Source organism: Streptomyces atratus (assembly GCF_900119365.1).
Lineage (GTDB): Bacteria > Actinomycetota > Actinomycetes > Streptomycetales > Streptomycetaceae > Streptomyces > Streptomyces atratus_B.
The window spans coordinates 115,343-202,131 of sequence record NZ_FPJO01000013.1 but is presented as its reverse complement, the minus strand read 5'-3'; the positions used below and the strand labels follow the sequence as shown (position 1 = coordinate 202,131).

At 71.1% G+C, this 86,789-nt stretch carries 60 protein-coding genes, 6 pseudogenes and 1 riboswitch (1 of these 67 cut by a window edge); of the genes and pseudogenes, 45 read left to right on the top strand and 21 right to left on the bottom strand.

What is annotated here, in order from left to right:
* Positions 1-91 precede the first annotated feature (91 nt).
* A pseudogene (locus BT364_RS22460) lies at positions 92-415 on the bottom strand (flavodoxin family protein); the annotation flags it as partial.
* Positions 416-603: 188 nt separating this feature from the next.
* Here BT364_RS22460 and BT364_RS22455 point away from each other — a divergent pair.
* The 3 genes from BT364_RS22455 to BT364_RS22445 are packed head-to-tail and all read left to right on the top strand — an operon-like array spanning position 604 to position 2,902.
* The gene (locus BT364_RS22455) at positions 604-1,281 is read left to right on the top strand and encodes an ABC transporter permease (RefSeq protein ID WP_072487018.1); all 678 of its coding nucleotides are present in this window, start codon (positions 604-606) and stop codon (positions 1,279-1,281) included.
* Positions 1,278-1,955 carry an ABC transporter permease gene (locus BT364_RS22450; RefSeq protein WP_072487017.1) on the top strand — a complete coding sequence of 226 codons (678 nt, stop codon included), beginning with the start codon at positions 1,278-1,280 and terminating at the stop codon, positions 1,953-1,955. The genes BT364_RS22455 and BT364_RS22450 overlap by 4 nt, the downstream gene beginning before the upstream one ends.
* Positions 1,952-2,902 (top strand): ABC transporter substrate-binding protein, encoded by a 951-nt coding sequence (locus tag BT364_RS22445; protein WP_072487016.1) that lies wholly within the window; start codon positions 1,952-1,954, stop codon positions 2,900-2,902. Before BT364_RS22450 ends, BT364_RS22445 begins: the two co-directional genes overlap by 4 nt.
* Positions 2,903-2,918: 16 nt before the next feature.
* Here BT364_RS22445 and BT364_RS22440 read toward each other — a convergent pair whose 3' ends face one another.
* Positions 2,919-3,893 (bottom strand): acetylxylan esterase, encoded by a 975-nt coding sequence (locus BT364_RS22440; protein ID WP_072487015.1) that lies wholly within the window; start codon positions 3,891-3,893, stop codon positions 2,919-2,921.
* 152 nt (positions 3,894-4,045) lie between these two features.
* Here BT364_RS22440 and BT364_RS22435 point away from each other — a divergent pair, with 152 nt between their 5' ends.
* The 5 genes from BT364_RS22435 to BT364_RS22415 all read left to right on the top strand — a co-directional run bounded on the left by BT364_RS22435 (position 4,046) and on the right by BT364_RS22415 (position 10,907).
* A complete protein-coding gene (locus BT364_RS22435; RefSeq protein ID WP_079179586.1) occupies positions 4,046-5,158 on the top strand; it encodes a LacI family DNA-binding transcriptional regulator in 1,113 nt (370 codons plus the stop codon).
* A gap of 38 nt (positions 5,159-5,196) precedes the next feature.
* Complete coding sequence (locus BT364_RS22430) at positions 5,197-6,807, top strand: FAD-dependent oxidoreductase (RefSeq protein WP_072487014.1); 1,611 nt, start codon at positions 5,197-5,199, stop codon at positions 6,805-6,807.
* Between the two features lie 98 nt (positions 6,808-6,905).
* Positions 6,906-9,035, top strand: a complete 2,130-nt coding sequence (locus tag BT364_RS22425; RefSeq protein WP_072487013.1) for a hydantoinase/oxoprolinase family protein — start codon at positions 6,906-6,908, stop codon at positions 9,033-9,035.
* A complete protein-coding gene (locus tag BT364_RS22420; protein WP_072487012.1) occupies positions 9,032-9,619 on the top strand; it encodes a hypothetical protein in 588 nt (195 codons plus the stop codon). Before BT364_RS22425 ends, BT364_RS22420 begins: the two co-directional genes overlap by 4 nt.
* Positions 9,620-9,623: 4 nt before the next feature.
* Positions 9,624-10,907 (top strand): TRAP transporter large permease, encoded by a 1,284-nt coding sequence (locus BT364_RS22415; protein ID WP_072487011.1) that lies wholly within the window; start codon positions 9,624-9,626, stop codon positions 10,905-10,907.
* Positions 10,908-10,980: 73 nt separating this feature from the next.
* On the opposite strand, the gene BT364_RS22410 is transcribed toward BT364_RS22415, so the two are convergent.
* Positions 10,981-12,144, bottom strand: a complete 1,164-nt coding sequence (locus BT364_RS22410) for an ABC transporter ATP-binding protein (protein WP_072487010.1) — start codon at positions 12,142-12,144, stop codon at positions 10,981-10,983.
* Between the two features lie 106 nt (positions 12,145-12,250).
* On the opposite strand from BT364_RS22410, the gene BT364_RS22405 reads away from it, so the two are divergent.
* On the top strand, positions 12,251-13,546 hold the full coding sequence (locus BT364_RS22405) for an alpha/beta fold hydrolase (protein ID WP_072487009.1): 1,296 nt from the start codon (positions 12,251-12,253) through the stop codon (positions 13,544-13,546).
* A gap of 61 nt (positions 13,547-13,607) precedes the next feature.
* Here BT364_RS22405 and BT364_RS22400 read toward each other — a convergent pair whose 3' ends face one another.
* Positions 13,608-14,180, bottom strand: a complete 573-nt coding sequence (locus BT364_RS22400; protein ID WP_072487008.1) for a rhodanese-like domain-containing protein — start codon at positions 14,178-14,180, stop codon at positions 13,608-13,610.
* A 100-nt stretch (positions 14,181-14,280) separates the two neighbouring features.
* Between BT364_RS22400 and BT364_RS22395 the strand changes: the two genes are divergently transcribed.
* On the top strand, positions 14,281-14,559 hold the full coding sequence (locus BT364_RS22395; protein WP_072487007.1) for a metal-sensitive transcriptional regulator: 279 nt from the start codon (positions 14,281-14,283) through the stop codon (positions 14,557-14,559).
* 58 nt (positions 14,560-14,617) lie between these two features.
* On the opposite strand, the gene BT364_RS22390 is transcribed toward BT364_RS22395, so the two are convergent.
* On the bottom strand, positions 14,618-15,379 hold the full coding sequence (locus BT364_RS22390; RefSeq protein WP_072487006.1) for a sulfite exporter TauE/SafE family protein: 762 nt from the start codon (positions 15,377-15,379) through the stop codon (positions 14,618-14,620).
* A 148-nt stretch (positions 15,380-15,527) separates the two neighbouring features.
* A pseudogene (locus tag BT364_RS22385) lies at positions 15,528-16,095 on the bottom strand (MBL fold metallo-hydrolase); the annotation flags it as partial.
* 163 nt (positions 16,096-16,258) lie between these two features.
* Here BT364_RS22385 and BT364_RS22380 point away from each other — a divergent pair.
* From BT364_RS22380 to BT364_RS22330, 11 genes and pseudogenes are all read left to right on the top strand, one after another.
* Positions 16,259-16,989 (top strand): annotated as a pseudogene (locus tag BT364_RS22380) (PIG-L deacetylase family protein).
* Between the two features lie 225 nt (positions 16,990-17,214).
* Positions 17,215-19,899: a glycoside hydrolase family 84 protein gene (locus tag BT364_RS22375; protein WP_072487005.1), complete on the top strand. Its 2,685-nt coding sequence runs from the start codon at positions 17,215-17,217 to the stop codon at positions 19,897-19,899.
* Positions 19,900-20,080: 181 nt separating this feature from the next.
* Positions 20,081-21,049, top strand: coding sequence for an NADPH:quinone oxidoreductase family protein (locus BT364_RS22370; protein ID WP_072487004.1), 969 nt, complete (start codon positions 20,081-20,083; stop codon positions 21,047-21,049).
* Complete coding sequence (locus tag BT364_RS22365) at positions 21,046-22,233, top strand: acyl-CoA dehydrogenase family protein (protein ID WP_072487003.1); 1,188 nt, start codon at positions 21,046-21,048, stop codon at positions 22,231-22,233. Before BT364_RS22370 ends, BT364_RS22365 begins: the two co-directional genes overlap by 4 nt.
* Entirely contained in the window at positions 22,230-23,360 is a 1,131-nt protein-coding gene (locus tag BT364_RS22360) for an acyl-CoA dehydrogenase family protein (RefSeq protein ID WP_072487002.1), read from the top strand. Before BT364_RS22365 ends, BT364_RS22360 begins: the two co-directional genes overlap by 4 nt.
* 174 nt (positions 23,361-23,534) lie before the next feature.
* A complete protein-coding gene (locus tag BT364_RS22355; protein WP_072487001.1) occupies positions 23,535-25,139 on the top strand; it encodes an ABC transporter substrate-binding protein in 1,605 nt (534 codons plus the stop codon).
* On the top strand, positions 25,136-26,128 hold the full coding sequence (locus BT364_RS22350; RefSeq protein ID WP_072487000.1) for an ABC transporter permease: 993 nt from the start codon (positions 25,136-25,138) through the stop codon (positions 26,126-26,128). The genes BT364_RS22355 and BT364_RS22350 overlap by 4 nt, the downstream gene beginning before the upstream one ends.
* Positions 26,121-26,978, top strand: coding sequence for an ABC transporter permease (locus tag BT364_RS22345; RefSeq protein ID WP_072486999.1), 858 nt, complete (start codon positions 26,121-26,123; stop codon positions 26,976-26,978). Before BT364_RS22350 ends, BT364_RS22345 begins: the two co-directional genes overlap by 8 nt.
* A 62-nt stretch (positions 26,979-27,040) precedes the next feature.
* The gene (locus BT364_RS22340) at positions 27,041-27,958 is read left to right on the top strand and encodes an ABC transporter ATP-binding protein (RefSeq protein WP_079179589.1); all 918 of its coding nucleotides are present in this window, start codon (positions 27,041-27,043) and stop codon (positions 27,956-27,958) included.
* Positions 27,951-28,643, top strand: coding sequence for an ABC transporter ATP-binding protein (locus BT364_RS22335; protein ID WP_072486997.1), 693 nt, complete (start codon positions 27,951-27,953; stop codon positions 28,641-28,643). The genes BT364_RS22340 and BT364_RS22335 overlap by 8 nt, the downstream gene beginning before the upstream one ends.
* 92 nt (positions 28,644-28,735) lie before the next feature.
* Positions 28,736-29,068: a hypothetical protein gene (locus BT364_RS22330; protein ID WP_072486996.1), complete on the top strand. Its 333-nt coding sequence runs from the start codon at positions 28,736-28,738 to the stop codon at positions 29,066-29,068.
* A gap of 71 nt (positions 29,069-29,139) precedes the next feature.
* Here BT364_RS22330 and BT364_RS22325 read toward each other — a convergent pair whose 3' ends face one another.
* Entirely contained in the window at positions 29,140-29,424 is a 285-nt protein-coding gene (locus BT364_RS22325; protein ID WP_072486995.1) for a hypothetical protein, read from the bottom strand.
* 224 nt (positions 29,425-29,648) lie between these two features.
* Here BT364_RS22325 and BT364_RS22320 point away from each other — a divergent pair, with 224 nt between their 5' ends.
* Positions 29,649-30,566, top strand: coding sequence for a phosphatidylinositol-specific phospholipase C/glycerophosphodiester phosphodiesterase family protein (locus BT364_RS22320; RefSeq protein WP_072486994.1), 918 nt, complete (start codon positions 29,649-29,651; stop codon positions 30,564-30,566).
* A 133-nt stretch (positions 30,567-30,699) separates the two neighbouring features.
* Positions 30,700-30,894: a hypothetical protein gene (locus tag BT364_RS22315; RefSeq protein WP_072486993.1), complete on the top strand. Its 195-nt coding sequence runs from the start codon at positions 30,700-30,702 to the stop codon at positions 30,892-30,894.
* Between the two features lie 35 nt (positions 30,895-30,929).
* On the opposite strand, the gene BT364_RS22310 is transcribed toward BT364_RS22315, so the two are convergent.
* Genes BT364_RS22310 through BT364_RS22290 form a run of 5 tightly spaced genes read right to left on the bottom strand, consistent with a single transcriptional unit; the run spans position 30,930 to position 35,699 of the window.
* A complete protein-coding gene (locus tag BT364_RS22310; protein WP_072486992.1) occupies positions 30,930-31,301 on the bottom strand; it encodes a DUF779 domain-containing protein in 372 nt (123 codons plus the stop codon).
* A complete protein-coding gene (locus tag BT364_RS22305; RefSeq protein ID WP_072486991.1) occupies positions 31,298-32,011 on the bottom strand; it encodes a response regulator in 714 nt (237 codons plus the stop codon). The genes BT364_RS22310 and BT364_RS22305 overlap by 4 nt, the downstream gene beginning before the upstream one ends.
* Positions 32,008-32,310 (bottom strand): hypothetical protein, encoded by a 303-nt coding sequence (locus BT364_RS44605; RefSeq protein WP_442759024.1) that lies wholly within the window; start codon positions 32,308-32,310, stop codon positions 32,008-32,010. Before BT364_RS44605 ends, BT364_RS22305 begins: the two co-directional genes overlap by 4 nt.
* A gap of 57 nt (positions 32,311-32,367) precedes the next feature.
* Positions 32,368-33,669, bottom strand: coding sequence for a polysaccharide deacetylase family protein (locus BT364_RS22295; RefSeq protein WP_072486989.1), 1,302 nt, complete (start codon positions 33,667-33,669; stop codon positions 32,368-32,370).
* Positions 33,666-35,699 (bottom strand): transglycosylase domain-containing protein, encoded by a 2,034-nt coding sequence (locus BT364_RS22290; RefSeq protein ID WP_079179588.1) that lies wholly within the window; start codon positions 35,697-35,699, stop codon positions 33,666-33,668. The genes BT364_RS22295 and BT364_RS22290 overlap by 4 nt, the downstream gene beginning before the upstream one ends.
* Positions 35,700-36,203: 504 nt before the next feature.
* Between BT364_RS22290 and BT364_RS22285 the strand changes: the two genes are divergently transcribed.
* The 7 genes from BT364_RS22285 to BT364_RS22255 all read left to right on the top strand — a co-directional run bounded on the left by BT364_RS22285 (position 36,204) and on the right by BT364_RS22255 (position 47,785).
* Complete coding sequence (locus BT364_RS22285; protein ID WP_177328193.1) at positions 36,204-37,238, top strand: pyridoxal-phosphate dependent enzyme; 1,035 nt, start codon at positions 36,204-36,206, stop codon at positions 37,236-37,238.
* Between the two features lie 2 nt (positions 37,239-37,240).
* Positions 37,241-38,470, top strand: coding sequence for an MFS transporter (locus tag BT364_RS22280; RefSeq protein ID WP_072486987.1), 1,230 nt, complete (start codon positions 37,241-37,243; stop codon positions 38,468-38,470).
* 61 nt (positions 38,471-38,531) lie between these two features.
* On the top strand, positions 38,532-39,605 hold the full coding sequence (locus BT364_RS22275) for an ornithine cyclodeaminase family protein (protein WP_072486986.1): 1,074 nt from the start codon (positions 38,532-38,534) through the stop codon (positions 39,603-39,605).
* A gap of 11 nt (positions 39,606-39,616) precedes the next feature.
* Positions 39,617-40,432, top strand: coding sequence for a class I SAM-dependent methyltransferase (locus tag BT364_RS22270; protein ID WP_072486985.1), 816 nt, complete (start codon positions 39,617-39,619; stop codon positions 40,430-40,432).
* Positions 40,429-43,770: a non-ribosomal peptide synthetase gene (locus BT364_RS22265; protein ID WP_072486984.1), complete on the top strand. Its 3,342-nt coding sequence runs from the start codon at positions 40,429-40,431 to the stop codon at positions 43,768-43,770. Before BT364_RS22270 ends, BT364_RS22265 begins: the two co-directional genes overlap by 4 nt.
* On the top strand, positions 43,767-45,521 hold the full coding sequence (locus tag BT364_RS22260; RefSeq protein WP_072486983.1) for a non-ribosomal peptide synthetase: 1,755 nt from the start codon (positions 43,767-43,769) through the stop codon (positions 45,519-45,521). Before BT364_RS22265 ends, BT364_RS22260 begins: the two co-directional genes overlap by 4 nt.
* Positions 45,518-47,785 (top strand): M20/M25/M40 family metallo-hydrolase, encoded by a 2,268-nt coding sequence (locus BT364_RS22255; protein ID WP_072486982.1) that lies wholly within the window; start codon positions 45,518-45,520, stop codon positions 47,783-47,785. Before BT364_RS22260 ends, BT364_RS22255 begins: the two co-directional genes overlap by 4 nt.
* Positions 47,786-47,831: 46 nt before the next feature.
* Here the strand turns inward: BT364_RS22255 and glpK are convergent, their stop codons facing one another.
* From glpK to BT364_RS22240, 3 genes are all read right to left on the bottom strand, one after another.
* A complete protein-coding gene (glpK, locus tag BT364_RS22250) occupies positions 47,832-49,349 on the bottom strand; it encodes a glycerol kinase GlpK (RefSeq protein ID WP_072486981.1) in 1,518 nt (505 codons plus the stop codon).
* 46 nt (positions 49,350-49,395) lie between these two features.
* The gene (locus BT364_RS22245; protein WP_072486980.1) at positions 49,396-50,241 is read right to left on the bottom strand and encodes an MIP/aquaporin family protein; all 846 of its coding nucleotides are present in this window, start codon (positions 50,239-50,241) and stop codon (positions 49,396-49,398) included.
* A 136-nt stretch (positions 50,242-50,377) separates the two neighbouring features.
* Entirely contained in the window at positions 50,378-50,851 is a 474-nt protein-coding gene (locus tag BT364_RS22240) for a MarR family winged helix-turn-helix transcriptional regulator (RefSeq protein ID WP_072486979.1), read from the bottom strand.
* Between the two features lie 57 nt (positions 50,852-50,908).
* Here BT364_RS22240 and BT364_RS22235 point away from each other — a divergent pair, with 57 nt between their 5' ends.
* The 3 genes from BT364_RS22235 (at position 50,909) to BT364_RS22225 (ending at position 53,231) form a co-directional block, all read left to right on the top strand.
* Positions 50,909-51,748 carry an alpha/beta fold hydrolase gene (locus tag BT364_RS22235; protein ID WP_072486978.1) on the top strand — a complete coding sequence of 280 codons (840 nt, stop codon included), beginning with the start codon at positions 50,909-50,911 and terminating at the stop codon, positions 51,746-51,748.
* Between the two features lie 363 nt (positions 51,749-52,111).
* On the top strand, positions 52,112-52,453 hold the full coding sequence (locus BT364_RS22230; RefSeq protein WP_143166529.1) for a hypothetical protein: 342 nt from the start codon (positions 52,112-52,114) through the stop codon (positions 52,451-52,453).
* 103 nt (positions 52,454-52,556) lie between these two features.
* Positions 52,557-53,231, top strand: a complete 675-nt coding sequence (locus BT364_RS22225; protein WP_072486976.1) for a DUF305 domain-containing protein — start codon at positions 52,557-52,559, stop codon at positions 53,229-53,231.
* A gap of 80 nt (positions 53,232-53,311) precedes the next feature.
* On the opposite strand, the gene BT364_RS22220 is transcribed toward BT364_RS22225, so the two are convergent.
* Positions 53,312-54,982 (bottom strand): ABC-F family ATP-binding cassette domain-containing protein, encoded by a 1,671-nt coding sequence (locus tag BT364_RS22220; RefSeq protein WP_072486975.1) that lies wholly within the window; start codon positions 54,980-54,982, stop codon positions 53,312-53,314.
* Positions 54,983-55,588: 606 nt separating this feature from the next.
* A riboswitch (cyclic di-AMP (ydaO/yuaA leader) is annotated at positions 55,589-55,776 on the top strand.
* A 2-nt stretch (positions 55,777-55,778) separates the two neighbouring features.
* On the opposite strand from BT364_RS22220, the gene BT364_RS22215 reads away from it, so the two are divergent.
* On the top strand, positions 55,779-56,276 hold the full coding sequence (locus tag BT364_RS22215) for a transglycosylase SLT domain-containing protein (RefSeq protein ID WP_072486974.1): 498 nt from the start codon (positions 55,779-55,781) through the stop codon (positions 56,274-56,276).
* On the opposite strand, the gene BT364_RS22210 is transcribed toward BT364_RS22215, so the two are convergent.
* Positions 56,270-57,439 (bottom strand): FAD-dependent monooxygenase, encoded by a 1,170-nt coding sequence (locus BT364_RS22210; protein ID WP_072486973.1) that lies wholly within the window; start codon positions 57,437-57,439, stop codon positions 56,270-56,272. The genes BT364_RS22215 and BT364_RS22210 overlap by 7 nt on opposite strands.
* A 105-nt stretch (positions 57,440-57,544) precedes the next feature.
* Here BT364_RS22210 and BT364_RS22205 point away from each other — a divergent pair, with 105 nt between their 5' ends.
* The gene (locus tag BT364_RS22205) at positions 57,545-58,108 is read left to right on the top strand and encodes a TetR/AcrR family transcriptional regulator (RefSeq protein ID WP_072486972.1); all 564 of its coding nucleotides are present in this window, start codon (positions 57,545-57,547) and stop codon (positions 58,106-58,108) included.
* 49 nt (positions 58,109-58,157) lie between these two features.
* Here the strand turns inward: BT364_RS22205 and BT364_RS22200 are convergent, their stop codons facing one another.
* On the bottom strand, positions 58,158-58,475 hold the full coding sequence (locus tag BT364_RS22200; RefSeq protein ID WP_072486971.1) for a hypothetical protein: 318 nt from the start codon (positions 58,473-58,475) through the stop codon (positions 58,158-58,160).
* Positions 58,476-58,846: 371 nt separating this feature from the next.
* Here BT364_RS22200 and BT364_RS22195 point away from each other — a divergent pair, with 371 nt between their 5' ends.
* From BT364_RS22195 to BT364_RS22185, 3 genes and pseudogenes are all read left to right on the top strand, one after another.
* On the top strand, positions 58,847-60,244 hold the full coding sequence (locus tag BT364_RS22195; protein WP_072486970.1) for an APC family permease: 1,398 nt from the start codon (positions 58,847-58,849) through the stop codon (positions 60,242-60,244).
* A gap of 129 nt (positions 60,245-60,373) precedes the next feature.
* A complete protein-coding gene (locus BT364_RS22190) occupies positions 60,374-61,438 on the top strand; it encodes an NAD(+)/NADH kinase (protein WP_072486969.1) in 1,065 nt (354 codons plus the stop codon).
* Positions 61,439-61,554: 116 nt separating this feature from the next.
* Positions 61,555-61,870: pseudogene (locus tag BT364_RS22185) on the top strand (hypothetical protein); the annotation flags it as partial.
* Here the strand turns inward: BT364_RS22185 and BT364_RS43165 are convergent.
* A complete protein-coding gene (locus tag BT364_RS43165; protein WP_256260153.1) occupies positions 61,840-62,250 on the bottom strand; it encodes a DUF6233 domain-containing protein in 411 nt (136 codons plus the stop codon). The pseudogene BT364_RS22185 and the gene BT364_RS43165 sit on opposite strands and share 31 nt — an antisense overlap.
* A 69-nt stretch (positions 62,251-62,319) precedes the next feature.
* Between BT364_RS43165 and BT364_RS22175 the strand changes: the two are divergent.
* Positions 62,320-66,093, top strand: a pseudogene (locus tag BT364_RS22175) (RHS repeat-associated core domain-containing protein); the annotation flags it as partial.
* 914 nt (positions 66,094-67,007) lie between these two features.
* Here the strand turns inward: BT364_RS22175 and BT364_RS22170 are convergent.
* Positions 67,008-67,565: a hypothetical protein gene (locus BT364_RS22170; protein ID WP_256260150.1), complete on the bottom strand. Its 558-nt coding sequence runs from the start codon at positions 67,563-67,565 to the stop codon at positions 67,008-67,010.
* A 1,084-nt stretch (positions 67,566-68,649) separates the two neighbouring features.
* Entirely contained in the window at positions 68,650-69,285 is a 636-nt protein-coding gene (locus BT364_RS22155) for a hypothetical protein (protein WP_256260149.1), read from the bottom strand.
* A gap of 29 nt (positions 69,286-69,314) precedes the next feature.
* Between BT364_RS22155 and BT364_RS22150 the strand changes: the two genes are divergently transcribed.
* From BT364_RS22150 to BT364_RS22125, 6 genes and pseudogenes are all read left to right on the top strand, one after another.
* Complete coding sequence (locus BT364_RS22150) at positions 69,315-72,176, top strand: glycosyl hydrolase (protein WP_107408283.1); 2,862 nt, start codon at positions 69,315-69,317, stop codon at positions 72,174-72,176.
* Between the two features lie 102 nt (positions 72,177-72,278).
* A complete protein-coding gene (locus BT364_RS22145) occupies positions 72,279-73,964 on the top strand; it encodes a glycoside hydrolase 5 family protein (RefSeq protein ID WP_072486964.1) in 1,686 nt (561 codons plus the stop codon).
* A gap of 97 nt (positions 73,965-74,061) precedes the next feature.
* Positions 74,062-74,442, top strand: a pseudogene (locus tag BT364_RS22140) (phosphotransferase); the annotation flags it as partial.
* A gap of 124 nt (positions 74,443-74,566) precedes the next feature.
* A complete protein-coding gene (locus tag BT364_RS22135; protein WP_072486963.1) occupies positions 74,567-76,075 on the top strand; it encodes a glutamate synthase subunit beta in 1,509 nt (502 codons plus the stop codon).
* Between the two features lie 501 nt (positions 76,076-76,576).
* Positions 76,577-77,443 carry a sterol desaturase family protein gene (locus BT364_RS22130; RefSeq protein ID WP_072486962.1) on the top strand — a complete coding sequence of 289 codons (867 nt, stop codon included), beginning with the start codon at positions 76,577-76,579 and terminating at the stop codon, positions 77,441-77,443.
* A gap of 51 nt (positions 77,444-77,494) precedes the next feature.
* Positions 77,495-86,789, top strand: partial view of a non-ribosomal peptide synthetase/type I polyketide synthase gene (locus BT364_RS22125; protein ID WP_072486961.1) — the 5' portion only. It continues 173 nt past the right edge of the window; the window shows 9,295 of its 9,468 coding nt (coding positions 1-9,295); the start codon lies at positions 77,495-77,497; the stop codon falls past the right edge of the window.

The following is an 86,789-nucleotide window of genomic DNA, read 5'->3' as shown; positions in this document are numbered from 1 at the left end:
CGGAGTTCTCCGGGCGGGCAGTCGGCGACGAAGCAGAAACCCCCACGGCGCGAGCCGTAGGAATCCCCCTCGTTCACGAGGGGGAGGAAGTCAACACCGAGCTGTTGTCGCCCAGCCAGATGGGCCCGCACAGCACCAGGATGTCGGCCGCCATCACCTTCTCGTACAGTCCGGGCCAGGTGTCCTTCTCCCAGCCGTGCTCCCGCATGTCCGGCCAGACGCCGGTCGCGATGTGGTGGTCGACGGCCCGGACCACCTCGGTGCTGACGCCGCGCTCCTCCATCACCGCACGGCTGCGGTCGATCAGCCCCTCCGTATTGCTGATCTCCGGTGAGCGCTTGAGGGTGCAGTTGACGTACAGCGCACGCAGATCGTCGAAGCGGTAGGCGTCGTCGGAGGGTCCGGACGGCGGCATGCGGGGCTCCTCGGCAGGTACGGGGGAACGAGGGACGTGGACCCGGTCTACCGTCAGGTCCGGCCATACCGGGCGGTAGACGCGCCGACGCCGCCCCGTACGCAGCAACTCCGGCCCCGGGACCGGAGCGCCCCCGGACAGCCGATCAGGACGCGCGCCCGCGCTGCTCCCCGCGCTCCAATGGACGGGTGACCGCGCCCCCGGACGACTGCCTAGCGCGCAACGAGTGGCTCTGCGGGGCCTATCTCTCCAGCCGTCGCGAGATCCTCTGGGACGCCGTCGTACAGCACCTTCAGCTCACCGCGGTCTCCGTGCTCATCGGCCTGGTCCTCGCCGTTCCCCTCGCCCTCGCGGCGCGGCACCGGCGCTGGGCGGCGGGCCCGGTGCTCGCCGTGACGACGGTCCTCTACACCGTGCCGTCGCTCGCCATGTTCTCGCTGCTGCTGCCGGTGTACGGACTCTCCGCCTCGCTCGTCGTCGCCGGGCTCGTGCTGTACTCACTGACCCTCCTCGTACGGAACATCCTCGCCGGACTGCGCGCGGTGCCCGAAGAGACCCGGCAGGCGGCGCGCGGCATGGGGTACGGCCCCCTGCGGCTGCTGCTCGCCGTGGAGCTGCCCCTCGCCCTGCCCGCCGCCATGGCCGGACTGCGGATCGCGACCGTCTCCGCGGTCTCCCTGGTCACGGTCGGCGCGATCGTCGGCTACGGCGGACTCGGCAACCTCATCTACTCCGGGATGAACACCTACTTCAAGGCCCAGGTGCTCACCGCCTCCGTCCTCTGCGTCGTCATCGCCGTCGCCGCCGACCTGCTGCTCCTGCTCGCGCAGCGACTGCTCACCCCATGGGCCCGGAGGCAGCAGTGAACACCCTCGCCGACGCCTGGTCCTGGCTCACCACCTCCGCGAACTGGTCCGGTGACGGCGGCATCCGGCAGCGGCTGGGCCAGCATCTGTTCCTCACCGTCGTCTGCCTGCTGATCAGCTGTCTGATCGCGCTGCCGGTCGCGGTGGTCCTCGGCCATCTGGGCAAGGGCGGCGCGCTCGCCGTCAACATCTCCAACATCGGCCGGGCCGTGCCCACCTTCGCCGTGTTGGTGCTGCTGCTCCTCACCCCGATCGGCGGGCACGGCGAGTGGCCGACCGTCATCGCCCTCGTGCTCTTCGCCGTACCGCCGCTGCTCACCAACGCCTATGTCGGCATGCGGGAGGTCGACCGCGATGTCGTGCGCGCCGCCAGGGGAATGGGCATGACGGGCAGACAGCTGATGCTGGGCGTCGAGGTGCCGCTCGCCCTCCCGCTGATCCTCACCGGCGTACGGATCGCCGCCGTCCAGCTCGTCGCCACCGCCACTCTCGCGGCGCTGGCGGGCGGCGGGGGTCTCGGCCGCATCATCACGGCGGGTTTCAACCTCGCCTCCACCGCCCAGGTGGTCGCCGGGGCGGTCCTCGTCGCGGTCTTCGCGCTGATCGTCGAAGGGCTCTTCGAGGCGGGCCGGCTGCTCGTGCCCGGCCGGTTCCGCGGCGGGGGATCCGGATGAGGCCGTGGACCACCGTCCCCGCGCTGCTGGTGCTGCTCGCGGCGGCCGCGTGCAGCACCGGCCCCTCCCTGGAGAACCAGGGCGAGGTCACCGCACCGCCGGGCGACAGCAAGCACCTCACCATCGGCTCCGCGGGCTTCACCGAGAGCGATCTGCTCGCCCGGATGTACGCGCTGCTGCTGGACCGGGCCGGCTACTCCACGAAGATCATCTCGGTCACCAACCGGGAGATCTACGAACCGGCGCTGGAGAGCGGCCAGATCGACGTCGTACCGGAGTACGCCGCCACCTTCGCCGACTGGCTGAACGCCAAGAAGAACGGCGCCGACGCAGCCCCGGCCGGTTCGCCCGACCTCGCCGCCACCATGAAGGGCCTGCGCGCGCTGGCCGCGCCCCGCGGCCTCACCGTCCTCGACCCCGGGCGGGCCGTCGACCAGAACGCCTTCGCGGTCGCCGCCCCGTACGCCGCCGAGCACCACCTCAGGACCCTCAGCGACCTCGGCAGGTCGGGTCTGCCCGTACGGCTGGCGGCCGGTGACGAATGCGTGCGGCGCCCCTACTGCGCGCCCGGCCTGAAGAAGACGTACGGCATCCGCGTCACCGCCGTGGACCCCAAGGGCGTCGGCACCACCCAGGCCAAACAGGCCGTCCAGAAGGGGCAGGACCACATGGTGCTGACCACCACGACCGACGCCACGCTCGACAGCTTCGGCCTCGTCCTGCTCGCCGACGACAAGCACCTCCAGAACGCCGACTACCTCGTCCCCGTCGTCAACCGGTCCCGGGCGGGCGGCGCAGGCGTACGCAACGCGCTGGGCAGGCTCAACACGGTACTGACCACCGCCGACCTGGCCCGGCTCAACGAGCAGGTCGACAGCTGGCGGCGGCTGCCGGAGGACGTGGCGCGCACCTACCTGGAGTCCGAGAACCTCGTCCCGCGGGGCTGACCGCCGCCTCGCGCGGTCAGGCCGTCAGCTTCCCGGGCAGCCAGGCCAGCTGCACGGCCTGCTGGAACGGCCCGCCGCCCTCGTGGTCGTTGAAGTCGTACACCTCGATGGTCTTGTCCTGGTGCGCGTAGGCGTTGAAAGCGGCGAAGACGGTAGAGGGCGGGCAGGTCATGTCCTCCAGGGCGGTCGAGAACAGCGCCGGCGCGCGCCCGCGCGCGGCGAAGTGCACCCCGTCGAAGTAGGACAGCGTGGCCCGTGCCTGTCCGGCCCGGCCGCGGTGCGTCTTGAGGTAGTTGCCCACCTCGCGGTACGGAGTCCGGTCGGTGACCGTGAGGGCGCGGGGGAAGTCGCACAGGAACGGGACGTCCGGCGCGATCGCCACGAGGTCGGGTATCAGCCCGCCCACGGCGAGCGTGATGCCGCCGCCCTGGCTCTCGCCGATGGCCGCGGTGCGCGCCGCGTCGGCCAGCGGATGCGAGCGTGCCGCCTCCACCGCACGTACCGCGTCGGTGAACACCCGCCGGTAGTAGTACGACTCCGGGTCCTCGATGCCCCGGGTCATGAAGCCGGGGTACGCGGGGGCGCTGCCCACCGGGTCCGGGGTGTCGCCGACGAGCCAGCCGCTGCCCTGGCCGCGGGTGTCCATCACGAAGTGGGCGAAACCGGCCGACGCCCAGAGCAGATGGGTGTGCGCCAGCCCCCGCCCGCCGCCGTAACCGATGAACTCGACCACCACCGGCAGCGGCTCAGTGGTGCCCGCCGGGACGACGAACCAGCCCTTGACCGGGTGACCGCCGAAGCCCGCGAAGGTCACGTCGTACACGTCGACCGTGCGCAGCCCCGTGCCGGCGCGCAGTTCGAAACGGGCGTCGAGGTCGTGGGACCGGGCCTCGTCGAGCGTCTTCGACCAGAACGCGTCGAAGTCCTCCGGCTCCACCGACCCGCTGCGGTAGTCGCGCAGCCGGCCGAGCGGCAGATCGAACAGGGACATGCGGGACCGCCTTCTTAGCGGGGATGGTTGATCACACCGTACGGGGGCGCGCGGTGAAGAAGTTGTGCCCGGCCTCTTGACCGACGCCCGGCCGACCCTCACAGTACTCGTTAATGCGCATTACTAATACGCATTAATCGATGTGAGGAGCCATGGTGGAGGAACCCAGGAAGCGGGCCAGGCCCGGCCGCGCACCCGCACCGGCAGGCCGCACGGCCCGCCCGCGCCAGGCGGAGGTCGCACGGCTCGCCGGGGTCTCGCAGGCCACTGTCTCGCTGGTGCTCGCGGACAAGAGACAGGGCCCCGCGATCTCGGAGGAGACCCGGCAGAAGGTCCTGGAGGCGGCCCGCAGTCTCGGTTACGTCCCCGACCCGGCGGCCCGCAGGCTCGCGGCGGCGCGCAACAACCTGCTGGGCGTGTTCAGCTTCACCGCGACGTTCCCGACCGATGTGCAGCACTCGTACTACCCGTTCCTGGTGGGCGTGGAGCGCGAGGCCGCGGAGCGCGGCTACGACCTGGTGCTGTTCACGGGGTCGAGCACCGGCGGCGCGGGGGCCGCCGGACCCGACGCGCTGAACCGGGTCCGCCTCGCCGACGGCTGCCTGTTCCTGGGCCGCCACGCGCCGGCCCAGGAGCTGCGCCGGCTGGTCGCCGACGGCTTCCCGGTGGTCCATCTCGGCCGCCGGGACGAGCCGGAGGGCCTGCACTGGGTCGGCGCCGACTACGTGAGCGCCGCCCGGGAGGTCGTCGACCATCTCGCCGCCCTCGGGCACCGCAGGATGGTGCTCATCCGCGAGGACGACGAGGCGCCCGCCTCCACCGACCGTGAGCAGGGCTTCCTCGAAGGGCTGGAGGCGGCCGGCCCGGCCGGCGGCCCCGGCGGGGCCGTCTTCCGTTCCGCGGATCCGGAACGAGACCTCACCCCCGAGCGGCTGCGGAGCTGGCTCGCCGACGGCGTCACCGCGTTCGTCGCCGAGGAGACCGACACCGGGGCCGCCTGGCGGGCCCTGCGCCGCGCCGTCGCGGAGGCCGGGATCGACTGCCCGCGCGAGGCGTCCCTGGCGCTGCTCGGGAGTCCGCCCGCCGACCTGGCGGACGGACCCGAACCCACCGGTTTCGACATCCCCCGCACCCGGCTCGGCGCCGCCGCCGTACGCATGCTCGCCGCGCTGGTCGCGGGGGAGGAGGCCACCGAACCCCTGGTCGCCTGCACCTTCCGGCCCGGCGTCACCTCGGGCCCGCCGCCCGCCATCGCGGACCGCTGACCGACCGCACCACCCGTACGTACAGCTCAAGGAGACCAGTGATACCCGAACCGGACATCCTCGTCGTGGGCGCCGGACTCGGCGGCGTCGCCGCCGCGCTCGCCGCCTGCCGCGCCGGACGCACCGTCGTCCTCACCGAGGAGACCGACTGGATCGGCGGCCAGCTCACCTCCCAGGCCGTCCCCCCGGACGAGCACCCCTGGGTGGAGCAGTTCGGCACCACCGCCTCGTACCGCCGGCTGCGCGAAGGCATCCGGGCGTACTACCGCCAGTGGTACCCGATGCGTTCCGAGGCCCTCGCCCTCACCGACCTCAACCCGGGCGCCGGACGCGTCAGCAAGCTCTGCCACGAGCCGCGCATCGCGCTCGCCGTGCTGGAGGCGATGCTCGCACCGCACCTGGCGGCGGGCCGTCTCACTCTGCTCACCGAGCACCGGGCCGTGGCCGCCGAGACGGACAACGATGTCATCCGGGCCGTCACCGTGGAGCACCTCCGCACCGGCGACCGCACCACCGTCACCGCCCGCTATGTCGTCGACGCCACCGAGACCGGTGAACTGCTCGAACTCGGCGGGGTCGAGCACGCCACCGGCGCCGAGGCACGGAGCGAGTTCGACGAACCGCACGCCCCCGAACAGGCGCAGCCGCTCAACCAGCAGGGCATCACGGTGTGTTTCGCGCTCTCCCACCACGAGGGCGAGAACCACACCATCGACCGCCCCGCCGACTACGGCTTCTGGAGCTCCTACCGTCCCGGCTTCTGGCCCGGCCCGCTTCTCGGTTTCCAGGCGCCCGACCCGCGCACCCTGGAATCCGTGCCGCGCACCTTCGTCCCCAACCCGGACGTCGACCCGCTCGCCATCAGCGCCGACCAGAGCGCCGACGCGGGCGACAAGGAGCTCTGGGGCTTCCGCCGCATCCTCGCCCGCGGCATGCACCGACCCGCCGCCTTCGACTCGGACATCACGCTCGTCAACTGGCCGCTCAACGACTACTGGCTCAAGCCCCTGGTCGGCGCCGGTGACGAGGTATCCGCCCAAGCGGTCGCCGAGGCACGGCAGTTGTCGCTGTCGCTGCTGTACTGGCTGCAGACCGAGGCCCCGCGCCAGGACGGCGGCACCGGTTTCCCCGGACTGCGGATCCGCCCCGACATCACCGGCACCGACGACGGCCTCGCCAAGGCCCCGTACGTACGCGAGTCCCGCCGGATCGAGGCCGTCACCACCGTCACCGAACAGGACGTGTCGATCGACATCGTCGGCCCGCAGGGCGGAACACGTCACCGGGACGCGGTCGGCATCGGCAGCTACCGCATCGATCTGCACCCTTCCACCGGAGGCGACAACTACATCGACATCGGCTCGGTCCCGTTCGAGATCCCGCTCGGCGCCCTCGTACCGCGCCGCGTCCGCAACCTGCTGCCCGCGGGCAAGAACATCGGCACCACGCACATCACCAACGGCTGCTACCGGCTCCACCCGGTGGAGTGGAACATCGGCGAGGTCGCCGGTGCCCTGGCCGCCCACTGCCTCGCCGAGGGCGTCGAACCCCAGCAGGTCCAGTCCGAGGACAAGCGGTACGAGGCGTTCGCGCGGCTCCTCGACCGCGACGGGATCCAGCGCCACTGGCCCGAGGTACGCGGCTACTGACCGCCCGTACCGCATGTGAAACGCCGGGTGGGACAGCTCCACCTGTCCCACCCGGCCCGCCCGCGCATCAACCCACTCGCACAAGGAGGTGCCCAGCCATGACCACCCACCGCATCCGCGTCGGCATCGACGTGGGCGGAACCTTCACCGACGCCGTGGCCGTCGACGCCACGACCCTCGAACTGCTGGGGCAGGTGAAGGTTCCCACCAGCCACCACCACGAGGACGGGGTCGCCCACGGCATCGTCGAGGCACTCGACCGGCTGCTCGAACAGACCGGCCGCGCCGCCGAGGACGTCGCGTTCCTGGCCCACGGCACGACACAGGCTACCAACGCCCTGCTGGAGGGCGATGTCGCCACCGTCGGGCTGATCGGCATCGGAACGGGCCCCGGCGCCGTGCTCACCCGCCGGCTCGCCTCGCTCGGCAGACTCGAACTCGCCCCGGGCAAGCGGCTGCCGCTCGCCTACGCCCATGTCGCCGACCCCGGGGACGCCGACGAGGTGGGCGGCGCCGTCGACGCCGTCACCCGGGAAGGCGCCCAAGTCCTCGTCGCCAGCGAGCCGTTCGGCGTCGACCGGCCGGAGGGCGAACAGGCGGTCCTCGAAACGGCCCGCCCGCACGGACTGCCGATGACGGCCGCGCACGAGATCACCTCGCTGTACGGACTCGCCAAGCGGACCCGTACCGCCGTGGTCAACGCCGCGGTCCTGCCACGCATGCTGGCCACCGCCGACCTCGTCGACTCCTCCATCACCAAGGCGGGGGTGAGCGCGCCCCTGATGGTGATGCGGTGCGACGGCGGTGTGATGTCGCTCGACGAGATGCGCAGACGCCCGCTGCTGACCGTGCTCTCCGGCCCCGCCGCCGGAGTGGCGGGCGCGCTGATGCAGGAACGGATCAGCGAGGGCCTGTTCCTGGAGACCGGAGGCACCTCCACCGACATCAGCGTCGTGCGCCGCGGCAAGGTCGCCGTCCGGCACGCCACCATCCTCGGCAAGGCGTCGTACCTCTCCGCCCTCGACGTACGGACCGTCGGTGTCGGCGGCGGGTCCATGGTCCGGATCGACGGCGGCAAGGTCGTCGGCGTCGGGCCCCGCAGCGCGCACATCGCCGGACTGCCCTACGCCTGCTTCGCCACGCTCGACGAACTGCGCGACGCGCGCCTCACCACCGTCCGGCCGATGACCGGCGACCCCGACGACTACGCCGTGATCGACGCGGCCGGCGGACGGTACGCGATCACGATGACCTGTGCGGCCAACGCGCTGGGCCGGGTGCCCGAGGGCGACTTCGCCCGCTGCGACCAGGACGCGGCCCATGCCGCGCTGGCCCCGCTGGCCGCCGCACTGTCCACCGATGTCGCGCTGGCCGCCACCCGGCTCCTCGACGCCGGCATCGAACAGGTCAGGGCCGTCACCGACGCCATGATCCGCGACTACCGGCTGGAGAAGGACACCGCGGTACTGGTCGGGGGCGGCGGAGGTGCCGCGTCCGTCACCCCGCACCTCGCCTCCGTCACCGGACAGGAGGGCCGGATCGCCCGGCACAGCGAGGTCATCAGCCCCATCGGAGTCGCCCTCGCCCTGGTCCGCGAGCAGGTCGAACGGATCATCCCGGGCGCCGGCCAGGAACAGATCCTCGCCGTACGCGCCGAGGCCGAGGCGGCCGTAGTCGCCCAGGGCGCCGCCGCCGACGGCGTCGAGGTCGAGGTCACCGTCGACCCGCAGACCAGTACGGTACGGGCGGTGGCCACCGGCGCCACCGAACTCCGCACCCAGGACCGCGCCCACCGCGCCGACGACGGCGAACGGCTGCGCGCCGCGGCGGCCAGCCTCAAGGCGGACCCGTCGAACGTCAGCATCCTGGCCGGCACCCCCGCCCACACCGTCTACGGCACCGAGATCCGGCGCCGCTTCCGCACCACCCGGCACCCGGTGCGGGTCGTCGACGCCGACGGTGTCGTCCGGCTGCACGCCCCCGACGCCCTGGTGGAGACCACCACCGTCGCCGGCGCCCCCGAGACCCTCGCCCGGCTCGTCGGCGAGGCCACCTCGTACGGCGACGGCGGGGTCCGCGCCCCCGCCCTGCGGCTGCTCATCGGCTCCCGTATCGCCGACCTCTCCGGCGTCCTCGACCCGCAGCCGCTGCTCGCCCTGGCCCGCAGCGAACTCGGCACCCGCGCCGCGGACGAGCCCGTGATCGCGGTCGTGGAGGTACGGACATGAGCCGCACCGCCGACCTCGCCGCCACGGACGACATCGAGTTCGGCGTACGGCTCCTGGCGGCCACCCCCACGCACGAAGGACGCGACCGCGAGCTGCTGCGCCACTGGGCCACCGTGGCAACGGAGTTCGGGGCCCGGCTCAGTCCCGCCCCGTCCCGTGCCCGGGTCGTCGAACGCGAGGGCGGGCTGGCACACGGCCTCCTCGCCCGCTACACCTCGCGCCCCGCGACCGTCGAGCTCTACACCGACACCCTCGCCCGCGCGGAGGCGCTGGTCGACGAGCGCGGCTGGCGCCACTGGTACCCGGCGGGCTCGGTCCGCGCCGCGGCCCTCGCGCACGAGGCCGTCCACGAACTCCTCCACCACGGCCCGGCCGGAGCGGCGCTGAAACAGGCACTCGGCCATGTCGTGCTGCGCGTCGGACGCCGACGCCTGTACGGCCACGTCGCAGGGGCCGAGGAGCTCGCCGCCCACGCCTACGCCCGCACCGCCTGCGGACTCGGCCGCAGCCCGCTGCTGCTGACCGCCGCGCTGGCCACGGCCGACGCGCACCCCACCACCGCACCGCACGGAAGAGAGAAGTAACGCCATGGGCGTCGTCATCCTCCTCGTCATGGCGGCCGGTGTCGCCGCGATGCTCACCCGGAAACTCCCCACGGCCTTCGCGCTCGTCGTCCTGGCCGTCGTCATCGCCCTCGTCGCGGGCGCCCCGCTCACCGGCAAGAACAGCGTTCTGGACACGGTCCTCCAAGAGGGCGCACCGGCTCTTGCCGCCACCATGATCGCCATCCTGCTCGGCTCCTGGCTCGGCAAGCTGCTGGACGAGACCGGCATCGCGGGCACCCTCGTCCGCAAGATCGTCGAATTCGGCGGGGACCGCCCGGTCGTGGTGGCCCTCGGTGTCCTCGCCGTCTCCACTATCGTCGGTACGGTGACGGGTTCCGCGCCCGCGGCGATGCTCGCCGGGATCATCGGCATCCCCGCGATGATCGCGGTCGGTATCCCCAAGGTCACCGCGGCCGGCACGATCCTCATGGGCATCGCGGCGGGCATGCCGTTCGAGCTCCCGGTCTGGCAGTTCTTCTCCACCGCGCTGGAACTGCCCATCCCCACCGTGCGCGGATTCATGATCAAGCTCTTCCCGTTCGCACTGGCCGCCGCGGTCCTCTTCGTCCTCGTCGAGTCCCGCCGCCGCGGCGTCGAACACGCCTGGTCGGCCAAGTCCCTTGCGCCGAAGCCGCGTTCCGGCAGGCGTGCCCGGCTCGGCGACGCCCCCTGGTACGCGCTGCTCACGCCGCTCGTGCCCCTGGTCCTGGCCCTCGGCCTCGAACTGGCCATCATTCCCTCGCTGCTCGCGGGCGTTCTGTACTGCCTGATCACCACCACCCGGCCGCGCGAGATGAACAAGCGGCTGCTGCGCACCCTCTACGGCGGCTTCGAGGTGGCCGCCGCACCGATCACCCTGTTCATCGCCATCGGCATCCTGCTCGCGGCCGTGAAACTGCCCGGGGCGATCGACGCGCTGGAACCCCTCGTCAAGGAGGTCAGCCCGCAGAACGCGGTGCTGTTCGTCCTCGTCTTCACCGTCCTCGTACCGCTCTGCCTCTACCGCGGCCCGCTCAATGTCTTCGGCCTCGGCGCGGGCATCGCCGGTGTCCTGATCGCCGCCGGCATCTACCCCGCCACCGCGGTGCTGGGCCTGGCCACCTCGTACAACCAGGTGTTCGGCGTCGCCGACCCCACGAGCACCCAGACCGTGTGGAGCGCGCAGTACGCGGGCGTCACCCCGCAGCAAGTGATGCTCCGCACCCTGCCGTACGTCTGGGCCGTCGCCCTGGGCGGCTTCTGCGTGACCGCCGCCACCTACCTCTGACGCGTACACCACCCCCGATCCGGCCTGCGGGCGCGTGAGAACACACCGCCCGCAGGCCGGACGCAGGCGCGCCCTACGCGTCCGCGACCGAGTCGAAGGGCACCTCGTCCCGGCCCACGCCCCGTGCGTCCGCGTCGACCGAGCGGCGCAGCGCCTCGTGGAGCTTGGCCGGGGTCAGCACGCCGAGGAACCGGGACCCGTCCAGTACCGCGACCCACCCCGCGTCGTGCTGGAGCATCTCGCTGAACGCCTGTTTCAGCGGGGCCCCGACCGGCACCCAGGCATCCATCCTGCGGGCCAGTTCGCCGACCGTGCCGTGCTCTCCCGCGATCCGCAGCGCGTCCGCCGCCACCCAGCCGTGCAGATCGCCCTCGCCGTTCAGCACCACCGCCCAGCGGGCACCCGTGCTGCCCAGCCGTGCCGCCGCCGCGCCGGCCGGCTCGTCCAGCCGGGCGACCGGCGGCTCCTCCAGGTCCTCCGGCTCGATCGTGGTCACCGAGAGCCGTTTCAGCCCCCGGTCGGCGCCGACGAACCGTGCCACGTACGGGGTGGCGGGAGCCCCGAGCACCGCGCCCGGGGTGTCGAACTGCTCGATGCGCCCCGCCCCGTACACCGCGATCCGGTCGCCCATCCGGACCGCCTCCTCGATGTCATGGGTGACCATCAGGACCGTCTTGCGGACCGTCGCCTGGAGGCTCAGGAATTCGTTCTGCAGCCGCTCGCGCACCACCGGGTCGACCGCGCCGAACGGCTCGTCCATCAGCAGCACCGGCGGATCCGCGGCCAACGCCCTCGCCACGCCGACCCGTTGGCGCTGACCGCCGGAGAGCTGCGCGGGGTAGCGGGAGCCGTACGTCTTCGGGTCGAGGCCCACCAGATCCAGCAGCTCGGCCGCCCGCTCCCGGGCCCTGGCCCGTTTCCAGCCGATCAGCGCGGGCACGGTCGCGGTGTTGTCGAGGACGGTGCGGTGCGGGAAGAGGCCGACCTGCTGGATGACGTAGCCGATCCGGCGGCGCAGCCGCACCGGGTCGACACCGGAGATGTCCTCGCCGTCGACGAGGATCCGGCCCGATGAGGGTTCGATCAGCCGGTTCACCATCATCATCGTGGTGGTCTTGCCGCAGCCGGACGGTCCGACGAGGGTGACCAGCTCCCCCTCGGCGACTTCGAAGGAGAGACCGTCGACCGCGCTCGTGCCGTCCGGATACACCTTGCCGACCTGCTCGAACCGGATCATGCCTGCACGGTAGGAGGCACCCGGGCGCCCCGCACACGGGCCGCGACCGACCGGGTCACGGACGTGTGCTGAACTGTCCGTGGCACATCTGATTCAGGAGCACCTTGTGAGCAGCTACCGGCAGCCCGGCATCGTCTTCACCGACCGCTATTTCACGGTCCCGCTCGACCACAGCGATCCGGGCGGCGAGCAGATCGAACTCTTCGGCAGGCAGGCCGTGGCGAGCGGCAGGGCCGGCGAGGATCTGCCCTGGCTGGTGTACCTGGAAGGCGGCCCCGGCTTCGGCGCCCGGCGTTTCGTCGGCGCGGAGGCGTGGCTGGGCAGGGCCGTGCGGGAATTCCGGGTACTGCTGCTCGACCAGCGCGGCACCGGTCTCTCCACCCCGGCCAACCGCCAGACCCTGCCGCTGCGCGGCGGCCCGCGCGAGCAGGCCGACTACCTCGCCCACTTCCGGTCCGACAACATCGTGCGCGACTGCGAGCTGATCCGCCCGCAACTGACCGGCGGCGAACCGTGGACGGTCCTCGGCCAGTCCTTCGGCGGCTTCTGCGCGGTCCGCTATCTGTCGGCCGCCCCCGAAGGACTCAAGGCCGTCCTCATCACCGGTGGGCTGCCCTCCCTCGACGCACACGCCGACGACGTGTACCGGGCCGCCTACCCCCGGATCGAGCGCAAGGTCGCCGCCCACTACGCCCGCTACCCGCAGGACGTCGAGCGCGCCCGGGAGATCACCGCCCATCTGCTGGAGCACCCCACCGACAGCGCCGGGCACCGGCTGACGCCCGAGGGGTTCCAGTCCCTCGGCATCATGCTGGGCGGCGGCAGCGGCAGCCACCAGCTGCACTACCTGCTGGAGAACGCCTTCGTCCGTACACCGCACGGCACCGAGCTCTCCGACACCTTCCAGGAGGCCGTGCGGACCGCCACCTCGTTCGCCGGACATCCGCTGTACGCGCTGATGCACGAGGCGATCTACGGCCAGGGCGAGCAGCCCACCGGCTGGGCGGCCGAGCGGGTCCGGGCCGAGTTCCCGCAGTTCGACGCCGCCGGGGCGCTCAAGGGCGACGGTCCGGTGCTCTTCACCGGCGAGAGCATCCACCCCTGGCACTTCGAGGTGGACCCGGCGCTGCGCCCGCTGCGCGAGACCGCCGAACTGCTGGCCGCCCGCACCGACTGGGCGCCGCTGTACGACACCGGGCACCTGGCGGCCAATCAGGTGCCGGTCGCGGCCGCCGTCTACCACGACGACATGTACGTGGACACGGATCACGCGCTGCGCACGGCGGCCTCGATCCGGGGCCTGCGCACCTGGGTGACCAATGAGTACGAGCACGACGGGCTGCGCGCGGGCGGGGAGCGGGTGCTGGACCGGCTGCTCGCCCTGGTCCGGGACGAAGTCTGACCGTTGCCGTGAGCGGGTGGAGCCGGACGGCCGGCGCCGCCCGCTCACGGGACCACGGGTCTCAGCTCTGCAGGGCGTGCAGCGTGGCGTCCAGGCCGGTGGCCGAGCGAGGGGCCCGGTTGTACGGAAGCCTCGACAGGGCCGCCGCCATGCCGCAGGTGTTGGTCACGGCGGAGAACACGAGGCCGGAGCCGACACCGGCGGAGATCCAGCGCGCCGCGGGGAAACGCATCCCGGCGAGCAGACCGGCCACCACGAGCGAACCGGCGGCGAGCCGGACCTGACGCTCCATCGGCCAGGTCGCGCGCGCTCCGGCCGGGTGGTCGAGATCGCGGCCCTCGCCCTCCCAGGCCGAGGTTCCGCCGGAGAGCGTCATGGCCTCGATGTCTGCGGCGGCGAGAATGTCGCAGGCCCGGGTGGAGCGGACGCCGGAGGCGCACACCATGAGCAGCGAGCTGCGGGCCGCTGCGGACTTCAGGGCGGGCACGGCCTCGGTGAGGCGGTCCAGCGGGATGTTCAGCGCACCGGGGACATGTCCGGAGGCGTACTCGCCGGGAGCGCGCACATCGATCACGGTGAACTCCGCGAGGCGGGCCGCGGCCTGGGCGGGGGAGAGGGAGACGGGACTGGTCACGAGCAGTGTTTCCTTTCGTTCACCGGGGCTCGGGAGGGATGCGGTCCCCCCTTCCCCGGTCAGGCTAGAATACCCCTTGGGGTATCAGAAGGAGGATGTTGTGGAACTGGACATGGCGGCCGACGAACTGAAATCGGTCCTCAACCGCCTTCGCCGCGCGCAGGGCCAGCTCGCCGGGATCATCAGGATGATCGAGGAGGGCCGGGACTGCGAGGACGTGATCACGCAGATGGCGGCGGTGTCCCGGGCGCTCGACCGGGCCGGTTTCGCGATCATCGCGACGGGCCTGCAGCACTGCATGGCCGACGGCGGCCATGAGCCCGAGGACCGCGACCAGATGCGGGCACGGCTGGAGAAGCTCTTTCTCTCGCTGGCCTGAGCGCGCCGGGGGCGTCGCGGATGCCGTGGTTCATGTCACGGCGTCCCATGCCGGCGTCTCATGTCGCGGCGTCGACGAGCATGAACGCCGCCACGGCCAGCAGCACCACGCCGAAGATCCGTTGCAGGGCGGCCGTGGACACCTTCGCGGCGAGCCGCTGCCCGTCCCAGGCGCCCAGCACCGCCGTCGCCGTGAACGGGGCGATCGTCGCCCAGTCCAGCGCGGTGGGCGTGGCGAGCCGGGTGACCAGAGCGGCCATGGAGTTCACCGTGATGACCAGCAGGCTGGTGCCGACCGCCGCGGTCATCGGGACGGCGACCACGGTGACCAGCGCGGGCACCACGAGGAACCCGCCGCCCACGCCGAGGAACCCGGTCACCGCGCCGAGCCCGGCGCCGGTCCGCGCGACCCGTCCGGCGGACGGGGCACCCGCACCGTCCAGGGCCTGCGACGCCGGCCCGCCCCTCGGGCGGAGCATCCGTACCGCGGCGACCAGCGCGAGCACGGCGAACCCCGCGGTCAGCACCCCGGCCGGTACCCGCACCGACAGCGCTCCGGCGACCGCGGCCGGAATGATCCCGGCCGCCGCGAAGAGACCTCCGGTACGCCAGCGGACCCGGCCCTCCCGGGCATGGGCGACCAGCCCGGTGAGGGACGTCGCGATGACGATCAGGAGCCCGGCGGTGGTGGCCGCGGCCGGATCGAAGCCGAGCAGGTAGATCAGCGCGGGGACCGCGAGCACGCTTCCGCCGCCGCCCAGTCCGCCGAGGGCCAGGCCGACCACCGCACCGGCGGCCAGCGCCACGAACAGCGTGGTCACGGGGTCGGCTCGGTGACGGGCAGGCCGGCCTCCGCCGCCGCGCCGAAACCGTCGTCGACGGCCACCACCTCGCGCCCCGCCGCGTCCAGCATCGACGCGGCGATGGCCGCCCGCGTCCCGCCCGCGCAGTGCACCCACACGACGCCCGGCGAGGACGAACAGAAGCTGCCGAAGCCGTGCGTGGGCAGCACGGGCACGGAGTCCGCGAGCTCATCGGCGAGCCGGTGCGCGGAGGCGTGCTGGGCGCGGGCCAGTTCGGCGGTGAGCCGGGGCTCCACCAGATCGGGCCGGCCCCCACTGCCGATCAGCAGCGAGCCGCCGGTGAAGGCGGCCACGTCGCGGCCCTCCTCCGTCAGCACGTAGGACGTGTGGTGCGGGGTGTGCCCGGGGGTGGCGAGCGCACGCAGCGCGAGGCCGTCGTCGACCGGGGCGATGTCGCCGTCCGAGACCGGGACACGGGCGAAGGCGACCTGCGCGGCGGCGGGCACCAGGTACCGCGCCCCGGTGACGCGCGCCAGCTCCAGGCCGCCCGTCACGTAGTCGTTGTGCAGATGCGTCTCCACCACCAGGGCGATCCGTACACCGCGCCGGGCGGCAGCGGTGATGACCCGGTCGATGTCGCGCGGCGGGTCCACGGCCACGGCGGACCGCTGCCCGCCCGCCAGATAGCTGCGGTTTCCGAGGCCCGCTGTCTCGATGGTGTCGACGAAGAACACGACACGGCTCCTTCCGCGATTCTTTACCCCAGGGGGTATCTCTCGCTCAGGCTAACATCAATACCCCTAGGGGTATTCGCGGGCTCGGTGAGACATGCGCTACGGCAGGGAAGGTGTCTGCGCAGCGCGGGGCGGGGCGAGCGTGGGCCGCTAGCCTGCCGACATGACGGAGCAGCTCACACCCATGCCCACGGACTGGCGGCGCGCCCTCGCAGTGGTCGCGCACCCCGACGACCTGGAGTACGGCTGTGCGGCGGCGATCGCCGGGTGGACCGACGGCGGTCGAGAGGTCTCCTACCTCCTCGCCACCCGCGGCGAGGCCGGCATCGACACGCTGGAACCGGAGAAAGCGGCTCCGCTGCGTGAGTGCGAGCAGCGGGCGAGCGCCGCGGTCGTCGGTGTGTCCACCGTGGAGTTCCTGGACCACCGCGACGGCGTGATCGAGTACGGCCTCCCGTTGCGCCGTGACGTCGCCGCGGCCATCCGCAGGCACCGCCCCGAGCTGCTCGTGACGCTCAATCACCGGGACACCTGGGGCGGCGTCGCCTGGAACACCCCCGACCACCGGGCGGTCGGCCGCGCCACCCTGGACGCCGCGGGCGACGCGGGCAACCGCTGGATCTTCCCGGAGCTGGCCGAGGCGGGCCTCCAGCCGTGGAACGGGGTGCGGTGGGTCGCGGTCGCCGGGTCGAGCGCCCCCACCCATGCCGTCGACGCGACGGCGGGCTGGAGCGCTCGGTGAAGTCGCTGGTGGCGCACCGTACGTACATCGAGGGGCTGACGGACGAGGACCCCGAGGCATACTGCCGCACCTTCCTGGCCGACCGTGCGCGGGCCGAGGGGGAGCGGTTCGGCGGGCGTCCGGCCGTCACGTTCGAACTCTTTACCTGCTGAGTCCGGTCGGGTCGGGGTCCGGTCCGGGCTCCATTCGGCATTCCGGCTCGGAATTCCGGCATTGCATGTTCGGCGTCGTGCATGCACGGGTACGGCTTCTGGAGGCAAAACTGCAGGTCCACGTGTTGATGTTGTCCAGACCATTGACATGTAAGCGCCACGCTGTTGAATTCGGTGTTGTTGTGTTGCGCGACTCTGGTGACTTGAGTGATCAATGGAGGACTAGTGACGCCTCGCCCACCCCGTCTCACTGCGCTCGGTACGGCGGCGACGCTGCTCGTCGGAGGTCTGCTGACCACAGTGCCGTCAGCCCAGGCGGCAGGCAGTGCCCGCAGCGACACCCCGGCGAAGGCCGCGGCCGTCCGACCGGCCCCCGCCATCACGCCGACCCCGCAGTCCGTGAAGACCCGGGCCGACCGGATCACCATCAGCCCGACCGTCACCGTGGTGACGGGCAAAACCTCCGATGAATCTGCCATCCAGGTCGTGGAGAGCGCGCTGCGCCGGGCCGGCGCCCAGCGCGTCGTACGCAGCGACAGACCCGCCCGGAGCGGGCTCACCGTCCATGTCGGTGATCCGGCCGCGCTCGCCGCGCAAGGGATCGAGGGTCCGTCCGCGCTGCCCGCCGAGGGGTATGTGCTCGGCGTCGGCGCCGGTCGCATCGTCCTCGCGGGCAAGGACACCACGGGCACGTACTACGCCGCGCAGACACTGCGTCAGATCCTGCCGCAGGAGAAGCATCCGGGTGCCCGGGTCGCCGGGCTCACGGTGCGCGACTGGCCCGGCACCGCGCTGCGCGGCGTCATCGAAGGCTTCTACGGCACTCCGTGGTCGCACGAGGCCCGGCTCGACCAGCTCGACTACTACGGCGAGCACAAGATGAACATCTATGTGTACTCGCCGAAGGACGACGCGTACCTCCGCGCGAAGTGGCGCGACGCCTACCCGGCCGACCAGCTGGACCGGATCAAGGAACTCGCCGACCGGGCCGCGCAGCGGCACGTGGAGTTCACCTACGCGCTCTCGCCGGGCCTTTCCGTCTGCTACAGCTCGGACGCGGACGCCAAGGCGCTGGTCGAGAAGTTCCAGACCATCTGGGACATCGGCGTACGCACCTTCGCCGTACCGCTCGACGACATCAGCTACACCGACTGGAACTGCGCCGAGGACAAGGCGAAGTGGGGGACCGGCGGCGGCGCCGCGGGCGCGGCGCAGGCGTATCTGCTCAACCGGGTCAACAAGGAGTTCATCGCCACCCACCCGGGCGCCCAGCCGCTCCAGATGGTCCCGACCGAGTACTACGACGTCTCCGCGTCGCCGTACAAGAAGGCGCTGTCCGAGCAGCTCGACCCCAATGTCCTGGTCGAGTGGACGGGTGTCGGCGTCGTCGCGCCGACCATGACCGTCGCGCAGGCGCAGGCCGCCCGCACGGTCTTCGACCATCCGATCCTGACCTGGGACAACTACCCGGTCAACGACTACGCGACGAACCGGCTGCTGCTCGGCCCGTTCAGCGGGCGGGAGAAGGGCCTGCCCGGCGAGCTGGCCGGGATCACGGCGAACCCGATGATCCAGCCGTACGCCTCGAAGATCGCCCTGTACACCGTCGCCGACTACGCGTGGAACGACGCCGCGTACGACCCCCGCACCTCATGGGGCGAGGGGCTGAAGGAGTACGCGGGCGGCGACCCGCGCACCCAGCAGGCGCTGCGGGCCTTCGCCGACGTGAACTACAGCTCGGCCCTCAACAAGGATCAGGCCCCCGAGCTGGCGGCGGAGTTCGCCGGCTACTGGAAGTCCGGGGACGCCGCCCGGCTCACCTCCGTGCTCGGCGCACTCGGCTCGGCACCCGGCAGGCTGCGCGCCGGCCTCCCGGACCGCGGCTTCGTCGCCGACGCCGCTCCCTGGCTGGACGCGACCGGGGCCTGGGCCACCGCCGCCCGTACCGCCCTGCACATGGTCGAGGCGGCCCGCGCCGGAAAGGGTGCCCAGGCCTGGGAGCTGCGGCAGCAGCTGCCCGCGCAGCTCACCGCGGCGAAGTCCTTCACGTACACCGGGCTCGACGGGCGCAAGGTGCCGGTCCTCGTCGGTGACGGCGTCCTGGACCGGTTCGTCGACGCGGCCGAGGCCGAGCACGACCGGATCCTCGGTGTGAGCGGCAGGCCCTCGGCCTCGACCGGCCTCGGCACGTACCAGAGCAACACCGTGGCCCGGATGCTGGACGGCGACGACGCCACCTACTTCTGGAGCGACGGGGCGCCCGCCGCGGGCGATGCGGTCACCGTGGACCTCGGCCGGGTCCGGGACATCGGCTCCGTCACCCTCGCGATGGCCAAGCCCGGAAGCACCGAGGACTACCTCCACCAGGGGGTGCTGGAGTACTCGGCCGACGGGCAGAGCTGGCAGCAGCTCACCGCCTTCTCCGGAAAGCCGGACGTCACCGCGACCGCGCCCGCCGGGACGAAGGCGCGCTACGTGCGGGCACGGGTGACCGCCGGCCAGGACAACTGGCTGGTGGTGCGGGAGTTCAGCATCCCGACGGACGAGGGCGCGGTGACCGGAGGGCCGCCCGCCGCGGCCGGATCCTCGCTGCGCGCGGCCTTTGACGGGGACCCGGGCACCGTCTACCGGGCGGCCCGCGCCCCGGAGGCCGGGGAGGCGCTGGAGCTGGGGCTCCTCGCCGCGCGGGCCGTGCCCTCCGTCACCGTTCTCCAGCCGGCCGGGTCCGAGGGCCGCGCCGACATCCAGCTGCGGGGGACCGACGGAACCTGGCGGACCGTCGGCGCGCTCGACGGCCCGTACACCCGGGTCGACACGGCGGGCCGCACGGCCGACGCGGTGCGGCTCGTCTGGCACGCCGGGCCGGCGGCACCGCAGATCGCCGATGTGGTGGTGGCCGGCCAGGACTGAGGCCCGCACCCGGAACCGTCCCCGCGCCCGGTCCGGCCCGAAGCTCCTTCGGGCCGGACCGGGCGCACCCATGTCCGGGCCCGGCCGGAACCGGGACCGGCGAGTTGTTCCCAGAGGGGCAAGCGACCGCTTAGTATGCGCCGGAGCAGTGGTAATGCCGACAGTGTTGTGGAGGCCCCTCATGCAGGCATGGCGAGTGCACCGGAACGGCGAGCCGAGCGAGGTGATGCGGCTGGAGGAGACGGACCGCCCCACGCCCGGCGGCGGGCAGGTGCTCGTCGAGGTGCTCGCGGCGAACATCAACTTCCCCGACGCGCTGCTCTGCCGCGGCCAGTACCAGGTGCGGCCGCCACTGCCCTTCACACCCGGCGTGGAGATCTGCGGCAGGACGGCGGACGGGCGGCGGGTACTCGCCAACCCCGTCCTGCCGTACGGCGGGTTCGCCGAGTACGTCGTCGTGGACGAGGCGGCGCTGCTGCCCGCACCGGACACCCTGGACGACGCCGAGGCCGCCGCCCTGCACATCGGCTACCAGACCGGCTGGTTCGGCCTGCACCGCAGGGCTCACCTCCGGGCGGGCGAGACCCTCCTGGTCCACGCGGCGGCCGGCGGGGTCGGCAGCGCCGCCGTCCAGCTGGGCAAGGCCGCCGGTGCCACCGTCATCGGCGTGGTCTCAGGCCCGGGCAAGGCCAGGACCGCCACCGAACTCGGCTGCGACCTGGTGATCGACCGCCACAGCGAGGACATCGTCGCCGCGGTCAAGGAAGCCACCGGCGGCCGCGGCGCCGACGTGGTCTACGACCCGGTCGGCGGTGACGCCTACGCCAAGTCCGTGAAGTGCGTCGCCTTCGAGGGCCGGGTTCTCGTCGTCGGCTTCGCGAGCGGCGTCATCCCCACCCCGGCGCTGAACCACGCACTCGTCAAGAACTACTCGATCGTCGGACTCCACTGGGGCCTGTACAACACCAAGGACCCGGCCGCCGTCCGCGCCTGCCACGACGAGCTCACCCGGCTCGCCGCGCAGGGCGCCATCAAGCCGCTGATCAGCGAACGCGTCGGGCTGCCCGGGGCCGCCGACGCCGTCCAGCGGGTCGCCGACGGCACCAGCACCGGCCGGATCGCCGTCCTCCCGGCAGGAGCCGCCCGATGACCGTGCCCGACGCGGCCGGACTCCGCCGCCGCACCCAGGACCTGCTCGCCGCACACCCCCCGGCCACCACCGGCCGCACCGACTTCCTCAAGGCCCGCTTCGACGCCGGACTGGCCTGGGTGCACTACCCGGCCGGACTCGGCGGCCTCGACGCGCCTCGCTCCCTGCAACCCGTCGTCGACGCCGAACTCGCCGCGGCCGGCGCCCCCGACAACGACCCGCGCCGGATCGGGATCGGCCTCGGCATGGCCGCCCCCACCATCCTCGGCGTCGGCACCGATGAGCAGAAACAGCGCTTCCTGCGGCCGCTGTGGGTCGGCGAGGAGGTCTGGTGCCAGCTCTTCAGCGAACCGGGCGCCGGCTCCGACCTCGCCGCCCTCGGCACCCGCGCCGTCCGCGACGGCGAGGACTGGGTGATCGACGGGCAGAAGGTCTGGACGTCCAGTGCCCACCTGGCCCGCTGGGCGATCCTCATCGCCCGCACCGACCCGGACCTGCCCAAGCACCGCGGCATCAGCTACTTCATCTGCGACATGACCGACCCCGGCGTCGAGGTGCGGCCGCTGCGCCAGATCACCGGTGAGGCCGAGTTCAACGAGGTCTTCCTGACCGGCGTACGCATCCCCGACAGCAGGCGCCTCGGCCCCGTCGGCGAGGGCTGGAAGGTCGCGCAGACCACGCTGATGAACGAACGGGTCTCCATCGGCGGGTCACGCATCCCGCGCGAGGGCGGCATGATCGGCCCGGTCGCCCGCACCTGGCGCGAACGTCCCGAACTGCGCACCCACGACCTCCACCAGCGTCTGCTGACCCTCTGGGTCGAGGCCGAGGTGGCCAGGCTCACCGGCACCCGGCTGCGTCAGCAGCTCGTCGCCGGACAGCCCGGTCCCGAAGGCTCCGGAATGAAGCTCGCCTTCGCCCGGCTCAACCAGGAGATCAGCGGACTGGAGGTCGAACTGCTCGGCGACGAAGGGATGTTGTACGACGACTGGACCATGCGCCGGCCGGAGCTGGTCGACTTCACCGGACGGGACGCCGGCTACCGCTATCTCCGCTCCAAGGGCAACTCCATCGAGGGCGGCACCAGCGAGGTGCTGCTCAACATCGTTGCCGAGCGTGTTCTCGGCCTGCCCGCCGAGCCGCGCAACGACAAGGACGTCGCCTGGAAGGACCTGGCCCGATGACCGCACCGACCGAAGAGACCCAGGCGCCCGATCTGCTGTACTCGGAGGCCGAGGAGGACCTGCGGGCAGCGGTGCGTGCGCTGCTCGCCGACCGGAGCGACGCGCCGGCGGTGCTCGCCCGAGTCGAGTCCGGCACGCCGTACGACCCGCGGCTCTGGAAGGCCCTCGCCGCCGGCATCGGCGCCGCGGGGCTGCTGGTGCCGGAGGAGCTCGGCGGGCAGGGCGCGAGCCATCGTGAGGCCGCGGTGGTGCTGGAGGAGCTGGGCCGCGCCGTCACACCCGCGCCCTATCTGACCGGTGCGGTCGTCGCCACACAGACGCTCCTCGCGCTGGGGACGCCCGACGGACCGGTTGCCGCGCTGCTCGCCGAGCTCGCCGCGGGCCGCAGGGTCGCGGTCCTCGCCGTGCCGTTCGCCGCCCCGGCGCCCGACGCCGCTCAGCCGGCCGGTGTCGTGGCCGGGCGGGTGGAGGGGACGGTGACCGGCGTCGCCGACGCGGCCACTGCCGATGTGCTGCTGGTGCCGACAACCGACGGCCTGTACGCGGTCGAGACCGGTGCCGAAGGGGTTGCCGTGGAGCCCTTGGTGCCGCTCGATCTGACCCGCCCGCTCGCCACCGTCACCCTCGCCGGGGCCGCCGGAACGCGCCTGGCCGACGGTGCGTCAGCGGTCGCCGCCGTGCGCCGGGGACTGCTGGCGGGCGCCGGACTGCTCGCCTCCGAGCAGCTCGGAATCGCCGAGTGGTGCCTGACCGAAACGGTCCGCTACACCCGTGAACGGCACCAGTTCAACCGCCCGGTCGGCTCGTTCCAGGCACTCAAGCACCGCATGGCGCAGCTCTGGCTGGAGGTCGTGTCGGCCCGCGCCGCCGCGCGCAACGCCGCGGACGCCCTCGCGACCGGTAGCCCCGACACGCTGTTGGCCGTGGCCGTCGCGCAGGCGTACTGCTCGGGGGTCGCGGTGCACGCCGCGGAGGAGTGCGTCCAGCTGCACGGCGGGATCGGCATGACCTGGGAGCACCCGGCGCACCTGTACCTCAAGCGCGCCAAGGCCGACTCCATCGCGTACGGCACGGCCGGGCGGCACCGCGGGACCATCGCCGAGCTCATGGAACTGCCCGCGCCGTAACGGAGGAGCGGGAACGGCCCGCAGAGCTGCGGGACTTGGGAGCGGAGGCGCGTGAACACGCGCCTCCGCTCCCGCGTTCCCGCGTCAGGCGGGGTACCGGTCACCCCTTTACCTGCTGTTTAATTGCGAGAGTTTCGCAATAACATCTGATCTTTAATAAGGGATGTGCAGAGTATGACGGCCCGATCGATACGGGGAGCGGTCGCCGCGGCACTGGCGACCGTACTGTCGTTGACCGCGGCGGCCTGTTCCCAGCCGGGTGGCCCGGACGGCGGTGGCTCCGGGTCGGGTGCGGGGGACTCGGTGGTGGTCGGCATCGCCTACGAGCCCGACAGCCTCAGCCCGCTGCTCGGCTACGGCAAGGACGGCAATTCCAAGATCTTCGACGGGCTGCTCGCCCTCGACGCCGGGATGAAGCTGCGGCCCGCACTCGCCACCGCCCTGCCCGAGGTGAGCGACGACGGACTGACGTACACCTACAGGCTCCGCAAGGGCGTGAAGTTCAGCGACGGCGAGCCGTTCGGTGCGAAGGACGTGGTCTTCACCTACCGGACCATCCTCGACAAGAAGACCAACAACGCCTCCCGCACCGAACTCGACGCGGTGAAGAGCGTCGAGGCGAACGGCGACGACACCGTCGTCTTCAGGCTCAAGTACCCCTACGCGCCCTTCGCCCAGCGCACCGTCCTGCCCATCGCGCCCGAACACATCGCGGGCAAGCAGGACGTCAACACCGGCTCCTTCACCACCAGCCCCATAGGCACCGGACCGTATCTGCTCACCAAGTGGTCCAAGGGCGAGAAGATCGGCTTCAGGGCCAACCCCGGCTACTGGGGCGGCGCGCCCAGGGTGAAGAAGTTCACCATGGCGGTCATCAAGGACGACGACGTACGCGCCACCCGGCTGCGCTCCGGGGAACTCGACGGCGCGATCCTGCCGCCCAACCTGGCCAAGGGCTTCGCCCGCGGCAGCGGCACCCGGACCTATGCCGCCTCCACGTACGACTACCGCACCGTGACCCTGCCCACCCACAACGAGGTCACCGGCGATCTCGCCGTCCGGCGTGCCCTCGACGTCGCCGTCGACCGGAAGGCCATGGTCGACTCCATCCTCAACGGCGAGGGCCGGCCGGCCTACGGGCCCGTCCCCACCGACAGCCAGTGGTTCACCAAGGGCACCGAACGCCCCCACGACCTCGCCGCCGCGAAGAAGATCCTCGACGACGCCGGATGGAAGCCCGGCAAGGACGGCATCCGCACCAGGAACGGCGTCCGCGCCGCCTTCCCGCTCTGGTACCTCACCGGCGACAAGCTGCGCCAGGACCACGCGCTCGCCTACGCCTCCGACGCCAAGAAGGCCGGCATCGACATCACCACCGAGGCCGGGACCTGGGAGGTCATCGAGCCCCGGATGAAGCAGGACGCGGTCCTCGCGGGCGGCGGATCGCCCGCCGACCCCGACTTCGACCAGTACACCCTGCTGAAGTCCTCGCTCGCGGGCGACGGCTTCAACAACATGGCCTGGTACGACAACGAGGCCGTCGACCGGGCCCTCGAAGCGGGCCGCAGAAGCGGTGACGGCGCCGCACGCAAGGCCGCCTACGACACCGTCCAGCGCGAACTGGTGAAGAACCCCGGCTACACCTTCCTCACCCACATCGACCACCTCTACGTCGTCAAGGACCGCTTCGGCCCCCTGACCACCCAGGTAGAACCGCACGACCACGGACTGGCTTCCGGCCCGTGGTGGAACGTCGAGGACTGGACGCCGAAGAAGTGAACCAGCGCCTCCCCTGGGGGCCGATCGGCAGGATGGCGGGACGGCGGGCACTGCTCGCCGTCCCCGTCCTGGCCGTTGTGACGTTCGGCGTCTTCGCCGTCGCCGCGGCCTCCCCCTTCGACCCGGTCAAGGCCTACGCCGGCACCGCCGGGCTCACCGCGTCGCAGGAGAACCTCGACCAGCTGCGGGCCAACCTCGGTGTCGACCAGCCGCTCGTGAGCCGCTGGTGGAACTGGCTGAGCTCCGCCCTCGGCGGCGACCTCGGCGACTCAGCCGTGATGCGCCAGCCGGTCGCCGATGTCATCGGCGAACGCCTGGGCTGGTCCGTGCTGCTCGCCGCGACCGCCTTCGCCTTCGCCGTACTGCTCGGCACGGGCCTCGGCGTACTGGCCGCCCGCAGGCCCGGCCGCCTGCTCGACCGGTGCGTCAGCTCCGCCGCGTACACGCTCGAAGCCGCCCCGGCCTTCTGGCTCGGGCTGCTCGCCATCTGGTTCTTCGCCCTGGAGCTCGACGTGCTCCCGGCCGGCGGTCTCACCGACGCGGCCAGCGACACCGTCACCTCCGGGCAGGTCGCCGTCCATCTGGTGCTCCCCGCGTCCGTGCTCGGGATCTCCCAGCTGCCGTGGTTCTTCCTCTACGTGCGCCAGGGCGTCGCGGACGCGCTCGGCGAGGACCCGGTGCGCGGCGCCCGCGCCCGCGGACTGCGCGAACGCACCGTACTGCTCGGCCACGCACTGCGCTCCGGGATGCTGCCGATGCTCACCCTCATCGGCTCCCGCGTCCCCGAACTCATCACCGGCGCCCTGCTCGTCGAGACGGTCTTCAGCTGGCCGGGCATCGCCGCCGCCACCGTGCAGGCCGCCACCTCCGTCGACTTCCCGCTGCTGGCCGCGCTCACGGTGCTGGCCACCGTGGCGGTCGTCCTCGGCAACCTCCTCTCCGACCTGCTGTACGCGATCGCCGACCCGAGAGTGGGCTTCGATGGCTGAAACCGCCCTCGGGCACCCGCTGCGCACCACCCGTCGCATCCGCGTGATCGCTTCCGCCGGGATCGTCGCCGCGGTGCTGCTCGCGGTCCTGCTCGTACCGCCGCTGGTCCAGCTCGACCAGCAGGCCGTCGACCTCGCGGCCAGGCTCCGGCCACCGTCCTGGGAGCACCCGTTCGGCACCGACGACGTCGGGCGCGATCTGCTGCTGCGCTGCGTCTACGGGCTCCGCGTCTCGCTGCTCGTCGGCGTCGTCGCCGGGCTCACCGCGACCGTGATCGGGACCGCGGTCGGCGCGCTGGCCGCGGCGTTCGGGGGATGGACCGACCGAGTCGTCATGCGGCTCGTGGACACCTTCTCCTCCGTACCGCATCTGCTGCTCGGCATCTTCATCGTGGCCATGTTCCGGCCCGGCGTGGGCCCGGTGATCGTCTCCGTCGCGCTCACCCACTGGCTCTCCACGGCCAGGATCGTCCGCTCCGAAGTGCTGTCGCTGCGCTCGCGTCCGTTCATCGACGCGGCGATCTCGGGCGGGGCCTCGCGCGGACGGGTCGTCGTCCGGCATCTGCTGCCCGCGGTGCTTCCGCAGGCGGGCCTGGCGGCCGTGCTGATGGTGCCGCACGCCATGTGGCACGAGTCCGCGCTCTCCTTCCTGGGACTCGGGCTGCCCACCCATCAGGCGAGCCTGGGCAATCTCGTGCAGACGGCGCGCGGTTCGCTCCTCGCCGGGGACTGGTGGCCGACGCTCTTCCCCGGCCTGTTCCTGGTGATACCGACCCTCGCGCTGGCGGGCCTCGCCGGCGCCTGGCGGGAGCGGATCAACCCGCGCCGCCGATCGGAGCTGATGCTGTGAAGAACGACCCCGGCCCGACGGCGCCGGTCCTCTCCGTCCGCGGCCTCTCCGTGCGCTTCCGGATGCGGGGCGGCCGGCACATCGCCGCCGTCGCCGACGCGCACTTCGACCTCGCGGCGGGGGAGTGCCTGGCCCTGGTCGGCGAGAGCGGCTGCGGCAAGTCCGTGCTGGCCTCGGCGCTGCTGGGACTGCTCCCCGGCAATGCGCGCACCTCGGGCTCGGCGCTGCTCGACGACGGCACCGATCTCCTCGGCCTGGGTGAGAGGAGCCTCGCCCGTACGGTACGGGGCCGCCGCATCGGACTCGTACCGCAGAGCCCCGCCGCGCACCTCACCCCGGTCCGCACCGTGCGCGCCCAGTTGGAGGAGACCCTCCGCGAACTGACCGGCGCCCGCAGGCCCGCCCTGCGCCCGGCGGCCGAACAGGCCGCGGCACGCGCCTCGTTCCCGGCCGGGCACCTCGACCGCTACCCGCACGAACTCTCCGGCGGCCTGGCCCAGCGGGCCGCGACCGCGCTCGCCCTGATCGGCGACGCACCCCTGCTCCTGGCCGACGAGCCCACCACCGGACTCGACCGCGAGCTGGTCGAGCGGACCGTCGACGAACTGCGCCGCCACGCCGACGGGGGCCGGGCGCTGCTGATCATCACCCACGATCTCGCGGCGGCCGAGCGGATCGCCGACCGGGTCGCCGTGATGTACGCGGGCCGCATCGTCGAACTCGCCGACGCCGAAAGGTTCTTCGGAGAGCCCGGACCGCGCCACCCGTACGCGCGCGGCCTCCTCGACGCCCTGCCGGAGCGCGCCTTCGTACCGATCCCAGGAATGCCGCCCGAACTCGGGGCATTGCCCGAGGGGTGCGCGTTCGCGGCCCGCTGCGGCCGTGCCGACGACCGGTGTTCCGTACCGCCCCCGTTCGACGGCGCTCTCGCCTGCCACCACGGTGTGCGGGCGGACGGGGAGGAGCCGGTCCATGCTTGAACTCACCCGCATCACCGCCGGATACGACCGACGCGATCCCGTCGTCCGCGAAGTCTCGCTGAGCCTCGCGCCGGGGGAGTCCCTCGGACTGCTGGGCCCGAGCGGCTGCGGCAAGTCCACCCTGGCCAGGGTCGCGGCCCTGCTGCACCGCCCGTACGCGGGCACGGTGGTGCTCGACGGCGAACCGGTACGCGGCTGGCGGCACCGCGCCCCGCGGGCGCAGCGCACCGCCGTCGGCGTCGTCTTCCAGCAGCCCCGGCTCTCCGCCGACCCCCGGCTCACCCTGCGCGAACTCATCGCCCAGCCGCTGCGGGCGACCGGACGCCGCTCGGAGGTGGCGGACCGGGTGGCCGGGCTGGCACCGGCCGTCGGGCTCACACCGGAGCTGCTGGGCCGGCGCCCGCACGAGGTGAGCGACGGCCAGTTGCAGCGCGCCTGTCTGGCGAGGGCACTGGTCCTGCGGCCACGCTGGCTGATCTGTGACGAGATGACCGCGATGCTCGACGCGTCGACGACCGCCGCGCTGGTGGCGGTCGTCGAGTCCTACCGGAGGGAGTCCGGGGCCGGACTGCTGGCCGTCGGCCACGACCGGGTGCTGCTGGAACGCTGGTGCGACCGTACGGTCGGCTGGCAGGAGTGCTCCGGACCGGGAGCACCGCAGGAGTCCATGAGCCCGACCGGATAAGTCCATGCCCCTGGCGCGTGGCACACCCCCACTCTGGTTGACGAGTCCATGACTAAACGGTGGTTCCATCCGCCCCGGACAAGGAGTGGGACATGCGCAGAACACGCGCCACCGTCGTGGTGGTGGTCCTCGCCGTCGCCGCCTGCCTGGGACCGGCGGGGCCGTCCGCCGCGGCCGGCCAGACCCCGGGTTCGTACAGCAACTACACCTTCCCGGCCGGGACCACCACCCTCGACGAGGTCTCCTTCGGCACGACCGTCCAGTCCGACCCCGGCCGCGCGAACGTCTTCTGGTCCCACCGGTTCGGTTTCACCAACGGGGTCGGCGGCTACATCGGCATGCAGCGCAACCGCGCCGGCGGCGGCCTGTTCCTCTTCTCGCTCCGGGACTCCACCCGAGGCCGGCCGGGAAGCACGGGCACCTAATGCCGGACGTTCGCCGAGGGCGGCACCGGCTAAACCTGCCGCCTCGGTGAACGGTTCACGGCCGGGCGCCACTACCGCTTCCGTATCGCACCCGACACCACGGCCGGCTGGTACCGGGCCACGATCACCGACGTCACGGCCGGCACCTCGTTCGTACTCGGCAGCCTCCGGACCGGCACCGGCGCGAAGATCGCCGCCGGCGGAATGGTCGACTGGGCCGAGTACTTCGACTGGAACAACAACGCCGCGACCTTCGCCGACTCCCCGTACTCCAAGGCCCTCCCCGACCTGCCCGCCGCCATGGCGGGCAGCCAGGCCGTCACCGCCGCCCTCGGCGCCACCAGTGTCGGCAGCACCTGTTCCAGCGGCGCCGGGGTGAGTGGTTCGGAGCGACGGCAGCGTCCACGAGGACGGCATCGGCAACCAGCGCTGGACACTTCCGGCCCGACCGGGGAACGGCAGTCGACGGGCGGACGACGAACCGGTCAACTCTTCTGCGGCGGATGCCCGTTGCGGCGGGCGCCGTCGCATACTCGGTCGCGTCCGCCCGTCCGGTCCACCACTCGCCCCGGGAGAATCCATGGCGTTCCCGACCCGCCGAACCGCCGTCACCACCGCGCTCGCCACCGTGGCCGCAGGCGCGTTGCTGTCCCCGCAGACGGCCGTCGCGTCCGAGGCGGCCACCGCGTCCCCGGCCGCACGACGCCACCGCACGCAGCCGCTGCGCAGGGCCCACGCGCACAACGACTACCTGCACACGCGCCCCCTGCACGACGCGCTCGGGCACGGCTTCACCAGTGTCGAGGCCGACATCTTCCTGGTGGACGGGGAACTGCTGGTCGCCCACGAGGCCACCGACCTCGACCCCGCCCGCACCTTCGCCTCGCTCTACCTCGACCCGCTGCTGGCCAGGGTCCGGGCCAACCACGGCACGGTCCACCCCGGCCACCACGAACCCGTGCAGCTGCTGATCGACATCAAGACGGACGGCGCCGCGGCCTACCTCGAACTCGACCGGCAGCTCCGGAACTACCGGCGGATGCTGACGTCGTACCACCACGGCCGGGTACGCCCCGGCGCCGTCACCTCCGTCATCTCCGGCGACCGCGCCGCCCGCGCCCCGATGGAGGCGCAGCACACCCGCTACGCCTTCTACGACGGCCGCCCCGAGGACCTCGGAACCTCGGCCACCGCCTCGTTCATCCCGCTCATCAGCAGCAGCTGGACCGACGACTTCAGCTGGCTGGGCGCGGGCCCCTTCCCCGCGGCCGAGCGGGACAAACTGCGCGCGCACGTCGCCCGGGCCCACCGGAGTGGTCAGCGCGTCCGCTTCTGGGCCACGCCGGACGAGCCGGGCCCGCAGCGGGAGGCGGTCTGGACGGAGCTGCTGGCCGCCGGGGTCGACCACCTCAACACCGATGATCTGGCAGGGCTCGAACGCTTCCTCCGTACCCACGACCGGGACACCCGGACCGGGGCCGCCCACCTCCGCGGCTGACCGGACGCACAGCCCCGAGCGTGACAGCCAGTCAACACCCGGATGGGGGACACGCCAGTGCCCCGGACGGCTCCTCCGCTACGCCACACTGGCGGCCGAATGCCGCATTCCGGCGCGGCGGAGGAGGTTGGCCATGGCCATTTCGATCTCACTGGTGCTGCTTCTGCTGATCCTTGCGGTGATCTTCCTCCGCAACGGCGGGCTGAAAATCTCGCATGCGCTGGTCTGCGCCATGCTCGGGTTCTTCCTCGCGGGTACGAGCATGGCGCCGTCCATTCAGGACAGCCTGGCCGCCACGGCCGACGTCGTCAGCAACCTCACGCCCTGACCCCGGCGTCCTGCCGGGCGACCGTGAGCGGCGGGTCAGCCCCCGTCCGGGCCGGCCAGCCGCGAACGGATCAGGAAGCGCACCCCCTCCGGGGCCTCCAGCGAGAAGCCGCTGCCCCGCCCCTCCACCACGTCGACGATCAGCCGGGTGTGCGCCCACACCTCGAACTGGCTCCTCGACATCCAGAAGGGGATGCTCTCCGCCACCCCTTCGACGTCGAGCGAGGCGACCAGCACATCGGAGCCACCGGTACGGAACTCGCCGTCCTGGTAGCACATGGGAGCGCTGCCGTCGCAGCAGCCGCCCGACTGATGGAACATCAGCGGCCCATGGACCTCCCGCAGCCGCCGCAGCAGCTCCGCGGCCGCGGGGGTGAGCTCCACCGGCGACGCACCCGACGGGCTCATCGCAGCGGCTCCGGACGGAGGTCCGCCCAAGCGTAGCGGTGCTCGGGGCGGCCCGTGTCGCCGTACTTGAGGCTGAGACTGATCCGGCCCGCGCCCCCCAGGCACTTCAGGTACCGCTGGGCGGTGGAGCGGCTGAGCCCCGCCCGCGCGGCGACCTCGTGTGCGGACAGCGGCCCCTCGGCGGCCGACAGGACATGGCGGATGACTTCCGCGGTCGGCGCGGTATGTCCCTTGGGCAGCCCGCAGGCCGGGCCGGATTCCGTGGTGCGCAGGGCACCGAAGATCTGGTCGACCTGCTCCTGTCCGGCTTCGCCGCGGCCGCTGCCCACGCCTTCGAGGGTCCGGCGCAGAGCCGCGTAACTCTCCAGCTTGGACCGCAGCCCGCTGAAGCTGAACGGCTTGACCAGGTACTGCAGTGCCCCGTACCCCATGGCGGTCCGGACGGTCGACACGTCGCGAGCCGCCGTCACCATGATCACATCGGCCGGGTGGCCGAGCCGGCGCAGCCGCCGCACCAGCGTCAGCCCCGTCTCGTCCGGCAGATAGTGATCGAGGAGCACGAGGTCGACATGGTCGCGCGCCAGGCAGGACAGCTCCTGAGCGGCGGTGTGCGCACGGGAGACGACCCGGAAGCCCGGGACCTTGGCCACGTACGCGGCATTGATCTCGGCGCCCCGGAAGTCGTCGTCCACCACCAGGACATCGATCATCGCGACTCTCCCACTTCTGTCAGCGGCCGGACGGTGAGTGCCTCGGGCAGGACGGCGGTGAAGACCGCGCCACCGTAGCGCTCTGCCGGCCGGCGCACCAGCGCCAGACCCAGACCGCGCCCGCGGTGCGCGGGGGACTCCTTGGCGGACCAGCCCTCGGTGATGAGCGTGATCACTCCGGTGGTGATGGCCACCTGGGTGAGGAGCACCTGGGCGAAGACACGGCGGGGCCAGTGAATGCGCGTGTGCTCGCCCTCCGCGTTCGTCGAGAAGGCGAACTGACCGCGGGCCGATGGCACCCGCACACACACGGGCAGCGCGACTCCGGCCGGAGCAGCGCTGCCCGGTTGCTCCGGCTACTGCTTCCAGCTCGGGGGCTGGGCGGGGTCGAGGGTCCGCCACTGGGCGAGGACCTTGGGGTCCTGCGCGTCGAGCCAGTCGGCCAGTTCACGGAAGGACACGCAGCGGACCTCCTTGCGGGGGCAGACCTCGCGCATCGTCTCCTCGACGGCGTCCATGTAGATGCCGCCGTTCCAGTCCTCGAAGTGGTTCCCGATGAACAGCGGCGCGCGGCTGCCGTGGAAGACCCGCTCGAAGCCGGCGACGTACGCGCGCCGTGCCTCCTCGCGCCAGGTCGCGTACTTCGCGGGGTCGCCCTCGGTGCTGCCCTTGGACTGGTTGTAGAGGAAGTTGAAGTCCATGGACAGAACCTGGAAGTCCTTGCCGGGGAACGGCAGCATCTGGAGCGGGAAGTCCCAGACGCCGTCCTTCTTGGACGGCCAGATCTGGAAGTCGCCCGGGGAGCTCGCGTCGTAGCGCCAGCCGAACGGCTTGGTCGCCGGAAGCAGCGTCTTCTGGCCCTCCAGGCAGGGCGCACGGCCGCCGACGACCTCACGGGTGGGGTCGAAGGGGAGCGGATCGAGGTCCTTGTAGCCGGTGTTGGTCTTCCAGTTCTGCACGAAGGAGTAGAACTGGCTGATCTCGCTGATCCACTCGTCCTTGCTCCAGTCCCCACCGCCCTTCTTCTCGCAGAAGTGGCCGTTGAAATGGGACCCGATCTCGTTGCCCTCCTTCCAGGCGCCACCGAGCTGGTCCAGCGTCATCCGGATGTGTTCGCGCGTCGGGTACGAGATCGCGGCGGCTCCGGCCTTGTGCTGGGGCGGCTGGTAGAGGTCCCGCTTCTCCTTCGGGAGGAGGTAGATGCCGGTGAGGAAGAACGTCATGTGGGCATTGCTCTCCTTCGCCGCACGGCGGAAGCGCGAGAACATGTGGTCGTCGCCCTCCAGCGCGCCGTCCCACGAGAACACCACGAACTGCGGCGGTCGCTCACCGGGCTTGAGCCGCTCGGCCTTCGGCCGGTTCGGCTGCGGCCCGGTGTAGGAGGTGGAGCCGTCCCCGAGGATCTTGACCTTCCCGTCCCAGTTCTCCTCCTCCTCACTCGCCTTGTCCCCGCGGTGCTCGGTGGCGGTCGGCTTCGGCGCGGCGACGGTGCGTGTGCCCTGCTGCGGGGTCCGGCCGTCCGAGTCCTCGTCGGACATCAGCGGGATGAGTGCCGCGGAACCCGACACCACGAGACAAACCGCGATCCCGAGGACGACCCGGGGCGTGAGCCGGGCCCGTATGCGGCGAACAGTGGACTTCTCTGCGGTGTCTGTCACTTCGTCATGGCTTCCGTGTATGTGTTCCAGATCTGGGCCGGGAGCTTCCCGTCGTCCGCCGGACCACCGGCCAGCCCCTTCAGCGGCAGTGGCGCGAGGCTCTTCTTCAGGTCCATGCGGTAGACGACGACGGCGGTGGACGCGGCGGGGCCGTATCCGACGTACCAGCGAGCGGTGTCGTCCTCGGTGGTTCCGGTCTTGGCGGCGACCGGTGCGGCGGAGACGGCGCCGTTCCTGCCGTCGGGCCGGGCGAGCGCGGCGGTGACCTCGTCGGCGACGTCGGACCGGACGGCGCGCTTGGGCCGCGGCAGGTCGAGCCGGACCGGCTCGCCGTTGCGGGTGACCTTGCGGACCGAGTACGGGTCCGTGTGCACGCCGTGGGCCGCGAACGTTCCGTACGCGTCGGCCATCCGGATGGCGCTGGGTGTGGAGTTGCCCATCACGAACGCCGGGACGGGCGGGCCGAAGCTGGAGGGGAGCAGCCCCGAGGCCTCGGCCGTGCTGCGGACCAGCTTCAGGCCCGTGTCCATGCCGAGCTGGAGGAAGGGGGAGTTCACCGACTTCGCCATGGCGTCGTGCAGGCTGATGCGGCCGTAGGAGGTGTCGCCGTCGTTGCGGCCCTTGACCATCTTCCCGCTGCGGTCCCAGTAGGGGCCTTCGGGTGTCATGACCGGGATGTCGTCGTCGCCGTCGTACATGGTCGACGGTGTGACGGTGGAGCGTGGACCGTTGCGTTTGTGTGTCACCCCGTGCTGGAGCCCGGCGGCGTAGACGAAGGGGGTGAACGCCGTACCGGCCGGTACGGTCCCCGCGTTGGACTCGTTGAACGCCTGCCGCTCGTAGTCCGGTCCGCCGTACACCGCGAGGATCCGGCCGTCCGGGGCGACGGAGGCGGCCCCGAACCGGACGAACCGGTCGGCCTTGCGCTGTTCGGGGTCGAGTGCGCCGCGTGCGTCGCGGACGGCCCGGGTGAGGGCGGTCATCCGCGGCTTCTCGAACGTCGTGTAGATCTGGTAGCCGCCGAGGTCGAAGCGTGCGTCGGAGATGTGTCCGGCCCGCTTGGCGTACGACTCGGCGAGCTGGACGAGATAGCCGTCCTGCCCGCCCGCGCTGTTCGGCCGGTGCGGGGGCTTCGGCTCGGGGAAGGTGGTGTACGTGGCCCGTTCGGCCGGGCTCAGCCTGCCGATCTCCACCATGCGGTCCAGCGTCCACCGCCACCGCTCGACGGCCCGCTCGCGGTTGCGGGGGTTGACGGCGGGGTCGTACAGCGAGGCCCCCTTGAGCAGAGAGGCGAGGAACGCGCCCTCGCTGGCGTTGAGTTGGGTGACCTCCTTGCCGTAGTAGGCCTGCGAGGCGCGCTGGAGGCCGTAGGTTCCGCGGCCGAACCAGCTGGTGTTCAGATACTCCTGGAGGATCTCGTCCTTGCTCAGGCGGCGGTCCAGCTTCACCGCCATCAGTATCTCGGTGAACTTCCGCGAGAAGGACTGGTCCTGCGACAGATAGACGTTCTTGACGTACTGCTGGGTGATGGTGGACCCGCCCTGGGTGTCACCGTCACCCACCGTGCGCCACAGCGCGCGGGTGATCCCTTGCGTCGAAATGCCGTGGTCGGAGTAGAAGTTGGCGTTCTCCGCCGCGAGCACGGACCATCGGACGTGGTCGGGGATCTTCGACAGGGGCATCTCCTGGCGGCTCACCCAGCCGGTCCGGGCCATCGGTGTGCCGTCGGCCCAGTAGTAGACGGTGTCCTGCTGGGTGGCGAAGGCGTTGAGGTCCTCGGGTATGTCCGTACGCGCGTAGGCGACGCCCACCACGGTCGCCAGTGTCCCGGTGAACAACAGGACCGAGCCCAGGACCAGCCGCCAGGAGGGCACCCATCTTCGCCAGCCCTGTCGGCCCGCGCGCGGAAGGTCCGGTATGCGCAGCAGGCGGGCGAATGGGCGCTTCGTCTGTTTCCGGCGCCCCGTTCCCGGCACCAGCACCGTCCGTGCGGCCCGCGCCGTCCTGCTGAATATGTTGTGCTGTGTCATTCCGTCCAGCCATGACAGGCCGGGCCGGCCGCAGACCGCGACCGTGCCCGTGCAGTGGTCATTGAGCGTCCGCCGCCACATGCCGGCACGTCGACTCCGCCGGAGCAAAGGCCAAAGCATGACCGAGAGTTCCGTCGCGAAGTCACGTAAAGATAACAGGCCGCCGGGAGAGGTCCTGCCGGGCCGGCTCCGCTCGTGACAGCGGCCCGGCCGTCGGCCGTCCGGCCGTCCGGGCCACCCGGCATCGAACCGGCCAATTCGATGAACCGTGCTCGCCCGAGCCCGCCGGAACACCGGGCTGTTTCTGCGGCCTACCGGGCCCGGAAACGGCCGGGGGAAGGGAATGAGGGCGCGTCAAGCGTGTTCCCGGCCAACCACGACACGCGCGCGCGTGAGTGCCGTGGTGACACCGGGGGCCGCCCGCCTAAGGTCTGATGGCGCGCAGCTGGGCCGGCCGGTCGATCCATCGCCATGGTCAAACGACGCATCCCACAGGGGGAAGCAGTGTCGCGTGTCAAACCCGTCCTGGCACGGGCCCTCACCACAACACCCTTACTCCGCCTGGACGTCGCCCACCGGGGGCGGGTGCGGCGTCTGGGGCTGAAGCTCGAAGAACACGGCCCCACCGGATCGGTGAAGGACCGCAGCGCCGTCGGACTGCTGCGGTCGCTGCACGACGACCGGCCGCTCACCCCGGGCACGGTGGTGGTGGAATCCACCTCGGGCAACCTGGGCCTCGCCCTGGCCCGGCTGCTGCCGACGGTCGGCTGCGACTTCCTCGCCGTGGTCGACCTCAAGACCCCGCACGCCACCCGCCGCAGGCTCGCCGACAGCGGAGCCCGGGTGATCGTCGTCGACGAACCCGACGGCCTGGGCGGCTACCTGCTGAGCCGGCTGCGCCGGGTGCGCGAGCTGTGCGCGGACAACCCCGGATACCGCTGGCCCGACCAGTACGAGAACTGGGCCGCGCCCGACATCCACCGGCGCACCACCGGACCCGAACTCACCGAGCAGGCGGGACCGGAGCTCGGCGCGGTGTACATACCGGTCTCCACCGGCGGCACCCTCGCGGGAATCAGTGCCCATCTGCGCGAGCACCGGCCCGACGTCGCCGCGGTCGCCGTGGACGTACGCGGCTCACTGGCCGTCTCGGGCAGCGCCGGACGACGCCTGGTCCCGGGCATCGGAGCCAGCCGGCCGTCCGTCTTCCTGACGGCGCCGCACAGCTACGACCGTGCGGTGCACGTCGACGACATCGAGGCGATCGCCGTCTGCCGGATCATCGCCGAGGACATCGGACTCGCACTCGGAGGCTCCAGCGGCTGCGCCGTACGCGCGATGCTGACCGATCAGGACGAGGCCGGGACGGACGGCCGGCTCGCGGTCTGCCTGGCCGCGGACGGCGGCGCCAAATACCGCGACACCCTCTACTCCGACAACTGGGCGACCGAACAGGGTGTCGCCAAGGAGATCACCTCCGCCGTGGAACACCTGCGCAGCGAAGGACTCTTCTTCGACCGAAAGCACCAGGAGCACTGAGCATGGGCACCAGCACCACCCTTGACCGGCAGCGGACACGCCCCGGCCACCGGCAGTACCTGCCGCTGGTGCAGGGCGCCACGCTGATCGAATGGACCGGAACGGGCCTCTTCCTCGCCGTCTCGACCATCTACTTCGTCAAGGTCGCCCATCTCAGCACCTCGTCCGTCGGCACCGGCCTGACCATCGGCGGGGCCGTCGCCGTCGCCGCCGCCGTGCCCATCGCCCGCCTGGCCGGACGCTTCGGGCCGAAGCCCGTGCTGATCGGTGTGATGCTGCTGCGCGCACTGGCCACCGTCGGCTACCTCTGGGTGGACGGCTGGTGGAGCTTTCTTCTCGTGGTCGCCGTCATCGCCGTCACCGAGCAGTCCTCACCCCCACTGGTCCAGTCGTACGTCGGTGCGCGCGCCCCGGAGAGCCTGCGCGCGAAGGTCATGGCCGTGCAGCGCACCGTCGTCAACCTCGGGATCAGCCTGGGCGGGCTGATCGCCGGGGTCGCCCTGGGCTCCGGCGCGCCGGCAGCCTTCCGGCCGCTGCTGATCGGGGGCGCGGTCGCCTATGTGGCGGTGGCCGCGGTGTACGCCACCGCGCGGCGGGAGGAGGAGGCGGCGACGGCGGTCGGGAGCGCCCGGGTGGCGGATCTGCTCAAGGACCGCCGGCTGCTCGGCTTCACCGCGTACAACGCACTGGTGTCGCTCTGGATGCCGGTGCTCAACGTGGCCTTCCCGCTGTGGCTCGTCACCGAGACGGACGTACCGGAGCGCTATGTCGGCATCCTGTACGCCGTCAACACCGTGCTGTGCATCGCCCTCCAGTACCCCCTCAACCGCTGCTACGGCACCACGCGCCGGGCATGGTTCTCGTATGCGGCCGCGGCCCTGCTGCTCAGCTGCGGCGCCCTGGCCTTCGCCGCCGCGCCCGGCCTCGGGGCACGGGAGGCGCTGCTGGTGCTCGGCGCGGCCGTCGTCCTGCTGACGTTCGCCGAGCTGTTCCAGGTCGGCGCCTCGTGGACCCTCTCCTTCGACCTGGCACCGGAACAGGCGCGCAGCGCCTACCTGGTGCTGTTCAACACCAGCCGCACGGTGGCCAACCGGGTCGCGGGCCCGGTGCTGATGACCGGCGTCGTCCTCGCCCTCGGCACGGCCGGCTGGATCGCACTCGCCGGTGTTCTGCTGCTCGGTGCACTCGTCCCCTTCGTGATGCTCCGCTCGGCAGCCACCACCGGCGGCTGAACCCGTTCCCGCACCGTCCCCACCGCAACCGATCCCTTCTCGCCAAGGAGCCACGCCCGTCATGGACTTCGAGCAACACCCCGACAGCCACTTCCGCTACCTGACGCGCGCGGACGTCATCGAGGCCGCCCGCGACGTGGACATCGTGGCGGCGGTCGCCGAGGCGCTCCGGCTGCACTCCGCCGGACAGTCCGTCCTTCCCGAGGAGGCCTACCTCGGCTGGACCACCCCGCAGGGCGACTCGGCCAGGCTGCTGGCCATGCCCGGCGCACTCGCCCAGGAGGGGCGGCCGCCGGTCATCGGCATGAAGACCATCAACGCCTCGATCGGCAACCCGGGGCGCGGCATACCCCGCTCCCAGGGCTTCACCCTGCTCCTCGACCCGGAGACCGCCCGCCCCCTCGCCCTGATGGAGGCCGCCTACATCAGCGCGATGCGCACCGCGGCGGTGACCGCGCTCGCCGTGCGTCATCTGGCGGTGGCGGAACCGAGCGGGCTGGCGCTCCTCGGCTGCGGCGCCCTCGCGCAGGCGCACATCGCGCTGCTGCTGCGCACCGTGCCCACCCTGCGCCGTATCGCGCTGTACGACGTGGCGCCCGACCGTGCCAAGTCCGTCGCCCACCACATCGCCTCGCTGCCCGGTGCGGCCGACATCGAGACGGTGGTCGCCGACGGGCCGCGCGAGGCGGTACGGGACGCCGAACTCGTCGTGCCCGTCACCACGGTGACCGAGGGATACATCGAGCCGGACTGGCTGCGGCCCGGCGCGCTCGTCTGCCATGTCTCGCTGGACGACCTCACCGAGGCGAGTGTGCTCTCGGCCGGCACGGTGATCGTCGACGACTGGAGCCTGGTCCGTGACGACCCGCGACGGCTGCTGGGCAGGATGTACCGGGCGGGCACGCTGCTCGGCCCCGACGGCACTCCGCGCCAAGGAGTGACCGCACGGCCCGGCGCCCGCCCCGTCGACGGCACGCTCGGCGACGTACTCGCCGGGCGGCACCCGGGCCGCCGGGACCAGGACGAGATCGTGATCAGCAACCCGTTCGGGATGTCGATCCTCGACGTCGCCGTGGCCGACCGCATCCACGCCCGCGCCGAAGCCGCCGGTCTCGGCGCCCGGCTCACGCTCTGAGGGGGACCCGCATGACGATCGATCAGAACATCCAGGAGATCAACCGCACCATGTGGTCGTACGGCGAGTACCGGCACGTCGCCGATCTGCTGCGACCGGGCGCCGTCGAGCTGGTGGACCGGCTCGCCCCCGCGCCGGACACCGCCCACCTCGACGTGGCCACCGGCAACGGCAACGTCGCGCTGCTGTCCGCCCGGCGCGGCTGCGTCGTCACCGGGCTGGACCTGACCGACGAGTTCTTCCCCGACGCGCGCGAACGGTTCGCCGAGGCCGGCGTCCAGGTGGAGCTGCACCGCGGCGACGCCCAGGAACTCCCCTTCGCCGAAGCCTCGTTCGACCTGGTGACCTCCACCTACGGGATCCAGTTCGCGCCCGACCACGCCGCGTCGAGCGGAGAGATCGCCCGGGTGCTGCGGCCGGGCGGCCGCATCGGCATGTGCAACTGGACGGCACGCAGCTGGACCGCGCACTTCCAGGAGATCCTCTCCGCCTACTTCCCCTCGCCCAACGGCCATCAGGGACAACCCATGCTGTGGGGCTCACCGGACTACCTCGCCGAACTCCTCGGCCCCGGATTCACGGTTACGTCCGAACGCCGCGAACTCTTCTACCCGTTCGCCACGGCCGAGGACCTGGTGACCTTCTTCGAGAACTGCTTCGGGCCCTGCATCGCGGCGAGGAACACCATTTCGCCGCCTTCGCGATGGAAGGAACTGAGAGCGGAAATGGTCGAGATGACCGAGGGGTTCCACACCACGGACGAGCGCGGCACGGGCGTGCCGGTCGAGTACCTGCTGGTCGTCGCCGAGAAGCGGGCGGCACGATGACCGGCCTGCCCGAGCACTACCCGCGGCTCCCGCTGGCCGAAGGGGCGCGGGAGCGTGCCGTCGCCGTGGCACTCACCCGCCACGAACCGTACGAGCTGGGCGAAGGAGTCCACACCCATGTCGAGCGGTTCGCGGCCGCACACCCCGACCGGACCGCCGTCGAGGACGGCGAAGTATCCCTCGGATACGGCCGGCTGGCCGACCGGATGCGCGGCACCGCCGCGCAGCTGGCGGCTGCCGGGATCTCGCAGGGACAGATCGTCGCGGTCGGCGGCCGACGCGGCGCCGACGTCGTCACGGCCTTCCTCGCCCTGGAACTGCTGGGCGCCGTCTACCTGCCTGTCGACGCGAGCTGGCCCGCCGCACGCGTCGAATCCCTGCTCACCGACAGCGGCGCGGCACTGCTGCTGACCACCGGCGCACCGGCGGACAGCGGGGAACTGATCAAGGGCGCCCGCGCGGCCGGCGTACCCACCACGACACCGCAACCGGCGGACCCTCCGTACACCCGGCCCCAGCCACCGGCCCCCGACGAGGTGCGCTACGTCCTCTACACCTCGGGGTCGACCGGCCGTCCCAAGGCCGCGATCGTCGAGCACCGCGGCATGCTCAACCATCTCCGGGCCAAGATCGACGACCTCGGGCTGACCGCGGACGACCGGCTGGCCCAGACCGCACCACTGAGCTTCGACATCTCCGTCTGGCAGATGCTCGCCCCGCTGCTCGTCGGCGGCCGGGTACAGATCTTCGCCGACGAGCAGGCACAGGACGGCGCCCTGCTGCTGGAGGAGTTGCGCGGACGCGGAACCACGGTGCTGGAGACCGTACCCACACTGATCCGCTTCCTGCTCGACGCCCAGGAGACCGCGGGAATCAGGCCCGGCTCGCTGCGCTGGATGATCGCCACCGGCGAGGAGCTGCCACCCGCGCTGGCCCGGCGGTGGCACGACACCATGCCGGGCATCCGGCTGCTCAACGCGTACGGCCCCACCGAGTGTTCGGACGACGTCACCCATGCCGAACTCGGCCCTCCGGCCGCCGGAGTGCGCCACCTGCCGATCGGCTCGCCCATCGGCAACGCCGAACTGTACGTACTGCGCGAGGAGAACGAGCAGTGGCACGCCTGTGCGCACGGGGAGACGGGGGAGCTGTTCGTCGGGGGACTGGTAGTCGGCCGCGGATACCTCGGTGACCCGGAGCGCACCGCACGCGCCTTCTTCACCGACCCCTTCGGCCACGGCGGCGGACGCCTCTACCGCACCGGGGACGCCGTACGCGTGACTCCGGACGGCCAACTGGAGTACCTGGGACGGGTGGACCGGCAGGTGAAGCTCGGCGGCGTACGCATGGAGCTCGCCGAGATCGAGGCGGTGCTCGGCGACCACCCCGGGATCGCCGGCTGCGCCGTCACCGTCCACACCCCCGACGACACCGGAGCCCTGGTCGCCCGGGAGAGCGCACACACCCCGGTCGCCGCGCAGCCGCCCCGGCTCGTCGCCTACGTCACCGCCTCCGGCGACGAGCCGGCCGAGGAATCACTGCGTGCCCATCTGAGCGGCCGGCTCCCCGCGCCCATGGTGCCGCACACCTTCGTCGTCCTTCCCCGGCTCCCGCTCACCCGCAACGGCAAGACGGACTACAAGGCCCTGCCCGCTCCACCGCGCCGCAGCCGCCCCGGCACCCGCCCGTACGACCCGCCGCGCGGCGCGGCGGAGACCGCGATCGCGGCCGTCGTCGCCGGGCTCCTCGGCACCGGACGGGTCGGCAGGAACGACAGGTTCCTGGAGCTGGGCGGGGACTCGCTGCTCGCCATGCGGCTGGTCGCCGCCCTGCGCGAGACGGGATCGGCCGCCGGCCTGCGTGACGTTCTGCGCGACGGCAGCCCCGCCGCCCTCGCCGCGCTCGGCCGCGACCGGCGGCCCGCGCCCGCATCCCGCCCGGAGCCGGCACGGGACGACGCGCCGCACACCCGAGCGCTCACCCCGCAGCAGGCCGGGGTGTACTTCCACTGGCGGCTCGACCCGCTCAGCCCCTACTACAGCTACCAGGGGTCCCTGGAGCTCGACGGCCCCCTCGACGTGGCACGGCTGGCACGGGCCTGGCAGCTGCTGCTCGCCGAGAATCCGCTGCTCCTCGCCCGGTTCGCCGAGACCGAAGGGACCGCCGGGACGGACGGGACGGACGGGCAGAAGGCAGCGCGGGAAGCGGGGCACGAGGTGGTGCACCACTACCCGCACTGGGAGGTTCCGCTGCCCGCCGGCGCCCAGGACATCACAGCGGAGGCATTCCGCACGGTGGCCGCCGAGGAAGCGGCGAGGCCCTTTGACCTCCTCACCGAACCGGCCCTGCGGACCGCGCTGTTCCGGCTGCCCGACGGACAGTACCGGCTCCTGGTCACCATGCACGAACTGCTCCTCGACGGCTGGGGAGCGACCGTGCTGTTCCAGCGGCTGGCCGAACTCTACGAACAGCGGCCGGCCGGGCCCGATCCCGAACGCGCCACCCGCTACGACCGCTATCTCGACCACCTGACCGAGCGGCTGGCCACCGAGGAGGTGGCCGAGGCGGGGGAGTACTGGCTGCGCCGGCTCGTGGGCGACCTCCCCGCACTCCAGATCGCACAGAAACAGCGGCCCGCCGCCCCCACCTACCGGGGCGAGATCACCGAGGCGGTCCTCGACGAGCAGCTGTCCCGGCGGCTGCGCGACACCGCACTGGCCGCGTCCGCCACCGCGTTCGTACCCCTGCTGGCCGCCTACGCACTGGCCCTGAGCTACTACAGCGACGCCGACGACGTGATCGTCGGCGCCCCGATGGCGGGGCGGGAGCGGCCGGAGACCGCCGACGTGCCCGCTTTCATGCTCGCCATGCTGCCACTGCGCCTCAACATCGACCCGGCCGCCACCCTAGCGGAGTTCACCGCACAGGTGAGGGAGACGGTGTACGACGCCTACGCCGCGGCCGAGCACCCCTTCGGCTGGACGCTGCGGCGGCTTCCGGCCGCCTCACGGAGTTCCTCGGCGACCCCGGTCTTCCAGACCATGCTCAACATGCTGCCCTACCCGGCACGCGCCACCACCGCGTCGGACGTCCGGTTCCGCTTCGTCGAACTGGACACCGGCTACACCAAGTACGACTGCGCCCTGTACGTCCAGCCGCACGGCCCCGGCCAACTGCTGCTCCAGTATGCCTACCAGCGGGAGCTGCTCGACACGCCCGCCGCCCGCAACGTACTGGAATCCACCCTGATCGCGCTGCGGGCCCTCACCGATCCGGAGCGCGCCGAGCACACCACCGTTCGTTCCCTCGATCTGCTGCCCGGAGACGATCACCGATGACCACGCCGACCCTGCTGGAACGCTTCGCCGAGCAGGTGGCGGCCCACCCCCGGGCCGTTGCCCTGCGCCACACCGGCACCAGCGTCACCTACCGCGAACTCGACGAATGGAGCGGCCGGCTGGCCGCCCGGCTCACCGCCAAGGGCACCGGCCCCGGCTCGCTGGTGGCACTCGCCGCCCAGCGCGGCCCCGCAGCCGTCGCCGGAGTCCTCGCCGTACTGAAGACCGGCGCCGCCTACCTCGGGCTGGACCCCGCGATACCCGTGCGACGGCAGCGTCGGATGGTGGAGGAGACCGGACCGCACTGCGTGCTGGCCGAGCCCGGACTCGACCAGTTCCCCACCCTGGACGCACCCCGCGTCACACTGGCACCCCTGGCCGAGGGCCCGCTGCACCAGGCCCCCGAGCAGGAGCCCGACGAGGACGCGCTGTTCCACATCGTCTACACCTCGGGGACCACCGGAAACCCCAAGGGCGTACGCATCAGCCACCGTTCGGTCCGTGGCCGGCTGGAGTGGATGTGGCAGGACCACCCGTTCCCCGAGAACGCGGTGCTCGCCGTCCAGAAGTCCCTGGCACTGGTCGCCTCGCCCTGGGAGCTGCTGGGCGGACTGCTCAAGGGCGTCCCGTCCGTCGTGCTCGCCACCGACGAACTCCTCGATCCGGTGCTCTTCGCCGCCGCCGTGGAGCAGGAACGGATCACTCATCTCTTCCTGACCCCGCAGCTGATCGCCGGACTGCTTCAGGAGAGCGCCGAACGCCCCGGCGGGCACCGGCCGGTGCTGGTCACCAGCGGCGCCGACACCCTGCCCGTGGACACCGTCCTGCGCTTCCGCGAGGTCTGGCCCGATACCACCCTGCTCAACCTGTACGGCATGACGGAGACCGCCTCCAACGTCGCCGCCTACGACACCGCCCGACTGCCCGCCGGCGCCGAACGCGTCCCCGTCGGCAGTCCCGTTGCCGGCGCCTCGCTCTCGGTCCGTGACCGGCTCGGCCGGCGCCTCCCGGCCGGTGTGACCGGCGAGGTGTGGGTCTGCGGACCACCACTCGCCCTCGGCTATGTCGGCGGTGACGGCGAGGACCGCTTCATCACCGACGACGCCGGAGTCCTGCACTACCGCACCGGCGACCGCGGCCGCCGGCTCCCGGACTCCGTACTGGAGATCACCGGCCGCGCCGACAACCAGATCAAGGTGCGCGGCTACCGCGTCGAGCTCGAGGAGATCGAGGCCACCCTGCGCAAGGCACCGGACGTCACCGACGCCGGGGCCTACGCGGAGAACGAGGACGGCGAAACACGCATCGTCGCCTGTGTCACCGCCGGCGAGGAGACCGGCGCCGCCGCACTGCGCGCGTATCTGCGCGACCGGCTGCCCGACTACATGATGCCCGCCCGCATCCAGCAGGTCCCGCAGCTCCCGCTGAGCACCAACGGCAAACTGGACCGCACCGCCCTGCGCGCACTCGTGGCAGGCATCGGGCAGGAACGGGCGGCCGGATTCGCCCCGTCCGACGCCACCGAGACCGCCGTCGCCGCGCTCTGGCAGGAACTGCTCGGCGCACCGCCCGCATCGGCGGACCAGAACTTCTTCGACGCCGGAGGCCACTCCCTGCTCGCCGTACGGCTCGCCAACCGGCTGGCGACGACGGCGGGCCGCCGCGTACCGCTGCGCCGCATCCTCGGCGCACCCACCGTCACCGCGATCGCCGCCCTGTGCCGCGAGATCCAGCAGGAGGAACAGATATGAACGACCCATGGCTGACCGTGCCGGGCGAGCCGCCACCGGGCGCCGCCACCGGCACCCTCGCCGTGTGCTTCGCACCCACCGGTGCCCACGGCTCGACGTTCGCGAGCTGGCGGGGCCTGACTCCCGAGGACACCACCCTCGCGCTCGTCGTACCGCCGGGCCGCGGCACCCGCGTCGACGAGGAGCCCGTCACCGACATGGCCGCCTACGCCGACGCGGTGGCGGCCGCGGTACGTGAACTGCGGGGCGGACGGCGGCTGGTGCTGATCGGAGTCAGCCTCGGCGCCCTGCTGGCGTACGAGACCTGCCGCCGGCTGCTCGACACCGGGGTGCCCGTCGCGCGCCTGTGCGCCGTGGCCGGACAGTGCCCCGGCGACTTCCACGGCCGCGGCGAGGACGTGACCGTCGAGGACGCCCGTGCCTTCGTTGCCGGAACCGGACTGACCGATCCGGAACTGCTGGCGGACCCCGAGTTCGAGGAGGTGCTGCTGCCTCCCGTCATCGCCGATCTGCGGCTGGCCGCCGGGTACGACGGCCGACGGGGAGCCGTTCCGCAGGTCGAGTTGCGTGCGGTGTGGGCCACCGACGACCCGCACGTGCCCGAGGTCACCGTGCGCCGCTGGGCCGAGTGGACCCGGGGCGAATGCACCCTGATGTCCGTCGAAGGCGGTCACTATGCCCACCAGGAGAACCCGGCCGCGGTCATCGACGCCTGCCTCGACGGACTCCCCGGAACCCGGCCGTCACGGCGTTCCGTGCTCGGTGCCGGGGCGACGGCCGTCGCGTCCACGGTGCTGGGCCTCGGCGCGGTGGCATCGGCGGCACCAGCGGCGCGGGCCGCCGCGCCGATGGGCGGCATCTCCTTCGACGGCGATCCCACCGACCCCGTGGCCCTGGCCGTCGCCATGATCCGCCAGAACACCAGCAACCCCGGCGACGGCGCGATCACCCTGCCGCTCGCCCGTATGCTCCAGGGCATCTTCCGGGCCGCCGGGGTCGCCACCGAGATCGTGCCCACTCCGAAGGACGGCAACGTCCACTTCTTCGCCCGCATACCCGGCAGCGGACCGGCCACGAAGAAGCCCCTGGTCCTGCTCGGCCACTCCGATGTGGTGCCCGCCATCGGCGACAGGTGGGAGACGGACCCCTTCGCCGGAGAGATCGAGGACGGCAAGCTGTACGGCCGCGGCTCGCTGGACATGAAGGGCGTCAACGCCGCCTTCGTCGCCGCTGTGCTGCGTCACGTCCGCGAGGGAGCGGCCTTCGACCGCGACATCGTCTTCTGGTCCGACTGCGACGAGGAACAGGGCCCCTACGGCGTGCGCTGGTTCCTCGCGGAACACCCCGGCAAGGTGGCGGCGGGCGCGGTCATCACCGAGGGCGGCTGGGTACTCAACCAGCGCGACGGCACCACGCCCATGATCGCCTCGCTCACCTGCAACGACAAGCGCTCCCTGCTGCTGCGCCTGGAGACCGCCTCGTACGCCACCCACACGTCCAAGCCGTTCAGCGGACAGGCGGTGATACGGCTGGGCGAGGTGCTCGACCAGCTCGGGGAGTGGCGTGCCCACATCCGCCCGAACGCACTGTCCCGGCAGTACTTCGCCGAACTGGCCGGGGCCACCACCGACCGGCCGTTCGCCGAGGCGCTCCGGGAGATGCTCGCCGCCCGCACGGATCTGCGGCGGGACAGGGCGGGGGAAGCGGTGGTGCGGCTCAGCGAGACCCCGGAACTGCACAACGCGATGCTGCGGACCACGCTCGCCTTCACCTCCGCCCAGTCCGGCTACTACCCGAGCATCGTGCCGGGCACCGCGACCGCGGAGTTCCGGGCGGCCTTCCTGCCCGGGGCGGATGACCCCGGACGCATCGTCGCCGAACTGCGCTCGCTGATCGGCAACCGGGCGACGCTGAGTGTGGTCGGCAACCCCGGCGAGAGCGAGCAGCAGGCCCTGGACCGGCTGCGCGGCTATCTGGCCACGCCCGACTCCGACTACGACACGGACGTCTTCCGCGCCTGGCAGAGCGCCGTACGCCGGACCCACCCCGGAGTACGGGCCACCGCCTGCCAGTTCGAGGCGGTCACCAGCGCGGTGCCGTTCCGGGAACAGAACGTACCCGTGTACGGCATGTACCCGTTCACCGTGAACCGGGACATGCTCAAGCGCATGCACGGCACCGACGAACACATCGGCGTCGAAGCACTGCGGCAGGGCACCGAGACCGTCTACCAGCTCCTGGCCGAGCTGCGGACGCGGGCCTGAGCCCCTGGCGCACCGTGCGGGCGTGCCCGCACGGTGCGCGGGGCCGTCACCCCACCCTGACCCAGTCGAGGGTGCGCTCCACCGCCCGCTTCCAGTTCGCGTAGCCCTCCGCCCGCTGCTCCTCGCTCCACTGCGGCTCCCAGCGCTTCGACTCCTGCCAGTGTTCGCGCAACTCGCCCTGGTCCTGCCAGAATCCGGTGGCCAGCCCGGCCGCGTAGGCGGCACCGAGCGCGGTCGTCTCGGCGACGACCGGACGGCTCACGGGTACGCCGAGAACATCGGCCTGGATCTGCATGCAGAGGTCGTTGGCCGTGACCCCGCCGTCGACCTTGAGCACGTCGAGGTGGACGCCGGAGTCCTGTTCCATCGCCTCCACCACGTCCCGGCTCTGGTAGCAGATGGCCTCCAGAGTGGCCCTCGCCAGATGGCCGTTGGTGTTGTACCGGGCCAGGCCGACGATGGCACCCCGGGCGTCCGAGCGCCAGTACGGGGCGAAGAGACCCGAGAAGGCCGGCACGAAGTACATCCCGCCGTTGTCCTCGACCGTCCGGGCGAGGTGTTCGCTCTCGCTCGCGTTCGAGATGATCTTCATCTGGTCCCGCAGCCACTGCACCGCGGACCCGGTGACCGCGATGGAGCCCTCCAGGGCGTGGACCGGCGGCCTCTGCCCGAACCGGTAGGCGACGGTGGTGAGCAGGCCGTGCTTGGACCGGATCAGTTCCGTACCGGTGTTGAGCACGAGGAAGTTGCCGGTGCCGTAGGTGTTCTTCGCCTCGCCCGGCTCGAAGCACACCTGCCCCACCGTGGCCGCCTGCTGGTCGCCGAGCACCCCGGTGATCGGGACCGCGGCGCGCAGCGGCCGGGAGGTGCGCGTGCGGCCGTACGCCTCCGCGTCGGAGGAGGGCCGGATGGCCGGGAGCATCGCCCGGGGGATACCGAAGATGTCCAGCAACTCGTCGTCCCAGTCGAGTGTCTCCAGATTCATCAGCATCGTCCGGCTGGCGTTGGTCACATCGGTGGCGTGGATCCCGCCGTCGGGGCCGCCGGTGAGGTTCCACAACACCCAGCAGTCCGTGTTCCCGAACACGGCGTGTCCCTGCTCCGCGGCCGCGCGGACCCCTTCGACGTTTTCGAGAATCCACTTGATCTTCCCGCCGGAGAAGTAAGTGGCCGGAGGAAGACCGGACTTGCGCCGGATGACCTCGCCGTACCCTTCGTTCTCCAGGGCCTTGGCGATCGAGTCGGTGCGGGTGTCCTGCCACACGATGGCATTGCAGTACGGCCGGCCGGTGCGGGGGTCCCAGACGACCGTCGTCTCGCGCTGGTTGGTGATTCCGATGGCGTCGAGATCCGTGCCGCTCAGGCCTCCGGTGCGCAGAGCGTTCTGCATCACCGAGTTGGTGCGTTCCCAGATCTCCACCGGATCGTGCTCCACCCAGCCCGACCGGGGCAGGATCTGCTCGTGCTCCAACTGGTGTCTGGCCACTTCGTTCCCTCCGTGATCGAAGATCATGAAGCGGCTGCTGGTGGTGCCTTGGTCCACTGCGCCGATGAAGTCCGCCATGGCATGCTGCCTCTCCTGAGTCCGGGCTCGGTGGTGGGACCGGGCGTCACTTCTCCGGGAGTACGGGGATGCTGCCTTCCGGCTCCTCTTCCGCCGAGGGCAGGAAGCGGCCGATGAAGGTCTTGTAGACGAACGCTCCCACCAGGCCGCCGACGAACGGGCCCACGATCGGCACCCAGAAGTAGAAGTTCCCGTACTGGTCCCGCCATGCCCCTCCGTAGCCGGTGAGGAAGCTCGCGAGCCGGGGGCCGAAGTCACGGGCGGGATTGATCGCGTACCCCGCGTTGGTCCCGAACGCCATGCCGATGGCCACCACGATGAGGCCCACGATGAACGGGCTGAGATTGACACCCGGCGGGGTGTTGAGGAGATCCGTGACCGCGAAGATCAGCAGTACGAGAATGGCGGTGCCGATGACCTGGTCCCGGAACGCTCCCCACTCGTGGACCGGCAGTGCGGGGTTTCCGTTGGCGGGCAGGGTGGAGAACACGGTCTGTGTCTTGATCGTGTGTCCGGGGTCCGCCTTGGCCAGCGCCTCCGTGTAGTTCCAGCGCACCAGCAGGGCCGCGACGAACGCCCCCGCGAGTTGCGCGAGGGCGTACGGCGCCACCTTCTTCCAGGGGAAGTCCTTGAAGGCCGCGAGCGAGAGAGTCACGGCCGGATTGAGATGGGCTCCGCTCAGTCTGGCCGCCACATAGACGCCCAGAGTGACTCCGAGACCCCAGGCCCAGGCGATGCTGTCGTGATTTCCGAGGCCGCCGGGCGGATCGGTGAGCGCCCCGCCGGCCACGACCTGGGCCACGACTCCGCAGCCGAAGAGGATCAGAATCATCGTGCCGAGAAACTCCGCCGAGAGTTCCCCGACGAGTCCGGACTTCTTGAGCCGCTCCATGGGGATCTCGCTTCCTGTCGATCAACGACTCCTGGCGGCATAGATCCACATCTGAGCGTAAACGGCGGGAATTGGTTCCGCATGCGGTGGCGGACGCGCCGTTTCCGTACGTTCCGGGGCGGTGCGCCGCGCGGTCTCAGTCGACGTCGACCTGGTCGAAGAGGTCCAGCATCCTGCCGAGCACCCGCACGCAGGCCGTCACCTCGGCATCGGTCAGGTCCCCCTCCACCTGGCGCAGCAGGGACTGCTCGCGGGTCAGGGCCGCGGTGATCGCCGCCCTGCCGCCCTCGGTCAGCCGGACCAGGGACGACCGCTGGTGGGCGGGGTTGGGGATGATCTCGACCAGGTGTCCGGCCGCGGCGTCATTGACCATGCGCTGCACGAACTGCCGGCTCAGCGCCTGTGCCCGGCCCATCTGCGGGACCGTCATCGGGCCGTGTTCACGCAGCAGGTCCAGTACAGCACGCACTCCCACGGACAGGCCCTCGATCGGGGCGGCCTGCTCCACCTTGCGCTGCACACGCCGGTAGAGCGGGCCGACCAGGGCGAAGACCTCCGTGAGCCGGTGGGCCAGTTCCTCGGGTGCCAGGGGCGGATCGTTGTCGGTCATACCGCCATCATGACACCTTGGTTGTCAATTTGGGGAGCAGGTGGCACCTTGGTTGTCATGAATGCTGCCTCCGAGCTGAAACTCTTCGAGACCGACGACGGCCGCCTCGTCTACCGCGACACCGGGGAGGGCCCGCTGCTGGTGCTGCTGCACGGCGGATTCCTGGACCACGGGATGTGGGACGACCAGGTGCCGGAGCTCGCGCGGGACCACCGTGTGATCGTGCCGGACGCCCGCGGGCACGGCGGATCGTCCAACGCGAGCAGGCCCTTCCGTCACACGGACGACCTGGCCGCCCTGCTGCGCCACCTCGACGCCGGCCCCGCGGTCCTGGTCGGAGTGTCGATGGGCGGGGCCACCGCGCTCGACACCGCGCTCGAACACCCCGGTCTGGTACGCGCATTGGTCGTCAGCGGCGCGGGGACGAGCGAGCCCGAGTTCCATGACTCCTGGTCCCGCCAGATCCTGGCCGAGCAGGCCCGCTCCCTGGCCGCCGGTGACGTCGCGGGCTGGATCGACGCCTTCATGCTCTTCGCGGCGGGACCGCACCGCACACTCGACGACGTCGACGGCGCCGTTGTGCGACGCCTGCGCGCGATGACCGAGCGGACGCTGGCCAAGCACACCGCGGACGAACCCGACCGGCTCGTGCCCGTCCCCGACACCTGGGCGCGGGCGGCGAAGATCGGCGTCCCGGTGCTGACCGTCACGGGCGGCATCGATTCCGACGACCACCTCGCCATGGCCCGGCGCCTCGCACGGACGGTCGCCGACGGCCGTGAGGCAAGCGTCGAAGGGACGGCGCACTATCCCAACATGGAACGGCCGGATGCCTTCGGTGAGATCCTCGGGAACTTCCTGACGGACGTGTTCGCCCGGGAGGGCGGCGCCGTGTGACGCGCGGCCGCCTCCATCACCGGCCTCGTCATCTGGGACCTGGCCGGCACCTTGCCGCTCCCGCTGGGTGTCGCCGGGCACGAGGGCTCCACCGTCATCGTCGGCCCCAACGGCCTGCGCCTGCTGCGCGACGCCGTCCGGACGCGGGCCGGCAGTGACGGCTGAGCCCGTCACCGGGCGGCCGGCACCGGCGCGGAGCGCGGGGCGCCACGTCACGGGAAACCCGGTGGGGGTATCCTCGGGCCCGCACCGCACGACCCGTACGACCGAGCATTCGAGGCAGCCGTGGATCGCGGACGGACACGCACACCGGGAACGTCCCGGCTGCTCGTGCTGTGTGCCGTCCTGTGCGGACTGTTCCTCATGCACGGTGCCCCGGCGAGCGCCGCGGAGGGCTGTCACGACGCGATGGTCATGAGCGCGGCGGCGCCCATGTCCATGACCACTGCTGACGGCCACTCTGCCGTTCGGGGCGAGCGCGGCTCCGCGCACGTGGCCGCCGCCGTGCCCGCGACGAACGGGGAGTCGTGCGTATTCACCCATGCCCGTGACCGGGTGCTGCCACTGCTGATGGCGTTGGGCCTGGTGCTGCTGGCCGTCGGGGTGCTCGCCGGGCACCGCACGGCCGTACGCGGACCGGCCCGGCGGGGTCCGCCGTTCGCCGGCAGGGATCTGCTGCTCCAGGTGTGCGTCGCGCGGACGTGACAGGAATCCGCCGGTCCACGGCTCTTCGGGCCCGGACCGGCCGGATGGCCCTGTCCCTTTCGCGCGCCATGGATGTGGCGCGTCCACCTGGAAAGAACCTGTGATGTCCGCTTCCCTGTCCTTCGCTGCCCGCCGCCGCACGCTCGCGGCCGCCGGCACCGTGGCCGCCCTCGCTCTGACACTGGCGGCCTGCGGCTCCTCCGACGGCTCGAAGTCCGACGGCTCGTCCATGCCCGGGATGAACCACGGCTCGGGCAGCGCCTCCGCACCGGCCACGCCCGGCGGTACGTTCAACGACGCGGACGTGAAGTTCGCGCAGCAGATGATCCCGCACCACCAGCAGGCCATCGAGATGGCGAAGCTGGCCGACGGCCGCGCCGCCGACCCCGAGATCAAGAAGCTGGCCACCGCGATCGAGAAGGCCCAGGACCCCGAGATCAACACGATGAAGGGCTGGCTGACCTCGTGGGGCAAGCCGCTGCCCTCGGACTCGTCCTCGATGGGTGACATGCCCGGGATGGACCACGGCACGGACGGTTCGGGAATGCCCGGAATGATGTCCGACAAGGACATGAGCGACCTGTCGGCCGCCAAGGGCAAGGACTTCGACAAGAAGTTCGCCCAGCTGATGATCGGCCACCACCAGGGCGCGGTCACCATGGCCGAGGAGGAGCAGAAGAAGGGCGACAACGCCGACGCGAAGAAGCTCGCCGGCGCCGTCGTCACCGCTCAGACCGCGGAGATCGGGCAGATGAACAAGATCATCGACAGGCTCTGATCGCAGCGCAGGTGCGGCCTTCGCATGACCATCCGGATGGAGTCGTGCGAAGGCCCGCACCCCTCGGCCTCCCGTTCGGATCAGGCCGGGCTCTCCTGCTCCGGCACCGCGAGCAGATCGACCACCTCCTGAGCGGAGGTCTCCCGGAGCTCCTCCCCGACCAGCAACCACCGGGTGATGCCGAGCGATCCGAGGAAGGGCAGATCGTGACTGGCGATCAGGAGCGCCCCCTCGTAGGACTCGAGCGCACCGGTCAGCTGCCGCACACTGGCGATGTCGAGGCTGTTGGTCGGCTCGTCCATCATCAGCAGCTGCGGCGCCGGCGCGGCGAGCATCGTCGCCGCGAGGGCGGCGCGGAAACGTTCTCCGCCCGAGAGGGTGCCCGCCGGCTGCTCCGCGCGCTTCCCCTGGAAGAGGAAGCGCGCGAGCTGGGCGCGGATGTGGTTGTCGGTGACCCCGGGGGCCGTCCGGGCCACGTTCGCCGCGACGCTCAGCTCCTCGTCCAGCACGTCGAGCCGCTGCGGAAGGAACCGTGTAGGGACGAAGGTCATGGACTCGCCGGAAAGGGGGGCCAGCTCACCGGTGAGAGTGCGCAGCAGCGTCGTCTTCCCGGCGCCGTTGCGGCCGACGAGCGCGATCCGCTCGGGCCCCCGCACCTGGAGGCTGCCCTCGCGGAGCCTCCCGAACCGGGGGCGCAGCTCGTGCAGGCTCAGTACGGTGCGTCCGGCGGGCACCGCAGTGTGGGGAAGGCTCACGCGGATCTCGGCATCGTCACGGATGGCCTCCGCGGCCTCCTCGCGGCGCTCGCGCGCCTCGCTGAGCCGCTCCTCGTGGACGCCGCGAAGTCTGCCCGCCGACTCCTGCGCGGACCGCTTGCGGCGGCCGGCCAGGATCTTAGGGAGGCTCCCTTCGGCCTCGGTCTTCCTGCCGTAGCGCTGGCGGCGGGCCAGCTTCACCCGGGTCTCCTCCAGTTCGCGTTTCTGGCGGCGGAGATCGGCCTCCGCGGCCCGCAGCGTCCGCCCGGCGGCCTCCTGTTCGGTGGCCACGGCTTCCTGGTACGCGGACCAGCCACCGCCGTACCAGTTCACGGATCCGGCGCGCAGTTCGGCGATGCGGTCCACGCGCTCCAGCAGTTCGCGGTCGTGGCTGACCACGACCAGTACGCCCGAGCGCCAGGAGTCGACGGCCTCGTAGAGCCTCCGGCGGGCGAACACATCGAGGTTGTTGGTGGGCTCGTCCAGGAGCAGCACGTCGGGACGGTCCAGCAGCAGTGCGGCCAGGCGCAGCAGGACGGTCTCGCCACCGGACAACTGGCCGACGGTGCGGTCCAGTTCGACGTCTCCGAGTCCGAGCTGGCCCAGGGTCGCCAGGGCCCGTTCCTCGACGTCCCAGTCGTCGCCGATCGTCTCGAAGTGCTTCTCGTCGACGTCCCCGGCCTCGATGGCGCGCAGCGCCTCGCGCCGGTCGGCGATGCCCAGGGCCCGGTCCACCCGCAGTGTTGTGTCGAGGGTGATGTTCTGCGGAAGGTGGGCGAGGCTGCCGCCGACGGTCACCGACCCCTGGGAGGGGCGGAGCTGACCGGCGAGCAGCCGCAGCAGTGTGGACTTGCCCGCGCCGTTGGTGCCGACGAGACCGACGCGGCCCCGGCCGATGGCGAGCGAGAGCCCGTCGAAGACGGTCGTGCCGTCCGGCCAGCGGAAGGACAGGGCCGAGCAGGTGAGGGAAGCGCCGGGGGTGGTGGGTGTCGCCATGGTGTTCCTCGCATTCGCAAGCACGGTGAGTGGGGGGCTTCGTGTGCGAGCACCACGCGGCGACCGAGCAGCAGAGGAAGGTGCGGCGGTCCTGAAGATCGAGGGACGGCTCATGCACCGAGGTCGCATCCACGCGGGGCCACGGGCAGTGCGGAGCACTGCTACGGCGTGACGGGCGTACGGGCGGAGCCGTACGGCGTGATGTTCGCGAACCTCAGATGCGCAACGTCCACCTCTATCGGAGACAACAGGACACCAAGACCATAACGGCGGGGAGGGAGGGGTGGCAAGGCGTCCGGGCGTCGGGCAGAGGCGGTGATGTGAGCTCTCCGCCTTGACATGCGTGCCCCGATATGGGCGTTTCAAGTGAAATAACCTTTTTGAATGCGAGGTGAAATGCACCTTTTGTGAATTCGTGGCGCGAGTCACGTTCGAGCCCCTCGAAGTCACGTCACGCGATTCGGTTCCCTTTCCGCGCAAGGAAAGGGAACTGCTCGATGTGAGGTGGATTACCACAATTCCCACGACTCGATCTTGTAAGTGAATTGCATGGGGAAATCGGGGTCTTGTCCCTTTCGGTCCCTCTCGCCTACGGTCACCGTCAATCCGGACGGAACGCCGAATCCTGCCGCCGTCCGGCAATCCGACCCACTCGTGTACGGCAGGAGCGGGGGACCCAGGTAAGCCGCCGGTCCGGTATCCGGAACGGCTCGGGGTGAAGCCGCGCTCAGCGCGGCCAGGCATCTCCAGCCCGAACCCGACAGCTCACCTCGCAGGCGACGGAGAGGAATCCACCATGCCCGCAACGGGTACGTACCGTCGTCGCAAGTCCACCTCGCTGACCCGGGGCTTCGTAGCCGTGGGCACGGGTGCGGCCGCCCTCCTGCTGCCGTTGACCGGTGCCGGCACCGCCTCGGCGGCACCGGCGCAGTCCGTCAGCGCCGCGGCGCCCGCCGCACAGCCCGCGACGTACACGAACAATCTGGACGGCTGGATCAAGGAGTCGCTGGCCGTCATGGCCGAGCACGGCATCCCCGGCAGCTACGACGGCATCCACCGCAACGTGCTGCGCGAGTCCTCCGGCAACCCCCGGGCCATCAACAACTGGGACTCGAACGCCGCCGCCGGAACGCCGTCCAAGGGTCTCCTCCAGATCATCGACCCGACCTTCCGGGCCTACCACGTGCCCGGAACGGCGATGGACGCCTACGACCCCGTCGCCAACATCACCGCGGCGTGCAACTACGCGGCCGACAGGTACGGCTCCATCGACAACGTCTTCGGGGCCTACTGAGGTACGGAACCCAGCCGCGGGGGCGTCCAGTCGGCATGGCGCAGGATCGTGCGGACGGTGACGCGGGGCGGCGCCAGGCGCAGCGCCGTGTTCCGCAGTGCGACGGCCGCCGGACGGGACAGCTGCTGACCCATCCGGCCGGCCTGGCGGGCAGCCCGGGCGACCGACTGGCTGCGGGGCCGGCGCTCGGCGTCGTAGCGGCCGAGCGCCGACTCGACGGTGGGTCCGGCGGAGAGCGCGGCGGCCAGCGTCGCCGCGTCCTCCAGCGCCTGGCAGGCCCCCTGTCCGAGATTCGGGGTCATGGCGTGGGCTGCGTCGCCGAGCAGGGCGATCCGGCCCACCGCGTAGGACGGGAGCGGGACGACCAGCTCGTTGACGTCGTGGTGCAGGACGGCATCGGGCCGGGTCGCCGCCAGCAGTGCGGGAATGGGGTCGTGCCAGCCGTCGAACCGGCGGCGGACCTCGGCGAGCGGATCCGGATGCCGCACCCCGGCAGGGGCGTTGAGCACCGCGTGCCACTCGGCCCGGCCGTCCGTGAAGGCGATGTGGCCGAACTCGGCCCCCGGCCCCCAGGTGAGTTCGAAGTCGGTGCTCAGGTCGACCGGAGACTCCGTGATGGCGCGCAGTACGGTCGAGCCGCTGTAGGCCGGACCGGGGTGCCCCGGGAAGAGCTGGGAGCGCAACCGGCTGCCGATCCCGTCGGCGGCCACGACCAGATCCGCTTCGAAGGCGGTGTCACCGGCGGCGAGGCGCACCCGCGACGCGTCGGTGCGCTCGACGGACGTCACCTCGGCCCCCACGGCCAGGGACTCGGAAGGCAGGGCCTCGCGCAGCAAGCGGTGCAGCACGGCCCGGGGGATGCCCACGATAGGGGTCCCCAGTTCGCGCTCCAGCGCGGCTCCGTCCATGCGTGCCAACAGGCGTCCGTCCGGGGTGCGGGTGCCGCCGGTGTACTGCGGCCGTGCGGCGTCGCGTACCGCCGCGCCGACACCGAGGACGTCCAGCGCGCGCAGGCCGTTCGCATGCAGGGAGATGCCCGCGCCCGCGTCGTCGAGGGTGCGGGAGCGTTCGACGACCGTCACTTCCCAGCCGATGAGCCGCAGCCCGATCGCGGCGGCCAGCCCGCCGATGCCTCCGCCGACCACCACCGCGCTGCTGCCCATGCCGGGTCCCCTCTCCTGCGCCGCCTCGGTCTTCTACATCTGTAGAAGGAGCGTACTACGCCGTCTCTACAGGTGGAGAAACCTCTACGGGTGTAGAAAGGGGGGATGAGCACAGATCGACGCGCCGTCCTCGCCGATGCCGCCATCGGCGTACTGGCGGAGGAGGGGATGCGCGGCCTGACCCACCGGGCCGTGGACCGGGCGGCGGACCTGCCGCCGGGCACCACCTCCGCGTACTTCCGCACTCGCCAGGCGCTGCTCACCGGGCTGGTCCGGCGGCTCGTCGCACTCGACCAGGCGGAGTTGCAGGCGGCCGGTGAGCAGGCGGGGATGCCGCGCGACGCGGAGGAACTGACGGCCGGGCTCGCCGGCTTCGTGGCGAGCCGGCTGGCCGGAGAGGGGCGGCGCAGGTCGCTCGCCCGCTATGCGTGCGCGGTCGAGAGCGTGCGTCACCCGGAGCTGCGCGAGATTCTCGTACCGCGCGAGAACGCGGCACGCGAGGCCGTGCGGGCATTCCTGGGCGCGCGGGGCGTGGCCGACGCAGAGGGCCGGACGCTCACCCTGCTGGCGTGTGTGGACGGGCTGGTGTTCGACCGGCTGGTGGGCGGCGGGGCGGTGCCGAGGGGCGAGATCGCGGGACTGGTCGCCGCGGCGCTGCGCAGCGCCTGACCGTCGCCGCACCAGCGTCTCGCAGCGCCCGCTCGGCTACGCGGGACCGTCACTCCGGGGCGTGCTGCGCCGGCTTCCCCGGTCCGGAGCGAGGCAGTACCGGAACGGTCGCCGCCTCCCCGGCCCGGACCGCCTGCACCACCGCGTCGTGCAGGCGACGGCTGTCCTCCTCCGAACAGCACACAACGGGACTGCCCGACATGGTGAACCAGTCGATCGCACCGGTGTACTGCACAGTGACCTGGGCCGTGTCATCCGCCCAGGTCGTGTGAACGGTCAGGTCCCCGGACAGGACACCGACCTCCTCCGTGAGCACGCCACCGTGCCCGGAGAACACACCGCAAGTCGTCCATGACGCCCAAGCCATGACTCCAGGCTGGCATCAACACCGCGGATGCGCGACCCGCGGGCTCGTCGCCCCCGCTCCGCACCCGGCCGCCCCGCCCGTGCGGGAGGCCGCCCCCGCCTTCCGGATGCTGGATACGGGCGAAACTTTCCATCGGCCCGGGCTGCGGTTCCCGCACCCCGGGATCCCCGGACTATGACGCGTTGTTAACGCCAAACCGTCGGATTAGGCCTTCGGAACAACGAATTCCGAAGGTGAACAGCTCTTGACCTGCGGAACACGTCGGGATTGCATATCGCGCTGGGAGCGACGAAACCACTCACCACGTCCTCGTCTGGAGGCGATACCGCTCCCGTGCATCAGACACCGCACCTGTTGATCGGAACCGCACGATGACCGACACGCTCAGCGCTCCCCAGGCGCTCGCCCCAGCGACCGGCCCCACTCCACAGAAGCTCAAGCGTTCCATCGGCGTCGTGGGCGGCACACTGCTCACGCTCTCCTGCGTGACGCCCGCCTCGACCCTCTTCGTGGTCGTACCGGACCTGTTCTCCAGCCTCGGCACGTACACCGCCCTCACCATCGCCATCGGCTCGCTGCTCTGCATCGCGGTCGCCTTCTGCTACTCGGAGCTGGGTACGCTCATCCCCAGCGCCGGCGGCGAGTACGCCATGGTGTCGACCATGGCGGGGCGGCTCGCCGGGTGGCTCGTCTTCGTGCTCTCGCTGCTCGTCGTGATGATCGTTCCCCCGGTGATCGCCATGGGAACGGCCGACTACCTCGCACCCGTCGTGCACATTCCGGCTCCCCTCGCGGGCGCCGGCGTCATGCTGCTCGCCACCCTCGCCGGCCTCCTGGACCTGCGCGCCAACGCGTGGATCACCGGAATCTTCCTCGTACTCGAAGTGATCGCGGCAGGCGTCGTCGCCGTTCTCGGCTTCGCCCACTCCGAGCGAGGCGGATCGGCGCTGGTGCACGGATCGGTCGCCTCGTCGGACGGCACGAGCTCGACCGTCACCGCGATGATGGTGGTCTCCGGGCTCGCGATCGCGCTCTTCATCACCCAGGGCTTCTCCACGGCCGTCTACCTCTCCGAAGAGCTGGAGAACCCGCGGCGCAACGTGGCCCGCACCGTGCTCGCCACCCTCGCCATCTCCACGGCGGTCATCCTCGTCCCGGTCATCGCCATCACACTGGGCGCCCCGGACCTGGAGGCCCTGACCTCGGGCGACCTCAACACGATGGTGGCCGCCTGGTCCAACTCGGCGGTCGGCACCTTCGTCAGCCTCTGCGTCGCCCTCGCGATCATCAACGCGGGCATCGTGATGGTCATCCAGAACTCTCGGGTGCTCTTCGCCTCCGCCCGTGACAAGGCATGGCCCGCGCCGATCAACAACGCCCTCGCCCGGCTCGGCCGGTTCGGGTCCCCGTGGGTCGCCACCCTGGTCGTCGGCGTCCCCGGCGCCGCGCTCTGCTTCGTCAACCTGGACACGCTGTACGGCGTCACCGGCGTGTCCGTCACCGCCATGTACCTGCTGGTCGCGGTCGCGGCCCTGCTCTGCCGCCGCGGTACGCACCAGGAGGCACCGGCCTGGCGGATGCCGCTGTGGCCCGCGATCCCGGTGCTGCTGATCGCCGTGCTGATGTACATCCTCATCCAGCAGGAGACCGAGTACCTGCTGTGGACCGGTGGGATCACGGCGGTCGCCACGCTCTACTGGGCGCTCTACCTGCGGCCTCGCCGGGAGACCCGCTGGCTGGTCAGCATTCCGGAGGACGCGCAGTCCTGACCCTCCCCGGACGTGTTCCGCGCGGTGTCCCGCCCGTCGGCGAAGAGCCGCCGCCGACGGGCGAAGACACCCCCGATGCCCTCACAGTGGGGTGAGGGACGTCGTCGGAACACGGGGAGTCGTGGCGGGATGAGTGTCGAGCGGGTCGGAGTCGTCGTTCACCAGGGCCGTCCCGAAGCCGTCGTCGCTTCGGGAGTCGTGCGCGACTGGTGTGCCCGCGAGGGCATCCCGTGCACGGACATCGACGTGTGGCGCGACGACGAACGCAGACGCGGCGGTCGCGAGGAGGCCGATGTCGCGGGCAACCCCGATCTCATCGTGACGCTCGGCGGCGACGGGACGTTCCTGCGCGGCGCCAGGATCGCCGCCAAGAACGACGGCGCCGTCCTCGGGATCGACCTGGGCCGCGTCGGCTTCCTCACCGAGGTGCCCGCCGAGGACGTGGTCCGGGCGCTCGACGCCGTCCACCGGGGCCGGGCGGAGGTCGAGGAGCGCATGACCCTGACCATGAGAGCCTCCCGCGTACTCGAAGTACCCCCGGACATCGACGCCCTGATGGGCTACGGACAGCGCCCCATGCTGCCGCCTCCCCAGATCGCCCTCGAAGAGGAGGCCGCGGCGGAGGGCTGGGGCGTGGCACTGGACGTCACCGCACTCAACGATGTCGTCGTGGAGAAGCTCGCCCGCGACCGGCAGGTGAGCCTCGGCGTCTACATCGGCGGCCGGCTCCTCGCCTCGTACTCCGCCGACGCGGTCATCATGGCCACCCCCACCGGCTCGACCGCCTACAGCTTCGCCGCGGGCGGCCCGGTGGTCTCACCGCGCATGGACGCCGTCCTCTTCACGCCCGTGGCGGCACACATGACCTTCGACCGCACCGTGGTCGCCGCGGCCGACGAACCGATCGCCGTGCGGGTCCTGCCGCACTCGGGACAGGGCGCGGTGACCATCGACGGCCAGCTGCGCGGCGTACTGGCCGCCGGGGACTGGCTCGGCGTGTACGCGTCACCGCGCCGCCTGCGGGTCATCAGGCTCGGCCCGAACGACTTCTACGGACGGCTGCGCACCCGCCTCCGCCTCACGGACGCCCCGGCCACGGCGGCCGACGGCGAGAGCGCACCGCTCTTCCGCCCGGACGGACCGGTCCCGCACGACCTGGCCCATCTCCATCTCTCCCCGGCGGTCAGGGATTAAGCTTAGAAGCTGTTGTCTTTCCGGACTTGAGAGCTGCGTTTCCGCTGGTGGGGCGTAGGGCGGAGGTCCTGTGGGAGTAGTGGCCTGTCGTGCTGTCGCTCCCCGGGAGGTCGTGGATGCCGTCGGTGGTTGGGCTGTTGGAACAGCGTGAGCGGGGTGCTCGCCGTCGCGTGGACGAGCTGCGCGAGGAGGCCGATCGTATCCAGGCTGAGTTGGCCGTGGCCGAGCTGAAATGGCAGGAGTGGGTGATCGCCCGTAGGCGGGTCGATACGGTGCTGGCTCCGGGCGGCGGCGAAGCCGAAATCGCAGGTGCCGATGTGGCGTGAGGGGCTGGCCTGGTCGGTGCTGTCGGCGGATTACCAGCGCATTTTGCAGGCGCTTGCGGACCGGGAACGGCTCGGTCAAGGGCCGCTGACCTGCCAGGAGATGGCCAGGGTGCCGGTCCAGTCGGTGCTGACGGGCTCCGCGTAGTCAAGGGCGTAATCAAGCCGTCCCCTGCAGTGTGCGCCGCTGTCGAGCCGCTCAGACTCGATGTAGGTGACACCGTCTATCGTGAACACCCCGGTCACCCGGAACTCGTGGTCGTGCTGCGGGGCGCCTGGATAGCGGAAGGCCCAGACGGAGCCGACCCTTGGGTGCGCGGTCATGTTGCCCAGTCTGTCACTGCCAGGGCACGGTCCGACATAGTTCAGAGAAGGCTCCGCCAAGGCGATCACCGCCTCCTCACGGTTGAGGAATCCGCCCTCGACCGGATACAGGGCACAGTCCCCGCGGTGCACCAGAGCCGCCGACGATGACCGCTGTGGCTGGATCTTCCACCGCTTCGCGGGCTCCCGCCCGACCGCCCGGTTGACCCGCTCCCTCCCCTGCCAGGACGCGCCAACCTGGTCCCGAATGGCAAGAACGACCAGCGCCCCGCCTTCACCCGGCCCCGCATCGGCACCGTCGCCACCGAGTACGGAGGCGACATCGAGGTCGAGTACAAGGGCGGCTGCGCGAGCGAACCGGCCGAGGACAAGGGGAAGAACAACGGCACGTGCTTCCCGGTGCGCTGGTCCCCCGACGACGACGAGAGGACGCCCGCGAAGTCCTGGTTCAACAAGTACGTCGTCCACTCCGTGACCGAGACCGACAAGGTCACCTCCCACGGCAAGCCCATCCACACGACATACGCCTACACCGGACCTGCCTGGGCCAAGAGTGTCGACGAGTTCACCCGGCCCGCCCTGCAGACCCACAGCGACTGGCGCGGCTTCCGCGAGGTGGCCGTCACCAAGGGCAGCAAATCCAGTTCCCAGCAGGGCGACCCGCAGTCCCAGTCGCACTCCGTGACACGCTACTTCCAGGGAGTCGGCGGTACGGTCAAGGACTCCACCGGCGCCTACACGTTGGTGGATGACGACGCGCCGCAGTACGCGGGCCTGACGGCGGAGAGCATCACCTACCTCAACTCCGACAAGCGGGTCCAGAGGCGCACACTGCATCACCCCTGGTCGAAGGAGACGGCCTCCCGCGCCCGTGAGGCGGAGACCGGCGCGGATCTTGAGCCGCTCCTCGCCCATCGCGCCGCGATCAGACGCACCGACGAGATCGAGACGGCCGACACGAGCTGGCGCTCGGTACGCACACTGACCTCGTTCGAGGGCACCTACGGTCTCCCTCACCAGGTCGAGACGGCCGTGGTGAAACCCGGCGGCACAGGGGGCGAAACCCTCTCCGACCAGAGCTGCACCAGGACGTCGTACCTCCACAACCCCTCGGCGTGGCTGATCGGCCTGACCAAGGAGCAGCGCACCACAGCCACCTCCTGCGCGAACCACGACACCGCCGACCCCGCCAAGCTGCTCAAGTCCGCGGTGCGCTACACCTACGACAAGCAGGCGTACGGGATGGCTCCGACCCGTGGCGAGATCACCACCAGGGCCGAGACCGACGGCGCCGGCACCTCGTACGCGAGGGTCACCGAGATGACCTACGACACGCTGGGCCGCAAGCGCACCGTCACCGAGCCCGGCAAGGGAACGACCGAGACGCAGTACACGCCGGAAGAGGGCGGCCCGGTCACCTCGATCAAGGCGATCAACGCCAAGGGCCACGCCAGCGTCACGACCTTCGACCCGGGCCGCAGCCTGGCGCTCACCGTCACCGACCCCAACGGCCGCATGATGAAGACCGAGTACGACGCCCTCGGGCGCTCGGTCAGGGGCTGGTCGGCGTCCCGCTCGTCCGGAGGCAAGTCCGCGGACGTCCTGATCGACTACCAGAGCGCCATCGCCACCTCCGCGACGACGCGCCCGGCCGCAGTCACCGTCAGGACGCTCAAGGAGGACGGCACCTACAGCAAGCACGTCACGATCTACGACGGCCTGACGCGCAAGGTCCAGACCCAGGAGGACGCCCACGGCCCCGGCCGGATAGTCACGGACACCTCGTACGACGACCACGGACTGGTCGACGAGCAGACCGCCGGCTACCTGGCCAAGGGCGACCCCGCCCCCGCACTGTTCACCCCGAAGTCGACCCGTGCGATTCCGAGCTGGACCAAGAACCGCTACGACGGGATGGAGCGGCCGGTCCGCCAGTCGGCCTACTTCGACGGCGACTACAGGTACGCGACCTACACCTACTACAGCGACACCAGCACCTATGTGGACCCCGCGGGCGGAACCGCACCCCGGACCCGGACCTACACCGACGCCCTGGGCAGGGTCACCTCGGTGCTGCACTACAGTCGCACGGCCTCCTCCGACGCCGGACGCTCGACCGCGTACGAGTACGACGCCCGAGGCAACCGCACCAAGGTCACCGACCCCGCCGGCAACAGCTGGTCGTACACCTACGACGCGCGCGGCCGCGTGACCTCCGCGACGGACCCGGACACCGGCACGACGGAGACCTGGTACGACGCCGCCGACCGCCCCAACAAGGTGACCGACTCCAAGGGGCGGACGACCTACACCGAGTACGACGTACTGGGCCGGGTCACCAAGGTCCGTGAGGGGTCCAAGACCGCCACCCCCGTCAAGGAGTACACCTACGACACGCTGCCCGGCGGCCTCGGCAGGCCGGTGGCATCCGCCCGGAACACCGCGACCGGCAACTACGTCAACCGGGTCACGGGCTACGACACCGAGTACCGGCCCACGGGCCGCGAGACGGTCATCCCGTCCAACGCCATGACGAAGGGCGTCTCCGGCACCTACGCCTACGCGTTCACCTACACGCCGGTCAGCGGAAAGCCGCAGTCGGTCACCCTGCCCGCCGTGGGCGGCCTGGCCGCCGAGAAGGTGATCACGCGCTACAACAGCGACGATCTGGCCGAGTCCACCTCCGGAGGCGCCTGGTACACCTCCGACGTCACGTACTCGCCGTTCGGTGAGCCCCTTCGCACGGTCTCCGGCTCCCAGCCGGCCCGCGTGTGGACGACCAACTTCATGGATCCGCACACCGGCCGCCTCCAGCGCACCGTCGCCGACCGTGAGACCGCGGGCCCGCACCGCATCGCCGACAACTACTACGCGTACGACGTCTCGGGCACCATCACCTCCGACGCCCGCAGTCTTTCCGGAGCATCAGGCACGACCTGGGACACCCAGTGCTTCACCTACGACGCCATGGGTGAACTCGTGAACGCCTGGACGTCCAGCATCGTCCCGAACGGTAAGGGAACCGGCTGCAAGGCGTCGAACGGCGCGGCCTGGGGCCCCCGCACCGACTACGAGGCCTCGACCGGGCCGGTGGCGGATGCTCCCGACGCGGCGACCGACACGTCCGCCCCCGATGCCTCACTGACGTCGACCCTGGCCGCCGCCGCACCTGATGCGGCGTCCGTCGCGACGGGCGCGACCGCCTACCGCCAGTCCTTCACCTTCGACTGGCTCGGCAACCGTGCCTCGCTGAAGGAACACGACCCGGCCGACGCCACGAAGAGCGTCACCTACAGCTACGGCTAGGACACCAAGCAGCCCCACGCCGTCGATGGGATCAGCTCCAGCCCGTCCGGCCGGGGAAGCTCCTACATCCACGACGTGGCCGGCAACACCGAGGTTCGCGATCTGTCCGACACCACGCAGGGTCTGACCTGGACGCAGGAGAACCGCCTCGACACGATCACGGCCGACGGCAGCAGCACGTCGTACGTGTACGACGCCGAGGGCAACCGCCTCCTGGAGAAGTCGGCAGCGGGCTCGACCCTGTATCTGGGCGAGACCGAGGTGACGACCGACGCGAGCGGGACCATCGTCCAGGCCGCTCGGGCCTACGCCCAGCAGGGTGCCCCGACCGTCATCCGTACTACGGCCAACGGCGCGACCACCGGCCACAGGATCAGCGTTCTGCTCGCCGACCACCTCGGCACCTCCACCACCGCGGTCGAGCTGTCCGGTACCCAGCCGGTGACACGTCGCGCCTACAAGCCGTACGGCGAGTCGCGCGGCACCAAGCCCGGGAGCTGGCCCAGCAGACGCGGCTACCTCGGTGTGGGCATCGACGACGCGGCGACAGGCCTGACCCATATCGGCGCCCGCGAGTACGACCAGACGTCCGGCCGGTTCCTCTCGGCCGACCCGCTGATCGACATCGCCGACCCGCTCCAGATGAACGGATACGCGTACAGCAACAACAGCCCGATCAGCAAGAGCGACCCGAGCGGGCTGATGCTCATCCTGATCCCCGGCATGGTCCTGGGCGGCGGAGGCGGAGGAGGAGGCACCCCGCCTGCTCCCAAACTCACGGAGACGAAAACACCCGACGGCCGCAGGGCGATCTACGACGAGTACGGAATCGGACACGTCGTGGGCGGCTCACCCGACAACGATGCAGCGAGGCGAGCCATCGACATCCTGAACGAAGACCTCAGGGCAGCGGGGCTCCACACCGACGGCTCCAACAAGGGGACCGGTGAGATCTACTTGTCGCAGGACGACACCGAGCCCCTCGTGGGCAAGGGCTCGTTCACCGACAAGGACGGAAAGACCAGGCTGAACGGCACCACGTCCGACTTCATCAAGGTCTCCTACCAGGACGGGAAGATCGTCGATGTGATCGACTTCGACGCAACGGGTACCACGAAGGCGGACAAGGCCCTCAATCACATCCAGGGTGACATCGACGGGAAGATGAATCCCAACGGCAAGAAGCAGGCGAACAACGTGGTATACGTCGCCGCAACCGCCGAACAGGCCGGTCAGGTGGTCAAGAGCTACAGCGGCGACTCACGGGTCCGCGTGATTCACCCCGACTCAGGGTTCGACTCAGGCAGAGTCTTCAACGGATCGACCGGAAAGGTGAACTCCACACGGGTCAGCCCGAGAATCCGCGGCCGAGTACTGGGCGTCGCGGGATCGTTGATGCCGTTCGCCCAGTCCAACAGCTATGTGCGCAGCTTCGGGTTCTGGGGCGGCATCCAGGAGATGGGCAAGGACTTCTTCGATCCGTTCGGATTCCACGAGGCCGTGGAAACACCGAACTACAACGGTTCCTGCGATCCGAGCGTGTGCGCCTGACCTGAGTTGACCGTACGGCTTCGGTCTCCAAGACCCACGTGGGTCTTGGAGACGAGACCGGCCACTCAGTACGGAGCCATCACCAGGTCGCCGATCACCTGTTGCCCGACCTGCCCGGCCAGCCACGGTGCGCGCTCGGCCTCGATCTGCTTCACATGGACGAAGACGGTGTGGTCGGTCGCGGGCTCCTCCAGTTCGAGGTCGCGGACGTTGACGCACAGCGTCACGAACGCACCCCTGGCACCGCCGGCACCCAAGCCGACTTCGGGGGCTTCGGGCCAGCCCATGAAGTCCCACCGCACGGTGGCCGGGCTGCCACCCAGCGCGTCGAGGAACGGCCCCACAGCCTCCGGCGGAGTGGCCCAGCTCCTCAGCCGGACGGGCAGGTGCGTCGACGGGTCGTCGCCCTTCGCCGACGAGCCGCTCCTGCCTCCTTCCGCCCACCACTCGGCGTCCGGGAACAACTTCAGCAGAGGTGTCAGGACGTGCGCCGAGGAGATGAGCACTTCGAAATCGACCTCCAGGTCCCGGAGATCGGCGATCCCGAGCAACCGCTCGACCACTCGCAAACCCTCTGCGAGATCAGCCGTCCTCAGGATGGGCTGCGCATATGAGTTGGACATGGCGGCCATTCTGCCACCGGCACTTCGTCGGCCGGTGGGCCCCTGTGGGTCGCCGGCGAGTACCCCCGTCCCGAGCCGCCGGAGGGGCAGTTCGCCCTGCCAACCAGCGGACCGGCGAGGCGACGGCCCTGGAGCAGAGCCACCTCGGCCGGACCGAGAAGCGGTGTGCGCGCCCGGGGCGGCCGAGCCGCTGTGGCGACGGGCCTGGTGCTCGGGTACTACGGGTACGCCGAGTTCGGGCGGGACGGGGCGGGCAGTCTCCGCCGCGTCGTGGGCCTGGGCGGCGTTCGCCGGTCTCTGGGGGATGGAGGGCCTGCTGTACGCCGTGGACCTCCACCACATAGACGTGGTTGGCCTCGTTGGTCGAGGAACTCTGCCGCTCCGGGTGGCGCCACGCGTCGCTGATCGTCACGATCACGCCGACAGGCCTGCGCCGGGCCCGTGACGTATCCCCTTAGGGTCAATACCGGTGATTTAGGTGTTTTTCTGGTGCTTGCTGGTTGGTTTGGTGGGTGGGACCAGTGTGATTGCTGCTGTGGGTGGTCGGGGTGGGTTGCGGTGGTGGGTGTGTTTGAGGTGCCAGTTGGACATCTTGCGTTTGATGACACGGGGGTTGGAGCGTTGCCTGCGGGGTGGCAGGAGTCGTTCCAGCAGCTCATGGATGGTGTGAGTCAGGGCTCGAGTGAGTCGTGAGAAGCCGTATCTCAACCGATCTTGGAACGTGCGGTTCGAACAGGGTTCCTGGTCGGGTGATCTTCCGGTCGTACGCACATGAAGGCAGGGCCTCCTGGTAGCTCGGGGGTGCGACCCCATTCCGAGCGGATCCCGGAGGCCCTGTTGTCGTTGTTGTACGCGCCCGCGCCCGTTGACTTCAACTCGCCCGCCGTTTCGTGCGATTGCCTCGCGCACGTGTACGGCAACGCGGCCGATCATCCCGATCGGGTGCGCCGGTATCCGTCGGACATGACGGACGCGGAGTGGACGGCCGTGCGGCCGTTGCTGCCGGTGCCGGCCTGGCTCCACGGCCGAGGCGGGCAGCCGGAAGGCTACTGCCACCGTCAGATGCTGGACCAATGCCACGAAGTTAAGGGTTCGGTGGTGGCGTCAAGGTGTCAGGGAGAGTGATCTTGTAGGTGTTCGGCGCGGTGCGGATGAGCCGGCCGTTGCGGGCCCAATAGCAGAGTTGCGCGGTGAGGCTGCTGAGGGGGCGCCCCGAAGTGGGGAGCCCGAGATGCCGCGCGATGTCCCGGGTGTGCATGGCCTGGTTGGAGTTCGCGGCCAAGATCTGACAGACCTGGCCCCAGCGGCCGGAGAGGGCCCGACTCGGGTCCTGCGTGCTGGGCAGGGCTGGTGGGTGCACGGTGATCTCGATGGCGGTGATCAGGGTGCTGTCGCGTGGACGTCCGTCGCGGTTCCAGATGTTGTAGCGGGAGGTTCCGCACTTGACGATGCGGGCGGACAGTCGCATCCGGCGCCCGGGAAGCAGCGCGTGCAGGACGCGGGCGCCGATGTGTCCCACCAGGTCGGGGCGGCTGCTCGGCCCTGAGACCGCGGTCGTTCCGACCAGGCTGACCACCGTGTCGCGGGCGGCTTCCAGAGCGACGGTGAAGCCGGCCCGGTCGGGATCGCAGCCGGGCATTGTCTCCACCGCGGTCACCATGACCGAGCGCAGGGCCTGGTAGAGGGTGAGCAGTCCCCACATCTCCTGGTTGAGACCCACCGGGTCCTTCGAACGCAGAACTCGGCCTGATGCGCATCGCCACCTGGGCACAGGACATGGGGTCCAGCGAGAAACCGGTCTGCTTCGCCCGCTACGCCTTCGCCCCGACCCCGGTCGACACCGATGACGTACGGATCGATGTGACCACCCCCGGCAACCTCTTCGATCCCGGTGCGCGGGCGACCTTCGGCGTCCTCGCCGCCCGCGACCGCGCCGTGCCCTGGAGCGTCCGCGACTACCGGGGCCGCACCGTGCGCAGCGGCACCGCCGTGGTCGACCCGGCCACCCGTGAAGGCGCCGTCGATGCCGGTGAACTCCCCGTCGGCTACTACACCTTGACGCTCCGGGGCACCGCCGGTGACGGAGTCCCGGTCGCCCGCACCGCCGGCTTCGCGGTCCAGCACCCAGGCCCCGACCCGCAGCGCACCACCGACTCCTTCTTCGGCATCAACCACCACCACCGCTCCGCCCCCGGCGACGCCTGGGACGACAGCACGAAGCTCGCGGCCCGGGCCGGAGCCGACGCGCTGCGGGTCGACTCCGTCTACTGGAGCAGCATCGAGCGCCCCAAGGGCGAGTACCAGTGGCCCGAGGCCAGCGAACGCGTCACCGCGGACTTCGGCGCACGCGGTCAGAACGGCTTGATGCTGCTGGGCTTCGGCAACTCCGACTACGGCAACATCCCGAGCACCGACGAGGCGTACCAGGCCTTCGGGAAGTACGCCGGACAGGTCGCGGAGAAGGCCGGCGGCCGGATCGAGTCGCTGGAGGTCTGGAACGAGTACTACGGCGGATTCTCCAACGGCGTGTGCTCGCAGAGCGCGAAGTGCTACGCCAAGATGCTGGCCGCCGCGTACTCCGGGGTCAAGGCGGCCGACCCGAACGTCACCGTGGTCGGCGCCTCGTCGTTCAAGGTGCCCCTTGACTGGTTCGAGGAACTGTTCAAGCTCGGTGGGCTCAAGCACATGGACGCGATCTCCATCCACCCCTACCGCGCCCCGGGCGACCCCGAGGGTGTCGAGCTCGACATCGCGGGCCTCAAGCGGCTGATGCGCCAGTACAGCCATGGCAGGGAACTCCCCATCTGGATCACCGAGCAGGGCTGGACCTCCGCCGACCGGGACGGCATCGGCGTCAGCGAGCAGACCCAGGCGCAGGCCACCGCGCGCGCCCTGCTGGAGGCCAAGGCCGCGGGGATCTCCCGCTACTACTGGTACGACCTGATCAACGACGGCAACGGGCCCAGCAACGGGGAACACAACTTCGGGCTGCTGCGCAAGACGGGCCCGGAGGCCAACGGGCTCAACCCGAAGCCCGCCTACCTCGCCTACTCCACCGTCGCCCGTGAACTGACCGAAGCGCAGTTCACCGGCCGGCTGCGCACGGGCGAGTGCGACCTGTACGCGTACACCTTCAGGTCCGCCTCCGGCTCGCCCGGCGGCGGCGCGGTGACCACGGCCCTGTGGAGCGGCGACCGCTCCGGCACGCCGGTCCGGGTGCGGACCGGGAAGCCGGTCACCGTGGTGGACATGCTCGGAGCGGAGCGAGTGCTGGAGCCGGTGGACGGCTGGGTGCATCTGACGGCCACCGGCGCACCGGTCTATCTGCGGGCCGCGGTGGACAAGGTCGAGGAGACACCGCTGCTCTCGCTGTCCGCGCCGAAGGACATCGCGGCGGGCGCCGAGGTACCGGTGACCGCCACACTCGACAACCGTGCCACGGGCCACGGTGACGGGGCGCCGACGCGCAGGCGCACCGCGGTCTTCGAGATCGAGGGCGAGCGGGTCACCGTCTCGGCGGCGCCCGGCCGGCGGGCGAGCGCCGTGCTGAAGGTCCCGGCCGGTGACATGCCCGGCAGCCGCGGCCTGGCGGCGGCGGTCACCCTCGACGGGAAGCGGGCCGGCGCGGTCGCGACCGGCACGCGGGTGACGGCCGAGCCGGTGACGGTCGACGTGTCCCCGGAGATGTCGGTGAAGGGTGCCACCCGCACCGACCGGCTGGCGGTGACCGTCACCAACCACTTGCCGGACGCATCGGTCGGGGTGACCGGGATCGGCTGGTCCTTCGGCGACCGCACCGGAACGATCGCAGGCGTCAGCAGCGGCAGCGGGGGTACGGTCCCGCCGCTGGCCACCCGCACCTTCCGTGCCACCGTCGACGGAGCCTGCGCCTACGCAGTCCGGCCCGTCGAGGTGACCGCGAGGCTCGCGGACGGACGCACCGCACACGACAGCGACTCCTTCGGCTTCAGCCCGATCGCCAGGGCCACGCCGCACCTGGTGGACGGCAGGCTCACCGGACTGGAGAACGTCCCGAAGGTGGACCTCTCCGAAGTCGGCTCGTACAACGGCATCGAACTCTCCGTCGCCGACGGCGACATGTGGGCGACCTGGGACGACAAGAACCTGTACGTGTCCGCAGTCGTCCGGGAAAAGAACCACCGAACGGCGCAGCGGATCGCCTGGCTGCCTGCCGGTGACAGCATCGGGATCGGGGTCCAGCCGGGCAAACCCGGTGAGGGGCTGGGAAGTTGGGGTGCTGACTGGTACATGCTCTACGCCGGTGACACCGTGACGGAGGGGCCGGGTGTCTTCGTAGAATCCCTGCCGAAGGACTACCCGGTGGGGTCCGTGGAGGGCGCCGATGTCCGGGTCGCCCGCGACGACGAGGCCGGTACGACGACCTATCTGGTCGCCGTACCGTGGAAACGGATTGCCCCGCTGTCGCCCGGGGACCCCTCGTTCTCGCTGACCCTGACAGTCAACAAGAACGACGGTGTGGAGCGGGAGAACAACTACCGCTCGCTCGGTCTGGACGGATGGCAGACCTGGGGCGACGGGCTCAACAACTGGAAGCTGGTGCGGTATCAGCAGGTACAGCTGACCCGCTGACCCGACCCCGGCCGGCGGGCGCCGCGACACGTTGCGCGCACCGGCCGTCGTTCCCGATACCCGTCACGTCCACCATCTCGGCAGCGAGAGGGCGAAACCACCATGACCCACACCTCCATCGGCACCGACGGCACGGCCGGCCTCCGACGCCGCAACCGGCCAGGTCCACGACGCCGCTCACGCTTCTCCCGTGTGCCGGCCCTCGCTCTCGCGCCGGCCCTCGCACTTTCCCTGCTCGTGGCCCTTCCCCCGTCCGCCCCCGCCGCGACGCACACCCTGTCGGTCACCTCCCCGAGCCTGATCTTCCAACAGGGCCAGGGAGCGGTGGAGTTCGGCTCCTCGGCAGCCTCGGTCTCCTGGACGATCACCGATGAACAGGGCACCCGGGTACGCGGTGGCACCAGCTGGCTCTCCGGCGGGAAGGCCACGATCCCCGTCGCCGGCCTCGCCCCCGGCTACTTCGGACTCTCCCTGCACGCGGGCTCCTCCACCGACCCGACCGACCTGCGCACCTCGTTCGCCGTCATCGAACCGGTGCCGGACGGCGTGGTCGGCCCCGCCTCGCCGTTCGGCGCCGCCGTGCACATCGGACGCGCCGGCTGGGGCCTGAACGTACTGGACGAGGTACGCAGGACAGGCATCGCCCACATCCGCGAGGACGCCTGGTGGGACCGGTTCGAGACCAAGAAGGGCAGCTACACCTTCCCGGCCGCCTTCTCCGCCGAAATGGCCCGCGCCCGCGCGCTGGGCATCACCCCGATGATCATCGCGAACGGCGCCAACCCCCTGTACGACAAGGGTCATACACCGAGCACCCCCGAAGGCATCGCAGCCTTCGGGAAATTCGCCGCGGCGGTGCTGAAGCAGTACGGCCAGAGCAACGTCGAGGTGCTCAACGAGTACAACGCTGGAACTTTCAACAACAGTGCCTGCGGAAAGAGCGCCGCCTGCTACCTGGACGTGCTCAAAGGGGTGTACCAGGCCGTGAAGGCCGCGGACCCGGGCGCCTCGGTCGTCGGCCCGGCCACCATCGGCATCGGCAACTGCGTGGCCGCCGACGGCACCAAGTGCTTCGCGCCGGACCTGATCGACCGCGGCGGACTGAAGTCGATGGACGCCTACAGTGTCCACCCCTACCACTACCCGGGCGGACCGGAGTGGCTGGGCGGCTCCGGCGACACCATCGCCGGCCTGCGGCAGCGGATCCGCGCCGCCAACGGCGGCAAGGACAAGCCGATCGTCCTCAGCGAGATGGGCTGGCCCACCGACACCGGTCACGGCACCACCGAACGCCAGCAGGCCGACAACCTGATCCGGCTCTACGCGATCGGCCTGGCCAACGGTGTGACCCGGGTCTACTGGTACGACCTGGTCGACGACGGCAGCGACCCCACCAACAAGGAACAGAACTTCGGCATGCTCCGGCAGCCCGTGACCGCCACCACCGCGAACCCGGTCTCGGTCACCGCCAACGCCCCCAAACCGGCCGCGGTCGCCCAGGCCGTGGTGGCCCGGATGCTCGGCGGCAAGACCTACGCGGGCACCGACGGCCTGTCCGCACCGGCCTACTCCCTCCGCTTCACCGGCAGCGGCACGACCCGCGTGGTATGGGCCACCACCGCCCGTGACCTCACGGTGTCCGCGACCGGTCCGGTCACCCTGGTCGACTCCTGGGGCCGACGCTCCGTCAGGCAGCCGACGGACGGCCGCTTCACCCTGGAGGCCGGCCCGTCCCCGGTGTTCGTCGAGGGCCCCGTCACCGGCGTCGGAGCGGCGACGCCACAGTGAGTCCGGCCGGGAAAACGGGTCGACAGGCGAGTGCCGGGCACGCTGTGATGGCCGGCACTGCCCGCCGCACGCAGCCGGCCGGAGGCAGGAGCCGTCCTTGACCACCGAGCGAACGGTGGACATCCACCCCGCGATCGACACCGCACTCGTCCGGCGTCTGGTCGACACGCAGTTCCCCCAGTGGGCGGGGCTGCCGCTGAAGCCGCTCGACCGGTCCGGCTCGGACCATGTGATCCACCGGCTCGGCGAGCGGCTCTCCGTCCGGCCGCCCCGGCACGCCGGGGCGATCGGGCAGGCCCGGAAGGAGTCCGTGTGGCTGCCCCGGCTCGCCCCGCGCCTGCCGCTGGCCGTCCCGGTGCCGATGGGGGTGGGGGAGCCGGACTTCGGCTACCCGTGGCCCTGGGCGGTGTCCCGCTGGCTGGACGGCGAGGTGGCGACCGTCGAGGGTCTGGCGGACTCGGCGGAAGCCGCCGTGCGCGCGACCCGCCGGTAACCGTTCCGGCCGGACCGAAGGGGTGCCACCGGCACGCTGGGCCGGTCGACAAAGCAGGCGTACGCTGGCAAAAACGCCTGCACACCGCGAGTGAGCGATGGAGGCTGCCATGACGGACCCGCACGGCTTCCTCAAATTCCCCCGCCGGCCCGTCCCGGCACGGCCGGTCCAGGAACGGCTGCGCGACTGGAACGAGGTCTACGCGGGACAGGTGCGGCTCCCGCTCGTGTCCGAGCAGGCCGGGCGCTGCATGGACTGCGGGATCCCGTTCTGCCACAGCGGCTGCCCGCTGGGAAACCTCATCCCCGAGTGGAACACGTACGCCAGACGGGCCGACTGGCGGGCCGCGGCCGAGCGGTTGCACGCGACGAACAACTTCCCGGAGTTCACCGGCCGGCTGTGCCCGGCACCGTGCGAGGACGCCTGTGTGCTGACCATCAACGCGGACCCGGTGACCATAAAGAATGTCGAGCAGGCCATCGCCGACCAGATCTGGGAACGCGGGTACGCCTCACCGCGGCCGCCCGAGCGGCTCAGCGGGAAGACCGTCGCCATCGTCGGCTCCGGTCCCGCGGGCCTGGCCGCGGCACAGCAACTCACGAGAATCGGCCATACCGTCGCCGTCTACGAGCGCGCCGACCGCATCGGCGGACTGCTCCGCTACGGCATCCCCGAGTTCAAGATGGAGAAGCGCCATCTGGACCGCCGCATCGAGCAGATGCGGGCGGAGGGCACCAAATTCCGCACCGGGGTGGACATCGGCCACGACCTCGACGCCGCCGAGCTCACCGAGCGGCACGATGCGGTCGTGATCGCGGTCGGCGCGCGAGGGCAACGGGAACTGCCCGTCCCCGGCCGTGAGCTGTGCGGCATCCATCAGGCCATGGACTATCTGACCCTGGCCAACCGCGTCACCGAGGGCGACTGCGAAGCGCCCGCCGTCACCGCCGAGAGCAAGCATGTGGTGATCGTCGGGGGAGGGGACACCGGCTCGGACTGCATGGGGACCGCGCTGCGCCAAGGGGCTGCCTCCGTGGTGCAGTTGGACATCAACCCGGAGCCCGGCGACACCCGGCGGGACAGCGAGCCCTGGCCCGTCCATCCGAAGGTCTACCGGATATCCCATGCCCACGAGGAGGCCCGGGGGCAGGAAGGCGCGGATCCGCGGGTCTTCGCCTCGGCCACCCTCCGCTTCGAGGGCGACCGGTCCGGGCAGGTGCGGGCGCTGCACCTCGCGGAAGTGGAACCCGAAGGCAGAAGCCCCCGCCCGGAGACCGAGCGGAGCATCCCGGCGGACCTGGTACTGATCGCCCTCGGCTTCTACGGCCCCGAACACGGCACGGGGCTGATGAGGCAGCTCGGACTCACACTGGACGACCGGGGAAACTTCGCCCGGAACGCCGGTTTCGGGGCAAAGACGACGGAGCCGTCCGGGCGGGCGGCCCGCACCCGGACGGATGGGATCTTCATCGCCGGAGACGCGGGGCGCGGCCAGTCCCTGGTGGTGTGGGCCATAGCGGAGGGGCGGTCCGCCGCCGCCGCGACGGACCGCTTCCTGAGCGGTTCCACGGTGCTCCCGGCCCCGATCGCACCCCAGGACCGGCCCCTGGTGGCCTGAGCACCCGGGGGCGGACTCGGGGCGTTCCTTGTCGTTCCCTGCTGTTCGGGGAGCGGCGCCCGGAAGAATCGAAAAGACTTGTCGGTATTACTAGTAATTCATATTCACGGTTGACCGGGTGGTCCGGGTGTCAGTCGCTATTCTTGTCATGGCCGCCGCCGGGCATCGCGACGCGGCTTGAATTCGACGGTTGAGGTCGCCGAGTAGGGAAAAATCAGTAGAGCGGGCCCCCGGTGACGGCATCTGGGGTCCGCGGGGCCCACGAGACGGCTCGCACCACACTTCATCCCACATCCCCCGCACGTGACAGGTGGCGTCCGGCGCCCCGGTCCTGTGCGTCCGCAGCTATTCATCAGTTTCTCTTTCACGGTCCGTGCGCTTTGCCGTGCACGTTTCCGTGCTGGTTCCTTTCGTGAAGGTGCTTGAGTGGAAAGTTGTGAGCCGTTGCCCGGCAGTGATCCGGAGGTGAATTCCGGTCGGGTCCGGAGGGAGGTGGCGCCGATGCCCTCCGCGCGCGCTGTCGTGCGCGTATCGGCGTACCCGTTCCTGCTGGCGGGTACGGTTTCGGTGGCCGCGGCGGCGTTGTGTCTCGACTGGGACCCCGACCGTGTGAGCCCGCTCTTCCTGCTCGGCGTCATTTCCTATCTCACGGCGCTCGAACGCCTGATTCCGCACCGGCGGTCCTGGCACCCGAACGCCGGTGAATGGCGTTGGTACGGCATCTATTCTCTGCTGACGATGGTGGCCAGTGCCTTTGCGCAATATCTGGTCTCCGCGGTCGTCTCCATGCTGTCGCCGAGCGAACCGGCGCTCAATCTCTGGGCGGAAATACCCGCAGCTCTGTTGACCGGTTCACTGGCCAGTTATCTGGTGCACAGGCTCGGTCACACCAACGCGATACTGTGGCGCGTGCACGGTGTGCACCATGTGCCGGAAAAGGTCAACGTCGCCAATAACGGCGTCAACCACGTACTCGATATCGTGCTCGCGCAGGGAACCGTTCAGCTGGCTCTGGCCCTGGTCGGTTTCTCCCGTGGCTCGGTGCTCGTCGTGGGCCTTTTCGTGGCTGCCCAGGGCTATTTCGTCCACGCCAACATCGACGTGCGCATCGGCCGGCTCAACCATGTGCTCGCCAGCCCCGAGCAGCACCGTCTGCACCACAGCACCGAACTGTCCGAGGCGGGTCACTACGGCTCGGACCTGTCGATCTGGGACCACTTCTTCGGCAGTTACACCTGGCGGCCCGGCCGTGAACCGGTCGCGGTCGGCCTGGGCGACCCCGCGTCCTTCCCTCGTACCGGGGAGATCGTTTCCAGCCTTCTCCACCCCTTGCGCCGTGCGAAGGGGCCCGGGACCGGTTCTGCCTGAACTGCCCTTCCATATGCCGTGCCGCGGCGCCACGACTCTAGGAGTACAGCCTTGCCCGACGTGAACAGTGCCTCTGTGAGCGACAAAGTAGCGATCATCGGCATCGGGTGCCGACTGCCCGGCGGTGCGTCGGACCATCGCGCGTACTGGCAGAATCTCATGGAGGGCAAGGACTGCATCACACCGACACCGGCCGATCGCTACGACGTCGGCAGCCTCGGCAGCAGACACAAGGAGAAACCCGGACGCCTGATCGGCGGACGCGGGGGATACATCGACGGCTTCGACGAGTTCGACCCCGCCTTCTTCGGCATCAGCCCGCGCGAGGCCGACCACATGGACCCTCAGCAGCGCAAACTGCTGGAGGTCGCCTGGGAGGCGCTGGAGGACGGTGGCCAGCGGCCCGCGGGGCTCGCCGGCAGCAACACCGCCGTGTTCGTCGGTGCGTTCACGCTGGACTACAAGATCCTGCAATTCTCCGACCTGGGCTTCTCGTCACTCGCCGCCCACACCGCCACCGGCACCATGATGACGATGGTCTCGAACCGTCTCTCGTACTGCTTCGACTTCCGCGGACCGAGCCTGTCGATCGACACCGCGTGCAGTTCCTCCCTGGTGGCGGTGCATCTCGCCTGTCAGAGTCTCAACAACCGGGAGACCGACCTCGCGCTGGCCGGTGGTGTCCTGCTCCACATGGCGCCGCAGTACACCATCGCCGAGACGAAGGGCGGATTCCTTTCGCCCGACGGCCGTTCACGCGCCTTCGACGCCACCGCCAATGGCTACGTCCGCGCCGAGGGCGTCGGCCTGGTCGCGCTGAAACGGCTGGACGACGCCCTGCGCGACGGCGACCCCATCCACGCGGTGATCCTCGGCGCGGGGGTCAACCAGGACGGCCGGACCAACGGCATCACCGTGCCCAACGCGGACGCCCAGGTCTCCCTCATCCGGCGTGTCTGCGGCGAAGCCGGCATCACGCCCGGCGACCTTCAGTACGTGGAGGCGCACGGCACTTCCACGCCCGTCGGCGACCCGATCGAGGCGAACGCACTCAGCCGGGCGCTGGCCGAAGGCCGCCGGCCGGACGCGCCCTGCTACGTGGGCTCCGTCAAGACGAACATCGGGCACACCGAATCGGCGGCCGGCATCGCCGGCCTGATCAAGGCCGTGCTCTGCCTCAAGCACCGCCTCATCCCGCCCCACATCAACCTGGAGCAGCTCAACACCGCCATCGACCAGAGCTCCTCCCCGTACCGCATCCCGACCGAGCCGACGGCATGGCCCCAGCACGAAGGACCCGCACGGGCCGGGGTGAACTCGTTCGGATTCGGCGGCACCAACGCGCACGTCGTGCTGGAACAGGCACCGGAGAGGGGCGCACCCCCGGCCGCGCCCGGTGAACGGGCCTGGAATCTCCTCCCGTTGACCGCCCGTGCCCCGGAAGCCCTGCCGGAGGTGGCGGCCGGCATCCGCCGCGAGCTGGCAGGCGTGGACGGGCCCGGGGTGTCTCTTCCCGACCTGGGCCACACACTGGCCCACCGCCGTCAGCACCTGGAGTCGCGGCTCTCCATCGTGTACTCCTCACGGGCCGGACTGGACGAGGCACTCGCCGCCTTCCTGCACGGCGAGCCGCACCCCGGGGTCGTTCACGGCAGGCAGCTCGAAGCCGAACAGCGCGGCCTGGTCTGGGTCTTCACCGGCATGGGGCCGCAGTGGTGGGGGATGGGCCGCCAGCTGCTGGAGGGCGACGAGGTGTTCCGGGACGCGGTCACCCGCTGCGACCGGGCCATCCGCTCGATCGCGGGCTGGTCCCTCATCGAGGAGATGAAGGCCGACGAAGCCGGATCGCGCATGGGCGAGACATGGCTCGCACAACCGGCCAACTTCGCCGTCCAGGTGGGACTCGCGGCCATGTGGCGCCAGTACGGCGTGCGGCCCGACGCCGTGGTCGGTCACAGCACGGGGGAGGTCGCCGCCTTCTACGAGGCCGGGGTCTACACCCTGGAGGACGCGGTGAAGGTGGTGGTGCACCGCAGCCGGCTCCAGCAGAAACTCACCGGCACCGGCACCATGCTCGCCGTGAGCCTGCCCGAGGAGGAGGCGCAGTACCGGGTGGCGGCGTTCGGGGACCGGGTGTCCGTGGCCGCGGTCAACAGTCCCTCGGCGGTCACCCTGGCCGGCGACCGCGACGCGCTGGCCGAACTCGCGGACGGGCTGCGTGCCGAGCAGGTCTTCAACAAGTTCCTCACGGTGCAGGTCCCGTACCACAGCGCAGGCATGGAGTCGATCAAGGACGAACTGCTGACCTCGCTGGACGGACTCGACCCCCGCGCGGCCAAGGTTCCGGTGTACCTGACCGGGCAGGAAGGAACGGCCCACGGCAGCGAACTGGACGCGGCCTACTGGTGGAAGAACGTCCGCCACCGGGTTCGCTTCCGCTCCGCCGTCGACCGGCTCGCCGACGACGGGTACGGACTCTTCCTGGAGATCGGCCCGCATCCGGTGCTCGGCCACTCCATCCGCGAGTGCCTCGAAAGCCGGGGGACGGCCGCACGGACCCTTCCGTCGATCCGCCGCCAGGAGAACGAACCGGAGCGCTTCGCAGCCTCGCTGGCGGAGCTGCACAACCTCGGCGTATCCATCGACTGGGACACCCTGCACCCGGCGGGCAGACCTGTGGTCCTGCCCCGCTACCCCTGGCGACGCGACCGCTACTGGACGGAGCCGGCGCCCGTCGCCCAGGTCCGTCTCGGCCGCGCCGACCATCCTCTGCTGGGCCGCCGCACCGAGGACACCGAGCCGACCTGGCACGCCACGCTGGACACCGAGCGGCTTCCCTACCTCGAAGACCACCGCATCCAGTCCACGGTGGTCTTCCCAGCGGCGGGCTACCTGGAGATGGCCACGCAGGCGGTCCGCGCCCTGACCGGCGGCACCCATGTCGTACTCACGGACATCGAGTTCCGCAAGGCACTGTTCCTGCCCGAGGGCGAGGACCGGGCCGTGCGTCTGACCCTCTCCTCGCAGAACGCCGCGTTCACGATCGCGTCGGCGAGTCAGGACGAGAGCGGCCGGTCGGTGCATGCGAGCGGCGTCGTGCGCTCGGGGCAGCCGCGCCCGGCCGGACCCCCCGCCGACACCGAAGCACTCCGGGCGCGCACCCGGCGCCGGCTGGGCGGCGAGGACTGCTATGCGGCACTCGCCGACCTGGGCTACCACTACGGGCCGGCGTTCCGGGCCATCGAAGAGGTGTGGATCGGTTCCGGAGAGGTCCTCGCCCGGCTCCGTCCGCCCACTGTGATCGGTGACGACGCGGCCGGACACCACATCCACCCCGTGCTGCTCGATGCCTGCTTCCAGTCGCTGCTGACGACGCAGCTGCCCGACACCGGAGCCGAAGGTGCGGGCGAACCGGACCGGCAGACGACCGGGATCCGCCTTCCCCTGTCGATCGACGAACTGCGCCTCGCCCCGGTGGGGGACCGGCCGATCTGGGTGCACGCGACGGTGACCCGCGGCGACGCGGACGAGCTCGTCGGGGACATGGCCCTCTACGCGGAGAGCGGCGAGCCCCTCGGCGGCATCCACGGCTTCCGCGCAGCCGACGTGGAGAAGGCGTCCACCGCGGTCGGTCTCGGCACGATCGATTCCTGGCTCGCCGAGACCGTCTGGGTCGACAGCTCCTTCGAGTCCGCCGAGGAAGCGGCAGGGGACGGAGCCGGCCCCGGCGACGGCTCCGTGTCCACCGGCGGCGACTGGCTGGTGTTCGCCGACCGCCAGGGCGTCGGCGACGCCCTGAGCGACCTGCTCGCCGCGCGCGGCGAGCGCTGCCACCTCGTACGCCCGGGTGACACGTACCGAAGAAGTGGTGAAGGCAGCGAGTTCACGGTCGTCCCTGGGTCCGTCACGGATCTGGAGCGGATCTTCGCCGACCTGGGCGAAGAGAGCGAAGGCGAAGACGGCGGCGGGGGAGCCGTCGGCCACGTCGTGCATCTGTGGAACCTCGACCTGCCCCACCTCGCCGAGGCCTCACCGCAGGACCTCGTACGGCACAGCGGCACAGGGGCGTACTCGCTGATCGCGCTCGCCCGGACGCTGCTGCGCCGCGAGACGGCCGGCCGGCTGCACATCGTGACCCGCGGCGCCCAGAGCGTCGAGCCCGGCGAGACCGTCGAGCCGCTGGGCGCGCCCGCGTGGGGAGTCGGGCGGGTGCTCCGGCACCAGGAGCTGCTCTCCCACCCCGGCAAACTGATCGACCTGGACCCCGGCGCGCAGTGCGACGACGCACGTCAGGTCGAGGCCCGGGCGCTTCTGCGTGAGCTCCTGACCGACGACGAGGAGGAGATCGCGCTGCGCGGCGCGGGCCGCCTCACCAGCCGGATCCGGCAGGCCGAACAGCTGACGCACCCCCTTCCGCTGCGACTGCGCACCGACGGGAACTACCTGGTCACCGGCGCTTTCGGAGCGCTCGGCCGCCTGCTCTGCCGGACCCTTGTCCGACGTGGGGCGCGCAGTCTGATCCTGGTCGGACGCACCGTCCTGCCGGAGCGCTCCACCTGGCGGGCCCTGGACCCCGGCACCGTCGAAGGCCGTGCCACCGCCTTCGTCAAGGAGCTGGAGGCGCTCGGGGCGCGGGTCGTCCTGGCACCGCTCGACATCACCGACGAAGCCGCGTTCACGTCCTGGCTGGATGCCCACCGGCGCACCGACCCGCTCCCGGTCCGCGGCGTGTTCCATCTCGCCGGCCAGGTCCGCGACACGCTCGTCGAGGACATGGACCGCCGGACGTTCGCCGAGGCCCACGACCCCAAGGCCGTCGGTGCCTACCTGCTGCACCGCCACCTTCGGGACGAACCGCTGGACCACTTCGTGCTGTTCGCCTCGATCGCCTCTCTGCTGACCACGGCGGGCCAGACCAACTACGCCGCGGGCAACGCCTTCCTGGACGCGCTGGCCCACCACCGCCGGGCACTCGGGCAGCCGGGGCTGAGCGTGGACTGGGGCCCGTGGGCCACCGGCATGATCGAAGAGCTGGGGCTCGTCGACCACTACCTCCACAACCGCGGGATGAGCTCGCTCGCCCCCGACGTCGGCATGGCCGTGCTGGAACGCGTCATCGGCCAGGACCGCGCCCAGCTGCTCGTCGCCACGGTCGTCGACTGGCCGGTGTTCCTCGCCTGGTACGCCTCACCGCCCTCACTGGTCGCCGATCTGGCGGAGGCAGCCCCAGCCGGTACGGTCACCGGGCCGGGCGAGGGCGTCCTCGACACCTTCCGCGACGCGGACCCGGCGGAACGCCTGTCCCTGGTGACCGGGCGTTTCATCGCGCTGACCGCTGCGGTGCTGCGGACGGGCCCCGACCGGATCGACCCGGAGGCGGGGCTCAACGCGCTGGGGCTCGACTCGCTCCTGGCGATGGAGCTGCGCGCCCGGATCAGCTCCGAGCTCGGCGTCGCCCCGCCCGTGGTGGCCCTGCTCAGCGGAACTCCCGTCGTCGAGCTGATCACCCAACTCCACGACGCTCTGGCCGAGCTGGTCGCCCACCAGGCCGGAGGAGCCGACACGGCCGCGGTGGAGGTGTTCGAGGACGAACTCCGCCACCCGCTGACGCAGAACCAGAAGGCCCTGTGGTTCCTCAGGCAGCTCAACCCCGAGGGCTACGCGTACAACATCGGCGGCGCGGTCGAGGTCCGGGTCGAACTCGACCCCGACCTCATGTTCGAGGCCGTCCGCTGCATGGTGGCGCGCCACCCCGCGCTGCGGACCAACTTCCTCACGGTGGACGGCGTCCCCATGCAGCAGGTGTCGCCGGAGGCGAGCGCGGACGTCGCGCTGTTCGACGTGCAGGACCAGGAGTGGGAGGACATCCACAGCACGATCGTCGCGGAGTATCGCAGGCCGTACGACCTGGAGCGCGATCCGCTCTTCCGCTTCCGTCTCTTCAAGCGCGCCGACGACCGCTGGGTGATCATGAAGGCGGTGCACCACATCGTCTCCGACGCGATCTCCACGTTCACCTTCATCGAGGAGCTCCTCGCGGTGTACGAGGGGTTGCGCCAGGGGCACGCCCCCTCGCTGCCGCCCGTCACCGCCCGCTACCTGGACTTCCTCAACGCGCAGAACCGCTTCCTGGCCGGACCCGCCGCGCCGCGCATGCTCGACTACTGGCGCTCGCACCTGCCGGCCGAGGTCCCGACCCTGGAACTGCCGGTCGACAAGCCCCGTCCCGCCGTGCAGACGCACAACGGAGCGTCGGAGTTCTTCGTACTGGACACCGAGCTCACCGCCCGGGTGCACACCCTGGCCCGCGAGCACGACGTGACCCCGTTCATGGTGCTGCTCAGCGCCTACTACCTGCTGCTGCAGCGCTACTCCGGCCAGGACCAGGTCATCGTGGGCAGCCCTGTGACCGGCCGGACCGAGCAGGAATTCGCCTCCGTCTACGGCTACTTCGTCAACCCGCTCCCGCTCCACGCGGACCTGTCCGGCGATCCCCCGGTCGCCCGGCTGCTGCAGCAGGTCCGTACGACCGTGCTGGGCGGCCTGGACAATCAGGAGTACCCGTTCGTCCTGCTGGTCGACGAGCTGGGGCTGCAGCACGACCCCAGCCGCTCCGCGGTGTTCCAGGCCATGTTCATCCTGCTCACCCACAAGGTCGCCACCGAGAAGTACGGCTACCGGCTCCAGTACATCGAACTCCCCGAGGAGGAAGGCCAGTTCGATGTGACGCTGTCCGTCTACGAGGACGAGGCGGAGCGCCGCTTCCACTGCGTCCTGAAGTACAACACCGACCTGTTCCTGCCGGAGACCATGCGGCGGATGGCATCGCACTACACCGCACTGCTCGACAGCATGACCCGGGCTCCGGCCGACCTGCCCACCTCCCGGCTGGAGATGCTGGACGCCCGGGAGCGCGAGCTGCTGGTCGGCGAATGGAGCAGCGCCGGGCGCACCGCGCTGCCCCCGGGGACGGGAGCCGGTGAGGCGGACGCCTTCCGGCCGGTGCACCGGCTGATCAGTGAGGCCGCCGCCCACTGCCCGGACGCGGTGGCCGTCACGGCCCCGACGCCCCACGGGGCGGCCCACCGGATGACGTACGGGGAACTGGACCGCAGGTCCGGGGAGCTGGCCCGGCGGCTGCGGGGCGTCGGGGCCGGCGCCGGCTCGGTGGTGGCGCTCTGCCTGGACAAGTCGCCCGAGCTCGTCGTCGCGCTGCTCGCGGTCCTCAAGGCCGGCGGCGCCTACCTCCCGGTCCCGGCCGACCACCCGGCCGACCGCGTTGCCCACACCGTACGGGCCGCGGGTGCCACCCTCGTCGTCACCGAGGACGACGCCTGCCGCGACCGGTTGGCGGGACTCCCGGTTCCGACGCTGACCCTGCGCGAGCTGCACGAGGCCGCGCCCGCGGCGGACGACTGGAGCGCGACCGATTCCGGCGCCGAGGACCCGGCCGGCCCCGACACGCCCGCGTACGTGATCCACACCTCAGGCTCGACCGGCCTCCCCAAGGCCGTGCGGGTCAGCCACCGCAACCTCGCCTCGGCGTACGGAGCCTGGCTCCAGGAGTACCGGCTGGACCGCGACGTGCGGGTGCACCTCCAGATGGCCGCCCCGTCGTTCGACGTCTTCACCGGAGACGTGGTGCGCGCACTGTGCTCGGGCGGCAGCCTGGTGCTGGTCGACCGCGATCTGCTCTTCGACACCGAGCGCCTCTACACCACGATGCGCAAGGAGCGCGTCGACTGCGCGGAGTTCGTGCCGGCCGTCGTGCGCGGCCTCATGGACCACTGCGAACGCCGGGACCTGCGGCTGGACTTCATGCGACTGCTGGTCGTCGGATCCGATGTGTGGAAGGCCGGGGAGTACCGCAGGCTGCACGAGCTGTGCGGGCCGGGGACCCGTCTGATCAACTCCTACGGGGTCACCGAGGCAACCATCGACAGCGCCTGCTTCGAAGGACCCGTCGACGACCTGGAACCCGGACGGACGGTGCCGATCGGACGGCCCCTGAGCAACAGCACACTCCATGTGCTCGACCGGCACGGTGAACCGGTGCCGCCCGGGGTGCCCGGCGAGCTGTGGATCGGCGGCGACGGCGTCGCCCTCGGCTACGCCGGCGACCCCGAGCTGACGGAGCAGCGCTTCGTCACCCGGACCCTGAGCCGGGAGCCGGGCGCGAGCCCCGTACGCCTCTACCGCAGCGGGGACGCGGCGTGCTGGGACGCGGACGGGCAGGTCCATCTGCTCGGCCGGGTCGACGGCCAGATCAAGCTCCGGGGTCACCGGATCGAGCTCGGCGAGATCGAGGCACACCTCGCCCAGTGGCCCGGCCTGGTCCGCGCGGTCGTCACGGTGCGCCCCGACGCCCGGGGTGAGGACGTCCTCTGCGCCTACTGCGTACCGGACGAAGGAGCGGCACCGGACCGGCGCGCGCTGCGCCGGCACCTTGCCGACCGGCTGCCCGCGTACATGGTTCCGGCACACTTCGTCACCCTGCCGGAACTGCCGCTGACCGCCAACGGCAAGGTCGACCACGCCGCCCTGCCGGCGCCCCGGTTCGACGCGGACGACGAGCCCGAGGAGAAGCCGCGCACACCCTTCGAAGTGAGCATGGCCCGGCACTGGAAGGAACTGCTGGGACTGGAGCGGGTCGGCCTGACACATGAGTTCTTCGAAGTCGGCGGCAGCTCCATCAAACTGATCGAGCTGATCCACCGGCTGCGCAAGGAGTACGGCGTCGGCATCCCCGTCAGCCTGCTGTACCGGGTGACGACCCTGCACGGGATGGCAGCGTCGCTGGAGCACATCGCCACCGGCTCGGACTTCGACGACGTGCCCTGCCTCAGCTTCAACAGCGATCAGGAGCGGACCGTGTTCTGCTTCCCGCCGGCGGGCGGCCACGGACTCGTCTACCGGGAGTTCGCCGCCAGACTGCCCGATTACCGGCTGATCGCCTTCAACTACGTCCCCGGCGCGGACAAGGTGGCCCAGTACGCCGACCTCGTCGAGACCCACCGGCCCGAGGGGAGATGCCTGCTGCTCGGCTACTCGCTCGGCGGCAACCTCGCCTTCGAGGTGGCCAAGGAACTCGAGGGCCGGGGACGCGAGGTCGCCCATGTGATCGTGCTGGACTCGCACCGCATCCTCGAACCGTACGTACCCGGTCCCGAACACATCGAGTTCTTCGAGGCGGAACTGGCCGAACACCTGCGCAAGCACACCGGATCGGACGCCGTCGCCCGTGAAACGCTGGACCACGCGGCGGAGTACCTGGCCTTCTGCGGACGCACACCGAACCTCGGAACGGTGTCCGCGACCGTCAGTGTGGTCACCGACCAGGAGAAGA

Coding starts and splice junctions, on each gene's coding strand:
- BT364_RS22135 (WP_072486963.1), top strand. CDS start 74,567: ATGACGGACCCGCACGGCTTCCTCAAATTCCCCCGCCGGCCCGTCCCG.
- BT364_RS22305 (WP_072486991.1), bottom strand. CDS start 32,011: ATGATCGATGTCCTGGTGGTGGACGACGACTTCCGGGGCGCCGAGATC.
- BT364_RS22255 (WP_072486982.1), top strand. CDS start 45,518: ATGAACGACCCATGGCTGACCGTGCCGGGCGAGCCGCCACCGGGCGCC.
- glpK (WP_072486981.1), bottom strand. CDS start 49,349: ATGGCGGACTTCATCGGCGCAGTGGACCAAGGCACCACCAGCAGCCGC.
- BT364_RS22210 (WP_072486973.1), bottom strand. CDS start 57,439: ATGGGCAGCAGCGCGGTGGTGGTCGGCGGAGGCATCGGCGGGCTGGCC.
- BT364_RS22265 (WP_072486984.1), top strand. CDS start 40,429: ATGACCGGCCTGCCCGAGCACTACCCGCGGCTCCCGCTGGCCGAAGGG.
- BT364_RS22355 (WP_072487001.1), top strand. CDS start 23,535: ATGACGGCCCGATCGATACGGGGAGCGGTCGCCGCGGCACTGGCGACC.
- BT364_RS22150 (WP_107408283.1), top strand. CDS start 69,315: ATGCGCATCGCCACCTGGGCACAGGACATGGGGTCCAGCGAGAAACCG.
- BT364_RS22215 (WP_072486974.1), top strand. CDS start 55,779: ATGCCCGCAACGGGTACGTACCGTCGTCGCAAGTCCACCTCGCTGACC.
- BT364_RS22290 (WP_079179588.1), bottom strand. CDS start 35,699: ATGACACAGCACAACATATTCAGCAGGACGGCGCGGGCCGCACGGACG.
- BT364_RS22410 (WP_072487010.1), bottom strand. CDS start 12,144: ATGATCCGGTTCGAGCAGGTCGGCAAGGTGTATCCGGACGGCACGAGC.
- BT364_RS22200 (WP_072486971.1), bottom strand. CDS start 58,475: ATGGCTTGGGCGTCATGGACGACTTGCGGTGTGTTCTCCGGGCACGGT.
- BT364_RS22145 (WP_072486964.1), top strand. CDS start 72,279: ATGACCCACACCTCCATCGGCACCGACGGCACGGCCGGCCTCCGACGC.
- BT364_RS22230 (WP_143166529.1), top strand. CDS start 52,112: ATGCACGGTGCCCCGGCGAGCGCCGCGGAGGGCTGTCACGACGCGATG.
- BT364_RS22240 (WP_072486979.1), bottom strand. CDS start 50,851: ATGACCGACAACGATCCGCCCCTGGCACCCGAGGAACTGGCCCACCGG.
- BT364_RS22420 (WP_072487012.1), top strand. CDS start 9,032: ATGAGCCGCACCGCCGACCTCGCCGCCACGGACGACATCGAGTTCGGC.
- BT364_RS22195 (WP_072486970.1), top strand. CDS start 58,847: ATGACCGACACGCTCAGCGCTCCCCAGGCGCTCGCCCCAGCGACCGGC.
- BT364_RS22190 (WP_072486969.1), top strand. CDS start 60,374: ATGAGTGTCGAGCGGGTCGGAGTCGTCGTTCACCAGGGCCGTCCCGAA.
- BT364_RS22340 (WP_079179589.1), top strand. CDS start 27,041: ATGCGGGGCGGCCGGCACATCGCCGCCGTCGCCGACGCGCACTTCGAC.
- BT364_RS22335 (WP_072486997.1), top strand. CDS start 27,951: ATGCTTGAACTCACCCGCATCACCGCCGGATACGACCGACGCGATCCC.
- BT364_RS22225 (WP_072486976.1), top strand. CDS start 52,557: ATGTCCGCTTCCCTGTCCTTCGCTGCCCGCCGCCGCACGCTCGCGGCC.
- BT364_RS22315 (WP_072486993.1), top strand. CDS start 30,700: ATGGCCATTTCGATCTCACTGGTGCTGCTTCTGCTGATCCTTGCGGTG.
- BT364_RS22425 (WP_072487013.1), top strand. CDS start 6,906: ATGACCACCCACCGCATCCGCGTCGGCATCGACGTGGGCGGAACCTTC.
- BT364_RS22330 (WP_072486996.1), top strand. CDS start 28,736: ATGCGCAGAACACGCGCCACCGTCGTGGTGGTGGTCCTCGCCGTCGCC.
- BT364_RS22440 (WP_072487015.1), bottom strand. CDS start 3,893: ATGTCCCTGTTCGATCTGCCGCTCGGCCGGCTGCGCGACTACCGCAGC.
- BT364_RS22245 (WP_072486980.1), bottom strand. CDS start 50,241: ATGGAGCGGCTCAAGAAGTCCGGACTCGTCGGGGAACTCTCGGCGGAG.
- BT364_RS22310 (WP_072486992.1), bottom strand. CDS start 31,301: ATGAGCCCGTCGGGTGCGTCGCCGGTGGAGCTCACCCCCGCGGCCGCG.
- BT364_RS22235 (WP_072486978.1), top strand. CDS start 50,909: ATGAATGCTGCCTCCGAGCTGAAACTCTTCGAGACCGACGACGGCCGC.
- BT364_RS22435 (WP_079179586.1), top strand. CDS start 4,046: ATGGTGGAGGAACCCAGGAAGCGGGCCAGGCCCGGCCGCGCACCCGCA.
- BT364_RS22320 (WP_072486994.1), top strand. CDS start 29,649: ATGGCGTTCCCGACCCGCCGAACCGCCGTCACCACCGCGCTCGCCACC.
- BT364_RS22415 (WP_072487011.1), top strand. CDS start 9,624: ATGGGCGTCGTCATCCTCCTCGTCATGGCGGCCGGTGTCGCCGCGATG.
- BT364_RS22130 (WP_072486962.1), top strand. CDS start 76,577: ATGCCCTCCGCGCGCGCTGTCGTGCGCGTATCGGCGTACCCGTTCCTG.
- BT364_RS22445 (WP_072487016.1), top strand. CDS start 1,952: ATGAGGCCGTGGACCACCGTCCCCGCGCTGCTGGTGCTGCTCGCGGCG.
- BT364_RS22275 (WP_072486986.1), top strand. CDS start 38,532: ATGGACTTCGAGCAACACCCCGACAGCCACTTCCGCTACCTGACGCGC.
- BT364_RS22360 (WP_072487002.1), top strand. CDS start 22,230: ATGACCGCACCGACCGAAGAGACCCAGGCGCCCGATCTGCTGTACTCG.
- BT364_RS22170 (WP_256260150.1), bottom strand. CDS start 67,565: ATGTCCAACTCATATGCGCAGCCCATCCTGAGGACGGCTGATCTCGCA.
- BT364_RS22270 (WP_072486985.1), top strand. CDS start 39,617: ATGACGATCGATCAGAACATCCAGGAGATCAACCGCACCATGTGGTCG.
- BT364_RS22345 (WP_072486999.1), top strand. CDS start 26,121: ATGGCTGAAACCGCCCTCGGGCACCCGCTGCGCACCACCCGTCGCATC.
- BT364_RS22365 (WP_072487003.1), top strand. CDS start 21,046: ATGACCGTGCCCGACGCGGCCGGACTCCGCCGCCGCACCCAGGACCTG.
- BT364_RS22280 (WP_072486987.1), top strand. CDS start 37,241: ATGGGCACCAGCACCACCCTTGACCGGCAGCGGACACGCCCCGGCCAC.
- BT364_RS22205 (WP_072486972.1), top strand. CDS start 57,545: ATGAGCACAGATCGACGCGCCGTCCTCGCCGATGCCGCCATCGGCGTA.
- BT364_RS22220 (WP_072486975.1), bottom strand. CDS start 54,982: ATGGCGACACCCACCACCCCCGGCGCTTCCCTCACCTGCTCGGCCCTG.
- BT364_RS22370 (WP_072487004.1), top strand. CDS start 20,081: ATGCAGGCATGGCGAGTGCACCGGAACGGCGAGCCGAGCGAGGTGATG.
- BT364_RS22260 (WP_072486983.1), top strand. CDS start 43,767: ATGACCACGCCGACCCTGCTGGAACGCTTCGCCGAGCAGGTGGCGGCC.